At 40.7% G+C, this 115343-nt stretch carries 98 protein-coding genes, 1 pseudogene and 1 riboswitch (2 of these 100 cut by a window edge); of the genes and pseudogenes, 55 read left to right on the top strand and 44 right to left on the bottom strand.

Features of this window, described 5'->3' with window-relative positions:
- Positions 1-823, top strand: the 3' portion of a protein-coding gene (locus tag C9J41_RS03750) for a hypothetical protein (protein ID WP_233217624.1). 71 nt of this gene lie to the left of the window's left edge; the window shows 823 of its 894 coding nt (coding positions 72-894); its start codon lies beyond the left edge, outside the window; the stop codon is at positions 821-823.
- A 45-nt stretch (positions 824-868) separates the two neighbouring features.
- Here C9J41_RS03750 and serS read toward each other — a convergent pair whose 3' ends face one another.
- From serS to lrp, 5 genes are all read right to left on the bottom strand, one after another.
- Positions 869-2176 carry a serine--tRNA ligase gene (gene serS / locus C9J41_RS03745; protein WP_107206177.1) on the bottom strand — a complete coding sequence of 436 codons (1308 nt, stop codon included), beginning with the start codon at positions 2174-2176 and terminating at the stop codon, positions 869-871.
- Between the two features lie 128 nt (positions 2177-2304).
- Positions 2305-3660 carry a replication-associated recombination protein A gene (locus tag C9J41_RS03740; protein ID WP_279615362.1) on the bottom strand — a complete coding sequence of 452 codons (1356 nt, stop codon included), beginning with the start codon at positions 3658-3660 and terminating at the stop codon, positions 2305-2307.
- 88 nt (positions 3661-3748) lie between these two features.
- Positions 3749-4366, bottom strand: coding sequence for an outer membrane lipoprotein chaperone LolA (gene lolA / locus C9J41_RS03735; protein WP_107206176.1), 618 nt, complete (start codon positions 4364-4366; stop codon positions 3749-3751).
- Positions 4367-4464: 98 nt separating this feature from the next.
- On the bottom strand, positions 4465-7584 hold the full coding sequence (locus C9J41_RS03730) for a DNA translocase FtsK 4TM domain-containing protein (protein ID WP_107294236.1): 3120 nt from the start codon (positions 7582-7584) through the stop codon (positions 4465-4467).
- 427 nt (positions 7585-8011) lie between these two features.
- Positions 8012-8506, bottom strand: a complete 495-nt coding sequence (gene lrp / locus C9J41_RS03725) for a leucine-responsive transcriptional regulator Lrp (protein WP_005368765.1) — start codon at positions 8504-8506, stop codon at positions 8012-8014.
- A gap of 884 nt (positions 8507-9390) precedes the next feature.
- Here lrp and trxB point away from each other — a divergent pair.
- The 6 genes from trxB (at position 9391) to infA (ending at position 15893) form a co-directional block, all read left to right on the top strand.
- Positions 9391-10341: a thioredoxin-disulfide reductase gene (gene trxB, locus C9J41_RS03720; protein WP_107206174.1), complete on the top strand. Its 951-nt coding sequence runs from the start codon at positions 9391-9393 to the stop codon at positions 10339-10341.
- 117 nt (positions 10342-10458) lie between these two features.
- A complete protein-coding gene (gene cydD / locus C9J41_RS03715; protein WP_107294235.1) occupies positions 10459-12231 on the top strand; it encodes a cysteine/glutathione ABC transporter permease/ATP-binding protein CydD in 1773 nt (590 codons plus the stop codon).
- Complete coding sequence (gene cydC / locus C9J41_RS03710) at positions 12224-13945, top strand: cysteine/glutathione ABC transporter ATP-binding protein/permease CydC (protein WP_107206172.1); 1722 nt, start codon at positions 12224-12226, stop codon at positions 13943-13945. The genes cydD and cydC overlap by 8 nt, the downstream gene beginning before the upstream one ends.
- Before the next feature lie 122 nt (positions 13946-14067).
- Positions 14068-14781: a leucyl/phenylalanyl-tRNA--protein transferase gene (gene aat, locus C9J41_RS03705; protein WP_107294234.1), complete on the top strand. Its 714-nt coding sequence runs from the start codon at positions 14068-14070 to the stop codon at positions 14779-14781.
- A 3-nt stretch (positions 14782-14784) separates the two neighbouring features.
- Positions 14785-15474: an arginyltransferase gene (locus C9J41_RS03700; RefSeq protein ID WP_107206170.1), complete on the top strand. Its 690-nt coding sequence runs from the start codon at positions 14785-14787 to the stop codon at positions 15472-15474.
- 200 nt (positions 15475-15674) lie between these two features.
- Positions 15675-15893, top strand: coding sequence for a translation initiation factor IF-1 (gene infA / locus C9J41_RS03695; RefSeq protein WP_005368778.1), 219 nt, complete (start codon positions 15675-15677; stop codon positions 15891-15893).
- Between the two features lie 141 nt (positions 15894-16034).
- Here the strand turns inward: infA and clpA are convergent, their stop codons facing one another.
- Both clpA and clpS read right to left on the bottom strand, forming a co-directional pair.
- A complete protein-coding gene (clpA, locus tag C9J41_RS03690; RefSeq protein ID WP_105059833.1) occupies positions 16035-18302 on the bottom strand; it encodes an ATP-dependent Clp protease ATP-binding subunit ClpA in 2268 nt (755 codons plus the stop codon).
- Positions 18303-18349: 47 nt separating this feature from the next.
- On the bottom strand, positions 18350-18670 hold the full coding sequence (gene clpS / locus C9J41_RS03685) for an ATP-dependent Clp protease adapter ClpS (protein WP_006646582.1): 321 nt from the start codon (positions 18668-18670) through the stop codon (positions 18350-18352).
- 224 nt (positions 18671-18894) lie between these two features.
- Between clpS and cspD the strand changes: the two genes are divergently transcribed.
- Positions 18895-19116: a cold shock domain-containing protein CspD gene (cspD, locus tag C9J41_RS03680; protein WP_005368784.1), complete on the top strand. Its 222-nt coding sequence runs from the start codon at positions 18895-18897 to the stop codon at positions 19114-19116.
- 470 nt (positions 19117-19586) lie between these two features.
- Here cspD and icd read toward each other — a convergent pair whose 3' ends face one another.
- On the bottom strand, positions 19587-20840 hold the full coding sequence (gene icd, locus C9J41_RS03675) for an NADP-dependent isocitrate dehydrogenase (RefSeq protein WP_107206169.1): 1254 nt from the start codon (positions 20838-20840) through the stop codon (positions 19587-19589).
- Positions 20841-20980: 140 nt separating this feature from the next.
- On the opposite strand from icd, the gene C9J41_RS03670 reads away from it, so the two are divergent.
- The 4 genes from C9J41_RS03670 (at position 20981) to purB (ending at position 25204) form a co-directional block, all read left to right on the top strand.
- Complete coding sequence (locus C9J41_RS03670; RefSeq protein ID WP_107206168.1) at positions 20981-21631, top strand: pseudouridine synthase; 651 nt, start codon at positions 20981-20983, stop codon at positions 21629-21631.
- A 362-nt stretch (positions 21632-21993) separates the two neighbouring features.
- Positions 21994-23109, top strand: coding sequence for a tRNA 2-thiouridine(34) synthase MnmA (mnmA, locus tag C9J41_RS03665; protein WP_107206167.1), 1116 nt, complete (start codon positions 21994-21996; stop codon positions 23107-23109).
- Positions 23110-23121: 12 nt separating this feature from the next.
- On the top strand, positions 23122-23739 hold the full coding sequence (hflD, locus tag C9J41_RS03660; protein ID WP_005368793.1) for a high frequency lysogenization protein HflD: 618 nt from the start codon (positions 23122-23124) through the stop codon (positions 23737-23739).
- A 97-nt stretch (positions 23740-23836) separates the two neighbouring features.
- Complete coding sequence (gene purB / locus C9J41_RS03655) at positions 23837-25204, top strand: adenylosuccinate lyase (protein ID WP_107206166.1); 1368 nt, start codon at positions 23837-23839, stop codon at positions 25202-25204.
- Positions 25205-25278: 74 nt separating this feature from the next.
- Here the strand turns inward: purB and C9J41_RS21985 are convergent, their stop codons facing one another.
- The 11 genes from C9J41_RS21985 to moaA all read right to left on the bottom strand — a co-directional run bounded on the left by C9J41_RS21985 (position 25279) and on the right by moaA (position 34895).
- A complete protein-coding gene (locus tag C9J41_RS21985) occupies positions 25279-25500 on the bottom strand; it encodes an OmpA family protein (protein ID WP_255418311.1) in 222 nt (73 codons plus the stop codon).
- Positions 25501-25882: 382 nt separating this feature from the next.
- Positions 25883-26872 carry a murein tripeptide/oligopeptide ABC transporter ATP binding protein OppF gene (oppF, locus tag C9J41_RS03645; protein WP_107206165.1) on the bottom strand — a complete coding sequence of 330 codons (990 nt, stop codon included), beginning with the start codon at positions 26870-26872 and terminating at the stop codon, positions 25883-25885.
- A complete protein-coding gene (locus C9J41_RS03640; protein WP_107206164.1) occupies positions 26872-27837 on the bottom strand; it encodes an ABC transporter ATP-binding protein in 966 nt (321 codons plus the stop codon). The genes oppF and C9J41_RS03640 overlap by 1 nt, the downstream gene beginning before the upstream one ends.
- Before the next feature lie 76 nt (positions 27838-27913).
- The gene (gene oppC / locus C9J41_RS03635) at positions 27914-28825 is read right to left on the bottom strand and encodes an oligopeptide ABC transporter permease OppC (RefSeq protein WP_107246055.1); all 912 of its coding nucleotides are present in this window, start codon (positions 28823-28825) and stop codon (positions 27914-27916) included.
- Positions 28826-28841: 16 nt separating this feature from the next.
- Positions 28842-29762 (bottom strand): oligopeptide ABC transporter permease OppB, encoded by a 921-nt coding sequence (gene oppB, locus C9J41_RS03630; protein WP_107206163.1) that lies wholly within the window; start codon positions 29760-29762, stop codon positions 28842-28844.
- A gap of 84 nt (positions 29763-29846) precedes the next feature.
- Positions 29847-31478: an ABC transporter substrate-binding protein gene (locus tag C9J41_RS03625; RefSeq protein WP_107206162.1), complete on the bottom strand. Its 1632-nt coding sequence runs from the start codon at positions 31476-31478 to the stop codon at positions 29847-29849.
- Between the two features lie 458 nt (positions 31479-31936).
- Positions 31937-32101, bottom strand: coding sequence for a hypothetical protein (locus tag C9J41_RS03620; protein WP_199187014.1), 165 nt, complete (start codon positions 32099-32101; stop codon positions 31937-31939).
- A 530-nt stretch (positions 32102-32631) separates the two neighbouring features.
- On the bottom strand, positions 32632-33075 hold the full coding sequence (gene moaE, locus C9J41_RS03615; RefSeq protein ID WP_105059821.1) for a molybdopterin synthase catalytic subunit MoaE: 444 nt from the start codon (positions 33073-33075) through the stop codon (positions 32632-32634).
- Between the two features lie 3 nt (positions 33076-33078).
- Positions 33079-33324, bottom strand: a complete 246-nt coding sequence (gene moaD / locus C9J41_RS03610) for a molybdopterin synthase sulfur carrier subunit (protein WP_107206160.1) — start codon at positions 33322-33324, stop codon at positions 33079-33081.
- Positions 33321-33800 carry a cyclic pyranopterin monophosphate synthase MoaC gene (gene moaC / locus C9J41_RS03605; protein ID WP_005368821.1) on the bottom strand — a complete coding sequence of 160 codons (480 nt, stop codon included), beginning with the start codon at positions 33798-33800 and terminating at the stop codon, positions 33321-33323. Before moaC ends, moaD begins: the two co-directional genes overlap by 4 nt.
- A gap of 90 nt (positions 33801-33890) precedes the next feature.
- Positions 33891-34895, bottom strand: a complete 1005-nt coding sequence (gene moaA / locus C9J41_RS03600; RefSeq protein WP_158259265.1) for a GTP 3',8-cyclase MoaA — start codon at positions 34893-34895, stop codon at positions 33891-33893.
- Positions 34869-35037, bottom strand: a riboswitch (molybdenum cofactor riboswitch). (Overlaps the previous gene by 27 nt.)
- A 184-nt stretch (positions 35038-35221) precedes the next feature.
- Between moaA and C9J41_RS03595 the strand changes: the two genes are divergently transcribed.
- The 3 genes from C9J41_RS03595 to yvcK all read left to right on the top strand — a co-directional run bounded on the left by C9J41_RS03595 (position 35222) and on the right by yvcK (position 37240).
- Positions 35222-35449 carry a hypothetical protein gene (locus C9J41_RS03595; RefSeq protein ID WP_107206158.1) on the top strand — a complete coding sequence of 76 codons (228 nt, stop codon included), beginning with the start codon at positions 35222-35224 and terminating at the stop codon, positions 35447-35449.
- A 212-nt stretch (positions 35450-35661) separates the two neighbouring features.
- Entirely contained in the window at positions 35662-36237 is a 576-nt protein-coding gene (locus C9J41_RS03590) for an LON peptidase substrate-binding domain-containing protein (protein ID WP_107206157.1), read from the top strand.
- 106 nt (positions 36238-36343) lie between these two features.
- Positions 36344-37240, top strand: a complete 897-nt coding sequence (gene yvcK / locus C9J41_RS03585; protein WP_107245893.1) for a uridine diphosphate-N-acetylglucosamine-binding protein YvcK — start codon at positions 36344-36346, stop codon at positions 37238-37240.
- Here yvcK and C9J41_RS03580 read toward each other — a convergent pair.
- The 4 genes from C9J41_RS03580 to pepE form a co-directional block, all read right to left on the bottom strand.
- Positions 37202-37561, bottom strand: a complete 360-nt coding sequence (locus tag C9J41_RS03580) for an Hpt domain-containing protein (RefSeq protein WP_107206155.1) — start codon at positions 37559-37561, stop codon at positions 37202-37204. The genes yvcK and C9J41_RS03580 overlap by 39 nt on opposite strands.
- On the bottom strand, positions 37562-39004 hold the full coding sequence (luxO, locus tag C9J41_RS03575; RefSeq protein WP_107206154.1) for a quorum-sensing sigma-54 dependent transcriptional regulator LuxO: 1443 nt from the start codon (positions 39002-39004) through the stop codon (positions 37562-37564). It lies immediately after the preceding gene.
- A 402-nt stretch (positions 39005-39406) separates the two neighbouring features.
- Entirely contained in the window at positions 39407-41434 is a 2028-nt protein-coding gene (uvrB, locus tag C9J41_RS03570; protein ID WP_107287149.1) for an excinuclease ABC subunit UvrB, read from the bottom strand.
- Between the two features lie 1161 nt (positions 41435-42595).
- Entirely contained in the window at positions 42596-43333 is a 738-nt protein-coding gene (gene pepE / locus C9J41_RS03565; RefSeq protein ID WP_107245890.1) for a dipeptidase PepE, read from the bottom strand.
- 395 nt (positions 43334-43728) lie between these two features.
- Between pepE and rsxA the strand changes: the two genes are divergently transcribed.
- The 7 genes from rsxA (at position 43729) to nth (ending at position 50651) form a co-directional block, all read left to right on the top strand.
- Positions 43729-44310 (top strand): electron transport complex subunit RsxA, encoded by a 582-nt coding sequence (gene rsxA, locus C9J41_RS03560; protein WP_045083337.1) that lies wholly within the window; start codon positions 43729-43731, stop codon positions 44308-44310.
- The gene (gene rsxB / locus C9J41_RS03555) at positions 44310-44894 is read left to right on the top strand and encodes an electron transport complex subunit RsxB (RefSeq protein WP_105059814.1); all 585 of its coding nucleotides are present in this window, start codon (positions 44310-44312) and stop codon (positions 44892-44894) included. Before rsxA ends, rsxB begins: the two co-directional genes overlap by 1 nt.
- A gap of 2 nt (positions 44895-44896) precedes the next feature.
- Positions 44897-47467, top strand: a complete 2571-nt coding sequence (gene rsxC, locus C9J41_RS03550; protein WP_107294233.1) for an electron transport complex subunit RsxC — start codon at positions 44897-44899, stop codon at positions 47465-47467.
- 2 nt (positions 47468-47469) lie between these two features.
- Positions 47470-48516 carry an electron transport complex subunit RsxD gene (rsxD, locus tag C9J41_RS03545; RefSeq protein ID WP_107259673.1) on the top strand — a complete coding sequence of 349 codons (1047 nt, stop codon included), beginning with the start codon at positions 47470-47472 and terminating at the stop codon, positions 48514-48516.
- Positions 48517-48530: 14 nt separating this feature from the next.
- Entirely contained in the window at positions 48531-49163 is a 633-nt protein-coding gene (gene rsxG / locus C9J41_RS03540) for an electron transport complex subunit RsxG (RefSeq protein WP_107206149.1), read from the top strand.
- A gap of 1 nt (position 49164) precedes the next feature.
- Complete coding sequence (locus C9J41_RS03535; RefSeq protein WP_107294232.1) at positions 49165-49863, top strand: electron transport complex subunit E; 699 nt, start codon at positions 49165-49167, stop codon at positions 49861-49863.
- A gap of 152 nt (positions 49864-50015) precedes the next feature.
- Positions 50016-50651, top strand: coding sequence for an endonuclease III (gene nth, locus C9J41_RS03530; protein WP_045083333.1), 636 nt, complete (start codon positions 50016-50018; stop codon positions 50649-50651).
- Between the two features lie 66 nt (positions 50652-50717).
- Here the strand turns inward: nth and C9J41_RS03525 are convergent, their stop codons facing one another.
- The gene (locus C9J41_RS03525; protein WP_107245886.1) at positions 50718-51167 is read right to left on the bottom strand and encodes a hypothetical protein; all 450 of its coding nucleotides are present in this window, start codon (positions 51165-51167) and stop codon (positions 50718-50720) included.
- A 180-nt stretch (positions 51168-51347) separates the two neighbouring features.
- On the opposite strand from C9J41_RS03525, the gene C9J41_RS03520 reads away from it, so the two are divergent.
- Both C9J41_RS03520 and C9J41_RS03515 read left to right on the top strand, forming a co-directional pair.
- Positions 51348-51962, top strand: coding sequence for a superoxide dismutase (locus tag C9J41_RS03520; protein ID WP_107245884.1), 615 nt, complete (start codon positions 51348-51350; stop codon positions 51960-51962).
- 34 nt (positions 51963-51996) lie between these two features.
- Entirely contained in the window at positions 51997-52440 is a 444-nt protein-coding gene (locus C9J41_RS03515; protein ID WP_107206144.1) for a DUF2753 family protein, read from the top strand.
- 68 nt (positions 52441-52508) lie between these two features.
- Here C9J41_RS03515 and C9J41_RS03510 read toward each other — a convergent pair whose 3' ends face one another.
- Positions 52509-53402 (bottom strand): OmpA family protein, encoded by an 894-nt coding sequence (locus C9J41_RS03510; protein WP_107206143.1) that lies wholly within the window; start codon positions 53400-53402, stop codon positions 52509-52511.
- A gap of 228 nt (positions 53403-53630) precedes the next feature.
- On the opposite strand from C9J41_RS03510, the gene rnt reads away from it, so the two are divergent.
- The 4 genes from rnt to C9J41_RS03490 all read left to right on the top strand — a co-directional run bounded on the left by rnt (position 53631) and on the right by C9J41_RS03490 (position 59890).
- Entirely contained in the window at positions 53631-54296 is a 666-nt protein-coding gene (rnt, locus tag C9J41_RS03505; RefSeq protein WP_107245882.1) for a ribonuclease T, read from the top strand.
- A 274-nt stretch (positions 54297-54570) separates the two neighbouring features.
- Positions 54571-55833, top strand: a complete 1263-nt coding sequence (locus C9J41_RS03500) for an outer membrane protein transport protein (protein ID WP_107290488.1) — start codon at positions 54571-54573, stop codon at positions 55831-55833.
- Between the two features lie 37 nt (positions 55834-55870).
- Entirely contained in the window at positions 55871-58288 is a 2418-nt protein-coding gene (locus tag C9J41_RS03495) for a VolA/Pla-1 family phospholipase (RefSeq protein WP_107294231.1), read from the top strand.
- Between the two features lie 279 nt (positions 58289-58567).
- A complete protein-coding gene (locus C9J41_RS03490; protein WP_107206139.1) occupies positions 58568-59890 on the top strand; it encodes a Na+/H+ antiporter family protein in 1323 nt (440 codons plus the stop codon).
- A 109-nt stretch (positions 59891-59999) separates the two neighbouring features.
- On the opposite strand, the gene C9J41_RS03485 is transcribed toward C9J41_RS03490, so the two are convergent.
- On the bottom strand, positions 60000-60338 hold the full coding sequence (locus C9J41_RS03485) for a Grx4 family monothiol glutaredoxin (protein WP_107206138.1): 339 nt from the start codon (positions 60336-60338) through the stop codon (positions 60000-60002).
- Between the two features lie 329 nt (positions 60339-60667).
- Between C9J41_RS03485 and sodB the strand changes: the two genes are divergently transcribed.
- The 3 genes from sodB to C9J41_RS03465 all read left to right on the top strand — a co-directional run bounded on the left by sodB (position 60668) and on the right by C9J41_RS03465 (position 65721).
- Positions 60668-61252 (top strand): superoxide dismutase [Fe], encoded by a 585-nt coding sequence (gene sodB / locus C9J41_RS03475; protein WP_107206136.1) that lies wholly within the window; start codon positions 60668-60670, stop codon positions 61250-61252.
- A 232-nt stretch (positions 61253-61484) separates the two neighbouring features.
- Positions 61485-62642 carry an efflux RND transporter periplasmic adaptor subunit gene (locus C9J41_RS03470; protein ID WP_107294230.1) on the top strand — a complete coding sequence of 386 codons (1158 nt, stop codon included), beginning with the start codon at positions 61485-61487 and terminating at the stop codon, positions 62640-62642.
- Complete coding sequence (locus C9J41_RS03465; protein WP_107206134.1) at positions 62629-65721, top strand: efflux RND transporter permease subunit; 3093 nt, start codon at positions 62629-62631, stop codon at positions 65719-65721. Before C9J41_RS03470 ends, C9J41_RS03465 begins: the two co-directional genes overlap by 14 nt.
- Before the next feature lie 74 nt (positions 65722-65795).
- Here C9J41_RS03465 and asd read toward each other — a convergent pair whose 3' ends face one another.
- Positions 65796-66914, bottom strand: coding sequence for an aspartate-semialdehyde dehydrogenase (gene asd / locus C9J41_RS03460; RefSeq protein WP_158259666.1), 1119 nt, complete (start codon positions 66912-66914; stop codon positions 65796-65798).
- 711 nt (positions 66915-67625) lie between these two features.
- Between asd and nhaC the strand changes: the two genes are divergently transcribed.
- From nhaC to C9J41_RS03445, 3 genes are all read left to right on the top strand, one after another.
- On the top strand, positions 67626-69077 hold the full coding sequence (gene nhaC, locus C9J41_RS03455; RefSeq protein WP_107206133.1) for a Na+/H+ antiporter NhaC: 1452 nt from the start codon (positions 67626-67628) through the stop codon (positions 69075-69077).
- Between the two features lie 154 nt (positions 69078-69231).
- On the top strand, positions 69232-69483 hold the full coding sequence (locus C9J41_RS03450) for a hypothetical protein (RefSeq protein WP_107245871.1): 252 nt from the start codon (positions 69232-69234) through the stop codon (positions 69481-69483).
- A gap of 128 nt (positions 69484-69611) precedes the next feature.
- On the top strand, positions 69612-70733 hold the full coding sequence (locus C9J41_RS03445; RefSeq protein WP_107259690.1) for a M20 family metallopeptidase: 1122 nt from the start codon (positions 69612-69614) through the stop codon (positions 70731-70733).
- 113 nt (positions 70734-70846) lie between these two features.
- On the opposite strand, the gene C9J41_RS03440 is transcribed toward C9J41_RS03445, so the two are convergent.
- On the bottom strand, positions 70847-71242 hold the full coding sequence (locus C9J41_RS03440) for a nitrous oxide-stimulated promoter family protein (protein WP_233217614.1): 396 nt from the start codon (positions 71240-71242) through the stop codon (positions 70847-70849).
- A gap of 275 nt (positions 71243-71517) precedes the next feature.
- Here C9J41_RS03440 and C9J41_RS03435 point away from each other — a divergent pair, with 275 nt between their 5' ends.
- A complete protein-coding gene (locus C9J41_RS03435) occupies positions 71518-72129 on the top strand; it encodes an HAD family hydrolase (RefSeq protein ID WP_107206131.1) in 612 nt (203 codons plus the stop codon).
- Between the two features lie 51 nt (positions 72130-72180).
- Here C9J41_RS03435 and C9J41_RS03430 read toward each other — a convergent pair whose 3' ends face one another.
- A complete protein-coding gene (locus C9J41_RS03430; protein ID WP_107290484.1) occupies positions 72181-74181 on the bottom strand; it encodes a methyl-accepting chemotaxis protein in 2001 nt (666 codons plus the stop codon).
- A 326-nt stretch (positions 74182-74507) separates the two neighbouring features.
- The gene (gene yejK / locus C9J41_RS03425; RefSeq protein ID WP_107206129.1) at positions 74508-75521 is read right to left on the bottom strand and encodes a nucleoid-associated protein YejK; all 1014 of its coding nucleotides are present in this window, start codon (positions 75519-75521) and stop codon (positions 74508-74510) included.
- 75 nt (positions 75522-75596) lie between these two features.
- Here yejK and C9J41_RS03420 point away from each other — a divergent pair, with 75 nt between their 5' ends.
- Both C9J41_RS03420 and C9J41_RS03415 read left to right on the top strand, forming a co-directional pair.
- Complete coding sequence (locus C9J41_RS03420; RefSeq protein ID WP_045083319.1) at positions 75597-75815, top strand: YejL family protein; 219 nt, start codon at positions 75597-75599, stop codon at positions 75813-75815.
- Positions 75816-75866: 51 nt separating this feature from the next.
- Positions 75867-77750, top strand: a complete 1884-nt coding sequence (locus C9J41_RS03415; protein ID WP_107294229.1) for a DUF3413 domain-containing protein — start codon at positions 75867-75869, stop codon at positions 77748-77750.
- A 58-nt stretch (positions 77751-77808) separates the two neighbouring features.
- On the opposite strand, the gene C9J41_RS03410 is transcribed toward C9J41_RS03415, so the two are convergent.
- Entirely contained in the window at positions 77809-78084 is a 276-nt protein-coding gene (locus C9J41_RS03410) for a hypothetical protein (protein ID WP_107206127.1), read from the bottom strand.
- Between the two features lie 268 nt (positions 78085-78352).
- Here C9J41_RS03410 and C9J41_RS03405 point away from each other — a divergent pair, with 268 nt between their 5' ends.
- The gene (locus C9J41_RS03405; RefSeq protein WP_107294228.1) at positions 78353-79972 is read left to right on the top strand and encodes a GGDEF domain-containing protein; all 1620 of its coding nucleotides are present in this window, start codon (positions 78353-78355) and stop codon (positions 79970-79972) included.
- 55 nt (positions 79973-80027) lie between these two features.
- Here the strand turns inward: C9J41_RS03405 and C9J41_RS03400 are convergent, their stop codons facing one another.
- Positions 80028-82013: a DNA topoisomerase III gene (locus C9J41_RS03400; RefSeq protein ID WP_107294227.1), complete on the bottom strand. Its 1986-nt coding sequence runs from the start codon at positions 82011-82013 to the stop codon at positions 80028-80030.
- 166 nt (positions 82014-82179) lie between these two features.
- On the opposite strand from C9J41_RS03400, the gene C9J41_RS03395 reads away from it, so the two are divergent.
- Entirely contained in the window at positions 82180-82959 is a 780-nt protein-coding gene (locus C9J41_RS03395; protein WP_107206124.1) for a glucosaminidase domain-containing protein, read from the top strand.
- A gap of 68 nt (positions 82960-83027) precedes the next feature.
- Here the strand turns inward: C9J41_RS03395 and mnmH are convergent, their stop codons facing one another.
- The 4 genes from mnmH to C9J41_RS03375 form a co-directional block, all read right to left on the bottom strand.
- Positions 83028-84119 (bottom strand): tRNA 2-selenouridine(34) synthase MnmH, encoded by a 1092-nt coding sequence (mnmH, locus tag C9J41_RS03390; protein ID WP_107294226.1) that lies wholly within the window; start codon positions 84117-84119, stop codon positions 83028-83030.
- The gene (gene selD / locus C9J41_RS03385) at positions 84119-85153 is read right to left on the bottom strand and encodes a selenide, water dikinase SelD (RefSeq protein ID WP_107206122.1); all 1035 of its coding nucleotides are present in this window, start codon (positions 85151-85153) and stop codon (positions 84119-84121) included. The genes mnmH and selD overlap by 1 nt, the downstream gene beginning before the upstream one ends.
- Before the next feature lie 214 nt (positions 85154-85367).
- Positions 85368-85916 (bottom strand): NAD(P)H nitroreductase, encoded by a 549-nt coding sequence (locus C9J41_RS03380; RefSeq protein WP_107287157.1) that lies wholly within the window; start codon positions 85914-85916, stop codon positions 85368-85370.
- A gap of 126 nt (positions 85917-86042) precedes the next feature.
- Entirely contained in the window at positions 86043-87692 is a 1650-nt protein-coding gene (locus C9J41_RS03375) for an APC family permease (protein ID WP_107294225.1), read from the bottom strand.
- A gap of 1116 nt (positions 87693-88808) precedes the next feature.
- Here C9J41_RS03375 and C9J41_RS03370 point away from each other — a divergent pair.
- The 15 genes from C9J41_RS03370 to C9J41_RS03300 all read left to right on the top strand — a co-directional run bounded on the left by C9J41_RS03370 (position 88809) and on the right by C9J41_RS03300 (position 106174).
- The gene (locus C9J41_RS03370) at positions 88809-89183 is read left to right on the top strand and encodes an NADH-quinone oxidoreductase subunit A (RefSeq protein ID WP_006646494.1); all 375 of its coding nucleotides are present in this window, start codon (positions 88809-88811) and stop codon (positions 89181-89183) included.
- The gene (locus C9J41_RS03365) at positions 89180-89731 is read left to right on the top strand and encodes an NADH-quinone oxidoreductase subunit B (protein ID WP_105059766.1); all 552 of its coding nucleotides are present in this window, start codon (positions 89180-89182) and stop codon (positions 89729-89731) included. The genes C9J41_RS03370 and C9J41_RS03365 overlap by 4 nt, the downstream gene beginning before the upstream one ends.
- Positions 89731-91428, top strand: coding sequence for an NADH dehydrogenase (quinone) subunit D (gene nuoD / locus C9J41_RS03360; RefSeq protein ID WP_107294224.1), 1698 nt, complete (start codon positions 89731-89733; stop codon positions 91426-91428). Before C9J41_RS03365 ends, nuoD begins: the two co-directional genes overlap by 1 nt.
- An 87-nt stretch (positions 91429-91515) precedes the next feature.
- On the top strand, positions 91516-92082 hold the full coding sequence (gene nuoE / locus C9J41_RS03355) for an NADH-quinone oxidoreductase subunit NuoE (protein WP_107206118.1): 567 nt from the start codon (positions 91516-91518) through the stop codon (positions 92080-92082).
- A complete protein-coding gene (gene nuoF, locus C9J41_RS03350) occupies positions 92082-93365 on the top strand; it encodes an NADH-quinone oxidoreductase subunit NuoF (protein WP_107206117.1) in 1284 nt (427 codons plus the stop codon). The genes nuoE and nuoF overlap by 1 nt, the downstream gene beginning before the upstream one ends.
- A gap of 2 nt (positions 93366-93367) precedes the next feature.
- Positions 93368-95734: an NADH-quinone oxidoreductase subunit NuoG gene (nuoG, locus tag C9J41_RS03345; RefSeq protein ID WP_107294223.1), complete on the top strand. Its 2367-nt coding sequence runs from the start codon at positions 93368-93370 to the stop codon at positions 95732-95734.
- Positions 95734-96711 (top strand): NADH-quinone oxidoreductase subunit NuoH, encoded by a 978-nt coding sequence (gene nuoH / locus C9J41_RS03340; protein ID WP_045062688.1) that lies wholly within the window; start codon positions 95734-95736, stop codon positions 96709-96711. The genes nuoG and nuoH overlap by 1 nt, the downstream gene beginning before the upstream one ends.
- A gap of 22 nt (positions 96712-96733) precedes the next feature.
- Complete coding sequence (nuoI, locus tag C9J41_RS03335; protein ID WP_369917482.1) at positions 96734-97270, top strand: NADH-quinone oxidoreductase subunit NuoI; 537 nt, start codon at positions 96734-96736, stop codon at positions 97268-97270.
- A 14-nt stretch (positions 97271-97284) separates the two neighbouring features.
- Positions 97285-97818: an NADH-quinone oxidoreductase subunit J gene (locus C9J41_RS03330; protein ID WP_107294221.1), complete on the top strand. Its 534-nt coding sequence runs from the start codon at positions 97285-97287 to the stop codon at positions 97816-97818.
- A complete protein-coding gene (nuoK, locus tag C9J41_RS03325) occupies positions 97815-98138 on the top strand; it encodes an NADH-quinone oxidoreductase subunit NuoK (protein WP_005368949.1) in 324 nt (107 codons plus the stop codon). The genes C9J41_RS03330 and nuoK overlap by 4 nt, the downstream gene beginning before the upstream one ends.
- Positions 98138-100018 carry an NADH-quinone oxidoreductase subunit L gene (nuoL, locus tag C9J41_RS03320; RefSeq protein WP_107245847.1) on the top strand — a complete coding sequence of 627 codons (1881 nt, stop codon included), beginning with the start codon at positions 98138-98140 and terminating at the stop codon, positions 100016-100018. The genes nuoK and nuoL overlap by 1 nt, the downstream gene beginning before the upstream one ends.
- Before the next feature lie 18 nt (positions 100019-100036).
- Positions 100037-101539 carry a NuoM family protein gene (locus C9J41_RS03315; RefSeq protein WP_107294220.1) on the top strand — a complete coding sequence of 501 codons (1503 nt, stop codon included), beginning with the start codon at positions 100037-100039 and terminating at the stop codon, positions 101537-101539.
- Entirely contained in the window at positions 101526-102968 is a 1443-nt protein-coding gene (locus C9J41_RS03310) for an NADH-quinone oxidoreductase subunit N (RefSeq protein WP_107294219.1), read from the top strand. Before C9J41_RS03315 ends, C9J41_RS03310 begins: the two co-directional genes overlap by 14 nt.
- A 557-nt stretch (positions 102969-103525) precedes the next feature.
- Complete coding sequence (gene ald, locus C9J41_RS03305) at positions 103526-104641, top strand: alanine dehydrogenase (RefSeq protein ID WP_107206112.1); 1116 nt, start codon at positions 103526-103528, stop codon at positions 104639-104641.
- A 276-nt stretch (positions 104642-104917) separates the two neighbouring features.
- Positions 104918-106174: an aromatic amino acid transport family protein gene (locus tag C9J41_RS03300; protein WP_107294218.1), complete on the top strand. Its 1257-nt coding sequence runs from the start codon at positions 104918-104920 to the stop codon at positions 106172-106174.
- A 65-nt stretch (positions 106175-106239) separates the two neighbouring features.
- Here the strand turns inward: C9J41_RS03300 and tsgA are convergent, their stop codons facing one another.
- Both tsgA and C9J41_RS03290 read right to left on the bottom strand, forming a co-directional pair.
- Positions 106240-107430: an MFS transporter TsgA gene (gene tsgA / locus C9J41_RS03295; RefSeq protein ID WP_107245837.1), complete on the bottom strand. Its 1191-nt coding sequence runs from the start codon at positions 107428-107430 to the stop codon at positions 106240-106242.
- A gap of 234 nt (positions 107431-107664) precedes the next feature.
- A pseudogene (locus tag C9J41_RS03290) lies at positions 107665-108342 on the bottom strand (dTDP-glucose 4,6-dehydratase); the annotation flags it as partial.
- Between the two features lie 271 nt (positions 108343-108613).
- Between C9J41_RS03290 and C9J41_RS03285 the strand changes: the two are divergent.
- Positions 108614-109003, top strand: coding sequence for a tyrosine-type recombinase/integrase (locus tag C9J41_RS03285; RefSeq protein WP_255418310.1), 390 nt, complete (start codon positions 108614-108616; stop codon positions 109001-109003).
- A 133-nt stretch (positions 109004-109136) separates the two neighbouring features.
- On the opposite strand, the gene C9J41_RS03280 is transcribed toward C9J41_RS03285, so the two are convergent.
- The 6 genes from C9J41_RS03280 to C9J41_RS03255 form a co-directional block, all read right to left on the bottom strand.
- A complete protein-coding gene (locus C9J41_RS03280) occupies positions 109137-110372 on the bottom strand; it encodes an exopolysaccharide biosynthesis polyprenyl glycosylphosphotransferase (protein ID WP_107294215.1) in 1236 nt (411 codons plus the stop codon).
- 50 nt (positions 110373-110422) lie between these two features.
- On the bottom strand, positions 110423-111184 hold the full coding sequence (locus C9J41_RS03275; RefSeq protein WP_146151672.1) for a glycosyltransferase family 2 protein: 762 nt from the start codon (positions 111182-111184) through the stop codon (positions 110423-110425).
- Positions 111185-111247: 63 nt separating this feature from the next.
- A complete protein-coding gene (locus tag C9J41_RS03270) occupies positions 111248-112663 on the bottom strand; it encodes a phosphomannomutase (protein WP_107294213.1) in 1416 nt (471 codons plus the stop codon).
- Between the two features lie 2 nt (positions 112664-112665).
- Positions 112666-114072 carry a mannose-1-phosphate guanylyltransferase/mannose-6-phosphate isomerase gene (locus C9J41_RS03265; RefSeq protein WP_107294212.1) on the bottom strand — a complete coding sequence of 469 codons (1407 nt, stop codon included), beginning with the start codon at positions 114070-114072 and terminating at the stop codon, positions 112666-112668.
- An 18-nt stretch (positions 114073-114090) separates the two neighbouring features.
- Positions 114091-114546, bottom strand: coding sequence for a GDP-mannose mannosyl hydrolase (locus tag C9J41_RS03260; RefSeq protein ID WP_107294211.1), 456 nt, complete (start codon positions 114544-114546; stop codon positions 114091-114093).
- Between the two features lie 2 nt (positions 114547-114548).
- Positions 114549-115343, bottom strand: the 3' portion of a protein-coding gene (locus tag C9J41_RS03255; RefSeq protein ID WP_107294210.1) for a GDP-L-fucose synthase. It continues 183 nt past the right edge of the window; the window shows 795 of its 978 coding nt (coding positions 184-978); the start codon falls outside the window, past its right edge — the gene reads right to left on this strand; it ends in the stop codon at positions 114549-114551.

The raw sequence follows: 115343 nt of genomic DNA, 5'->3' as shown, positions 1-115343 counted from the left end.
ATTAACGATTGGATATATCACTTGGAAAACAAATAAAAATAACACCCAATTACAACTACAATTTGATCAAATAATGCAGCTCAGAGAACTGATACAATTTATTCGTTATCACCGCCGCTATTGCCATCAAAAAATTATAAGTAACAATATGGATAATAAGATCCATGAATCTGTTAAGCGTAAAAGGCATGCTTTAAAACAAACACTCTCAATATTAATTTATCAAGCTGACACCAATCACAAACCGATGTTTCGGATATTGAGACAAGAAATACAGCGTTTATTTACAGATTGTCCTCACTACTCTTTACAGCGCAGCCAAGCCGTACATGGCAGAATTATTCGACACATTATGTATCTGATTGATGATGTTATTAGTTCTAGCTTGCTTACAGCCGAAAAAGACACCACTTTCGAACATTATCAAACCGCTTGGCCTATTACATTAAATTCACTGGATAGTTTAAATAGATTCCGCTGGACGATTGAACACTGTCCTTTAGAAAGCAAAAGCTATGCGCGCGAGTTAGAAATGCATGTAAAAATGATCCAACGAAGGCTTGGGCAGATATCGATGATAAGCCAACAGACGCCACCTGTTTGGCCTATTGAAAAGCTCCTACAAAAATTTCATGAAATACAATTTCATAACCAAGATAAAAATAAACTTAAAGAAGAGCTTTATCTTTATTCAATTCAGATCTCAGACACTATTTTCCAGTTCTTCGATCTTATTATCAATGATATTGCTGATGATCTTGCTATAACAGTTCCAAACATAACGACATGTGCCATTAATTTTGATCACAACAAGCAGACATAAAAAAACCCAGCACGATGGCTGGGTTTTCAAACGACAAATCAGTGATTAACCGATGTGAGTCATACCGTTCATGTACTTACGAAGTACTTCAGGGATCTCGATACGACCGTCAGCCTGCTGATTATTTTCTAAAATAGCAACCATTGTACGACCAACAGCAAGACCAGAACCGTTTAATGTGTGTAGAAGCTCAGGCTTCTTCTCACCTTTACGACGGAAACGTGCTTGCATACGACGAGCTTGGAAATCCCACATGTTAGAACAAGAAGAAATTTCACGGTACGTTTCTTGAGCAGGAACCCATACTTCAAGATCATAGGTTTTACATGAGCCAAAGCCCATATCGCCAGTACAAAGAACCACTTTACGGTATGGAAGCTCTAGAAGCTGTAGTACTTTCTCAGCGTGACCTGTTAACTCTTCTAGTGCAGCCATTGAATCTTCAGGTTTCGTAATTTGTACAAGCTCAACTTTATCGAACTGGTGCATACGAATAAGGCCACGAGTATCACGACCGTAAGAACCTGCTTCAGAACGGAAGCATGGTGTATGTGCCGTCATCTTAACAGGAAGATCCGCTTCATCAGTGATGGTATCACGCATCATGTTTGTTACAGGTACTTCAGCTGTTGGGATCAATGATAGAACGCGAGGTTCTTCATCATTTACTTTTTCAGTTAAAGGCTGTGTATGGAACAAGTCTTCACCGAACTTCGGAAGCTGACCTGTGCCAAATAAGCTATCTGCATTTACTAGGTACGGTACATACATTTCTGTGTAGCCGTGCTCTTCGGTATGAAGATCAAGCATAAACTGTGCAATTGCACGGTGTAAGCGCGCAAATTGACCTTTCATAACGATAAAGCGTGCGCCGGTAATTTTTACAGCACTCGCAAAATCAAGACCACCCGCCATTTCACCCAGATCTACGTGATCTTTCACATCGAAGTCATAAGCTTTTGGTTCACCCCAACGAGAAATTTCTACGTTTTCAGACTCGTCTTTACCAACAGGTACAGAATCATCTGGGATGTTTGGTACAGATTGTGTAATAACATCAAGCTCCGCTTGTAACTCAGCTAACGCTTTTTTCGCGTCATCAAGCTCAGAACCTAGGTTACCCACTTCAGCCATAATACGCTCGGCTTCTTCGTGATCACCTTTCGCTTTTGCCTGACCAATCGACTTCGATCGCGAGTTACGTTGAGCTTGAAGCTCTTCTGTCTTCACTTGAAGGGATTTACGCTTCTCTTCAAGGTTACGTAAAGTTTCTACATCAAGGTTAAAACCACGACGCGCGAGTTTTTCAGCTGTTTCATCCAGCTCTGTTCGAAGTAATTTAGAATCTAGCATGCTAATCCTGTGCTCTTAATATTCTGAAATGCACGTTATTTAGACGATTTTTATCAAAATAGTCTGTAATTAGGAAGGCAGTTCTCACATGGAACTGCCAGTCGTTTAACGATACCCAAAAAGCCTTATTATTGGTAGCGCTTTAACGGGCTTTTTGCATCTAATGAAGCAAGATAATCCAACTTTTCGGATATTTTCATTTCTAAACCACGGTTTGATGGTTGGTAATAAACCCGATCACGGATTTCACGCGGTAGATACACTTCACCTGCCGCATAAGCCCCTGCTTCATCATGGGCATAACGATATCCTTCACCATAACCTAATTCTTTCATTAACTTGGTCGGCGCATTACGTAAATGATGAGGGACTTCAAAATCGGGAAATTCGCGCGCATCAGCTTTGGCAAGATTAAACGCCACATAAACCGCATTACTTTTCGCCGCACATGCTAAGTACACAATCGCTTGTGCTATGGCTCGCTCACCTTCATAAGCGCCAACACGGGTGTAACAGTCCCACGCAGAAACCGCGACTTGCATCGCACGAGGATCAGCATTACCAATATCTTCTGAAGCAATAGCTAATAGGCGACGAGCCACATATAGCGGATCACAGCCTGCTTGGAGCATACGTGCAAACCAATACAAAGCACCATCAGGATTAGAACCTCGAATTGATTTATGCACCGCTGAGATCATGTCGTACCAAAGATCACCTTTGTTATCAAAGCGCGCAACCTTTTCGCCTGTGACTTCCGCCAATAATTCGACCGTTATTTGCTTAATGCCTTCATCATCTTCTTCAGCCATATCAATAAGCTGCTCAAGATAATTTAAAGACATACGCGCGTCACCACGAACAAACTCAGCTAATTTTTCTTTAATATCATCCGCAAAGTGTAAATTCGTTTCAGTTACCCCTCGCTCTTTATCCGTTAATGCTTGTTCAATCACTTGCAAGATCTCATCATCCTCAAGTGACTTTAACTTATAAACTCGAGCGCGAGAGAGTAATGCATTATTAAGCTCAAACGATGGGTTTTCCGTCGTTGCACCAATAAATGTTACAGTACCGTCTTCAATATGCGGTAAAAACGCATCTTGCTGACTTTTATTAAAACGATGCACCTCATCAACAAATAAAATAGTGCGACGTCCCGCCATTTTATTGTCACGAGCCTTATCAATTGCAGCTCGAATATCTTTAATACCAGATGTTACAGCAGACACACGCTCTACTTCAGCGTTGGCATAATGTGCAGCGACTTCTGCTAATGTCGTTTTTCCTGTACCCGGTGGCCCCCACAAAATCATTGAATGTAGTTGCCCGCCTTCTAAGGCTCGACGTAAGGGTTTTCCTTGCCCCAAAATATGTTGCTGACCGATATATTCTTCTACTGTTCGAGGTCGCATTCTTGCGGCTAGCGGCCTGAAATCAGAAGAAAAATCAAGGCTGAAGTTATTCAAAATAACCACTCCCATAAACAGAAAAAGGTGGCTAACAGCCACCTATACAATTTAGATAAACAATACATACACGCTAACTCATAGCATCATATCGATTGTTTTTTCATTGACGTTGGTCATCCAGTTCTACCCCTTTCGGTGGCGTAAACTTAAATAAGTCTGCTGCTGGTGTAGTACGTGTAAATTTAGATAATGTGTAGTTACTGCGTTGCCCGTCACTCTCAACTACAGAGAAATTACGCACTTGACCATCTTTAGATACTGTCACGATAAACTCTTTCATCGAAGAGGTTTTATCTTTCGGCGTTAAGGTAAAAGTATCTACTAATTGCTTCACATTATAACGCGACCAGTCTTTTTCATTATTACGTGTTAACAAAACAAACGGTGTTTGTTCTGTTGCATCTTTTAGCCACATTGCCGTGACCTGTTCAACGAATGGGCTGTAATACCATACTGTTTTACCATCGGAGACTAACAAGCTTGCATCCGGTGTTTTAGTATCCCAACGGAATAAATTAGGGCGCTTAATGGATAAATCGCCAGTCCCATCAACCAATATTTCACCGTCAGGACTTATCACTTTCTGAGTAAAGTTAGCACTAAAGGCATTAACTTTATCAAGTCGGCTACTTAATGCTTGTTGTGGCGTAGCCCAAGCACTTGTTGTTGCAAGCATTGGAACGGCAACTAATATACTTAGCCATAACTTTTTCATCATATTCGCTTACCTCTATTAAAGTAAACCGCCGAACATACTATGCGCAGCGGTTTAAATTACGCTATAAATTTACTGACAGCAAGGTGTCGGTTTATTCATTAATCGTGGATCTGTACTGGCGCAGGTGCTAGTACTTCTCGGTTTGAATTGTGCCCCGGTGGACTAACAATGCCATGCGCTTCTAATTGCTCAACAATTCGCGCTGCGCGGTTATAACCAATTTTAAACCGGCGCTGAACACCCGATACTGATGCGCGACGCGTTTCAGTGACAAATGCAGCTACTTCATCAAACAGTTGATCGATATCATCATCACCACCAGTGGATGTTTCACCCGGCAATAGACTTTCTGAACCTTGGTCTGAGCTTAGAATACTATCTATATATTGTGGTTTACCACGCGCTTTCCAATCATTCACCACGTTATGTACATCATCATCCGATGCAAATGCACCGTGAACACGTGTTGTATGGCTTTGACCTGGTGGTAAGTACAGCATATCACCCATACCAAGCAAGGATTCTGCACCACCTTGATCAAGAATGGTACGTGAATCTGTTTTGGTCGATACCGTAAATGCCATACGCGTAGGAATATTTGCTTTAATTAAGCCGGTAATAACATCTACAGATGGGCGCTGAGTAGCAAGTACTAAGTGGATACCTGCCGCACGTGCCTTTTGAGCGAGACGCGCGATAAGCTCTTCAACTTTCTTACCAACAACCATCATTAAGTCAGCAAATTCATCGATGATAACCACAATACTCGGCATTTTTTCAAGTAATGGTGGGTATTCATCCATGGTATCGCCTGGCTGCCATAATGGATCATGAATAGGGAAACCCGCCGCTGCCGCTTCCTCTAACTTATCGTTGAAGCCCGCTAGGTTACGTACTCCACATTTCGCCATGAGCTTATAACGACGTTCCATTTCCCCAACACACCAACGCAAGGCATTGCCGGCATCTTTCATGTCAGTTACGACTTCCGTTAATAGATGCGGTATACCTTCATAAATAGATAATTCCAACATCTTTGGATCGATCATAATAAAGCGACAATCTTCCGGCTTACACTTGTATAGTAAGCTCAAGATCATGACGTTTACACCAACTGATTTACCCGATCCCGTCGTACCCGCAACCAGTAAGTGAGGCATTTTACTTAGATCAGCCACAACAGCTTCACCAGCGATATCGCTACCTAAAACAATCGGTAATGGACCATCCATATTCTGAAAACGCTCACTGGCGACCACTTCAGACATGTATACCGTTTCTCGACCTTTGTTCGGCAGTTCTAAACCAATATATGGTTTACCCGGAATAGCCTCAACGACACGTACAGCCATCACAGACAACGCACGCGCTAAGTCTTTTGCTAAACCAGAGATGCGACTGACTTTCACACCTGGCGCTAAATCTAATTCAAAGCGGGTAATAACTGGCCCCGGATAAATCCCTTTCACCTGCGCTTTAATTTTATAATCAACTAACTTAGATTCAATTAACGCAGCTGTCGCTTGCAGCTCTTCTTCAGAAGCAGGCTCCACAGTGCGACGCGCTGGTTGCAATAAATCTAATGTCGGCATTGGTGACGTTGGCGCCGGAAGATCAACTTCTGTTTGCATTAAAAACGGATTATCTAATCCAGCCAAATGCGCTTGTTCTTTTTGTAAATCACGAATATTTTGTAAAAACGCTTCCTGATCGGCTTTTTCTTTTTGTTCTGGTGTTAACGCTACCGCTTCACCACGCTCTAGTTCAGACATACCATCTTGCACACCAATTTCAATATCACTTCCAGGAACTGGCTGTGATGTTGTTGGTTGTGGAGCGACAACTTGCGACGCTACTGGTGTTGTCTGTTGAACAGACATAGATTCTTCAGCTTGACTTAGTTCAACAACATTCTGCTGTGAAGAATGATAAGCAGGAGCAGCAGTTACTGCTGATTCAGCCGCTTCAATTGCACTTTGCGTATACTCATCCACTGGAACAGTAAAATCTTCATTTTTATCCAGTTCACGTTCTAAATCCTCAATCGAAAGACCACGAGGCTGAGTAGCTGGCTGCTGAACTGTCTCTTGTTGCTGTTGAACAGGCTGACTTACAACAGGTTGTTGAACAGCTGCTTGTGGTTGTACCACTGGCTGACTTACAACAGGTTGTTGAACAGCAGTTTGCGGTTGTGCCACTGGCTGACTTACAACAGGTTGTTGAACAGCTGGTTGCGGTTGTACCGCGGGCTGACTTATCACAGATTGTTGAACAGCTGGTTGCGGTTGTGCCGCGGGCTGACTTACAACAGGTTGTTGAACAGCAGTTTGCGGTTGTACCACTGGCTGACTTACAACAGGTTGTTGAACAGCTGGTTGCGGTTGTGCCGCGGGCGGGCTGACAACAGGTTCACTCGTTTCTAACAACGGGTCACGTGTCACATCAGAATTCGGTCGAACAATCTTATAAGGTGAAGATTCGACTTCTTTTGCATTATTATCTAATGGTTTGTTATTAACATAAGATGATAATAACGGGTCATCTTCATCATCAACGTCACTTATGTGTGCCATGTAAGGCATTTCTGATTCATCAGGGATTTCGGTTGCAAAAGGTCGCATAACCTCATGTTTATCTGAGCGGAATTTATTTAAAAACCATGTTAACGAAGCAAGCGTCTTCTCACCTAATGTATCAACAATTGATATCCATGAAATACCCGAGAACAATGTAAAGCCAATAGCCCAAATAAACATTAATACTAATGTTGTACCAAGCACATTAAGCAATGGCATAGAGATGTTTGAAACAACATCTCCCACGACTCCACCCGATGAAAAGTACCAAATATCGTCAAAGTTTAAATCAGCAAGACCACAGCTAGTTAATAGCAATAAAATTAGACCTAAAAGACGAGTGCCGTAAACCATATAATCGTGAGATAAACTTTTTGAACGGCGACGAAATAAATAATAGCCAAGTAAGACTATTAAGGCAGGAAAAACATAGGCTAATGAACCAAAACTGAAGAAGAATGTATCAGCCACTAAAGCGCCAAACGCGCCAGCTTTATTCTGAACAACCCCTTCCCAAGCAGTTTGTGACCATGATGGATCTGCAGGGTTAAATGTTACCAATGCCACCATAATATAAATAGCAGCTAAAATACTGATGATTAAAAAACCTTCAACAATGCGTTGTGTACCTGACAAACGCATCTGGGACAGTTTTTTACCTTTAATTTTCCTCAAGGATAACTCCGATGTCTCTATAAAACTCAAAATTTTGCCAGAAATCTAAGACATTCATCGAATAATACTAATATCTATAGCCAAATGCGCTATAAAGTTTAGCTAAATATAAGAAATACAATGTCATTGTCTCAATGCCACTATTCTATACTAAATGCGTGCATTGTCTGTGTACCGAAAAAGCTTTTAGTGAAAAATTTTCTCTCGCCCCAGATAATAAGGTACAGATAGCTATTTTAGACGCCCAATAGATAAAAAAATTCATCACTATGTCAATTTGATTCACTTTTTGTCCAATTAACCACCACTATGAATAAATTAACATATCGTACAAACAAAACGAGCGGCTAAATAGCCGCTCGTTTATTTATTCTGCTTATACTCAGAAATACACTTATCGTGTTTTAATCACTAGATTATTTGACTGTTTAACTTCTTCCATTACAACGTACGTACGCGTGTCATTTACACCCGGTAGACGCAACAAGGTTTCACCAAGAAGCTTACGGTATGCTGACATATCAGATACACGTGTTTTTAATAAGTAGTCAAAATCACCAGAAACAAGATGACATTCTTGAATATCTTCAAGCTCTTGAACTGATTTATTGAACTGTTCAAATACATCTGGTGCACCGCGATTTAGTGTGATTTCTACAAACACTAATAATGAAGCATCAAGAAACTGTGGGTTAAGCAATGCAGTATAACCACTGATATAACCTTGACGCTCTAAACGACGTACACGCTCAAGACAAGGTGTTGGGGATAAACCAACGCGCTTTGATAGCTCAACATTTGAAATTCTGCCGTCTTTTTGAAGTTCATTCAAAATATTACGGTCAATGCGATCCAATTCCTTGGATGGTTTCTTTTTGGTATCTACCATTTTTTATTCCACCTTCTTACTTCCTTGCAAAAAATATACTACATTTTATCTATTTTTAGAATCAAATAAGCCAAAAGTCAAAATTAATGATCAATAATCACCTATAAATTGACATGTAACCTAGACAAATTGACTGCTTAACATTATTTTCATGGCAGTTTGAGCTTTATAATTCACTACCCGCTCATGTTCCTTGCACAATATTGCCAGCTACAGTCTTGCCGCATGCTAAAAATTGAATATTTATCACCCGCCTATCCTATAATTTCAGGTGCGCATCATTATGTAGTTATAGAAATTTTTACCAGATAAGAAATGATTGTCAAAGTAAAACAGCAGTAAAATTCGTATTAATCACTACGAAAACGCATAAAAAACACCTAAAACATGTATCTTTGACTCCATTCTATTTGCGACAAAGAGCATTATCATATGAATAATTAACCATATAAAAACACCTAATATCTAGTCGACCATTTTTTAATCAAGGTTTCTTTGCTAACGTTCTTTCTTTTATTCTCAATAAAAAACAATAAAATTATCATTAAAAATCAAACGATTAAAAACAAATTATGCATCAACCTGTACATTCGACATAGCTAACGCGGTTAAATATAAAACAATTGATAATAAAAAAATGACGCGATAAAAATATAATCTGATTTTTCAATTTTATGTTTTTTACTTATTCATTTTCTTTCGTATTTTTTTGTGACCTATGTAACGTTTTATTTATTAACCTCTTTGTCTTTACTTAACGTTTTTTTTTCATATATAACGACAAATTAGCAATAACCTATTCTTAATTCGACTCTTCCTTTACGTCTGCAATTTACCTACAATCAATTCTCAATAACAATAATCTCATTCAGCCTGGAGAAGAAATGAGTAACGTAAAACATTGTGAACTGCTCATCCTTGGTTCTGGTCCTGCGGGCTACACCGCTGCAGTATATGCAGCACGTGCAAATTTAAACCCTGTGATGATCACTGGTATGCAGCAAGGCGGTCAATTAACTACGACGACAGAAGTGGAAAACTGGCCTGGAGATGCTGATGATCTCACCGGTCCTGCGCTAATGGATCGCATGAAAGCACACGCAGAAAAATTCAATACGGAAATTATTACCGACTACATTGTTGAAACGGATTTCAGCCAACGTCCTTTTTTATTAAAAGGTGAAAGCAATACTTACACGTGTAATGCGCTAATTATCTCAACAGGCGCTTCAGCAAAATACATTGGCTTAGAATCAGAGGAAGCATTTAAAGGCCGTGGCGTTTCTGCATGTGCGACTTGTGACGGTTTCTTTTATCGCAGTCAAAAAGTAGCAGTTGTCGGTGGCGGTAATACAGCTGTTGAAGAGGCGCTTTATCTATCAAATATCGCCTCTGAAGTTCACCTTATCCACCGTCGTGATTCTTTCCGTTCAGAAAAAATTCTGATTGATCGTCTCATGGATAAAGTCGCTAATGGCAATATCATACTGCATACAGATCGTACTTTAGACGAAGTACTTGGTGATGATATGGGGGTTACTGGTCTTCGTCTTAAAGATACTCATTCTAACGCCACTGAAGAGTTAGAGGTTATGGGTGTGTTCATTGCAATTGGCCACCAGCCAAATACCGCTATTTTTGAAGGTCAATTAGACATGGAAAATGGCTATATTAAAGTGCAGTCAGGCTTAAATGGTAATGCAACACAGACAAGCATTGAAGGCATTTTTGCAGCTGGTGACGTTATGGATCATAACTACCGCCAAGCAATTACCTCTGCAGGAACTGGTTGTATGGCTGCGCTTGATGCAGAACGTTACCTTGACGCCCAATAATCAGTAAACGTCCAAACCGCCACTCATGAAGTCGCGGTTTGTTTATCTCATAGTTAAATGTATGCTCACCATTTAACTATGAGCTACCCACCGTTAATACCGTAATGAAACCCTTATATGGATAAACAATTACATCGCGATTTAACCAAATGGCTTAAATCCCAAAGCAAGTTAGCAAAACGCTGGCTTATGCTAAGTATTGGATTAGGCTTTTTGTCTGGTTTACTGCTTGTTGGACAAGCAGCATTACTTGCAAATATTCTGCATCAACTGATTATTGAACATACTGATAAATACTCTCTTATTAATCAATTTATTGGTTTATTTGTTATTATCGGTTTGCGTTCCCTATGTAGTTGGGGAAGAGAAATTTTTGGTTACCGTTGCGGCGAACAAATACGGTTACATATACGCCAATTAATTCTTAACCGCTTACAAAACTTAGGCCCCGCTTATATTAAAGGGAAACCTGCTGGCACATGGGCAAGTCTTGTTCTTGAGCAAGTAGAAGAAATGCAAGATTTCTTTGCTCGCTATCTACCCCAGATGTCACTATCCGTTCTTATTCCTGTCGTTATTTTATTTGTCGTTTTCCCCTTAAACTGGGCAGCGGGGTTAATATTCTTACTCACCGCACCACTTGTTCCTTTATTTATGGCACTGGTTGGCTTAGGTGCTGCAGATGCTAACCGCCGAAATTTTAAGGCATTACAACGCTTATCTGGTCACTTTTACGACCGTCTTCAAGGGCTATCTACCCTGCGTTTATTTGATCGTGCAGAGGCTGAAGCAGAGAACCTGAATGCCGCTTCACACGTACTTCGTAAACGAACAATGGAAGTCCTTCGTCTTGCTTTCTTATCTTCAGCAGTATTAGAGTTCTTCTCTGCTATTTCTGTTGCTATTGTTGCGGTTTACTTCGGTTTTGCTTTTATCGGTGAATTAAATTTCGGTAACTACGGTATCCCTATTACTTTATTTACTGGTTTGTTCATTCTGGTTCTTGCGCCCGAGTTTTACCAACCGCTACGTGATCTTGGTACTTTCTATCATGCCAAGGCACAAGCTATTGGTGCGGCAGAATCTATCGTTGAGTTTCTAAATATTGAGGCAGACGAAATGACGGATGGCACTAAAACATTAACAACGCCAGAGAAAATACAAATATCAGTGACCGAATTAGAAGTATTAAGTCCTGAAGGTCAAAAGCTTGCAGGTCCACTGACATTTGATATTAATGCCAATGAGCATGTGGCATTGGTTGGCCCTAGTGGTGCAGGTAAAACCAGTTTATTAAACGCCTTATTGGGGTTCCTACCCTATCGCGGCAGTATAAAAGTTAATGGGATTGAATTGAAAGAGCTTAACCACAGTGAATGGCGTCAAGCGATTAGCTGGGTTGGTCAAAACCCGTTACTTGTTCACGGTACGATTTATGAAAACATCACATTAGGTGATCAATTCGCGGAACAAGCCAAAGTAACTCAAGTAGCAAAAGAAGCTTACGCTGACGAATTCATTAATCGCTTAGAAAAAGGTTATCAACATCATGTTGGTGATCGTTCCGGTGGTTTATCTGTAGGTCAAGCGCAGCGTATTGCTGTTGCTCGCGCCATGTTACAACAAGGTGCGTTTTGGATTTTAGATGAGCCCACAGCCAGCCTTGATGCTAACAGTGAACGCTTAGTCCTTGAAAGTTTAGGTCGTGCTGTTGAGCAACACACCACATTGATGGTTAGCCACCGTTTAGATCAACTACATGCTATGGATCGTGTTCTTGTAATGGAGAATGGCAAACTTGTTCAAAACGGTTCGTTCGTAGAAATCAGTCAACATGGCTTACTGGCAGATATGCTAAGCCATACAGATAAGAGGGATCTCGATGCGTGATTTAATCCCTTACCTAAAACTTTACCGTAAGCACTGGTTTGGCTTAACACTCGGTATGCTCTTAGGTTTAGCTACAATTCTTGCCGCTATTAGTCTATTAACCCTATCCGGCTGGTTTATTGCCGCTTCTGCTGTTGCGGGTTTAACCATAGCGAGAGAAACATTCAACTACATGTTACCAGGGGCTGGGGTTCGTGGTTTCTCTATGGCTCGTACCGCAGGGCGCTGGGGGGAACGCGTTGTTAGCCACAATGCAACGTTTAAGCTCCTTGCTGATCTACGTTTATTTTTCTTTAGGAAACTCACACCACTGATCCCTGGCCGTCAAGCGAACCTACGTGATGCTGATTTGCTGAACCGTTTAGTTGCTGATGTTGATGCGATGGATCACATCTATCTAAGATTGGTTAGTCCTTTAGTGATTGGCGTATTAGGTATCGCTGCAATTACCGCATTTTTATCATGGTTTGATCCAACGATTGGCTTAACGCTTGGTGGGATCTTGCTCTCATTAATGTTTATATTGCCTATTTTGTTTTACCACTTAGGTAAACGTAACGGTGAGCAACTGACAGTTGCAAAAGCGAACTACCGTGTAAAACTACTAGATTGGTTGCAAGGCCATGCAGAACTCTTGCTTTTTAATGCAGAACCTCGTTACCGCCAACAAGCAGAAGCAGAGCAAGACCAACTGCTTGCAGCTCAACGCAAAATGGCGAGTTTAACAGGCTTAGCGAATGGTATGTTGATGGCAGCCACAGGCTGGACCTTAGTGGTCATTCTGTGGATTGCTGCTGATGGTATTGGTGGCCATGCGCCCGATCCATTTGTAGCTATGGTCGCATTTGCAACCATGGCAAGCTTTGAGATGATGATGCCAGTTGCTGGTGCTTTCCAATACCTAGGGCAAACCATAACGTCAGCAAAACGCTTAAATGAAATCATTGAAGCGACACCTGATACGATCTTTGATCCAAACGGTTACCACGGTGATGCACAAGGTGAGCTAAAGATTGAAAATGTCAGCTACACCTATTACGGTAGCACTCAGACTGTTGTGAAGAATGTATCAATAGACTTAAAACAAGGTGAAAAACTGGCATTACTAGGGCGAACAGGTTGTGGTAAATCAACCTTACTTCAACTGCTCACGCGTAGTTGGGATCCTCAACAAGGTCAAATTTCCATTGATGGCAAACCACTTCCAACATGGAGTGAAAGTGCTCTACGTAAAGCAATTACCGTGGTTAGCCAACGTGTTGATATCTTCAATGGTTCATTACGTGAAAACCTTGTGTTAGCAAAACCCAACGGCACTGATGCTGAATTTACCGAGGCATTAATTCAAGTCGGCCTATCAACCCTACTTGAAGAGAAAGGATTAGATACTTGGTTAGGTGAAGGTGGACGTCAAATCTCTGGTGGTGAAAGACGCCGCTTAGGTATCGCTCGCGCACTACTTCATGATGCGCCTATCCTACTAATGGATGAGCCAACAGAAGGTCTTGATCGCCGAACTGAGCAGCAAATATTAGCCTTGTTACTCGAACATGCAAAAGATAAAACCGTACTCTTTATCACCCACCGATTAGTGGGACTCGATCAAATGGATCAAATCTGTTTAATGGATGAAGGTGAGATCATCGAACGCGGTAAACACCAAGCATTACTGGCACAAAACGGTCGTTATGCAGAATTGTGTAATCGTATCTAAGTACTGTAATAGCTAAAATAAATAAAGGCGATATCTGACTGTATCGCCTTTTTATTATCTGTCTCATCTCACCATCAACTGCGATATAATCATTTAAGATTTACCACTACTATCAGTAAAGTATGACTATTTATTTACCAGAGATCGATAGCAGCACTTACCAGTTTCCTCACCCGTCAAACGCCTTATCAGAACCTAATGGGTTATTGGCAATGGGAGGAGATCTCAGCCCCAAACGCTTACAAACCGCCTATCGTGAAGGTATTTTTCCTTGGTTTTCGGAAGATGAACCTCTTCTCTGGTGGAGTCCTACCCCTCGTGGCGTTTTTCATCCACATGCCTTTATGCCAAGTAAGAGCCTGAAAAAGTTTTTCCGTAAATCAGGCTATACCGTCACGATTAACAAGGCATGCCATGATGTGATTCGCCACTGTGCAAGTTGCCGAGGGCCTGAACAAACATGGATCACCGAAGAAATGATTTCAGCCTATCAAAAACTACATACATTAGGTATTTGTCATTCCGTGGAAGTCTGGTCTAATGAAAAACTTATAGGTGGTTTTTATGGTGTTGCAATAGGAACTGTTTTTTGTGGTGAGTCGATGTTTTCATTGGCGGATAATGCATCTAAAATTGCATTATGGCAGTTTTGTCGTTATTTCTCTGAGCTTGGCGGTACATTAATTGATTGCCAGATGATGAATCCACACCTTGAATCCTTAGGCGCAGAAACCTTTGAGCGTTCGCTATTTTTAGACCATCTTTACCAGCAGCGAGATATTATACTGCCAGTAGAAACCTATCTTTCTCACGTTTTACCGATTGCACAGGCCTAACCAATGGATCAGTTATCACTACAAATAGGTCTAACACCAGAATCTAATTGCAGTTACTTACCTAATCAAACAGAACGTTTAGGGGTAGTAATAGAGCCACAGTGGCTATCACCCGAAGGCTACGACGTATTAATAGCCTCAGGTTACCGTCGCAGTAGTCGTGCCATTTACAAACCTATGTGTGCTGCTTGCTCAGCTTGTACACCTTTACGTATTGATTGCCAAAGGTTCACACCATCAAGAAGTCAAAAGCGTCAGCAAGCTCAAATGCGAAAGCTGCGCTTTGAATTTAAAACAGAGCTAGATGAAAACTGGTTTGTATTATATGAAAAATACATCCGTCTTCGTCATTCCACAGGATCCATGTTTCCAGCCAATAAAGAACAATTTTTTGAATTTGTAACAGCACCTTGGATGGCAACCGCGTTTTTACATGTTTATGAAGATGAAAAACTTATCGCCATTGCTGTAACGGATGTATTTCCTGACGCATTGAGCGCAGTGTATAGCTTTTTTGAACCAGAGCACTCTCTCTCACTCGGAACCTTATGTGTACTTTTTCAAATAGCGTTCTGTCGTCAATCAAAACGTCAATGGCTATATCCTGGATTTCAAATCGATGCTTGTAAGGCAATGAATTACAAAACACGTTTTGTCCCTCATCAAAAACTTATCGATGGTATATGGCAGTAAGTTTGCTTAAATCTAAAGCAATACAAACTGAACACATCAAACAAAAGTCAATTTACGTAGAAAATACGTATTAATCGCGAACAAAAGCTGACAAAGACAACTGGCAAGGGTAAAATTAGCACCTAAACTTTACACTTAAACAGTTTCGAGGCATTATCCAGCCCGATCAAGATGAATGGCTGGTAGCCTAAGAGGATTCAATGGCAAAAGAAGACGTAATTGAAATGGCAGGTACTGTACTAGATACACTACCTAATACAATGTTCCGTGTTGAGCTGGAAAACGGTCACGTTGTTACTGCTCACATCTCTGGTAAAATGCGTAAAAACTACATCCGTATTCTTACTGGTGACAAAGTAACTGTGGAACTGACTCCTTACGATCTAACTAAAGGTCGCATCGTCTTCCGCGCACGTTAATTTTCTTTCAAAATTAACGATGCAGTGAAACCCAGCTAAATGCTGGGTTTTATTTTATCTATCAAATAATCTTTTTGCGTAGATAAAAAAACGCCGCAGACTTAGTAGCCTGCGGCTTTCTAGTTTTATCGCATTTCATCACTAATGCGCAGGTTCCATCTCACTACTGAATTGGAAATCAAGCTCATCATTGATAAAGTCAACACGTACAGAACCACCATTCACTAAACAACCAAACAGTAATTCATTCGCCAGCGGCTTTTTCAAGTTATCTTGAATTACACGCGCCATCGGACGAGCACCCATTGATTTATCGTAACCTTTATCTGACATCCAGTTACGTGCACGCTCAGAGACTTCCATCGATACACCACGCGCATCAAGTTGGGCTTGCAGTTCAACAATAAACTTATCTACCACTTGACCAATAACATCTTTCTCTAGGTGGTTAAACCAAATGATATTGTCTAAACGATTTCTGAATTCCGGTGTAAATACACGTTTGATTTCAGTCATCGCATCATGGCTATGATCTTGTTGAATAAGGCCAATCGATTTACGTACTGTCTCGGTCACACCCGCATTGGTCGTCATAACAAAAATCACGTTACGGAAATCCGCTTTACGACCATTGTTATCTGTTAACGTACCGTTATCCATTACTTGTAGTAGTAGATTAAATACATCAGGGTGCGCTTTTTCAATCTCATCCAGTAGCACTACTGAATGTGGATTTTTGATCACGGCGTCCGTTAATAAACCACCTTGGTCATAACCCACATAACCAGGAGGAGCACCGATTAAACGGCTAACAGTATGACGCTCCATGTACTCTGACATATCAAAACGTAATAGTTCAATGCCTAGAGTACGTGCAAGTTGTACGGTCACTTCTGTTTTACCAACACCAGTAGGGCCTGCAAACAAGAAAGAACCAACAGGTTTATTCTCAGCACCTAAGCCTGCACGACTGAGCTTAATGGCCTCTGTGAGTACATCAATGGCGTTATCTTGACCAAAGACTAGCATCTTCAGTTTGTCATCAAGATGCTGAAGTACGTCACGATCGCTTGATGAAATCGACTTCTCAGGGATACGTGCCATCTTTGCAATCATGGCTTCAATATCACCCACGTTCACCGTTTTCTTACGGCGATTAGCTGGAGCGAGACGACAACGAGCTCCCGCTTCATCAATCACATCAATCGCCTTATCTGGTAAATGGCGCTCATTGATGTATTTAGCTGAAAGCTCTACCGCTGCACGAATTGCTTTATTGGTAAAACGTACTTCATGGTGCGCTTCATATTTCGGCTTCAAGCCCATTAATATCTTGGTTGTATCATCAAGAGATGGTTCAATCACATCAATCTTTTGGAAGCGGCGTGAAAGTGCGCGCTCTTTCTCAAAAATATTGCTGTACTCTTGGTACGTGGTTGATCCCATACAACGTAACTTGCCACTACTTAGCAACGGCTTAATTAAATTTGCAGCATCAACTTGACCACCTGATGCCGCACCCGCACCGATAATAGTGTGGATCTCATCGATAAATAGCACTGCATGATCTTCTTTTTCTAACTGCTTTAAAATTCCTTTAAAACGTTTTTCAAAGTCACCACGATACTTAGTTCCCGCGAGTAGCGAGCCAATATCCAGGGAATAGATCACGCAATCTTTGATAATTTCTGGCACCTGTCCTTCAACAATACGCCATGCTAACCCTTCTGCTATCGCTGTTTTACCGACCCCAGCTTCACCAACCAATAATGGGTTATTTTTACGACGACGGCATAACACTTGAACGGTGCGTTCCAGCTCTTTATCTCGCCCGATCAATGGATCAATACCGCCCGCTTTTGCAAGCTGATTAAGGTTAGTTGCAAAGTTCTCTAGCTTATCTTCAGAATTTGCTTCTGCGCGCTGCTCTTCGTTATTTCCCATATCTGATGAATTAACATCATCGTTGTCACTGTCTTTTACAGTGCCATGAGAGATAAAGTTAACGACATCTAGACGACTAATATCACTTTTCTTAAGTAGGTAAGCGGCGTGAGATTCTTGCTCACTAAAAATAGCAACAAGAACATTAGCACCCGTAACTTCACTACGTCCGGATGATTGAACATGGAAAACTGCACGTTGTAAGACACGCTGGAAACTTAGCGTAGGTTGTGTTTCACGGCTTTCGTCATCAACCGGAATTAATGGCGTAGTTTGTTCAATAAAGGAATCAAGTTCACGACGCAATTGGTCTAAATCAGCGCGGCACGCTAATAAAGCCTCTTGAGCTGCTACATTTTCTAATAGAGCCATCAATAGATGTTCTACAGTCATAAACTCATGGCGCTTTTCTCGCGCACGGGCGAATGCACCGTTTAGGCTCGCTTCAAGTTCTTTGTTTAGCATAAGGCACCTCCCCTAAAAACCACTAAAAATGGCGTGCCGGAAAAAGATTATGCTTTTTCCATAGTACACAACAGCGGATGTTCATGTTCGCGTGCGTACATCATTACTTGCGCTACTTTTGTTTCTGCTACCTCTGCCGTGAAAGTTCCGCAAATAGCTTTGCCTTCATAATGTACAGCTAGCATTAACTGAGCAGCTTTCTCCAGATCCATGGAGAAGAAAGTTTGTAACACTTCTATCACAAAATCCATCGGTGTGTAATCATCATTATTCAAAATTACTTTGTACATCGATGGTGGCTTAACCTGAATCTCTTCCTCTTCTAAAATATCGGAGTCAGGGCTAATCCATTCGTATAACTTACTCATAGTTTCATCTTAGTTCATTAGTTCACAAGCTGGCTATAGAGAAGCCAACAAAAAAGATTTTATCAAAATGTTACAAAGAACACTTGACTGACTTGCTCTTTTTACTAAAGTGTTACCTGTAGTAGATATAATCTGCATCAAAACGCATTAGTATGCAAATATTCAAATGTATTGGTATATAGCTAATGCCAAATGGAAGTTGAATGCAAGAGGGATGTAATAGCATGGCAACAGGTACAGTGAAATGGTTCAATAACGCCAAAGGCTTTGGTTTCATCTGCCCTGAGGATGGAGAAGATGATATCTTCGCCCACTACTCTACAATCCAGATGGAAGGATATAGAACACTTAAGGCGGGACAACAAGTTAACTATGAAGTGCAAACAGGCCCCAAAGGCTATCATGCTAGCGAAATCATCCTCGCTGAAGGTGATGAAGCTAAGTAATCTTGTATCTACCACATTGTGTATAATAAAGGTGAGTTTCTCTCGCCTTTAATTTTTAGTCCCTTCTATCTCAACATCTACCGCATTATTAACAGACAATAATAATAATGTGTTTACTTGTCTATGATCCAATGCCTCAATGGACATTAAAAGTACACCCACCACATGGTTATTCGCTAATCTTGTTCTGTACCAGAGAAATATACCAACATATTATGAATAAAAAGTGCATGACTAAAAAAGCACTCCCCACCGCTCAAATACAAACATATTTTTAACAATTTTCCTGCTCTTTTTTCATCATATGCGAAATAATCAGCGATGAAAACCATTGACTCATAGCCAAATATCACCTTTGAGAAGTTAAGCACGAACCATTACTCTGAATGCCTAACAAGCAGACAAACTGTGTTTTTTGCATACAAAAAAGCCCAGCAGTGCTGGGCTCATATCTATATGTAATGATTAAATTACATTTGTTCAATCATATCATCAGCAAATTCAGAACACTTACGTAATGTTGCGCCATCCATTAGACGCTCGAAATCATAAGTCACTGTTTTGTTGCTAATCGCAGCTTCCATTGAACTAATAATTAGATCTGCAGCTTCAACCCAACCTAGGTGACGCAGCATCATTTCTGCAGAAAGGATAAGTGAACCTGGGTTTACTTTATCCTGACCTGCGTACTTAGGTGCAGTACCGTGCGTTGCTTCAAATAATGCAATGCCATCACCAATGTTTGCGCCAGGTGCGATACCAATACCACCAACCTGTGCTGCAAGTGCATCAGAAACGTAATCACCGTTTAGGTTCATCGTTGCAATAACATCGTATTCAGCAGGGCGAAGTAGGATTTGTTGCAAGAATGCATCAGCAATACAATCTTTAACGATGATTTCTTTACCCGTATTTGGATTCTTTAGAGTCATCCATGGGCCACCATCAAGTAGTTCAGCACCGAACTCTTGTAGCGCAACTTCGTAACCCCAATCTTTGAAGGCACCTTCGGTGAACTTCATGATGTTACCTTTGTGTACCAACGTTAGTGAGTCACGATCGTTATCGATTGTGTATTGAATTGCAGCACGAACTAAACGCTTAGTGCCTTCTTCAGATACAGGCTTGATACCTACACCACATTGTTGTGGGAAACGGATTTTAGTTGCACCCATTTCTTCTTGTAGGAATTTAATTACTTTATCCGCTTCAGCAGTGCCCGCTTGGAATTCAACACCCGCATAGATATCTTCAGAGTTTTCACGGTAAATAACCATGTCAGTTAGCTCTGGTTGCTTAAGTGGGCTTGGAACACCATCAAAGTAACGAACAGGACGAGCACAGATGTATAAATCTAGCTCTTGACGTAATGCTACATTCAGTGAGCGAATACCACCGCCGACAGGTGTTGTCAGTGGGCCTTTGATCGCTACTTTATATTCGCGGATAAAGTCTAATGTTTCTTGAGGTAACCAAGCATCTTCACCGTAAATCTGTGTAGACTTTTCACCTGTGTAGATTTCCATCCACTCAATTTTACGATCGCCAGCATAGGCTTTCTTTACAGCTGCATCGACAACTTTAATCATTGCAGGGCTTACATCAACACCAATACCATCACCTTCAATGTAAGGAATGACTGGGTTGTTAGGAACGACCAATTTACCATCAGAATCTAGGGTAATTTTCTGACCTTCAACTGGTACAACTACTTTACTATCCATTTTAATCTCCTAGCGTCCATTTGTTATCTTTTTGTAAGATGCGAGCAAATCATACTTGAAATTTTAACGGTACGCCAATTGTGTTATTTTCACGTATAATAGACCTGTCTATACTACAAATCTCCATTACGGCAGTATTTATGAAGCCAAATACCATGATTCGTCAACCTAAACGTGCCAATAATGAGCGCAGGGCATCAAGAAAATTAAATAAACCGAAGCGAGCTCGCGGTCCACAAAAGATCATTTTATTTAACAAACCCTTTAACACTTTGACCCAGTTTTCTGGTGAACCGGGTGACAGTACACTTGCAGACTTTATTCCAGTAAAAGATGTTTACCCTGCTGGACGCTTAGATAAAGACAGTGAAGGTTTGTTAGTTTTAACCAATGATGGTGTGTTACAAGCTAGGTTAACGCAGCCCAAATCAAAGCAAGCAAAAGTGTATTGGGTACAAGTTGAAGGCGCACCAACAGAAGCTAATCTGCAAGCTTTACGTGATGGCGTAGAATTAAAAGACGGCATGACACTGCCTGCAGGTGTTGAAGTCATTGAATCACCAATGGTATGGGATCGTAATCCCCCCATTCGCGAACGTAAAAACATTCCAACGACATGGCTTGCTATTACACTAAAAGAAGGGCGTAATCGCCAAGTTCGCCGTATGACCGCGCATATCGGCCATCCAACATTACGCCTAATTCGCCATCAAATGGCACAATGGACGGTCAATGATCTTGCACCTGGTGAGTGGCGAGAGGTCACATTAGCCACCAGTGAACAATTGTAAACGCTGCTATTTATCTGTGTGATTGTTTCTTCTCTCAAATCACACAGATTACCAACTAAAATGTAAAACACTCTTTCTCTTCAAAAAAACTACACATTCATCACTATATCTATTATTATCGACCTAAATAGCAAACGTTTGCGCAACTAAAAAAACAGTCTACTTATACTTTATATTCACGGCTTATTTGGCTATTACCCATTGTATTAGTAGTAATTTTTTAATTTCAGCAATGATACAAGACAGCGCATTGCGCTATGTCACTTATTTATTGAAGTGTGATTCTGCTCTCGATCTGTTTCAGCTCAATGCTTTCTGTTAGAATTACGCTCTTAACACTAAATTAGCGACTGAAGAGAAATATGTCAGATAACAGCCAAAAGAAAGTCATTGTCGGCATGTCCGGCGGCGTAGATTCATCGGTATCCGCTTACCTACTCCTTCAACAGGGTTATCAAGTTGAAGGCTTATTTATGAAAAACTGGGAAGAAGACGATAACGACGAATACTGCTCTGCTGCAGAAGATCTCGCTGATGCACAAGCTGTATGTGACAAGCTGGGTATTCCTCTGCACACCATTAACTTTGCAGCAGAATACTGGGATAACGTTTTCGAGTACTTCCTAGCTGAATACAAAGCCGGTCGTACACCAAACCCAGATATTCTATGTAATAAGGAAATCAAATTTAAGGCATTCCTTGAATTTGCAGACGAAGTACTTGAAGCTGATTACATTGCTATGGGTCATTACACCCGTCGTAGCTTCCCAACAGCGGAAGGCGATAAACCACAAATGTTACGTGGTGTAGATAATAACAAAGACCAAAGCTACTTCTTGTACACCTTAAGTCACGAGCAGATCGCACGTAGCTTATTCCCTGTTGGTGAACTCGAGAAACCAGAAGTTCGTCGCATTGCAGAAGAGCAAGGCTTAATTACAGCAAAGAAAAAAGATTCAACAGGTATCTGTTTTATCGGTGAGCGTAAATTCACTGAGTTCTTAGGCAAATATCTACCCGCTCAGCCAGGTAAAATTGTTACCGCTGACGAAGGGAAAGAAATTGGTGAACACCAAGGCTTGATGTACCACACCCTAGGCCAACGTAAAGGCTTACATATTGGTGGTCAAAAAGGTGGTAATGGTCACGAAGATGCATGGTATGTGGTTGATAAAGATGTTAAAAACAACCTATTGATTGTTGGCCAAGGCAAAGATCACCCGCGCCTAAAATCAAACGGTTTAATTGCGAAGCAATTGCACTGGGTTGATCGTCAACCAATTCGTGAAACAATGGCTTGTACAGTGAAAACACGTTACCGCCAGCAAGACATTCCTTGCACCATCATTCCTGTGGATGATGAAACCATTAAAGTGATTTTTGATGAGCCTCAAATTGCAGTTACTCCAGGTCAATCCGCGGTATTTTACAACGGTGAAATCTGCCTAGGTGGCGGCATTATTGAAGAGCGAATTTAAAGGAGTTTCACCGTGGCTTACACTGTTTATGATCGAACAATCGCCTTTGCTGGTATTTGCCAAGCGGTAAAACTGGTTCAGGAAGTTGCCAAGAATGGTAGCTGTGACAACGATATTCTAGCCGCAACATTAAATAGTATTGTTGAAACAACACCAAACAATACTATTGCTGTCTATGGAAATGAAGAAAACCTACGCATGGGCTTAGAGTCCATGGTGCGTGATATCGACAATAGCACGTCAGGTAGTGAAATTACTCGCTACTTAGTCAGTGTGATGGCATTAGAACGTAAGTTGGAAAGTCGTCGAGATAGTATGTCTCAGCTTGGTGATCGCATTGATATGCTTAAACGCCAGCGTGATCACTTCGAGCTACTTGACGAGCAAATGCTCAGTAATATCGCGAGTGTTTACCTCGATATTATTAGCCCACTTGGCCCTCGTATCCAAGTATCAGGCACACCTGCGCAATTACAACAATCTCACGTACAGCATAAAGTCCGTGCGTTATTACTAGCGGCTGTTCGTGGTGCGGTACTGTGGCGTCAGGTTGGCGGTAAGCGTCGACATTTATTGTTTGGTCGTAAGCAAATGATCGAGCAAGCAAAAATCTTGCTTGCGCGTAACTAAAAGCGACGATGTAAATATTCATAACATCTAGCTTTGGCTAATCCCTTAGCTAGATGAACAAATTGTTTTAACCCTTATAAATCAGGAGAGACCCAATATGGAACTGTCAGCATTGACTGCTGTTTCCCCAGTAGATGGCCGATACGGAAGTAAAACAAGCGCACTACGCAGCATTTTCAGTGAATTTGGTCTGCTAAAGTACCGCACAATCGTTGAAATCCGTTGGTTACAAAAATTAGCCGCTACTGACGCTATTGTGGAAGTTCCTGCATTCAGCCCTGAAGCTAACGCATTCTTAGATCGTGTTGCCGCTGAGTTTAGTGAAGAAGATGCATTACGCATTAAAACGATTGAGCGTACAACAAACCACGATGTTAAAGCGGTTGAATACTTCTTAAAAGAAAAAGTAGCTGAAGTGCCAGAGCTTCACGCTGTTAACGAATTCATCCACTTTGCATGTACTTCAGAAGATATTAACAACCTTTCTCACGCGCTTATGCTGACAGAAGCACGTGAAAAAGTGATGCTACCAGAAGTACGTAACGTGATTGATGCGATCAAAGATCTAGCAAATCAATTCCGTGATATTCCAATGCTTACTCGTACTCACGGTCAGCCAGCTTCTCCATCTACAATGGGTAAAGAAATGGCTAACGTGGCGTATCGTATGGAACGTCAATACAAGCAAATCGAAAACGTTGAAATTCTTGGTAAGATCAACGGCGCTGTAGGTAACTACAACGCTCACCTTTCAGCTTACCCTGAAATCGATTGGCACCAATACAGTGAAGAGTTCGTGACCTCTCTAGGTATCACTTGGAACCCTTACACAACACAGATTGAACCACACGATTACATCGCAGAGCTATTCGATGCATTCGCACGATTCAACACAATTCTTCTAGACTTTGACCGTGACGTTTGGGGCTACATTGCACTAGGTCACTTCAAGCAGAAGACGATTGCAGGTGAAATCGGTTCATCAACCATGCCGCACAAAGTTAACCCAATCGACTTTGAAAACTCTGAAGGTAACCTTGGCCTAGCGAATGCTATCTTCGGTCACCTAGCACAAAAACTGCCTGTTTCTCGCTGGCAGCGCGACCTAACTGACTCAACAGTACTTCGTAACCTAGGGGTAGGTTGTGGTTATGCAATTATTGCTTACACATCAACACTGAAAGGCATTAGCAAGCTAGAAGTTAACGCTGATGCGTTAGCAGCAGAGCTTGATAAGAACTGGGAAGTATTGGCAGAGCCTGTACAAACAGTAATGCGTCGTTACGGTATCGAAAAGCCATACGAGAAGCTAAAAGAGCTAACTCGTGGTAAGCGTGTTGATGGCGAAGGTATGCGTGTATTCATCGATGGTCTTGACCTACCTGAGCATGAAAAAGCACGTCTAAAAGAGCTAACACCAGCAAACTACATTGGTGATGCTGTTAAGCTAACTGACAAGCTATAATGTCGTTCTAAACGGGATTAAAAAAGGCGAGAAGGGTGACCTTTCTCGCCTTTTCTTTATCTCGAATTTATCAATTAGACTTCCGTGAACATCACCAAACCACGTCGGTTCAATGCATTAGCTTTTAAGCAGTGTCCTTTCACGATGGGATTCTTCTCACCAAAATATTTCACTTCAAACTGATAATGACTTTCATCAATTCGCACTTTTATATAGCTTTCAATCGCATGTGAACGACGCAGCGATAAAGCTTCATTATAGCTATCACTCCCTTGATAATCGGTATGACCTGTAATTAAAATATCTTCTTAAAGTGACTGAATTTTAGTAAAAAAAAACATCTAACTATTTAATGTCTTCTGATTTTAAAACCGCTTTAGCGAGATCAAAGACAAATATATTTTCTTATCTTCCGCTATTGCTTGCGGTTTAAGTACTGAAATTTAATGGCCAATCGGTTTTCATTACTATCAATCAACGTCGTGTTTGCGAGCATAATGTACAGAAGAATATCACGGCAGATTGCATTGAAGTCACAAAGAATGAAAGCGTAAACAATGCGTTAAAACGCGCTGTGTATATTCTGTATCAAAATAAGAACATCACAGAGCAACTGAAAAATTACCAATAAAAAAACGGCTTCTATATAGAAAGCCGCTTTTTGTAATTAAACACAATTTACGCTACATGTAAGCATGACACCGCATGAACATCATTACCTTTTAGTTGCGGCTGTTGCTCTGCACACAATGATGTGGCATTTGGGCAACGGGTTCTAAATACGCAGCCTGAAGGGGGGTTCATTGGTGACGGTAAATCCCCTTCAAGCAATTCGATATGCTTGTTACGTTCCAATTCTGGATCTGGGATTGGCACAGCAGACATTAATGCCTTGGTATAAGGGTGCTGAGGCTCGGCAAACAGGGCTTCACTTTCCCCCATTTCAACCGCATTACCTAAGTACATCACCAACACACGATCAGAGATATGCTTCACAACCGAAAGATCATGAGCAATAAAAATCAAACTAAGACCCATCTCTTTTTGTAGTGATTTAAGTAGATTAACTACCTGAGCCTGAATCGATACATCAAGTGCTGATACCGGCTCGTCACAAATGATCATTTTAGGTTTTAAGATCAATGCCCGCGCAATACCAATACGTTGACACTGCCCGCCAGAAAATTCATGAGGATAACGGTTAATCACGTTAGGTAATAAACCCACTTTAGTCATCATCGCTTGTACTTGCTGCTTTACATCATCAGCTGAAAGCTTTGGATAAAACGCTTTTAATGGCTCTGCAATAATTTCACCCACCGTCATACGTGGGTTTAATGATGCTAATGGATCTTGAAAAATCATTTGAATTTCTTTACGCTTCTCTCGCAAAGCTTCACGCTTCAACTTTGTCAAATCTTGACCAAGCCAGACCACTTGCCCATCCGTTGCTTCAACTAAACCAATAACAGCACGAGCAAAAGTGGATTTACCACAGCCAGACTCACCCACTACACCGAGTGTTTCACCTTCATAAATACGGATATTAATGCCATCAACGGCTTTTAATTTAAGTGGCGGTGTCCATGGCCAAGCAGATTTTGCTGCAATGTTGAAGTGAACTTTAAGATCATTTACATCTAATAATAATTTCTTTTCTGTGCTCATTACCATGCCCTCATATCAGAAAAACACGCACGTAAACGACCATCATCGAACGGAGTTAAGATCGGCGACTCTTGTTTACAACGTGCTGATACACGATGACATCGATCTTGATATGGACACCCCGTAGGTAAACGTAATAAATTCGGCGGATTTCCAGGAATAGTTGGTAACTCCTCCCCTTCAGTATCTAAACGAGGGATAGCACGCAATAAACCTTCGGTATAAGGATGGCTTGGTTGATAGTAGATATCATTGATCTTACCGTATTCCATCGTTCGACCGGCATACATCACAAGTACTTTGTCACAGCTCCCCGCGACGACACCAAGATCGTGAGTGATCATTATGATTGAAGTATTAAAATCTTTCTTCAAATCATTCAGTAATTCCATGATCTGTGCTTGAACGGTTACATCAAGTGCTGTTGTCGGCTCATCAGCAATCAACAACTTAGGACGACATAATAACGCCATTGCGATCATCACACGCTGGCGCATACCGCCTGAAAATTCATGCGGGTACATGCCAATCCGTTTACGTGCTTCTGGGATCTTAACCGCATCCAACATGCGAACAGACTCTTCAAACGCTTCAGACTTACTCATGTTTTTGTGCAGCATTAATACTTCCATGAGCTGATCGCTCACTTTCATATAGGGATTTAGCGATGTCATCGGGTCTTGAAAAATCATCGCGATTTGTTCTGCACGAATTTTATTCAGCGCCTTTTCAGGCATATTTAAAATTTCATTACCTTCAAATTTAGCACTACCACTGATCTTACCGTTCTTCGCCAGTAACCCCATGATGGCAAAAACGGTTTGGCTTTTACCTGAACCTGATTCACCTACAATACCCAAGGTTTCTCCAAGGTTCAGCGAGAAATTAAGATCGTTAACCGCAGTAACAATACCGTCAGGCGTGGTAAATTCGACACGCAGATCTTTTACATCTAATAAGCTCATATTACGTCCTTATAATGAAGCAAGCTGATCAACTTTATTGTTCTAGCAGCATGTGTTGCCAACCAGCTTCATCCAGTTATCTATCTTTTGGATCCAATGCGTCACGTAGGCCGTCACCCACGTAGTTAAAACAGAACAGTGTCACAACCATGAAACTTGCAGGGAATATCAACTGCCAAATAGCCACTTCCATTGTTTGTGAACCTTCTTGTAGTAAAGCACCCCAACTTGTCATTGGTTCCTGTACCCCTAAGCCTAGGAAGCTAAGGAAAGATTCAGTCAGAATCATTGACGGAACAAGTAACGTTGAGTAAACCGCCACAATACCTAAGACGTTAGGCACAATATGGCGAGTGATAATACGCCAGCGACTCACGCCACAAACATGGGCTGCTTCAATAAACTCTTTACCACGTAAAGACAGGGTTTGACCGCGAACAATACGGGCCATGTCGAGCCATGAAATGGCACCAATCGCAATAAATATCAACATGATGTTACGACCAAAAAACGTCACTAAAACAATCACGAAGAACATAAATGGGATTGAATATAAAATCTCTAGAATACGCATCATCACACGGTCAGTTCGACCGCCTATGAATCCCGATGCGGCACCATATAGCGTACCAATCACCACCGCGACTAATGCACCTAAAATACCGACCATCAGTGAGATCCGCCCACCAATCAGGGTTCGAGTATATAAGTCACGGCCTAAACTATCAGTACCAAAAAAGTGCCCTTCAGCACCGAGTGATGGCGCGGCATGTAGCGCATACCAGTCAGTATCATCAAACGCATACTGGCTAAACATTGGACCGAAAATAACAGCAAAGGTAATTAACAATAAAATCGCTAAAGAAATCATTGCCGCTTTATTTCGCATGAAACGCACACGCGCATCTTGCCAAAGACTACGGCCTTCAATTTCCAAGTTTTCTGAAAAGTTCTCTAAGGCTTCTACACTATCTTTTTTCATTAACATCATAATTATTAGCCTCTTAGTAACGGATCTTAGGGTCAATTGTTGCGAGAACAATATCCACAATGGCGTTAAAGATAATGGTTAATGAACCAATCAAAATAGTAATACCAAGTACTAACGAATAATCACGGTTAAACGCTGCATTTACGAATAGCTTACCAATACCCGGTAAACCAAAAATGGTTTCGATAACGACAGAACCCGTAATGATGCCAACGAAAGCAGGCCCCATATAAGAAACAACAGGAAGAAGTGCAGGCCTTAAAGCGTGTTTAATGACGATGTAAGGGTAACTTAACCCTTTCGCACGCGCAGTACGAATGAAGTTACTGTTTAACGTTTCAATCATGCTACCACGAGTAATACGGGCAAACGTGGCGACGTAGAGAAGCGCCATACCAAACATCGGTAGCAATACAAATTTTGTAGAGCCGTCTTGCCAACCACCCGCAGGTAGCCACTGCAGCTTAATCGAGAATATGTAGATAAGAACCGGTGCGAGAATGAAGGACGGCATAACCACCCCCGCCATCGCTGTCGACATAATTGTATAATCGAGCCAAGTATTTTGTTTCAACGCCGCAATAGTGCCAACAGCTACCCCCATCACTAACGCAAAAATAAAGGCGAAGAAGCCAATTTTTGCCGATACAGGTAAGGCTTTTGCCACCAACTCGTTAACAGTGAAATCTTTGTATTTAAAAGACGGACCAAAATCACCTTGGACAATATTGCCAAGATAGGTGGTGTATTGCTCTAAAACTGGTTTATCTAAGCCGTATTTCGCTTCGATATTTGCCATAACCTCAGGTGGAAGAGGACGATCACTTGAAAAAGGATTACCTGGTGCAAAGCGCATCAAGAAGAAAGAAATTGTGATCAATACCAATAAAGTCGGTATGGCTTCTAAAATCCGTTTAGCTATGAATTTAAACATAAACGCTACCGTGTAATTGCTGTGAGTGCAAAAGCAGCCTTCATTCCCCGAAGGCTGCATATTATTATTTTTATTTAGCGCGAATTATTTCGCTGTGAAGTACATATCTTTTGAGTAGATATTATCTTCTGGGTTTTCCATTGGGTAACCGCCTAATTGAGGGTTAACCAAGCGCGCATTGACATAATGGTAGATAGGCATGATAGGCATATCTGCAGCAAGTTTTGCTTCAGCTTGTTTATAATCAGCAGAACGCTGTGCATCTGTTGTTGCTAGTACCGCATCATCAATCGCTTTATCGTAATCAGCACTTGAATATTTCGGGTAGTTTTGTGAATGATCACTTCGCATAATAGCTAGGAATGTTGATGCTTCATTGTAGTCACCACACCAGCCTGCACGTGAAACATCAAAGTTCCCCTGACGTTTAGCATCGAGGTAGCTCTTCCACTCTTGGTTTTCTAGCGTTGCACTAACGCCTAAGCCTTTTTTCCACATTGAAGCTATCGCAACAGCCACTTTCTTGTGGTTTTCAGATGTATTGTAAAGCAGGCTAAATTTCAGAGGATTATTTTGGTCGTAACCCGCCGCTTTCAATAACTCTTTTGCTTTCGCTAAGCGTTGCTTTGGATCAAGCTTCGAGTACTCAGGCATATCAACGTCTAAGCCATTGGTTGCCAATGGTGTAAAGTTGTAAGCCGGCGTTTCTCCTTTACCTACGATAAATTTCGCCAATACATCACGATCAATGGCATATGACAGTGCTTTACGTACGTTTGCATCATCAAAAGGTTTACGTGTCATATTAAATTCGTAGTAGTACGAACATAGATATGGCGTAACTTTCACATTTTGTGGGTATTCTTTTTGCAGACGTTTAAAGTGCTCGTTTGGCATTTCGTACGTCATATCTAGCTCACCCGCTAAGAAGCGGTTCATTGCAGCAACTTGGTTTTCAATCGGTAAGAACGTTACTTTGTTAATAACGGTATCTTTGTTATCCCAGTAATTCTCATTACGAGTCAGTACAATACGCTCGTTAACCACCCACTTATCTAACTTGTATGCACCGTTAGATACATAGTTACCTACTTTCGTCCAATCATCGCCAAACTTTTCCACTGCTTTTTGATTTACAGGTTTCATTGAAGTATGAACAAGCATGGATGCGAAGTAAGACACTGGCTTATCCAATGTTACTTTTAAAGTATGTGTATCAACCGCTTCAACGCCTAATGTATCTGCTGGTTTTTTCCCTGCAATGATATCTTCAGCGTTTGCCATTGTTGTCATTTGAATATATGACGCGTAAGGAGATGCTGTTTTTGGATCCGCTAAACGGCGCCATGTATAAACAAAATCATCCGCCGTAACAGGATCACCATTAGACCATTTTGCATCTTCACGAAGGTGGAAGATCCAAGTTTTATTATCTGTTGTATCCCACGACTTAGCGGCACCTGGTACTAAGTTACCTTTACTATCTTGGTTTACTAACCCTTCAAGTAAATCACGAATAACATTTGATTCAGGTACACCTGATACTTTTTGCGGATCTAGCGATTCTGGCTCGGTTCCATTACCGCGAACAAGCTCTTGCTTATCAGCAAGTTTTACATCAGAGGGTACTTGTGCCGCAAAAGAAGAAAAAGAAGTGGCGGCTACGGCAAAACTTGCACTCATCATGAGTGCTTGAGTGATTTTATTCTTGTACATGCATTACTCCAATACATCAGTTTATTACGTCCGTGACGTTCTTCATTTGGCTACTCTAAATAGCTTTATTGGCTAGTTTTTATCCTAAAACAGGCCGATCAAACCGAAGAATTATTCAAAACGTTACCAGAATATAAATATATTTACCATATTTTAACAATTAAAAGCTTCTTTATGCTAATAAGATCACTATTCATCAGTTTTTAATACTATTAATAACAATGTAATTAACGTTTCATTTCTATAAACACTCAAAAAATAGAAAATAACACTATATAAAACCAACATATAACCAAATAAGCAGTAAATAAACTCAATAAAAACCCAAAATGCAGCTTATGAAACCTAAAAAACTAAACACTAAAGCAACATTATATTTACATTTTTGTTTCACGCACAAAAAAGCATCGATACTATCGATGCTTTTTTATTCAACTATTATAGGAAATATGGGGAAATTACTTATTTTCGCTATCTAACTGAATCAATTGTTTATCGTCACTTACTGATTGCTCTCTTTGCTCTAATAACAATTGCGACTCATTATCCTCTGGCTGATCTGTCATACCAATATCATGCATAATTTGTTTCATTTTTTTATTAGATACGCGTCTGTGCTTCATTGAACCCTCCGCTGTCAAGCTATGCCAGTAGACCTCAATTACCACTTATCTTGCTTGGTCTAACACCAGCAACTAATTTCTATTTAATAACTAACCGCATTTAAAATATGGCACACATCTACACAGTTCGCCTCTAATCTGCCATAAAACTTTATTTCTTATTTTTAAATAACTAAAAATGATTAACAATTTCACTGATAGATAGTTTTATTATATCGACATGTTTATCCATGATTTTACATACAAAACATAAAAAAGAGGGGTAATATTATTAATGTAAAGTATTTATGCTTTATTTAAAAAATATTAAAGAATAACCCACTTAATTCCATTTTAAAGAGTATTCTATGAGACCAGTAGGTTGTGCGTCACGCCCAAGCCCATCACGTTTTCGCCCTAATTATGTACCATCTAGCGTGATAACACGTGATAAAAACAAGAAGAATGATCAATCGCAATAACCTAGAACCATCTACTGCTTTATAAGTAAAAAAAAGGAGCCTTGCGGCTCCTTTCTTTATATTCATTTGCTATTTCCAGCGATCAGCGGCTGATGTATCCGTTTCTCGAGCATCCACCCAACGGCTTTGCTCTGGTGTTTGTTCTTTTTTCCAAAAAGGTGCACGGGTTTTTAAAAAATCCATGATGAACTCACACGCTTCAAAAGCTGCGCCACGGTGGGCACTTGTTACACCCACAAACACAATCTGATCACCTAATGCCAAATCACCTACACGGTGAATGACACGTGTTTTAAGCAATGGCCAACGTTGGTGTGCTTGATCAACGATCTCTTGAAGCGATTTTTCCGTCATTCCAGGATAATGCTCTAAAGATAGTCCCGTCACAGCATCACCTTGATTAAAATCACGTACTTTACCGATAAAAGTTACAACGGCACCAGCTTCTGTGCCTTCTGCTAACTTTTCATATTCATCAGCAACCGAGAAATCATCAAACTGAACAGAAATCATCACTTATCCCCCTGTTACTGGTGGAAAAAATGCGACTTCATCACCATCAGTTAATGGCGTATCTAGTGAACAAATAGTTTGATTGACAGCAACAAGTAACTTGCCTGATTCTAATGCCAATTGCCATTTATCGCCACGTGTTGCCAATGCTTCACGTAGCGCATCAGCTGTAGAATAAACCATATCAATTTCAAGGCTATCAGTACCTACAAGCTCTTTTACTTGAGCAAAAAAGAGAACCTTAATCATGCTTCTACCTTAAAGTGACCTGATTTACCGCCTGTTTTTTCTAGCAGACGCACTTGGCTAATCACCATATCTTTTTGTACCGCTTTACACATATCATAAATCGTTAATGCAGCAACAGAAGCAGCAGTTAATGCTTCCATCTCTACACCCGTTTTACCCGCTAGCTTACAGCAAGACTCAATACGGACTTTGTTTTCAGCTGGAATCGCTTCTAACTGTACTTCAACTTTCGAAAGTAGCAACGGATGACAAAGTGGGATCAGATCCCATGTTTTTTTGGCCGCTTGAATGCCAGCAATGCGCGCTGTTGCGAACACATCACCTTTATGATGCTGACCTGACACAATCAGCTCTAACGTTTCTGCTGCCATATGAACAAAAGCTTCTGCACGTGCTTCACGAACGGTTTCCGCTTTAGCAGAAACATCAACCATGTTGGCTTCACCTGATGCATTAATGTGTGTAAATTGATTCATTATTTAATCGTTCCTCAACGAAGCGATACGAAGCCTAGTAGAGATATTTATCTCAACTAGGTTCTCTAAAATTAGGAAAAGTAGACAGAATTAACCGCCAATGGATGCTAGGTTTGGCGTCATACCTGTTTTGCCTTCATCCAAGAAATGGCTTACCGCTTTTTCACCTAGCCCTGCTTGAATACGTGCAATTAATAATTCTTTTTGATCATCACTTGCCAGTAAATCACGCAACTCAACACCTTGTTCACCAAACAAACAAAGATGTAATTTACCTTTCGCAGAAATTCGTAAACGGTTGCAGCTTTGACAGAAATTCTTTTCGTAAGGCATGATCAAGCCAATTTCGCCCATATAATCGGGGTGACAAAAAACTTGTGCTGGGCCATCATTACTACCTTTTATTTTCAGTAGCCAACCATTAGCGATCAAATGATTACGAATACTCACCCCTGAAAGGTGATGATTTTGAAAAAGACTGTCCATTTCGCCAGTTTGCATCAATTCAATAAAACGTAATTGAATTGGGCGAGTTTTAATCCACTCTAAAAACTTAGGTAACTCTTGTGAATTAAGGTCTTTAAGAAGTACCGTATTGATTTTAACTTGCTCAAAGCCAGCATCAAAAGCCGCATCAATGCCATCCATTACCTGATGGAACATATTCTCACCGGTAATTTGATAAAACATTTTAGGATCAAGACTATCAACACTCACATTGATATGCGTTAAGCCAGCATCGCGCCATTCGTGGACGTGCTTAGCCATACGATAACCATTAGTGGTTGTCGCTACTTTATTGATCCCAGGAATTTCAGCTACCGTTTTGATGATATCAGTAAAATCACGACGTAAACTCGGCTCACCACCTGTGATACGTATTTTACTGGTGCCACACTCAGCAAACGCTGATGCAACTCGCTGAATCTCATCCAATGTTAGAAAAGAAGGTTTTTTCTTTTCTGTTGGATGATAGCCATCTGGCAAGCAATAGGTACATTTGAAGTTACAGACATCTGTAACAGAGAGTCGCAAGTAGTAAAACTTACGATGGAAACTATCTTCTAATTGTTTCGCCACGGAACACCTTTCCAAATACGGGAGGTCAATTCATTTCTAAATAAACCCTGGTGACAAATCGTCACTGGCATTAATCACCTATCAACTTTTGGACGTATATATAATGTCCAACATCACTTAGTAACTTAGTGAAAAATGCTCGGAGTTATGGCAGTTATGCAAAGCAAATCATTCCTTGAAATAATATTACACAACAGCATTTCTTAATATAAAAGTATCAGAGTTTTTCCGTATTTGACAAATATTGGAAAAAAACACTCTGTATTCTACCTTTCGAGTAAGATCACGACAATACTAGTTAATAATTTAAGCCACAATTTACCAATAAAAGTGAGGGTATTATGGCAAATATAATGGAATCGGCTTCAATCGAAGATATCGCTCTCTATTTACAGCGAGAAGACGGTATTGATGCAGAGTCAGCACAAAATGCTGCTCAGCAAGTCATTGATGGTTTTATAGATATGCGTGATAAAGGGCTCATAAAAGGTTGGTATTTTGATGAGTTAGGGCATTTAGAACTGCTTCCTACCGACACGGCATTATCAATAATTGAGCGTCAAAAATGACACTGAACTAATGTTATTTTGCAAATGTTGATTTTCAAACTGCAATCAACATTAAGCTTGATTAACTTAAAATTAAGTCAAAAGCAGACACACTTTGATTAAAAGCTCATGAACTCAATGACAAAGCCACGTGAACGCCTTAACTTTTAGTCGGCATTAGTTTTGCATTGTCTACATAGCTAGGCATTGCTAATCTTACTATGGAGTTCCTTATGGCTAAAGTATTACCGCTACTTTTTCAAAAGCGCCATGTTCTTCCTACTGGTCGGATGCAAATCTATATCTCGCCAGTCGATCAAACACCTACCTTGAAAGCGGCACTCGCTTCAAAAGATGGGTTAGGTATTTGTATGTATAGCAATCGAAAGGAAGCTCAACATTTATTTCATATCGGTACTCGTGTCACGATTGATGATTTCAACCAAGAGCAAGGCTCCCCGTTTATAAAACTCACCGTTTCAGGTCATAATAACTTTAAGATCCAGTCGATAAAACAAACAACCGATGGTGTTTTTTGGGGAGAAACGACGCCTTTACCCTGCTGGGAAGAAATCGCAATCAATAAAGAGCAACAATTACTTGCGATTCGGCTGAAGAAAATGTTTGAAAAATTCCCTGATCTTGATGAGCTATACAAATCCAAAGACTTCAATAACCTCAGCTGGTTATGTCAACGTTGGTTAGAAATATTACCGTTACCTACTATCGATAAGCAGCATTTACTCAATAAGCCAACCTGTTTGAATACTTACGATTATTTAATGAGTATGATTAAAACAAGCCACTAATCTATTTTAAGTGAGATACCACAGGTAATTTACACAGCAAAAAATGCAATACAATACATTTTTTGATAACCTGAACGCTTATAAGCAATATTAAAAAGCCAACACTATACTTAAGGCAGATAAATTGAAAAAGAATATTGTTGCCATCGGTGGCGGTCATGGCCTAGGACGGATCTTATCCTCGCTTTCTTGTTACGGTTCAAAAGTAACGGGTATTGTCGCAACAACCGATAATGGTGGTTCAACGGGTCGTATTAGAGCTTGCCAAGGCGGTATTGCTTGGGGCGATATGCGTAACTGTATTAATCAATTAATTACAGAGCCATCGATTGGTTCGATGATTTTTGAATACCGTTTTAAAGGTAATGGTGAGTTGAATGGTCATAACCTCGGTAACTTAATGCTTACAGCATTAGATAACCTCTCGATTCGCCCACTTGATGCCATTAATCTGATCCGAGATATGCTAAATGTTGAAACTCAGATCATTCCAATGTCAGAACACCCATCAGATCTCGCTGCCATTACCTACAGTGGCGAGATTATAAATGGTGAAACCAGTGTTGATGAATTACAAGAAGTACCTAAACGTCTTTATCTTGAGCCCGCAGTGCCGGCAACAAAAGAAGCTTTAAACGCAATCAATCAAGCTGATTTGATATTACTCGGCCCTGGTAGTTTCTTAACAAGCGTTATGCCTATCTTACTGTTACGTGATTTAGGTATCGCGTTAAAAAACAGTAACGCACAAATCGTGTTTATTACTAACCTAGATAAGGAACATGGCCCTGCTGGGAAAATGTCACTAGAGACCATGTTACATTGGTGTGAAAGAGCAATGAATGGACGCAAGATAGATACAATCTTGACCGATAAACTTCATACAGATTTAAACAATAAATTTAATCTGCAAATTGAAGATCTTGCATCCAGTAATCATGAGTGGAGACATGACCGAGACAAGTTAAAGCATGCGGTTGATAAGCTCATTGTTTCCTGCTAGTTGCTTATATTCAACCACCATACCTTCGACCATTTGTCTAAATTCAGGCAAATGGTCAATCATCCAATCATCTTGTCCTTGTTTTACTCGATATTCACATTCTTGTGCCATTAATGCTAAATCGTCCGCGCCAAAACTTGCGGCGCTACTTTTTATTGCATGGCTAATTTCGCCAATTTGATCAACGGAAGGATGTGCCGATAATTGCTTTGAATACTGTTCTAATTCATCACTGAAAACATTTAATAGCAATGACACGGTGTCCTCACCAACTTCATCAGCAAGGCGTTTAATTGTCTCAGAATTTATCGTTGTTGGCATTTAATCCATCTCCCTAGCACTGGTATTAGTGTCTTGCCAAGATTGCAATTTACGATATATCGTTGATGGACTGACTTCTAGTAAGCCTGCGGCTCTTGGAATATTGCCATCGCAAGCATCAATCGCCCATTGTATCGCTCTTTTTTCTACAACCCAGAGCGGCTCAATTTTATTTTTATGATGATCATGTGAATAAATAGATTCATCAGCAAGGCTTTCTCTCTGTACTTTCTCAGGTAGAGCCTTAGGATAAGATGCAATTTCTACACCGTTAATTGAATTAATAGGCGGCGGAACCATTTCAAGTTTGACTTCATCATCAGTATTTAAAACCACAATATTACGGATCACATTTTGTAATTCACGTACATTACCAGGCCAAGAGTAGGACTCAAATAACCGTAAAACTGGCTCAGAAAAACGACTAAAGCTTTTACCTTCTTCCAACGACATCAAACCTAATAATGCATGAGCAATCTCTATAATATCTCCGCCACGCTCCCGTAACGGCGGTAAAGAGATAGGAATAACATGTAAACGGTAGTAAAGATCTTCTCGAAATCTGCCTTCTTGCACTTCCTCCCAAGGGTTTCGGTTAGTTGCACAAACAAAACGGACATCAACACTACTCATTTTTGATGAGCCGACTTTTTGATAGGTTCCAGTTTGAATAAATCGTAGCAATTTACTTTGCAAATCAAGATCCATTTCGCATAGCTCATCAAGCATTAGCGTACCATGATGTGCCATTTCAACGGCACCTTGTCGCTCCGTTGAAGCTCCTGTAAAGGCACCTTTTACATGGCCAAACAATTCACTTTCAATGAGATCTTTAGGTATAGCAGCACAGTTTAGAGCAATAAACGGTTTATCATGACGTGGGCTGGCTGCATGAATCGCTTCTGCACACACTTCTTTACCCGTACCACTTTCACCCGTGATAAATACCGTCGCTTTACTTGAAGCTGCAGATTCAATAACGCGATATACCGCCTGCATTGGTAAACTATTACCAATAAATCCTTGGTATTGTGCTCCATCTGATTGCTTGGATTGAGTACTGGTATTCGATTTACTTTCGGCTTTAAGCGCTTTGTTTACCGTAATTCGTAATCGATCAGCCTCACAAGGTTTAATTAAAAAGTCTTGTGCGCCATAACGAATAGCTTCAACCGCTATATCAATCGAACCATGTGCAGTCATTATTACAACAGGAACATTACCGTGCTCTTTTCTCACACGTTCAAGCACTTCCATTCCCGTCATATCAGGTAAACGGAGATCTAATAAAATTAGATCAGGAATTATATCTTGAATAAAGCTCAGTGCTTCCTTCCCTGTACCAACAATGCTTACATTAAGTCCAAGAGGGTTTAAGTAAGATTTGTACAAGGCCGCAACTGACGCTGTATCTTCAACCATTAATACTTGGCGTTGCTGCATTCTGCTCTCCATTGCTCCTCCTAAAACAAGCCCCTTAAACTAATTGTAATCAATAGAAAAAAATATGGGGGATAGATTTCTTTTTTTTCAATTATCTCATATTGACTCGCAAATTGATTCGCAAATTGCGAATATTTGTTTTTATTTGTGCTGTGGCGCAAGCAAATAAGTGCTACCCAAAGACAGAAAACACGCTGGATTGTATAAAAAAATACGACTTTTAAAAGTTGGCACACTACATGCTTTATATAACGTGACTCTTAATTTAAGAGTCAACCTAGCCAACTGACGTTGTTTGTGGATTTTTTTCACTAAAACAATGACGCCAACCGAACCTTTTTTATCGGTTGGCTTTTTTTTACCTAAAATTCAAGATCCACAAGAAAAATAGCCAATAACCAATTAACTATTGGCGATAAATTGCTGCCTTAGTTTATGGATCTTATCGCGTGTTTCTGCCGCTTGTTCAAATTCAAGATTTTGTGCAAAGTCGTACATTTGTTTTTCCAGTACTTGAATTTGTGATTCGAGCTCTTGTGGCGAAAGCGCTGAATACGTTCCTTTGCTTTCTGCCACTTTGTGAAGATCTGCCGCTTTATTTCGCGACTTTCCTCGTGAACTTGGAGCGCCTAATTCAAGAATGTCACCAATTTTCTTATTCAACTTTTGAGGTGTAATACCGTGCTCAAGGTTATATTCAATTTGCTTTTCACGACGTCGCTGGGTTTCGTTAATTGCACGCGCCATTGAACCCGTAATACGGTCACCATACAGAATCGCTCTACCCTCTATATTACGAGCAGCTCGACCAATCGTCTGTATTAATGAACGTTCAGATCGTAAAAAACCTTCTTTATCAGCGTCTAGAATCGCAACTAATGACACTTCGGGCATGTCTAACCCTTCGCGCAATAAGTTAATGCCCACTAGCACATCAAACTCACCTAATCGTAAATCGCGAATAATTTCCACCCGCTCTACGGTATCAATATCAGAGTGTAAGTAACGCACCTTCACACCATGCTCTGTAAGGTACTCAGTGAGATCTTCTGCCATACGCTTAGTAAGGGTTGTAACTAATACTCGCTCACCTTTTTTCTCTCTAATATGTATTTCAGAAAGCAAATCATCCACTTGTGTACCAACAGGGCGTACTTCAATTTCAGGATCAAGTAATCCCGTTGGGCGTACCACCTGCTCTGCTATATCATTACCCGACTTTTCAATCTCATAATTACCCGGTGTGGCTGACACATAAATCGTTTGAGGCGCTAACGATTCAAACTCTTCAAACTTCATCGGTCGGTTATCAAGCGCAGAAGGAAGACGGAATCCATATTCAACTAAGTTTTCCTTACGAGAGCGATCACCACGGTACATCGCGCCAATTTGCGACACAGTTACGTGTGATTCATCAATGATCAGTAAGCCATCAGCAGGTAAGTAATCAAACAATGTTGGTGGTGGCTCACCCTCAGCACGCCCACTAAGATAACGTGAGTAGTTTTCAATACCAGAGCAAAAACCTAGCTCATTCATCATTTCAATATCGAATTGTGTGCGCTGACTAATTCTCTGCTCTTCGACGAGTTTATTGTTTCCTAAAAACTGCTCTTTGCGCAAAACCAGTTCTTTTTTTATCCCTTCAATCGCGTCTAAGATTTTCTCTCGTGGCGTCACATAGTGTGTTTTAGGGTAAATAGTAGTACGCGGCATATCACGATGCGTGATACTGCCAGTCAGGGGATCAAAGGATGAAATACATTCCACTTCATCATCAAATAACTCAAGACGAATCGCTTCTTTTTCTGACTCTGCAGGGAAAATATCAATCACTTCCCCACGAACTCGAAAAGTACCGCGCTCAAAGGCCATATCATTACGGGTATATTGCAACTCAGCCAGACGACGAAGAATGTCACGCTGATCAAGAAAATCACCACGCCGAACATGTAGCATCATTTTTAGGTAAGAATCAGGATCACCCAAACCATAGATCGCAGACACAGAAGCGATAATAATAACATCGCGTCGTTCCATTAATGCTTTGGTTGCTGATAGTCGCATCTGCTCAATATGCGCATTAACCGACGCATCCTTTTCAATGAATGTGTCCGTTGTAGGCACATACGCTTCGGGCTGGTAATAGTCATAGTAGGATACAAAGTATTCTACAGCACTATTTGGAAAGAACTCTTTCATCTCACCATATAACTGTGCTGCCAACGTTTTATTTGGTGCAAGGATCAAAGTCGGTCGATTAGCTTGGGCAATAACATTAGCCACGGTAAAAGTTTTACCTGAACCTGTTACGCCAAGTAACGTTTGGTGCGCTAGTCCTGAATCTAAACCATCAACCAATTGAGCAATAGCGGTAGGTTGATCGCCTGATGGTGAATATTCAGAAGCAAGAGAAAATAAGTCGCTCATAAATTACATATCCAGCAATAAATTACTGTTTACATTGTGGATAGACCATTAGTAATGTCAACTACTGGAAATACTTGCGATGAAGAAACTAAATTGCAGATAAAAAAATAGCTTCAATATTAGTTAAGTGAATACTAAGAGTTTGAACACCAAACATGACTCACAGAATAAAAGACCACAACTATTTACAACAGTCTGTAAATAGCCCCCTTTGGATCTTAACTAACTAATATTGAAGCAAACAACATTATATTGTAAAAAGCTAACTCAACTTATAAGCAAAACGTTAAGCTAAATTTGACGTGTAGGCATTAAGTACCCTTATCTTAAATCATAAGTTTAAATGCCTGACTCGAATCCAGGAACTTAATGTGGAATGAATCATAAAGCGAAGGGCGGGCAAGGTAAAAGTTACCACGTGAATATAAATGAAGGATAAATAAGCCAGGATTATATGTCGTTCTGAATTTCAGAATATTGATGTTTACCACCGCAGAAATAAAACCATAACTCATTAATTAATAACAATATTGTATTTAATATTATTAAATGGTGAATTTCACAATGAGCAAAAAAATTAAAAAATATATGATTTTTTTTATCTCTTTTTATGAAATTATTACCTAAATATTAATATAAAGCAGAAAAATGAATCCAGATCAATTGACCGACCATGTTGTAACACGTATTATGCTCTCCCCTTCAAAGAAACATCTAAGCTTTATACCGTTAACCTTTAAAAAACAATTAATCATTAACGTTTACATCCACAGCTTATACCTATTCTGTTCAATTTTTTAGCTCAATGAAAAGCAACCATCAGTAATATCTGTCTGCTTAACAATGGCTCTTATAGATATGCATCTAGTCAATAATAGTATTTGAAATTAGTACCTTTTTATCATCATCCCTCTCAAACATAACAAAGTGATGAATGCAAACTACCACTCTCCAATACGTTTACAAGATGAAATCAACACACTTATCCACAGTTTTTGTGGATAACTAAGTTAAACACTGGTCAAATCTACTATTCTAAAAATCAAGCATTATTTTATAAGCATCTGGGAGCAATTTTGTAAAATGAAAGCCTTCCACATAACCACTATAAAAAAACCAGCATAACGCTGGCTTTTCTTTAGTAGAATATTGTCTGATGTATTAACAGCTATATTCCATCATAAATTGAATATCTTGCCCTTCCTCAAAATAAACAGGCTCAACGCCATACTGGAATAGCTTTAATGGCTTACCATTTGCTGTGTGGTAGCTTAACTTTCCATCTAATAACTGCAGCCATGTTCCTTCTGGAATCCCCACAACCGGCTCATGCTTATTCACTTCTAAAAACTCTTGAATACGCTCATCACGGGTTTCTCCCATATGACCTTCAACCGACGCTTCTAGATAATGCGGGTTTATTTGGAAAGGAACAAAGTTAAGTGAGCTTAGCACTGCACTGGTGACAATCGGCATATCGTTAGTGGTACGAATAGTTGGGCAACCAATATTGGTACCTGCACTCCAACCAATATAGGGAATACCTTTCGCTAATACCGCCTTACGTAACGGTCCAACTAAACCTAAGTCATGAAGTTTTTTATTTAAAACCCATGTATTACCACCACTTACAATAATTCCTTCAGCTTCCTCAATGGCTTTAACTGGATCGGCTGCTTGATGAATACCTGTTGCAACACAATCAATACCTAAACGATCAAATGTCGCTTGTACCATCGCCACACGATCATCATGACTCGATCGAATCACAGCATAAGGAATAACAAGAAAATGTTTAGCGCCAGTTCGCTTAACTTGCTCAACAATTGCATCACCCGCAAATTCCATTACATGGGTATTACCTGCAATTTTACCGTTACTCAATAATAAAATATCCATCACATCTATCCTATGCTCATTCAATGATGCCATCATCTCACACGATGATCACAAGTGCCCTTACATAAAACGAGGTTTAAAACGGCTTTACAAGCTATCCAAACATATTTTGCGAAAACTTAACTCATCATCACAAGCTTTCTGGCTAAGGCATACAGTCAAATAACAATTAATAAACACAAAACCAAAAACTGATAACTTCTACGTCATATGCAGTGGGTGTTTTTTGATCGCACAGCTAAACAAAGCCGTAGTAACTAAATTAAAAACTTATATTTCATGATCTATCTTTATGAAAAACACAATAATCACTAAAACCCTACACCACAGGAGTTGTTATAACGGCAACAAAATCAGATAATGTTTAGATCTCTTTTAATAATAATGAAGCCGGTATGACTGAATACCTCCTATTACTTATTGGTACTGTGTTGGTTAACAACTTTGTACTCGTTAAATTTTTAGGCTTATGTCCATTTATGGGCGTATCTAAAAAATTAGAAACAGCTATTGGAATGGGCTTAGCAACCACTTTTGTGCTGACGCTTGCTTCTGTTTGTGCTTATCTTGTTGAAACTTACATTTTGGATCCATTAGGGATTCAGTACCTACGCACACTAAGCTTTATTCTAGTCATTGCCGTTGTTGTGCAATTCACAGAAATGGTCGTACATAAAACAAGCCCAACGCTTTATCGTTTATTAGGTATTTTCTTACCACTTATCACCACTAACTGTGCGGTGTTAGGTGTCGCCTTATTAAACGTAAATGAGCGTCATAACTTTATTGAATCCGTTATTTATGGTTTTGGTGCTGCAGTGGGTTTCTCACTTGTGCTTGTTTTATTTGCTTCTATGCGTGAGCGTATTGCTGCCGCTGATGTACCTGAGCCATTCAAAGGCGCATCCATTGCGATGATCACCGCAGGGCTGATGTCTCTTGCATTTATGGGCTTTACTGGATTGGTGAAATTGTAATGAGTGGGATCCTTATCGCAGTCATTGCCATCGTTATTCTGGCTGCCATTTTCGGACTAATTCTTGGTTTTGCTTCGGTTAAATTTAAAGTTGAAGCCGATCCTATTGTTGAACAAATCGACAGTATTCTTCCGCAAACCCAATGTGGTCAATGTGGCTATCCTGGCTGTCGCCCTTACGCAGAAGCGATTGCCAATGGCGATGTGATCAATAAGTGTCCTCCAGGCGGTCAAGTTACTATTGAAAAATTAGCTGACTTGATGGGTGTTGATGTTCCTGATTCAACCCAAGGTACAGAAGAAAACATTAAAAAAGTCGCATTTATTCATGAAGATATGTGCATTGGCTGTACTAAATGTATTCAAGCGTGCCCTGTCGATGCCATTGTTGGCGGCACTAAATCTATGCATACGGTTATCAAAGACGAATGTACAGGTTGCGATCTCTGTGTTGCTCCCTGCCCTACTGACTGTATCGAAATGATCCCAGTTAAAGAAACGCCTGATAATTGGAAATGGCAACTAAACCAAATTCCAATCGTAAATATCAGTGATGCACCGAGTACAGAAAAGGTAGAGTCGTAGTTATGCTATCTATCATTGAGCAAATTAAACAAGGTAAGTTGTGGGATTTCCACGGCGGTATTCATCCCGCTGAAAATAAAAAAATCTCAAATCAAGCACCTATCGTTAGTGCTGGCATTCCACAAGAACTCGTTTTACCACTTAAGCAGCATATTGGTTCTAAAGGTGACATTATTGTTGCTGTTGGTGACAAAGTACAAAAAGGTCAAGCTCTAACACAAGGTGACATTGCAATGTGTGTCCCTGTTCATGCGCCTACATCTGGTACAGTAATAGCCATTGAACAACGTACGACTGCTCACCCTTCAGGTTTAAGCGATTTATGTATCGTTCTTCACCCAGATCACACCGATACTTGGGGAGAGAAAAAAACCTATGCCGATTATCAAGATCGTGATCCCGCAGAACTGATCGAAACAATCCGTTTGAGTGGTATCGCTGGATTAGGTGGTGCTGGTTTCCCTACCGCAAGAAAACTTCAAGGCGGTTTAGGTAATGTTGATATTTTAATTATCAACGCGGCTGAGTGTGAGCCATATATTACTGCCGATGACCGACTCATGCGCGATTATGCTGAAGAAGTGATCGAAGGGGTTCGTATTCTTCGCCATATTATTAGCCCAAAGCTAACAATCATCGGTATTGAAGATAACAAACCTGAAGCGATTAAAGCCCTTGAGCAGCATGTCACCGAAGCAGACAACATTCTGATCCGTGTTGTACCAACAAAATATCCATCAGGTAGCTCAAAGCAGTTAGTTAAAATTTTAACAGGCAGAGAAGTACCAAGTCAGTCACGTTCAACTTCTGTTGGCGTTATCATGCAAAACATAGGTACTGCTTTTGCAATTAAACGCGCCATTATCGACGGTGAACCACTGATTGAGCGTGTTGTTACGCTAACCGGTGAAGCCTTTAAGAAACGTGGTAATGTTTTTGCTATGTTAGGTACGCCGATTGCCTACTTGTTAGATAAGTTTGGCTATAAAGCCGATAAAAAACATCCTCGTGTGATCATTGGTGGATCGTTAATGGGATTTACACTCCCACATTCCAATGTGCCGATCACCAAAATAACAAACTGTATTTTGGCACCAAAACGCAAAGAACTCCCATTACATACCTATGAAATGGCATGTATCCGTTGTTCTGCTTGTGCGGATGTATGCCCATCATCATTGCTCCCACAGCAATTACAGTGGTACGCCAAGGATCAAAATTACGACAAGTGTGAAGAATATAATCTGCAAGATTGTATTGAGTGCGGTGCTTGTGCATATGTCTGTCCAAGTGAGATCCCTCTTGTTCAGTACTATCGCCAAGCAAAAGCTGAGATCTGGGCACGTAGCCAAGATGAAATGAATGCAGAACGAGCTCGCCAACGCTTTGAAGCCAAACAAGCACGCATGGAACGTGATAAGGCTGAACGTGAAAACCGCTTTAAAAAAGCGGCTGATTCTCGTCGTGATGAAATGGCGAAAACTGGGGGTGATGATGCAGTCGCTGCCGCTATTGCCCGCGTAAAAGCCAAACAAGCAGCAGCCGCTAAAGCAGATACAGCAGAAGTGAAACCGGCTGTTGCAGCTGCGATTGCAAAAGCAAAAGCAAAACAAGCAGCTTCAGCACAAGGTGCAACTTCAGAAAGCCTGCCAGATAACAGTGAAATGGCGAAATTACGTGAAGAGCGTAAGCGTCAAGCTCGTGAACGTAAGGCTGAAAAAGAAGCTACAGCAAATAACCAAACCGCTGCTGAAAATGACAGTAAAAAAGATGCTGTCGCAGCTGCCGTCGCCCGCGCTAAAGCAAGAAAAGCCGCACAACAAGCAGAGGCACAAGCGGAATCAACACCAGAATCTGAAGTTGAAGCTGAAAACGTTGATCCGAAAAAAGCCGCTGTTGCTGCTGCCGTCGCTCGTGCTAAAGCAAGAAAAGCCGCACAACAAACAGAAGCACAAGCAGAATCAGCACCTGAATCTATAGTTGAAGCTGAAAACGTTGATCCGAAAAAAGCCGCTGTTGCTGCTGCCGTGGCTCGTGCTAAAGCAAGAAAAGCCGCACAACAAGCAGAGGCACAAGCAGAATCAGCACCTGAACCTGTAGTTGAAGCTGAAAACGTTGATCCGAAAAAAGCCGCTGTTGCTGCTGCCGTGGCTCGCGCTAAAGCAAGAAAAGCCGCACAACAAACAGAAGCACAAGCAGAATCAGCACCTGAACCTGTAGTTGAAGCTGAAAACGTTGATCCGAAAAAAGCCGCTGTTGCTGCTGCCGTCGCTCGCACTAAAGCAAGAAAAGCCGCACAACAAGCAGAGGCACAAGCTGAATCAGCACCTGAACCTGAAGTTGAAGCTGAAAACGTTGATCCGAAAAAAGCCGCTGTTGCTGCTGCCGTCGCTCGCGCTAAAGCAAGAAAAGCCGCACAACAAGCAGAGGCACAAGCTGAATCAACACCTGAAGTTGAAGCTGAAAACGTTGATCCTAAAAAAGCTGCTGTTGCTGCTGCTGTCGCTCGCGCTAAAGCAAGAAAAGCGGCACAACAAGCCGCCAAAGAACAACAAAACATTGAGGAAGATTAACCGTGGCGTTTAATATTGCCAGTTCACCCCATGACCATAACCGCCGAAGCACCAGCGCTATTATGCGTACAGTTATATTATGCTCGGTATTTGGCGTTATTGCTCAATGCTACTTCTTTGGTTTCGGTACTCTGATCCAAATTGTATTAGCATCTATTTCTGCAATCATATTTGAAGCGATTATTGTAAAACTGCGTAAACGTCCTGTTGTACCTTATTTAAGAGATAATACAGCTCTGCTTACTGGCGTATTAATTGGTTTATCAATCCCACCATTAGCACCTTGGTGGTTAACTGTTATTGGTGTTTTCTTTGCGATAGTCATTGCAAAACACCTTTATGGCGGTATGGGACAAAACCTCTTTAACCCCGCGATGATTGCTTATGTCGTACTGCTCATTTCATTCCCAGTACAGATGACAACCTGGTTACCACCAGCATCATTGAGTGCACAACCAGCTAACTTTATGGATAGTATTTATGCAATCTTTACTGGCTTTACTCAAGATGGATTTAGTGTTCCACAACTGAAAATGTCAGTTGATGGTTACACGATGGCAACACCGCTAGATACACTAAAAACAGCGTTACACACAGGGTTTACAACGGCTGAAACAATGACAAAGCCTGTTTACGGCGCGATTGCAGGTATTGGCTGGGAGTGGATTAACATGGGCTTCCTTGTTGGTGGTTTAATCTTATTAAAGCTTCGTGTTATTCAATGGCATATCCCTGTTGCTATGCTAACGTCACTATTTGTGATCAGTAGCCTTGTTTACATTGTTCATCCTGATACGACTGGCTCTCCGTTGTTGCACCTATTCTCAGGTGCAACCATGTTAGGTGCTTTCTTTATTGCCACCGATCCAGTAACAGCATCAACGACGGTAAAAGGCCGTTTAATTTTTGGTGGCTTTATCGGTGTCATGATTTATCTGATCCGCACATGGGGTGGCTTCCCAGATGGCGTTGCCTTTGCCGTTTTACTGGGTAACTTATGTGTACCACTTATTGATTACTACACTCGTCCTCGTACTTACGGGCACTAATTAAGAGAGCAGCCATGTTTAATGCAATGAAAAAAAACGGTGCTATTCTTGCCACTTTTGCGTGTTTAGCGACAGCGCTAGTAGCCCTGACGAACTACCTAACAGAAGATCGTATAGCAGAGCAGCAGCGGGTACAGTTACTGGATACTCTAAACCAAGTGATTCCCGTAGCAAGCCACGATAACTTACTCTACAAAAGTTGTACTTTAGTAAGAGATCATAAGCGTTTAGGTACATTGGCTCAGATGCCTGCTTATATCGCTAAAAAAGATAATAAGCCTGTTGGTGTGGCAATTGAAGGGATTGCCCCTGACGGTTATAGCGGCGCAATTAAAATTATTGTTGGTTTAGACATGAATGGCGTGATCACTGGCGTTCGTGTATTACAACAAAACGAAACTCCAGGATTGGGTGATAAAATTGAAACCACTGTTAGTAACTGGATTTACAGCTTTAATGGTAAGCGGGTAAATGGTGATAACGACCCATCATTTAAAGTACGTAAAGATGGTGGTGAATTTGATCAATTCACAGGTGCGACCATAACACCGCGAGCCGTCGTCAAAGCAGTAAAAAATATTTCGTTATACTGGGATCAAAACCAGGATAAAATCATCAACCAACCACTTGATTGTGCAGGTGAGTGATATGACAACTAATAAAGAGTTAATGGCAAATGGCTTATGGCTAAATAACCCGACCATTGTTCAGCTTCTCGGCCTATGCCCTTTACTTGCCGTTTCATCAACGGTGACAAATGCTTTAGGTTTGGGGCTTGCGACGACTTTAGTACTGATAGGCTCAAACTTAATTGTGTCTTTAATTCGTCACTGGGTACCCTCTGAGATCCGTATTCCAGTGTTTGTAATGATCATTGCCTCACTCGTAACCTGCGTACAGTTATTGATGAATGCCTTTACTTTTGGTTTATACAAATCATTAGGGATCTTCATCGCCTTGATTGTAACCAACTGTATTATCATTGGTCGCGCTGAAGCCTTTGCCTCTAAAAATGCACCATTACCAGCAGTACTCGATGGTTTATGGATGGGGTTAGGCATGACATCTGCGCTATTCATTCTGGGCGCAATGCGAGAACTATTGAGCAAAGGAACCTTATTTGATGGTGCTGATCGCCTACTAGGTAGCTGGGCATCAGTTTTACGAATCCAAGTATTCCATTTTGATTCAGGGTTCTTGCTTGCAATGTTACCACCGGGTGCCTTTCTTGGTGTCGGTTTGATGATTGCGGCCAAAAATGTAATTGATAAACGCCGTCAACAAAAACAGCCTAAAGAAGCATCAAAGCCAACGGTTGAACGTGCTCGCGTCACTAGCATAGACTAAAGATCAAACCCAATAAGTATCATACTTATTGGGTTTCTTTTTATTACATATCGCGACAAAATAATGGAATAGTAAAATGCTTAATTGCAATGACAGATGCTCACTCTGTCACTCCCTACTTATATTGCAATAAGCCTTATTTGGAATAGAAAATGAATAATCAAAAACGCGTCCAAATTCTTGAACGTTTACGCGCTGAAAACCCACACCCGGAAACAGAGCTTCATTGGAGCACGCCTTTCGAGTTATTGATTGCGGTATTACTCTCAGCTCAAGCTACCGATGTCAGCGTAAATAAAGCAACCGACAAGCTTTATCCTGTTGCTAATACCCCTCAAGCTATTTACGACTTAGGCGTTGACGGCGTTAAAGAATATATAAAAACCATTGGGTTATTTAATTCTAAAGCAGAAAATGTCATTAAAACCTGCCGTATTCTCTTAGATAAACATAATGGCGAGATCCCAGAAAACCGAGAAGCATTAGAAGCACTACCTGGAGTTGGTCGAAAGACCGCAAATGTTGTTTTAAATACGGCATTTGGATGGCCGACAATTGCAGTAGATACTCACATCTTCCGAGTTTGTAATCGAACTAAATTTGCCATGGGGAAAAACGTCGACCAAGTTGAAGAGAAACTCTTAAAGGTTGTGCCAAAAGAATTTAAAGTTGATGTTCACCATTGGTTAATTTTACACGGACGCTATACCTGCATTGCAAGAAAACCGCGCTGTGGCAGCTGCCTAATCGAGGACCTCTGTGAGTATAAAGATAAGGTAGACATCTGATTAATAACAAATTTAATTCAATAAAAAAGGAGCTTAATCGCTCCTTTTCACTGCTATCATCAGCAATTAAAGTGGTTCACAGTTTACTTTAAAACCGAATGCTTTACGCTTTTCTGCCATTTGTTTTGCGCCTTCACCCAACTTGGTAAACATCTCATTACGCTCTTCGGCTGAGGGTTTATCAGTACTCGCATCAATCGCTTGTTGCAGTTCCACGCGCGCTTTATCTTTATCATCCATCAAATAACTATTTTGTGCTAAAGCAATATAAGCCAAACTCCGACCTAATGGTGTTGCGGTATGGCCTAAGGCTTCTAACTCTGCAGTTGCACCAGATTCACAGGCTTCTAGCTTACCAATCGCTTTTGCGACAGGTGCTAAATCAGCACTCACTACTTCTTTTAATACTTTTTTTGTCGTCTCATTCGCTGCTTTTTCAGTCAATTTACCCACACTGAAAATCCCCACACCTACTGCAACTAATACAACAACAGCTATTAAAACAACTTTATTCATAACGAAAATCCTTATCTAAACAATGTAAATCATAACCAAAAACCATAAATTCTTTGTTAACTAATCATCAAATTCATAATTTCACAGCTAAAAATTCATTAATATCCATACAAAACAGCGGTTGATAATGATAATAGTTATCATTAGTATCTAGTTGACGTTTTTTACTAGGTATAAATTATGAAACATCTATTCCCAAAACTACCCTATGGCTTTAATGCACTAGAACCTTATCTTGATGCAAAAACTGTTGAGATCCACTATAGCAAACACCATAGAGGTTATTTTGATAAGTTTATCGCTGCAATTGAAAATACAGATCTTACTGACCAGCCCATTGAGACCATTTTAAGCAATATATCTCAATACCCTGCAGCAGTGCGTAATAATGGCGGTGGTTTCTATAATCACAACCTCTATTGGCAATGTATGTCACCCGAAGGCGTTCGCCATCCATCAGGTTTGCTTGCAGAAGCAATTAATGCCCATTTTGAAAGTTTTGCTAAGTTTAAAGAGACATTTTCAACATTAGCTGCCAATCATTTTGGTGCCGGATTTATTTGGCTCTCTGTCGTGGATGGACGACTCGAGATCTCAGCAACGCCGAACCAAGACAACCCGTTAATGGATACAGTAACAGTACAAGGGACTCCAATTCTTGCGCTTGATGTATGGGAACATGCTTACTACTTGAGTTACCAAAACGTCCGTCCTGATTACATTGACGCATGGTGGCACTTAGTCGATTGGGAACAAGTTGAGATGAACTACCTTAGCGCGTTACAGGCTTTCTAACCGCAAAACACTACCACTTACAAAGGATAATGACATGGATATTTCAGAGTGGGAAAGACACACCTTAATGGCTGATGATGCTAAGACTAACAATAACCCTTTGATGTCTATTGTTCATTATCAACTCGCGCTATCTATTGCTCAGGAAATCACGGCAGATTCAACTGACACCGAGCAACTAACGGATCTCTTAACGATGAAAGTCGTTTCTTGCCATAACATGGCTAATTTTTGGCGACAACATGGCGATCCAGACTACGAGTTAAAGTATTTACAACTTGCCTCTGAACAAGTTATTGCATTGATCCCACAGTGTAAACAAACGCAATGCCACAGCTATATAAATTCTTTGGGGTGTTGCCAATCTGCATTGATTAGCTTTTTAAAACGACATCCTAACCCTGCTATTGCGAATCAAGTTAAAGCCATTAACAACTATTCAAGTTGTGAGCTCATCGCTTCCTTTAAACTGCATTAATAAAAAATAAGGCTCGTTACATCATTCGATAATAACGAGCCCCATCCCATCCAGTTTTCCATTACTGATTAATAAATCGGACTTTGTCCTAATGAAATCACAACTCGACGATTTAAGTTTCGTCCGATAGGGGTTGAGTTATCAGCAATAGGACGCCGCTTTCCGTACGCTTCTACTTGAACACGCTCGGCAGGTAACCCTAACGATTGAAAATACTGACGCAGTTTGTCAGCTCGTCGCTCTGACATCTCTTGGCTTTCCGTAGTACCGGCAATCGAATCATTAAACGCGGCAACTAAAACCAAATCAATATCGTCAGAATAGCGAACAAAGTCGGCAATTTGAGCCAGACGTTGTTGTGATATTTTATTTAATGTGTCGCTATTTTCACTATAGTGGAGGACAGAAAATGCGATATCTTCAAATCCATAAGGTAATAGCTTACTCAGACATTGGCTAAATGATTGATAACCTTTTTGAAACGAAACGGCAGATAATCCAACCTCTAATGGGCGATTTTGTCGCTGCCAATCTTGATACATAAATGTAGGATTTCGCCCATCTTCTAATTCAGCAAGCATATTCCACACCGTTTTCCCTTGAATATAGCCATCAAACTGCTTAAAAAATTTAAGTCGTGTCATGGTATTGGCTGAATCACCAGGCATCCAACGAGCAGGCATAGAAGTTAGACGGACGTTTCGTGTTTCTCCCATCGGACGATACATTTTTAATTCAAAGGCAACAGATTGTTTTTTGCTGGAACGTGCTACGAACTCACCGTCACCGTAACCCGGTATATGATGTGACAAGCGACACTCTAGCGGCGTATCAACAATAACATTCCACTGTGACTGATTAGGCGATGCGATATATTGCTTCCCCGCCAAACTTGGCAATGAAAACAATAAAATCAATATATACAATGACCTAGGCCATATTTTAAAAATAAGAAATGTCATTATCCAAATGTCTTAATCTAACGTCTCGAAATATAAAGGCTGACTTTTAATTGATACTAATTAAACCTTTCTTTATATCGACCATAACATCCATTGCTTTAACAATTCAGAACCCGTTTCACATTAAGAAAAAAGAGACAGACCATTTTTGTTTATACATCAGATCAAATTGGTATCAAGGGATGGATCTGACATAATAGCCCATTCCTTTATTTTGACAGCAGTGTTATGAGCCAAGATAACGAATTCAATACATTAAAAAGTCGCTTTCGCGGCTACTTTCCCGTCGTCATTGATGTAGAAACCGCGGGATTTAACGCTAAAACAGATGCATTACTTGAAATCTGCGCCGTTACATTACAAATGGATGAAGATGGGTGGCTAAAGCCAGCAACAACCATCCACTTCCATGTATCTCCTTTTGAAGGCGCGATTTTACATAAAGAAGCGTTGGATTTTAATGGGATCCGTGATCCTTTTAGTCCATTACGTGGTGCAGTATCTGAAGAGCACGCTTTAAAAGAAATCTATAAGCAGATCCGTAAAGAACAAAAAGCCTCTGATTGTTCTCGCGCCATTATGGTTGCGCACAATGCAACGTTTGATCACAGCTTTGTTATGGCGGCATCTGAGCGTGCAAAATTAAAGCGTAATCCTTTCCACCCGTTTGCAACGTTTGATACCGCCGCATTAAGTGGGCTTGCATTTGGTCAAACGGTATTAGCGAAAGCATGTCAAACAGCAAATATCCCATTTGACAATCGTGAAGCACATTCTGCGCTGTATGATACAGAACGTACCGCTGAGCTATTTTGTGAAATAGTTAACAAATGGAAAAAGTTAGGTGGCTGGCCTTTAATGGCACCTCAAACAGAAGACATGGATAGCAACTAAATCTATCGCCCATCTAAACCGCAACATTCTCCTCTAAGCTCATATTTTTATGAGCTTTTTTTTTATGCTTTTTTTATTTATAGATTTTTAAATTAAACGTTTTAAACGCTCAATTTAAAAATATGTTAAATGCATGAAATTAGCATTAATTTTCACGTAACATTTAGTTAACATAAATGAAATCCGGTCTTATACTCACTCTTGTACTTAATCTTTGTTTTTCCTTTCAGGGACGAATAAGAAGCTAAATAACAACATATAGAGAGGCAGTATAATGTCCGTAAAAAAACGTTATCTCACCATTGCCGTAACCACTGCATTATTTTCAACGCAGGCTTACTCGGCTGGTTTCCAAGTTTCAGAACAATCTGCAACGGGTTTAGGGCGTGCATTTGCAGGTGAAGCTGCTATTGCTGATAACCCTGGTGTTCTTGCACGTAACCCTGCAAGCATGACAAAGTTCGATAAAATGGCTATTTCTGCACAAGGAAGTCTTGTTTTACCTAATATTGATGTCACTGCACATGATGCCCCAGCAGGTGAACAAACAGCCGAAGATGTCGCACCTCTGGCATTTGTACCTTCAACTTACTTTGTTCAACCACTGAATGATCGTTTGTCTTGGGGGATGTCTTTATTCTCTAATTACGGGGTTACAACCGATTACCCTGATGATTTTTATGACGGCACATCCGCAGGTAAAACCTCACTGCTCACCATAAACTTAAACCCAAGTGTTGCCTATAAACTCAATGACCAATGGAGTATCGGTGTTGGTGTTAGTGCTGTTTATGCACATGCTGAGCTTTACCGCCATTACGGTAAGAATGCACTACCGTTTTATCCTGCAATAAAACCCAGCGACAAAACCATTAATATGGAAGGAGAGACATGGGCATTTGGCTGGAATATAGGCACGCTATTTGAAATTGATGAGAATAACCGTTTTGGCTTAGCTTACCGTTCACAAGTTGACCTTGATTTTGACGGTGACTTTACTGATTACTCAGGACAAGTTCTCGGTGCCAATCGCCGTGGTTCAACCATCGACGCAAAACTTGCAGCCCCCCTCCCTGCTACCGCTGAGTTTTCAGGCTTTCACCAACTCAATAACCAATTCGCTTTGCACTACAGTATATTTTGGACCCAATGGAGTAAATTCACTGAGCTAAAAGCAACCAGCAGTGAATGTAACTTTGGGGGACAACTACCCGGTGTCTGCTTATTGAAAGAAGAAAAATATGACGATGCATTCCGCTGGGCTATTGGTAGTACATACAATCTTAATCCACAAATCACGTTACGTGCCGGCTTTGCTTACGATGAGCAAGGCGGTAAAGCAACATTGAGTATTCCAGATACTGACCGCTTCTGGTACTCAGCAGGAGCAAGCTATAAATACAGCGACCAATTGAGTTTTGATCTAGGCGTTAGTTATGTCTACGGCAAAGACGGCACATTTACTGAAGCAGGTGATAGCTTCACCGCAACCAGCGATGCTTTCATCGGTGCCGCGCAAGCTAATTACACTTTTTAACCCAAGACTGAACTAAGAATTGAAAGTAAGGAATACTATGAACAAGCATTTTTTATCGATCATTATAGCTGCTAGCTTGGGACTAACAGGATGTGGTGGCGACAGCAAAACAACGGGCGCCCCTACGATTGATCCCGATACTGCTGACAGCCTAAATGCAGAAACAAAAGTCAACTTTGATATTATCTCAAATCCAAGCTCGCCAGTTATTGTCACGCCGACCTATTTAGCGATGGATAGCTATGATGGCACTATTGCGACAGATGGTAGTAACCTGACAAGTGATAATGAACAAAATAGTGAATACCTCACGGACATTAGTAACCCATCCGTAGCATTAGGTAAAATTGACGGTTGGGGGACATTAGAACCGATTACTATTAACTTCACTGGTAATAACCTTACAACAGAGCCATCTCCAGATAGTTTTGTGATGATTGAATCTTTTGATCCAACATCAACAACAGACTCAACTGCACCTTCGACCTTAGAATATGGTATTGACTATGTGGTTTCAACTCAGGGTTCATCCTTAGTTATTTCACTCTTAAAGCCTCTAAAATCATCATCTAATTATATGTTTGCTGTAACAAACTCTCTTAAAGATGAAAAAGGAATGGCTGTTGGAACATCTGGAAGTTATGCGGTATTGAAAGCTAGTGGGACACCTCCCTCTCCAGCGCTAATACCAGCACAAACAATCACTCACGCTACAGAAAATACAATTACATCCACAACAGGAGTAAATAAAGATAAGATAATTTTCTCTACATGGTTTACAACAGAATCAGTTGGCGACGGGTTATATGCAGCTAAAGCCGCTATCGCTTTATCAGCAGAAGCTGTTGCTTCAACTACAAGTGCTACTGGTCCAGGAAATGCATCTTCACTTTGGGGAAGTGATATCAATACAACTTCACTATTTAGCTTTACGATGCCTACCCTCGATACATCATTTGATACACTATTTAATTCAGGTGTAAAAAAATATACAGGTACTGTAAAACTGCCTTATTTTCTTGGTGCTAATACCACCCCTGATGAGTTCCTCACACAAACATGGAAAAGTGCAACGCCTAGTCTCGCTAAAATATTAAATGTGGTTAGTCGACAAGACACAACCAGTGCTATTTTGTTAGCCCAACTTGCTGAACTTAATATTACTGCTGAGGAGTTAGCATATTTAGCAGAAAACCCACAAGATAACGCTGCGCAATTATCCATAATTCAAAAACTACTCAATACAAAGCTCTATTTGGATCAAGATAAAACTCAGCAACTTGACGCTGAGCGTCTAATTACTAAGTTCAGTCCAGCCCCACAACTAAGGTCAGTGGCAGATGTTCCCTACAACTTATACATGCCAGCAACAACTGCTAACTGTAGTGATCCATCAAATATTCCAGTGAGCATTTTTGGTCATGGCTTTACCAGCAACAATGATAGTGTTGATTATTACTCAGCAGTTACATTAGCTTCAAATTGCCAAGCCATAATTAGCATAGACCTGCCACTTCATGGTGATAGATGGAATCCTGCGTTTGGCGATGACAGTGTTCAAAGTCTTGCTTATATGAACCTTCAACGTCTTCCTGTAGCAAGAGATAATATTCGTCAATCAGTTTCTGATTTAATGAGTTTACGTGCCGCGCTTGGCCTGCTATTCGGTACTAAAGCAAAGCTTTCTCAACCTGATATTGATGGTCTTTATGGTGAGTTAGGAAAATTATCTTTAGTTAATGACTCAAAGTCTGGTGTTGGGTATCTTGGTGTTTCACTTGGCGGTATCGTTGGTATTGCTTATACCGCAACAATGGAAAAACCAGTATTACCTGATAATCCTGAAAAAGAAGCGATGTTATTTGGTGTAACTCGAAGTCATGTTGATGTTCCAGGTGGTGGAATAGCTTACTTTTTATTCAACTCAGATGAGTTTGGCGGTACGATTCAATCAAGTCTAAAATCTAGCGAGGGCTATACAGCCTTTAAAGAAAGTAGCTGTGAAAATTTAGATGAGAACACATGCGATAAGATATTTTTCAATACTTTTGCGTATGCTGCTCAAAGCGTCCTTGATACAACAGATCCCGCTAACTTAATCAACGATATTTCAACTACTCCAGTTTATTTATCCATGGCACAAGGAGATACTGTTATTCCTAATGGGCCATTTGGCAGTGATAAAGTATTAGCATCCCAAGTCGCAGGTACCATACCTATGATTCAATATGGTGGTTTTAATATTCTATCTGGAGAATCAACAGAAACTACTGGTAAGCGGGCTGTGCTTTATAAACAAGCCAATAGTTTTCATGGAGCACTACTAACCCCCCCACAAGGAAATTTAGAATCTTTTGCAGCATCAATTGCAGACATGCAGGCTAATTCAATATCGTTTTTATCTAATGGGTCATTACCTATTGCTGAGCCAAGCTTTATTTACCAGCTTGACTAGCTAATTGCAGTAACTCTATAACCAAAGGCTAGCATTCTGCTAGCCTTTTTATTGCCTGATAATCCATTCTGTAACCTCCTTTTAAGTGATTTAAAATCATACAACCTCAATAAAATGTGCGGCAAAACACATTTTGTCCTCGACATGTGCAAAAAATTAAGCAAACTGATAAAAACGGTGTTATTTCACCCCTCTATTTCTGTGATTATGTACTCACTTTGAAACAGTCAAATTCGTGTAGTTCACAATTACCCAATAAAACGGATGGATCGAAGCTTTATGAACCCTGTAGTTATAGCGGTATGTATCATGCTGATACTCGCATTAATGCGAGTGAATGTGGTGGTCGCGCTAACCTTTAGTGCCATTGTTGGCGGCCTTATTGGTGGAATGTCTCTCACTGATGCGGTATCAGCCTTTGAAGGTGGTCTTGGTGGCGGTGCAACCACAGCGCTAAGTTATGCCATGCTCGGTACGTTTGCCGTTGCAATCTCACGCTCTGGTATTACTGATATCTTAGCACAAAAAGTGATCAAGAAAATCAGTGGGCATGATAACGCCGCGGCTGCAACGGGCGTCAAATACAGCGTTCTTATCATTCTAGTCTTACTTGCCATTTCTTCTCAGAACGTTATTCCGGTACATATTGCTTTCATCCCAATTGTTATTCCGCCACTACTACATGTCTTTGCTAAACTGAAGTTAGATCGTCGTCTAATTGCTTGTGTACTGACATTTGGTCTAGTTACGCCATACATGGTGCTACCTATTGGCTTCGGTGGTATTTTCTTAAATAACATCTTATTAAAAAACCTACACGATAACGGTTTAGATGTCGTAGCAAGTCAAGTACCTGTCGCAATGATCCTACCTGCATGTGGCATGCTATTTGGTTTACTTCTTGCAACCTTTGTCAGCTACCGTAAACCTCGCGAATATTCTGTTGAGAAAATTCTTGCCAGTGAGCCCGAGAAAAAAGAAATCGACATGCGTCATGTCTATGTCGCAGTTGCCGCTATTTTTGCTGCACTAGGCGCACAATTATACAGTGGCTCGATGATCATCGGTGGCCTTGTTGGCTTTATGGTGTTTACTTTCACGGGCGTCATTAAGTGGAAAGAAACCCATGATGTGTTTACCAAAGGTGTTCATATGATGGCGATGATCGGCTTTATTATGATTGCAGCAGCAGGGTTTGCAGCCGTCATGAAAGCAACTGGCGGGGTTGAAACCTTAGTGAATTCTCTTGAAGCTGTGATTGGTAATAACAAACCTCTTGCTTCACTGCTAATGCTGGTTGTGGGCTTATTAGTCACCATGGGGATCGGTTCTTCGTTCTCCACCATTCCAATTCTAGCCACAATTTACGTACCGCTTTGTCTATCTTTTGGTTTCTCACCAATGGCAACCATTGCGATAGTAGGTACTGCAGCGGCATTAGGTGATGCGGGCTCTCCAGCATCAGATTCAACCTTAGGTCCAACATCAGGTTTGAATGCGGATGGTCAGCACGATCATATTTGGGATTCGGTTGTACCAACATTCATCCACTATAACTTGCCATTAATTGGATTTGGTTGGTTAGCATCTATGGTGCTATAAGCCTTTCCTTAGCGACAAAAAAACCGCCGAATTTGGCGGTTTTTTTATTGCCTAAAAGTGATAGACTTCAAAATCATATCACCTTAAAACAATTGGCGTTACAGAAGAATTACTCTGCTGAAGCTGCGTCGCGACGTGCTGCTGCTTCTTTAATTAGTGGCTGAAGCTCACCTTTTTGGAACATCTCAAGAATGATGTCACAACCACCGATCAACTCACCTTCAATCCATAATTGTGGGAATGTTGGCCACTGTGCGTAAATTGGAAGTTCAGCACGGATATCTGGATTTTGCAGAATATCAACGTATGCAAACTTTTCGCCACAGCCCATTAGCGCTTGAGACGCTTGAGATGAGAAACCACAGCTTGGTAGCTTAGGTGAACCTTTCATGTAAAGTAGAATTGGGTTTTCAGCGATCTGCTGCTTGATCTTGTCGATAGTTTCCATAGCTTCCTCGTACAACTTTAATAGTAATTACTTAAACCCTACCATTCTACTTGGTTATCGTCACCAATAAAAATACTTTCCCGCACCTAACCGACTGCTTTTAATTCAATCTTTAATCAGAGCATCATTTAACCTTTATAATTAAAAGGTTATTGACGATTCCTCTAACGAGGTATAGGGTATTTTTTTATAGCCAAGTCTTTTAATAAAGAAAAAACTTGCTAAAATAAAACGGTCAGATTCAAAAAATAAATTAAGTAAGCCTCGATGCTTACTGGAAGCAATAATGTCGTGGCAAACGCCACCAAACCAATATGGAGAATTGAGCAATGGCATTTGAATTACCAGCTCTACCTTTCGCAATGAACGCTCTTGAGCCACACATTTCTCAAGAAACTCTAGAGTACCACTACGGTAAGCACCACAACACTTACGTTGTTAAGCTTAACGGCCTTGTTGAAGGTACAGAGCTTGCTGAAAAGTCACTTGAAGACATCATTAAAACTTCAACTGGCGGTGTATTTAACAATGCGGCTCAAGTTTGGAACCACACGTTCTACTGGAACTGTTTAGCGCCTAACGCTGGCGGCGAACCGACAGGTGAAGTAGCAGCAGCAATCGAAAAAGCATTCGGTTCTTTCGCTGAGTTCAAAGCTAAATTCACAGATTCAGCAATCAACAACTTCGGTTCTTCTTGGACTTGGTTAGTGAAGAACGCTGACGGCTCTCTAGCTATCGTTAACACTTCTAACGCTGGTTGCCCAATCACAGAAGAAGGCGTAACACCGCTACTAACTGTTGATCTATGGGAACACGCTTACTACATCGACTACCGCAACCTACGTCCAAGCTACATGGATGGTTTCTGGTCACTAGTAAACTGGGATTTCGTTGCTAAAAACCTAGCAGCATAATTGCTCATAAAATAAGCGCAAACCCAAAATTAAAGCCGTAAATAGAAGCATCTATTTACGGTTTTTTTGTATCTGAATTCCTATCAGCTAAATTAGAAATATAACCGACATCCAAACAGATATGCACCAAGATGCAATAATAAGCTAACCATTAACTGACAATTCATATGGCTATTTAATATAAATTAACTAAGATTGACACCCTTATCCTGAAATAAGAGAGTTATACGACGTGCACTACAAAAAGTTATCCCCACTCCTATTTACCCTTATGGCTTTAACAATATCGAACTTTGCTCACGCAAAAGATGACGAGAAACAACAAGCAGTTCCTGTTACTGTCGAGCCAATCTCTACCAAAGAGTTTGTCGCTACATTAAATGAAGTAGGTAAAATCAATGCGATTGATTTTGCTGAACTCACATTCAGTACTCCCGGTAAACTTGTTGCCATAAACTTTAAAGATGGTGATGTGGTTAAAAAAGGTCAACTAATCGCAAAACTAGATAGTAGTAAAGCAAAAGCTGATTTAGATAAAGCGGCAAGTTCTTTAACTACAGCAAGAAACAAAGTAAAACGTGTTGCTGAGTTAAATAGAAAACAACCTGGCGCATTATCTAAGCAAGATTTTGAAGAGCTTCAAGATGCCGCGAACCTTGCAGCGGCCGATTACCGCCAGCAACAAGCCATTTTGAAAGATTATGCCATTACCGCTCCTTTTGATGGTGAACTGACCAACTTCACTAAATCAGCAGGAAGTATGATTGATGCAACAACACCTCTGGTAAGTATTTATAACCTCAACCCTGTTGAAGTCTCCTACACCATTAGCCAAAACGATCTTGGTAAAGCAGTAAAAGGCCAGCCCATCACTGTGACTGTTGAAGCATACAAGGATATGATATTTAACGGTATTGTTGATTACGTCGCACCAGCCGTTAATAAAAACACGGGGCGTGTGGCTATTCATGCTCGTATCGAAAACCCAGATCATATTCTAGCACCCGGTATGTTTGCTCAAGTGAGCCAAATGGTTAATGGTCGAACTAATCGAATTGTCGCGCCACAAAACGCGATTCTTGCTCATAATGAAGATCGTTACGTATGGGTCGTTGATAAAAATAATGTTGCTACTAAGCGTTACCTAACTTTAGGTAACAACCTTAATAATGGCTATGTAATTGTTGAAAAAGGCTTAAAGGTAGGTGACATTGTTGTTGTCACTGGTCATCAAAAAATTGATGATGAAACTTTAGTAAATATCATCAAGACTCAAGCATCAACAGCTGATGCACCTGCACAAGAGCAAAAAAAGAAAACAACCGATCCAGCAAAAGCAGGACAGGAAAAAACTAAATCAGTGAAGGAGCAGAGCAATGAGACTACCTGAAGTCTGTATTAAACATCCTGTTTTTGCTTCAGTGTTAAGTATTGCAATTATTCTTATTGGTTTGTTTTCTTTCCAAAAACTTGCAATTCAATATTTCCCTGATCACAACACGCCTAAAGCAACGGTTACCGCCAGTATTGATGGCGCTAGCGCAGACTTCATGTCACGAAATGTCGCAACACATTTAATTAATGCCGCAACAGGGTTAGAAAGCGTCGATATTATGACGACAGACTGTACCCAAGGTAAATGTACATTAAATGTAAAATTTAGCGATGGTATTACTGATGTTGAATATGCGAACTTAATGAATAAGTTACGTAGTAGCATTGAAGCTATCGTTGATTTTCCACCAAGTATGGTTGATAAACCGACGGTTACCGATGATTCCGGTGATAAGGGCTCAGCTAGTAACATTATTACCTTTATCAATAAAGGGAAGATGAGTTCGCAAGAGATGTACGACTTCATTGGCCAGCAAATCAAACCACAGTTTAGACATATTCAAGGTGTTGGTGGGGTATATGGACCGTATGGTGGTGCAGCAAAAGCTGTCCGTGTTTGGCTGAACCCAAACCGTATGATGGCACTCAATGTTAAGCCCGCTGATATTGTAACAACACTCAGTGCATACAGTTCATCATTCACAGTTGGTCAGATCGTTGGTGAAGCGCGTAATTTCCAAATTAACCCAGTGACTCAAGTAACCAGTGTTAAAGATGTACAAGATCTCGTTATCCGCGTCGATGATGGCAACATCATTCGCATCAAAGATGTGGCTGATGTCAAAATGGGTGAAAATAGCCTGACACCAAGCAAACTTAAAGTGAATGGTGAAACTGCAATGTCACTGCAGGTGCTACCACTGAAAAGTGAGAACCCGGTTGATGTAGCTGCTCGTGTAAAAGCTGAAATCACCAAGATGCAGCAACACTTGCCAGATGGCTTAGAAATGAAGATGGTCTATAACCAAGCCGATTTCATTCAAGAATCTATCGACCAAGGCTTCCATACCCTCTTTGAAGCTATCGTTTTAGTATCCGTAATTGTGGTACTTTTCCTTGGTTCACTGCGTATTGCATCAATCCCAATTATCACTATCCCTGTATGTATTATTGGTGTTTTTGCAGTAATGTCATTTCTTGGTTTCAGCATTAACGTGCTGACTATTTTAGCCATTATTCTTGCGATCGGCCTTGTGGTTGATGATGCTATCGTGGTGGTTGAAAATTGTTATCGCTATATAGAAGAAGGTGAAACACCGCTTAATGCCGCCATTAAGGGCAGTAATGAAATTATCTTCCCAGTAATAGCAATGACAATGACCCTTGCAGCGGTTTACCTGCCTATTGGTTTAATGTCAGGTATGACAGCTGATCTGTTCCGCCAATTTGCTTTTACTCTTGCAGCATCAGTGATCATCTCAGGTATGGTTGCATTAACACTGTCACCGATGATGTGTGCGTATTTAATTAAACCGGTAGCACAACAACCTAAATGGTTTGCTGCAATTGATAAGCAGATTCACAAACTATCACTAGGTTACACGAAACAATTATCTAAATGGTTTGATCGTAAAGCATTGATGGGGGGTATTGCACTGGCACTTATCGCACTTTCGGGTGTTGCGGTATGGTCGATGCCACAAGTATTGTTGCCAATAGAAGATACTGGCTTTATTGATGGTAGTTCAGAAGCACCGACCGGTGTCGGTCGTCGTTATCATATTAAGCATAACTCTGAGCTAAATACGGTTATGGAAGATAACAAAGATATTGCTGCGAATTTATCTTATATCGAAGCAACACCATCCAATCATATTTTACTCGAACCTTGGGGCAAACGTACTAAACCGGCAGATGAGATCGTAGCTGAGTTAACTGAAAAAGCAGCAAGTACTCTGTCTGCATACAGTATGTCATTTAGTGTGCGCTCTGCTGATGGTCTAAATGCAGCAACCAATTTGAAACTGCAGCTTAAAACCGTTAATCGAGATAATACAAAGCTTAATGACACCGCTAACCGTATCGTTAAAAAGTTAAGTGAGTATAAAGGTTTAACGCGTGTTAAAAGCTCATTACTTCGAGATCAACTGCGATATGACTTACGCATTGACCGTAACGCAATCATCTTGTCAGGCGTGGCTTATACTGACGTAACCAATGCACTATCGACCTTCCTTGGCTCATTGAAAGCGGCAAACTTACAGGCTGATGACGGCTATACCTACCCTATTCGCGTTCAAGTAAACCGTAAAGATCTGGGTAATTTTGATATTATCGATAAGCTTTATGTAGCGTCAGAATCGGGACAAAATATTCCTTTGTCTGAATTCGTTTCAATTAAAGCAGTAACATCTGAGTCCAGTTTTAAAACTTATATGGGACAAAATAGTGCTGAGATCACAGCGACATTAATGCCAGGTTATACTGCGAGTGATGTCCGTAATTACATTGATGAAAATGTACCTGAGCTACTTGATGACTCACAGAGCTATGCCTACGACGGTGTGGTTAAAGAATTAATGGACTCACAAGATGGTACACAAACGTTATTCTTAATGGCGCTCATTTTCATCTATCTGATCTTAGCTGCGCAATTTGAAAGTTTCGTTGATCCACTGATCATCCTTCTTACCGTTCCTTTGTGTATTGTAGGCGCTGTTTTGACCCTCTGGGTCTTTGGTCAAAGCCTCAATATTTACTCACAAATAGGCTTATTAACCTTAGTCGGATTGGTCACTAAACATGGGATCTTGCTGGTTGAATTTGCCAATGAGCAACGTAAGCATGGTAAAACTGCCATTGAGGCGGCAATCCATAGTGCTCGCTCACGTTTACGTCCAATTTTAATGACATCATTAACCATGATTTTAGGTGCTCTACCCCTGGCATTTGCATCAGGTCCTGGCTCATTAGGTCGCGTAAATATTGGTTTGGTCTTAGTGGGAGGATTAACCGCCGGCACATTTTTCTCACTATTTCTTGTTCCAGTTGCTTATGTCGGGATGAGTAGATTAAGAGAAAAAGACGTACTAAAAACCATCTTAAGTGGCCGTGGTTTCCGTCAACGAAAATAACACTAAATCAACGTTGCTATAAGTAAAAACGCCTGCATCACTGCAGGCGTTTTTTTATTTTCAACTAACGAATATTATGCTTTTTCAGAAAGGATAATACGCAGTGTACGACGAAGTGGCTCAGCAGCACCCCATAGTAGCTGATCACCAACAGTAAAGGCGTTCAGGTAATCATCACCCATCGCAAGTTTACGAAGACGACCAACCGGTACCGATAGTGTACCCGTTACTTTAGCAGGGCTTAACTCTTGCACTGTTACATCACGATCATTCGGGATAACTTTTACCCAATCATTATGTGATGCAATCATTTCTTCGATTTCATCTAGCGGTACATTTTTCTTCAGCTTTAATGTTAGTGCTTGGCTGTGACAGCGCATCGCACCAATACGTACACAAGTACCATCAATTGGGATTGGAGAATCCTCTAAACCAAGAATTTTGTTCGTTTCAACAGACGCTTTCCATTCTTCTTTGCTTTGACCATTTTCACGCTTCACATCGATCCAAGGGATCAAAGAACCGGCTAATGGCGCACCAAACTCTTGTGATGGGAAATCGCTTGAACGTAAGGTATCTGCCACTTTACGGTCAATATCAAGAATCGATGTTGATGGATTCGCGAGCTCGCTTGTCACTGAATCGTTAATCACACCCATTTGGCTGATCAACTCACGCATGTTCTTAGCACCCGCACCAGAAGCTGCTTGATATGTTTGTGACGTCATCCACTCAACAAGTCCTGCCTTATATAGGCCACCGACAGCCATCAGCATTAAGCTAACTGTACAGTTACCACCAACATACGTATTGGTACCATTGTGAATACCTTGCTGAATTTGATCAAAGTTAACAGGATCAAGTGTAATAATTGATTCTGGCTTCATACGTAATGTTGATGCCGCATCAATCCAGTAACCTTTCCAGCCTGCTTGACGTAACGCTGGGTACACTTTTTCAGTGTAGCCACCACCTTGACAGGTAATAATGGCATCAAGTTTTTTTAAGCTTTCTAAATCAAAGGCATCTTGCAGCATGCCTGCATCTTTACCTAAATTAGGCGCTGGAATACCAATCTGAGAGGTTGAATAGAATACAGGGTCAATTAGTTTAAAATCACCCTCTTCGACCATACGTTGCATCAGTACAGAACCGACCATACCACGCCAACCAACTAAACCTACTTTCATCATTTGCTACTACACTCCCTGTCGTAATTTAACGGCTGCTGTTTCCATCTATAGAGATTTAAAGGCTTAAAAACAAGCATAATTTTAATATCCACTTCAAAATACTATCGCAAAAAAGAGTAACAATCTTTGTTAATTTATCGATATTTGAATTTCTTATTACTGGTATTAGTTATTTTTATAAGTTCAAAAATGCAACAGCAAAGAAGAATAAAACAGCAAAAAGGCTTAAAAACTAGTACTTAATGTATGTTTTTAACTCTAAATATGAAATTAAACATTCAAGACCATATAATTCAATTAAATACATATCTTTGAAAACCCCCGACTATCCTGATAATCTCTCTAACCTAACTTTATTGGATATATTATTTATAAACTGAGTGTATTTTGGTTTTTTAAACTAATTTAAACATTATCTTTATGTTTTGAAATAAATAACCAGAATAATAAAACCAATATACAAACACAAAATAAAAACCATTATTTAACAAAACAAACACAAAAAAAGCAGCACTTTTGCTCATCTTTTAAAGCAAAAGACTCAGGTCACATATAGAAACATTATTTATCGCGGTTTTAAGGCTAGCTGCTACAGTAGCCGAAGTTTGTTACAAGCTGTGATGCATGTGATTTATTAACCAGTATAGAAATATTCATTACTGACTTTGGGCTAGCAGCTCATTTACAGGTACGATAAACAAGGTTAGAAGTATGGAAAAACAGACTGTCGTGAAACTACCCTCGTTGATGCAAGTTCTTGTTGCTCTCGGTATTTTCCTTGCACTAGCATTCTCATTTACCGCTAAGTTAAATTTACCTATTCAACTAGCACTCTACATCGGCTGGTTCATTATCATTGGGTTAGGTATAAAACTAGGCCATGATTACAAATCATTAGAAAAAGCCGCCACAAAAGGTATTGCTAATGGTCTCGGTGCCGTATTAATTCTGCTTGCGGTTGGTGCGCTTGTGGGTACTTGGATTGCAGGTGGTATTGTTCCAACCATTATTTACTACGGTCTAAAAGCCATCCACCCATCCATTTTCTTGTTAGCAACAATGATCATTTGTTCATTAACAGCGTTAGCAACCGGTACTTCTTGGGGTGCAGCAGGTACGGCAGGTATCGCTATGATGGGGATTGGCCAAGGTTTAGGTATTCCCGCTCCTATGACTGCTGGTGCTGTTCTTTCTGGCTGTTACTTCGGCGATAAAATGTCACCACTATCAGATTCTGTGATCTTGGCATCTTCTATGTCTAACGTTGAAATCATGGAACATATCAAAGGTATGCTGCCTATCTCACTGATCAGTTACGTGATCACGGCCATTCTATTTACTGTTGTGGGTTACCACTACTCAGGCAATGTAGATATGACGCAAGTTGATTCAGTGATTCAAGCAATGGATAAGCAATTTGTTATCTCACCATTGTCTTTTATTCCTGTGGCTATTGTCTTGGTGTTACTGGCTTTACGCTTACCATCATTCCCTGTTATTACACTAGGTTCTCTATTGGGTATTATTTGGGCAGTGATGATCCAAGGTATGGATCCTTTAGTTGCCTTTAATACTGCATGGGCACCATTTTCTATTAGCTCTGGTGTTGAGTTTATTGATGCGATCCTAAACCGTGGTGGTATGTCGTCAATGCTTGGCTCAGTCGCCGTGATCATCTTCGGTCTTGGTTTTGGTGGTCTATTAGATAAGGTCGGTGTACTGCAAACTATTGCCCGTCTTTTTGAAAAACGCGTAAATTCCGCAGGTAGCCTATCCGTTTCCACTATTGCTACTGCTTTTCTAGGTAACGTATTTGGTTCTGCGATGTATGTTTCGCTGATCCTTACACCTAAAATTTGTGCAAAAAATTACGACCGTCTAGGCTACCAACGTAAGAACCTTTCTCGTAACGCTGAGTTTGGTGGTACGTTGACCTCAGGTATGGTGCCGTGGAGTGATAACGGTATTTATATGGCAAGCATTTTAGGTGTTGCTACGTTCTCATACGCACCATTTATGTGGTTAAGCTTCGTTTGTATTATCGTAACCATTGTCTGTTCATTCATGGGGTGGTTTGTGGATCGCTGTCCACCAGCATCAGAAGCCCAATTAGCACAAGATGATGAAGAAGAAGCACTTGCTGTTAAACAGTTAACTTCATAATATTTATTAAGCATAAAGAATAAGCCCCATTATATTAGCCAATATAATGGGGCTTATTTGTTTCTATACCTATTACTCATTTCGTCGTTCAACCCTTCCTTCCGTTACAAAAAAATCAATAATAACCTCGAGTTCCCCTCGCTGCGTGTAGTCATTGTCTTTATTCACTAAAACCGTGCATAAACAGGTACATACTCATACCTTTTCCTTAATAGCGCATCGTGACGTAACGGATTTAGATCTTGTCATTATGGCGCCTGCTATCTACCTCATGGGTTCACAAGTTCAATACATGGGACGTATCATGGGGCCTATTGGTACTGAAGGTCGTTATATCCCAGTTATGATTGCAATTTCGGTGCTAAATGCCTTCGCTGCTATGTTTGTGATGAATATCTTAGTGTGAATATTTAACTTGCCGTGGGCCCTTTCACGGCAAGCCTTTTCATAGCATGAACTTTTCATAATAGCGCTGCATATTTGCTTTTATTCTTCACCTTTTGATCATTACACAGCCCTTATTTGGAGCTTTATATGTCTTTTTCTCTTGATGCTTACTTAGAAGAACTTCGTCCTTTAATCAATATTGACTGCGGTACGCTAACCGTTGACGGTATTAATGCTATTGCTGAGACCATGGCAAAAAAATACCAAGATCTGGGATGGCACATTAAACGTGTCGATTGTGGTATTGCAGGAACTGGCCTAGAAATTCGTAACAAACCTGAAGCCGACCATATTGATGCCATGCTGATCGGCCACATGGATACCGTATTTCCTGTTGGTACAGCAGCTGCTCGCCCAATGACAACCGATGAAACAAAAGCTTATGGCCCCGGGGTTTCTGATATGAAATCAGGGTTATTAAATATTGTTTACGCACTACGTGGTTTAGATCAGCAGATCTTAGATAAACTTTCTATCTGTGTATGCATGAACCCAGATGAAGAAATTGGCTCATTACATTCTGAAGCATGGCTTAAAAGTGTCGCCGTTAATGCAAAGCATGTTTTCGTCGCTGAAGCGGCTCGCGCTGACGGCTCTTTAGTTAAAGCCCGTAAAGGTATGGCACGCTATCGCTTAAGCTTCCATGGTAAAGCAGCACATGCAGGAAATGAACCTGAAAATGGCCGTAGTGCAATCAGTGAGATGGCACACTGGATCATTGCGATCAATGAGCTAACCAATTTCGTTTCTGGTACTACTTTTAATGTGGGTGTAGTTAAAGGGGGAGCTGGTGCCAATATTGTGGCTGATTTTGCTGAAGCGATTGTTGATGTACGTTTCTGGGACAACGATGAGTATGCAGCCGCAGATCAGAAAATTCGTGCACTGTGTGATACTCCTTTTACTCCGAACATCACAGTTATTGCTGAGCGTGAAGCGCATAAACCATCGATGGTGCCAAGCCCACAAACAGAGCGATTAATGGCACAAGTTGAAGCGATCGGTAAAGACTTGGGTATTGATATTACGTGGCAAGCCGTCGGTGGTGGATCTGATGCAAACCTAACTGCAGTGTTAGGTGTTCCAACATTAGATGGTCTAGGTCCTATTGGTGCAGGTTTCCACAGTGCTGATGAATGGCTAGATCTCACTTCGATTGAGCCGCGTATCCGTTTATTACAACGTATTTTAGAAAAGTTAGCAGCGTAAAAACAACAAAAGGCTGCATCAATGCAGCCTTTTGTTCTCTTTGGATGTAGCTAACTCCACCCGTAGAGAACAACACAACCCGTTCAAGTTTTCTTTGCTAAACCACTCCTGATTTAGCCCGTTTTTGTGAATATCTCGGCCTTTCCTGCTGATATCTGGGCACTATGTAAATTGTCTAATTTAAATTGTATAGCCCTAATTGGATGACGCCATAAGTAACGTGGAAATGTCCAACGTAACACATGGATCATTTGTAATCGTTTGGCAGATTGGTAGCAATGCCCAATACAATGCGAACAACTTGGCTTATCATCACCTAGTCGACAACCTGTTACGCGCTCCTCAACATACTCGATAAGACTTTCACATTCAGGACAAATAATTGCCCCACGGTGCAACGTTTTACAATATAGGCGAATCATCGCTTTCACTGCGTTCAGTTCACGTTGCGATCGAACTGAATGATTGTTTTGAACTATCATAGTGGCGTTATTATCCACTGGGGCCATAAAGATCCAATGATAAAGATCAATTTTTTCAAGAAATCGTAAATTTATAAGCAAATATCGAAATACGAGACAAAAAATTGATTAAAAGACATACTTTAATACATTGTTCAAAAAAAGAACTGAATGTGAAAATGACCTTCTACGCATTTTCATAAATACTTAAACTGGAGTTATACTCCAATCTTTATGTCTGTTGACGGAAAAGTACATCGCTTAAAGTAATACCTCTTAATCATTTATCACCTTTGTTGCTAATCAATATTGTTGAGGATTCTATGATTCCATTTTCTCTCGATTTAAAAACAATCAAAGCTGTTATTTTTGATTTAGATAACACCTTGGTTACTTCAAACATAAACTTTTCTCAGTTACGCAAACAACTAGGCTGTCCTCAAGATATCGATTTATTAAGTTATATTGAAACGCTTAACGCTGATCAAAAGATGCATGCCAATAATATTGTTTTTGAACATGAGCTTTCTGATGCAGAAAGCTCTTTTCCCATGATTGGCTGCCATGAACTACTGATATATTTACAAACAAATAAGATTAAAACAGCAATCATTACCAGAAACTGCTTGGCTGCAACCCACAGAAAACTCATTCAGAATCAAATCAGTGTTGAACGTGTAATTACCCGCGAATGTTTTCCACCGAAACCCAATCCAGCCTCTTTAGAATCATTAGCAAAGGATTGGGGACTGATGAGTAATGAAATACTTTACGTTGGTGATTATTTTTATGACTTGCAAGCAGCTTATAACGCTAGGATGCCGTCTTGCTTGGTCCATCATGGTAAGGCGTTAGCGTTTAGTGATGCAGCGTCATTAGCTTTAAATGAGCTAAGCGATTTACTTGTTCAATTTCAATCAGTAAAGAAGAACTAACAAGACCATCATAAAGATAGTCTTGTTAAATCAGTTATCATCATCAGCGACTTAGTGGGTGACAAATGTTGCCATTTGATGATTAAGTTCAGTAACTTGTTCTTTTACCTTAGAAGACGTTTCTGCTGCACTTTGACTATGATTGGATACCTGATTTACAGAATCAGTAATATCTGCCATGAGTACGGTAATTGAATTTGTTGCATGTGATTGCTGCTCTGCGGCTGCGGCAAGCTCTTCCATTTGACCATTTAATTGGCTAATTTTTGTTGTCGTAGAGAGTAAACGTGACACTGCTTTTTCAATATGTTCCGCGCCTTGATCGGCAAGAGATTGGCTACTATCAATTTCTTCAACCACAGCGTGTGTAGAGTGTCGAATCGCATTAATGATATCGTTAATCTCTGTCGTCGATTGGGTTGTTCTGGTTGCTAACATTCGAACTTCGTCTGCTACCACAGCAAAACCTCTGCCTTGATCTCCAGCTCTTGCAGCTTCAATAGCGGCATTAAGTGCGAGTAAATTCGTCTGCTCAGCTAAGCCTTCAATCACTTCCGTCACCCGGCCAATCGCTTCACTTTCTTTACTTAATCGCGTTACCTGAGTGCTCGCCGTAGCAATATTGTTGTGCAAGGTTTCCATTGTAATTTTATTTTGCTCAAGTGCATCACGCCCTAACTCAATTTCTCCTTTGGAATCTGACAACTTTTGTACCGATAACGTAACCTGTTCTAACGTATTGTCTGTGGCAGAAGCGATTTCTTCTAGTTGGTTTCCCATCTGCTCAATGCTCGCTTGTTGGTGCACCACATTCGATGATGTGACATGTGCAGAAGTCAGCAACTCTTCCATGCTTACATCAACTTGTTGAGCTTTATCAGTAACACCAGAAACAATTTCTGACAGTGAAGCATTCATTCTATTTATTGACTCAGTTAAAACGGCCAACTCATCATTCCCAACGACTTTAAGAGGAGGTTGAGATACATCACCAAAAGCAATCGTCTTTGCTCTCTCAGACAGTAATGAAATACGGCGACCAATGGTATTTCCCATATACTTTGAGATAGCAATTGCCGAACTAACAATTAATACAATGGCAATACACATAGTCGTTAGTACATTTTGAATTGATTGATTAATTCCTTGCCCGCTTTGATCTGCACGTTGTTGCTGTGCTTGCACTACCGTTTCTAAACTCTGCTCAAGGGCTACGGCTGAAGGTAACAGCTCATTTGCCATGAGTTGATTTGATTTATTCCATTCTGGTGAAAGGCGAAGGGCTATTACATTCTCCGCTAAAGGAAAGTAAAGTTGCTGCATCTCTTTAAAAAGCGCCCATAAGGATGCATGCTCTTCCGTTAATCGATCTAACTTTTTATCAATTTCAGCCACTGATTTTTTATGTGACTCAATGAGATCTCGATACTTATCTAAGTACTCTTGTTGTCCGTATAACAAAAAATCGCGAAGTGAAGCCAATGCATTTGCTAGTGATACATAACTGTCAGCATAAACCTTAAAGAGTCTTTTTCTCTCACCGCCAAACGGGTTACTGGACTCTTCATTAATCAAACTTTGGATCTGATCTAATGCGACCTCAGCAATAGGTGCCGCTTCATTAATGAAAAGGTTATGGGCGGGTAAATTTTCACGGCTATGGCTTAAAACAAGCAATTGATTCAATGATTTTTTAACAGATTGCCATTGTTCTTGAATGGTGTTGAACTTTTGTGCTGAAATCAACGTTTGAAGCGTTGGCAAAGACTCATCAATAGAAGCAATCGTCTTGTGAACATCCTTATTCAATTGTTGGCTATGCTGATCATCACCTCCCAATAACATATAAGCACGGATAGAAGATAGCGATGCTTGTACCGATTGCTGTATACCTCGGCTCGTATCGACGGTCGGTATATCAGAAGTCAGCAAAGAAGATGCATATTGTTCAACCGTCGATATATTGCGATAGGTAAATACCGAAGAAACAATAAAAAGCAATGCCAATAAGGCAAAGCTCAGTTGTAACTTCCTTGATATCGTAAGTTTCATCCATAAACTCCTGATAAAAATATTAATAAAATATAGCTAAATTTTACAAATTGTTAAATGAAACAATAAAAATAATTAACATTTATCCGAATTTAGAGATCTACTGCAAATTGCTTTTTTATAGAACGAGTTATATAAAAACAAAACGCCATAATTTTGACGCTTCAATACCATGCTGAGGCTAAAGAAAATAATCAAACGTGAGAAGAGATTAAGACGTGTTTTTGAGTATTACGATAAGTAAATAGAGAACAGAGTAACATGTTCAACATCGGCCATACTTTCAACGAAAAAGAGAATGGTATGGCCGATATCGCTTATAAAGATTAATTATCCGAGTTTAAACGACGTAATAGCTGATCTTTTAAATTCGGCGGTGTGCCTTTAATGGTTAACGTATCTGTTTCTGGATCATAGAAAATACGCTCACCCAACAACATACTGTCGAAATTAAGCGTCATACCACCGCCAGAGCCAACAAATTTCGTAAGTTTACGCATTGCTGTGCGATCGGCAGGAAAGCTTTCTTCTAACTCATAACCTTGCTTTGACGTGAATTCATAAAAGTTTGTACCGTCGTCTGAGGTCGGTAATTCACCTGCAAGTTCTTTTACCGCGACTTCATCACCCGCTTGCAGTTGGCTATTACAGTAATCATAAACCTGCTTACGGTATTGCTGTTTTTCTTCTTTATCTAAACGTGAATCAGCACAGAAATCTTCCACAGCTTGCATCAGCACTTGGTTTTGCTCTTTCACATCTAAACCAACATCTGCTTGCATAAAGTCTAAGAAAAAGTCTGCAATTTTTCGCCCCACACGCCCTTTCGCGAACGTTAAGTAACGCTTAGATTCAGGGTCGGTTTCCCATGAAGACAGATCAATACGCGCAACAATATCCATTTTGGCAATATCAAGGTAGTCAGTCGCACTAATACTTAATTGCTCAGTTACTTTCATACTGTGACAGGTCGGTAACATACCAATAAACAGGTAATCTGTTGCTAATGACTGGTATTCCGCCATCACAACCGTACCTGCTTCAGCAAAAGGATATTTAGCCAATTCTGTTTGTAAACGCTTAACCGCCATATCTGAAAACGTTAAGAAATCTAATTCGCCTTGACGGAATTGCTTCAGCCAATGAGAAAACTCACTGTCTTGAGCAAAAAGTGCAAAACCTTTCGCCCCCTTACTGCTGTAAATTCGATGGAGTTCAGCCACGAGATCTTCAGTCGATGCGTCGTTCTCAAGAGTCTGATTTCTTAGATGTATTTCTAGTTCATCTTGGTCGTTTTTTGTCAATTGATGAAGAATGACATTAGAAAGTGTTAGGCTCATAATGAAAAGGTTTTCAAGAAAAGTGAACTCTAGGTTATCATAAGTCGCTTATGTAAACATTAAACAAGATTTCTTATGCCAATTACTTCAAAATACAGCACTAAACAAGTTGAACAAATCATTGATGACATGTTCGATGTACTTGAAAAACATAAAACATCACCAGAATTAGCACTGATGGTTGTTGGTGATATTGCAACCAATATTATTAACGCGAATGTGCCGGCTGCTCAACGCGCAGTGATTGCAGAAAAATTTGCTAAAGCTCTGCAGACCTCAATTAAAAAAGACTAAGTTTAATAGTCATATTAAACTTGCATTGAAGACTGAGAAGAATTGACATTTATGGTCGCCAGCGGAAATACCTACAAAGAGAAAGTCTCACAGCTGATTAGCTGGGGACATTGGTTCAGTTTCTTTAATATCATCGCAGCCATGCTATTGGGCACGCGATATATTACACATTCAGACTGGCCAGCAACGCTGATCGGGCAACTTTACCTTTTATTAAGTTGGGTTGGTCATTTCGGTTTTCTTGTTTTTGGCATTTATATTCTCATTATATTTCCAGCTAGCTTTTTGATCCCCTCGCAACGTTTAATGCGTTTATTTGGGGTATTAATCAGCACCGTTGGTTTAACCGCCCTATTGCTTGATACCTATGCTTATCAAACCGTAGATTTACATTTAAGCCCTTTAGTATGGGATTTATTGTTAAGTGGCGATAAGACAGAATTAAATGCCAGCTGGCAATATCTATTTGTCGTTGTTCCAGTCATATTCCTCTTTGAGCTAATGTGCTCAGAGTGGGTATGGCGCAAACTTAGAAAGCTAACCCGTAAACATGTTGGCGGCCCTATCGCACTTGTTTTTGGGGTTTGCTTTCTAGGTAGCCATCTCATTTACATCTGGGCGGATGCAAACTTATACCGTCCCGTTACGATGCAACGTTCTAATTTCCCATTTTCTTATCCGATGACGGCAAAAACCTTCATGGAAAAGCATGGTTTATTAGATCGACAAGAATATGCTAAACGTCGTGCAGAGCAAGGCGTGCAAAACAGTGAATTTGTTCGCTATCCGATCAGTAAGTTAAGTTTTAATGATCAAGGCACAGACCAAAATCTGCTGATCATTATGGTTGATAGTCTACGCAGTGATATGTTGACATCAACGGTTATGCCTAACTTAACGGCATTTGCTCAAAACAATCTGAATTTCACCAATAACTACAGTTCAAGTAATAGCAATTCGACTGGCGTATTTGGCCTGCTATATGGCTTACCAAGTGGCTATATCAATAGTATTCGCGCTGAGAAAAAATCACCGGTATTACTCAATACTCTTCAAGAACGCGGTTATCATTTTGGTTTATTCAGTGGCGAGAATTTTGATTTACCGATTTATCGTGAAGCTATTTTTGCCAATACTAAACTGGCAGTAACAGATTCACGACACTCTCATGACATTGAAAGTGATTCTCATGCAATAAAAGATTGGGATCATTGGTTAAATAAACAAAAACAAAATCAACCATGGTTTAGCTTCCTTGAATTGACCTCTGTTCAACAGTTTAAAGAAGGTGAACATTATAAACCTCGCTTCACTCCGTCATTAGGCAGCAATGCCATTAATGAAAAAGGGGTCGATTCCACATTGCTGCTCAAAAATAGTTACCGTAATGCGGCGTATCATATTGATGAAATGCTTGGACGTGTGTTTGCTCAGTTAGAAGCAAAAGGTGATATGGCAAATACCATCGTGGTGATTGCCTCTAACCACGGCACTGAATTTAATGAGACAGGTAACAACACTTGGGGCTCTGGCAGTAACTACAGCCAATACCAAATAAAAGTACCGCTGATCATTCACTGGCCAGATCATTCTGCGCAAGAAGTGACACGCTTAACCAGTAATTTAGATCTGGTACCGACACTGATGGAATCATTACTTAATGTCGCTTCAGCGAGCTCAAATTACAGTTCAGGTGTGAGTTTATTTGATAACAATAATACTCGTCGTTGGTTATTAGCTGGAGATGATTCTGATATTGTCGTTGTTCAAAATAAACAAACAACCGTGGTTGATAAATATGGTAATTACAATGTCTACGATAAAAATTACCAATTAGAAGACGAAGGCAAACCAAAGCTTTCAACACTAATGCAGGTCATGAATGAATTAAAACGTTTCTATGAACCGAACCGTAATCAAGATAATGACAAGTAATTATTTATCGTAAACTAAAAATAAGAAGCAGCGTTAATTAATCGCTGCTTTTTATTTATCAGTGGTAATCATCCCTTGCATCACTATAACAATGGTTAAATCCATCTTGCCAACCATTAAAATACTTACCTTGCTTTGCCATTCGTTCAGGATCACGTCTAAACCCCTCTCTATGCATCATTTCATCAAGCTTTCTGCTGTGACACCCATCTTGATAACCATCAAGATAAGGGCGTGTAAAACCTAACTCAGAAAGCTGTTGATGACGACTTGTCGTGCATCCCGTTAATATAAAATATAAACAAACATAAAAGAAAAGTGGGTAAGACTTCATTATTAACACTCACCTAATATTGTTTACACTTCACAATTATTCACTATAAATATAATTGCATTTCACATAAGTATAGTGGTGAAAATCACTTTTTCATGTCTAAATAAAAAGACAGTTTAAGCCTCGATCTGATCGCATTTTTAACGCTTAATTTCAATAACAGTACAATTTTGTGGGTTATATCGCGCCTATTTATCAATGAATCGTTAAAATATAAACTGTTATAAATATTAAAAATGAATTAGGCTCAATTGGAATATATCCTTTAATGAAGAAGCACGTTGATCTTTTTTATCAAAACATTACAAAGCAATGGGGGAATGCGCATAGCTTACGTACCATATGTGAACTAACTTGCCGTAATCTTATGGAGTTTTTTAACGTCCATCATTGCCAGCTTGTTGTGGCTTATAAAGGACATTGGCAGTCTCTCGTGCAGCAGAATGAAGCCGGTATCCAGTATAGTTTTCCACCTGTTGTCATTTCAGAAGAAACACATGCCGATATTTACCAATCACTTTTAGGGCAAAACAGCACACAACCTTTCACTACTTCTAATTCTGGTTTTCATCGAGTGTGGCTGCCACTACAACGTCGTGAACAACGTATCGGCTGGCTAATTATAGATTTTCCTCATACCGTGAAAGTAGATATTGGGGCATTTAGTCAATTGTGTACACTCCTTGCCACTGAAATTGATGCCAACCTTTTATCGCCAACAATTAAAACAGAAAATAGCTCTCGCCGACATGTAGATCAAGAATTAAGAAACAGCCAATACGAACAAGATCTACTACTTGAGCAACTCCAAGCTATGCATAGTATTTCTTTCATGCTATGGCGAACAAAATCAATCAAAGAAATGCTCTTTATTGCCGTTGATGAAGGAAAAAAACAACTCGAAATCGATCGTATGGCAGTCTTTCTATTTGATAAAGAATACCGCATGCATGGTACCTATGGTACTGATATTGCTGGCAATACTATTGATGAATATTATTTTGAGTCAGTGATCCCAGAACAATGGTACGCCGCACGAACACTTGAAGAAAAAGAATACCTCGCGGTTCAAGAAAACACCCCGCTTTATCACGATTTAAAGCAGGTTGGCTTTGGCTGGAGTGCCTATATTGCCTTATGGGATGAAGATACCCCAATAGGTTGGATTGCTTGCGATAATCTGTTAACAGGTCGCCCTTTCCGTACTTATCACCACCAGTTATTAAAACAATACGGATTTATCATTTCGCAGCATCTCGTTCGTCATCAGGCTGAAGATCGTCTCAAACGGCTCAATAGAGATCTCGAAAAGCGCGTACTTACCCGTACTGAAGAGCTTAATAACGTTAATAAGATGCTGGAAAAAATTTCTCGTCTTGATCCATTAACCAATATCGCTAATCGTCGCGTATTTGATAAGTCGATTGCAGATGAATGGCGTCGAGCTGAAAGACATCAGTTGCCTATTTCTTTATTAATCATGGATATTGACCACTTCAAGCAATATAACGATCATTTAGGCCATGACGCGGGTGACCTCTGCTTAAAGAAAATAGCTCACGGGCTAGCTGATATTGAAAGACGTGCAGGGGCGTTATTTGCTCGTTTCGGTGGTGAAGAGTTTGTTTTATTACTTCCAGGTCAAGACAGTAAAGCCGCTGTTTTTTCTGCGAAAAAGATCTTAACCACAATGAATGAAATGGCATTGCCTTTCCCGCAGAACGAAGAGTCAGAAACGAAAAAAAATCCGATAGTCACCCTCAGTATTGGTGTGAGCTCTATGGTACCGACTCAAGGCAGTAGTTATAAAATGCTATTTAATACTGCTGATAAGGCCTTGTACCGCGCAAAAGATGAAGGGCGAAACTGTTACAGACTCTTACTCTAGTTTCAATACAAAGTGGCGACTTAATAACGTAACCACTTTGTGTACTCTGTATCTTCTATTTTTCTTTTGGTTTTCGTTTTCGCGTTGTTTTACCTGCAGTATTAGATGAAGATTTTGCACTTGTCGTTTTCTTTGAGTATCGACGCTTCGCTCCCCCCTTACTCCATTCGGGTGACTTTAGATCGCGTAAGCTTTGTGGAATATCGGAGACTTTTACTTTTTCCATCAGGGCTGTTATCTGTACCTCTAGTGCGCCCATAAATGGTTGATAAGCATATTTTTTATCTGCCATATCCTGTAGTTGATGTTCCCAATGCGCTGTCATATCAGGATAGGTTGCTTCATTCGGCAAGGCATAAATCAAGCCTCTCCCAGCCTCGGTTGCATGAATGGTTTTACCTTGTCGATGTAATAGCTGACGCTTAAATAAAATTTCTAAAATCCCAGCACGTGTCGCTTCAGTACCTAAACCATCGGTATCACGTAAAATTTTCTTTAACGATGGATCAGAAACAAAGCGAGCAATCCCCGTCATTGCTTGCAATAAGGTCGCTTCCGTAAACGCTTTGGGTGGCTCAGTCATTTTGTCTTTTATTACACCATCTCGACAAGTTAATACCGTACCTTTTGTCAACGGCGGCACTTTATCAGCCAGATCGTTATCATCACCTTTATCATCTCGCCCTAATAATACCCGCCAGCCCGCATCCATTAGTTGACGTCCTTTTGCTACAAAATGCCCGTTAGCGATAGTAAAGACTAACTTCGCTTCCGCATAAATCGCTGCTGGGTAAAATTGCATCAAATATTGTCTTGCTACTAGCTGATAGATCTTCGCTTCACTTGAGCTTAAGCTTTGTGGGTTCACCGCTTTTGGCGTAGGGATAATCGCATGGTGAGCATCCACTTTTTTATCATTCCATGCTTTGGACTTTAATGCTGTATTTGCGCCAGAAACCGCATTCGATAGGCTATTGTCTGTATTGGCAATAGCACCGCAAACCTCACCAGCTTGCTTGAAATGATCGTTAGGTAAATAGCGACTATCAGAACGTGGGTAAGTGATCACTTTATGCTTTTCATATAACGACTGACAGATACTTAAAACATCTGCCGCACTCATACCATAGCGTTTAGCAGCATCAATTTGTAATGCTGATAAAGAGTAAGGTAAAGGCGCCGCTTGCTTGGTTTCTTTACGCTCAGATTCTGTGACTTCCGCGGCTTGTCCTTTTATACGACTCACCACATTTTCACAAAGCTGCCGACTGAGTATTCTTCCCTCTTCATCTTGATAAGGCTCGCAAGCTTTACTTGGTAGCCATCGCGCCTGAATCTCTTGCTCTGCATAAGGAATAAGTGCAAACACATCATAAAAAGGCTTAGGAATAAAATTAGCGATCTCATCATCACGACGCACCACTAAACCTAAAATCGGTGTTTGTACTCGCCCAACAGACAATACCCCCCGATACCCCCCTTTTTGCCCAAGTAAAGTATAAGCTCGAGTCATGTTCATACCATAAAGCCAATCAGCCCTAGAGCGAGCTAAGGCTGATACCGACAATGGTACAAAATCATGATTACTGCGCATAGAAGATAACGCTTTTTTAACTGCGGCTGGGTTAAGATCAGAAATAAGTAACCGTAATGCGGTCTTTTTCTTTGTTGCTGGTAATTTAGCGTAATCTATCACCTCATCCACCAGCAATTGCCCTTCACGATCAGGATCGCCAGCATGGACAATTTCTGAAGCCGATTTAGCTAACTTTTTAATTACCGCTAATTGCTGTTTCGCCGCTTTACGTGGAATAAGCTGCCATTTTTCAGGAATGATGGGTAAATCATTTAAATTCCACTTTTTATAGCGCTCGTTATAAGCATCAGGCTCGACTTGTTCAAGTAGATGTCCAATACACCACGTAACAATATCGCCATTACCGACTTCGATATAACCATTATTATTTTTATGAGGTCGAGGAAGCACTGCGGCAATCGCCCGACCTAAACTTGGTTTTTCTGCAATATATAAACGGCTCATCAAAATCTTTATATGACAGTGAATAATGCTGAAACTGTACCTAAAACAGCGCAGTGCAGCAAGAAATACTGGATATAAAACCAGTTGGCAACGCCTAATTTTGTTTCTTAGATGTGATAAAATGCGTCTTAATCAATACTGAACAGTCGATTCATAAGAGAGATAAATGCTTAATTTAAAAACATTGACCCCCGTATTCGCTGTTGTATTGCTACTTGGCTTGCTCTGGGTTGGAAGAGACTCATTGCATGATTTTATTGAACATAATGATTTCAGCCATCCCGATAAACCAAACTTTGGTGCCTTCCTCAACATTGACGAAAAAAAGAAAGCCTTCTTTGACTATCTATATCCGTTTGTTGAAGAAACTAATCACCAGATCTTAGAAGATCGTCAACAACTAGAACTCCTGAGTAAAGATCCAGCCAAGATAGATTTAGATAACGACTTAATTACAACACTTAGTCAGCAATATGATCTGCCATTACCAAAAAAAACAATTACCCAGCAATGGCTAACAGAATTATTAAAGCGCGTTAATGTTATACCTACACAATTAGTCCTCGCACAGGCCGCATTAGAATCATCATGGGGAACATCACGCTTTGCTGAAAAAGGAAATAGTTATTTTGGCGAATGGTGCTTTACCGAAGGGTGCGGTATTCCGCCATTAGATATTGATCTTGAACATTATCATGAAGTGAAAAGTTTTCCTTCTATCCATGCAGCAGTAGAATCTTATTTTAATAACATCAATACTAATGATGCTTATAGTGAACTGCGTAATATTCGTGCAAAACTGCAACAGGATAATAAACCGATCACCGCACAAGCATTAGTTCATGGCTTACTCGAATATTCGCAAATTGGGCATCAATACATCCAACGCTTATTAGACCTAATAAACTCAAATAAAGATCTTATTCCAACCACGTCTTCTTCATAGATATTAAAAAAGCTGATCGTTAATGATGGCATTAACTGATCAGCTTCTATTTCATGTTCTCAATCACATTATGATTGCGCTTCAAACCACGCTTTTACTGTTTGATAATCACCACGAAAAACAATACGTTCTGCCTTTTTACTTAACTGATAGGTGTACATTGGATCATAATATTGTTCAAGTAAAGGCACTAACCAGCCATCATGATCTGACACAGATCCCGTTGATTGCATCACGTTAATCGCATGTTTCTGCGCATCGAGTATTTCTTGATAACGCTCTAGACCTAAACGCTTACGAATATTAAACATGCCTTTTTCAAGGTATTCTTCAAACAAGCTCCAGCCTTGCTCTTCACCGTAATGGGCTACATAATCACGTTGCATCGTGATCACATAGTCATCCAATAAACGGCCTAAACGCACATCTATTGGATCTTCAATAACGGCGATGGATGCTTGTTTCATCGCAGCTTGAAGCGATAATGGCACCATCACGCAGCCAATACTCTTACTTTCATCTTCATAGATAAACTGTGTCACACCACGATCGTGTTTTTTTAGCATTTGTACCGCTAAATCGTTTTCAAAAGCGATTTGCGTACGCTGTGGGGTAACAAACCGACCAAATGATGAACCACGGTGATGGGCTGCACCTTCAAGATCAATACCATTCGTAAGCTCATTGACCATAATGGTTTTACCATTCCCCGTATTACCCGCCACAATCACAGTAGGCTTTTGTGCGATATCATCAATGGTATCGATTAAAAAACGGCGAAGCGCTTTATAACCACCAGTAATAAAAGGAAAATCAATCCCCGCTTCTTTAAGCCACTGTTGGGTGATTTGTGAACGTAATCCACCACGAAAACAATATAAATACCCGCTAGGATTCGCTTCACAAAACGCTTTCCACTGGGCAACACGTGCTGCTTTTACTTCGCCATGGACTAATTCATGACCCAGTTTAATCGCTGCTTGTTGGCCTTGATTTTTATAACATGTACCTACTGCTGCACGTTCATCATCCGTCATCAAAGGACGACTAACAGAAGTAGGAAATGCGCCTTGAGTAAACTCAACCGGCGCACGCATATCCATTAACGGTGTATCATTAACAAACAGACTGCGAAAATCTTCGCAATTGGGACGTTGCATTAGCAAACCTCGATTAAGGTATCGCCATCCATCGGCTCTAACTCACCAATCGCTTCCAGCAAAATGTCGTACTTTTTCGCAATTTCAATTAATTCAGCTTCACAATCAGGTGTTGCTGCTAATAATAAGCCACCTGATGTTTGTGGATCGCATAATACTGCTTTTTGCTGATCGGTCATTTCACCAAGTTTATCGCCATAACTCATAAAGTTACGCTCAGTACCACCAGGTACACAACCTTGCTCAATGTACTCATACACACCAGGCAATGTGGGCACTTTATCAAACCACAGCTTTGCTTTTAAATTGCTCCCTTCACAGATCTCTGTTAAGTGACCCATTAAGCCAAAACCTGTGACATCCGTTAGGGCTTTAACACCCGCAACGTCAGCAAAATCTGCGCCCGGTTTATTTAATTTGCACATCCAATCGCGTGCTAATCCTTGGTGCTCATCAGCCAACTTAGATTTCTTTTCTGCTGTTGTTAATACACCAATACCCAATGGCTTAGTGATATACAGCTTACAGCCTGCTTCAGCACTGTCATTACGCTTCACACGAGCAGTATCAACAATACCTGTAACAGCAAGACCAAAAATTGGCTCAGGGGCATCAATAGAGTGGCCGCCAGCAAGTGAGATCCCTGCTTCACGACATACAGAGCGACCGCCTTCAATGACTTGTTGCGCAATTTCAGGGGCTAAGATATTGACAGGCCAACCTAAAATAGCAATCGCCATAATAGGTTTACCACCCATCGCGTACACATCACTGATCGCATTCGTTGCGGCAATACGACCGAAATCAAATGGGTCGTCAACGATTGGCATGAAGAAGTCGGTAGTACTTATCACTGCTGTACCATTACCTAAATCATAAACGGCAGCATCATCTTTACTTTCATTACCCACCAAAAGGTTAGGATCTGAGAATGGGGCTAACTGGGTGCGTAAAATGGTGTCGAGAACTTGGGGAGAAATTTTACAACCACATCCGGCACCGTGACTGTATTGAGTTAGGCGAACATTTTCCATGACACGCTCCAAAAAAGGGAAAGAGTCAGGGATTCTACTCCTGCCCCTAACACCTGTCATCTTTAGAGCGAATATCATGCTATTTTTCCATTGATATAAATCAAAAATAGCGTTAAAAATAATCAATCTGAGCTAAAAAAGGTGACCCCCCTCACGGTATTGTTCACCGAATAGGTATCACCTCTTTAAAATATAGTTTTGAAATGCTTTAGCGTTAAAGATATTCAACGAACTGGTTTAAGTCACGCTCATGCAGTTTAGCTTCACGACAATTCGCCGAACCTAAATATAAAAAGCCCACGATCATATCTTCACCTTGTACGCCTAATGCTTCACGTACAACGGGATGATAAGCCCAAGAACCCGTGCGCCAAAATCCAGAAAAACCTTGTGCTACCGCCGCCATCTGCATCGCTTGTACCGCACAACCTGCTGATAAATGTTGCTCAATCACAGGGACTTTATGCCCTTCTGTTACCTTACTGACAACCGTAATGACCATTGGCGCACGAAATGGAGCCTTAGATGCTTTTTCAATTACAAATTCTTCGAGATCATCAGCTTTAGCCGCTGCAACTAAAATATCAGCAAGACGTTGTAATCCATCACCTTGAGAAACAATAAAACGCCATGGCATTAAACCACCGTGATCGGGGGCACGCAGACCCGCACGAAAGATATTATCCAATGCTTCCCCTTCAGGTGCAGGTTCAACAAGTTTAGGAATAGAGCGACGATTGAGTAACAGTGATAACGCGTCCATGACAACCTCAAATGAAAATAGTTATTTTTTAAATGTATCATGGACACTACAAGAGATTAAGGTTCTAACCCTTTATTTTTAGTATATTCATAACCTGTCTAAATATAGAGGGCTATCGCAGCAATATCAGATAAAGTGCTTAACCAATAGCTCTTTTGCTGGCTCAGATTTCACTTCCAATTGCGCTAACTCATGCTCTAATTTTGGTGTTAACCAAGCTGAATTAACTCCCCAGTAAAAGAAAAATAAACTGACTACAGCAACAACTGCCATATCATAACCAAATGGAATAATATTGATCCCACCAAATTGATCACTGCCAATAAACGAAAGAATAACCATAGTGACAAAGTAACCGAGTAACCAAGCACTCGACTTCACGTGTTGTTTAATATCTTTCCAACCGCGTTTATTTTGAAAGTAAGCATAAATCACAAACCCTAGCAGTAGGATAAAGATCACTTTGCCCGTCAACGGCCAACGAGACCAATAAAGCACTTCAGATGAGATAGCAAAACCTAATGGTGCAATGATTTGTAAAGCTTTTAAACGAACAGGACGTTCAGCATCTGGAGCAAGCTTTCTCAGTGACATCGCCGCCATCGGACCTACAATGTAGGTGACAACCGTTGCCGCAGAAATAATCCCAGCTAATTGTCCCCAGCCTCGGAATAGGTATAAGAAAATAAAGCCAACAAATAAATTCACCCACAATGCTGCACGGGGAATATGATATTTCGGGTGTAATTTTGACCACGATTTTGGTAGGTGGCCATACTCACTCATCGCAAATAGCATCCGCGTTGTTGTCCCCATATAGGTAATACCAGTTCCAGACGGAGAAACAAAAGCATCAACATAAAGCAACATCACAACAAGGTTAAGGTTTAGTGCTATCGCTAATTGAGCAAATGGTGATGAGAAATCCAAACTCCAACCTTTTACAGCAAGCTCCGATGGTTCAACACCACCAATGAAAGCGGCTTGTAATCCTAAATACAAAAATACAGCGATGATAAGCGTCAGAATGATTGCTCTTGGTAAATCTTTACCAGGATTTTTAGATTCTCCAGCAAAGTGCATCGGGCTTTGGAAGCCATTATAAGCAAAGACGATACCTGCTGTTGCTACGGCCGTTAATGATCCAGCCCATCCATAGGGCGCAAAGGAATGATTAACAGCAGTAAAGTTTTGCGGATGAAAGCCTGCCGCGACAATCGAAGCGACACTGAAAATTGGGATCGCTATTTTAAAGATCGTAATACTGGTCTGAGATTTACTAAACAAACTGACACTCCAGTAATTAAGCAGAAAGTAAATCAGCATGAGTCCCGCCGCAATAAGTAACCCAACGAACGACAAACTTTGTGTTTGAGCATTAAATATTGTTGATGTAATAGGTTTAGCCCATTCCCACTGCCAAGAGTGCATGTACTGTACCGAAGCTTCAGCTTCAATAGGAATAACGGTCACAATTGAAAGCCAAGTAGCCCAAGCCGCCATGTAGCCGACAATGGAGCCATGAGTCAGCTCTAAAAATCGAACAGGACCGCCAGATTTAGGGAATAAGGTTGCGACCTCGGTATAAGTCAACGCAACAACCAACACAGCTATACCGCCTATCACCCATGAAACGAGTGAAGCAGGTCCTGCAATTTTTGCCGCGTGATAGGCACCAAAAAGCCAACCCGAACCAATTATCGAGCCAATACCTGTCATGGTTAATGATACTAAGCCCATCTTCCTTTTAGGCTTTAGCTCTAAATTATTATTCATTTATAGTTATCCTTCCTGTTATTAATACCGACTTTACAAACTGCTCTTATTAGAACTTAAAGCAGCCAGTGCTATACAACGTGAAAATTCTCAAATTTAACATTAATAAAAAAGTGGTTTTATAGTGGTCATATTAATAATGCTGTAGCAGAGGTAACTAAGCAGAAGTTTTTACTTATATATTTTATCGATTCCTATATTTTTTAGCATTGCATAAAGTCGTAGGTCAATAACGACAATCTTTTACTAACACGACATTACTAACTAAAAATTTCTATTTTATTCTCTGAGCATTGAATCTACTGGCGAGGAAAATAAATTTCACATTTATTTTTTCACTTTATTTTACACCCTATTTCAATGTTTATTAGGCTACATATTATTAATATTATAAAAATGAGAAAAAGTTCCCCCCCCAAATTCTCATCAAGAAACATTAAAAAATATCCATATTAAAAACATAAAGATAGAAGCAAAATCTCATCATTCACGTTAAAAAAATTAATTGCACAACGCTTTATTAAGATCTACACCACATATTTACGTAAATATACTGATGTGTTTCATTTTTAAAAGTGGAATATTCCTAAATATTTTTTATATCAATTAACGATAGGTATATTTATCACCCTTACTTTTATTCAATATAAAAACAAATCATTCATTCAATATATATCTTTAATTTTAAAACAAACAATGTTTTATATTAAGTAAAATAGACGCCCCCTAAAATCTTTATATCTTACTTAATCAAACATAAATCAATGAATATATTAATTTTAATGTTTTTATAAAAAATTCATTAATTAAAACCGATTTTTTTTATTTCAAATATGAAAAGGTTTTGCATTTTTTTGTTAAGTGGTTGTTCAGAAAGTAACTGCTAGGTTCAATTGGTTGCATTTATTTGTCTATTTTTAACAATGCTCAAATAAGAAATAGTGACTAAGTATGCAACGTATAAAAATAACGATAGGGCTAGTTTAACGACCAATTAAATTAAGCTCTTTTGAAAGTAATGTTGAAATACGAATGAGATGTAAGCTCACGCTGTTAGCACCTTGGTTTATCAAGTGTGTTTGATGGCTAATGCATCAAATTCGACAAGGAGTGCAAATGAGTGATTTCAACCCAGGAATCATGATCGGTGTCTTCAGCCTTCTCGTCTTTGCGGTGATCGCTTCCATTTTATTTATTAGTAAGTCTATAGGTGGATTTGGTCGTCGTTTTGATAAAGAACAGCCTTTCGAATGTGGTCTTTTACCCTCTGGAACAACAAAGCATAACTTCTCTATTAGTTATTACCTCATCGCTGTTGCGTTTCTCATTTTTGAATTAGAAGCCGCAATCCTTTTTGCATGGGGAGTCGACTATTGGCAACTCGGTATACCGGGTGTCATTGCTGGCGTCACCTTTTTGGTGATTTTACTTTTAGGGTTCATTTACATGATACGTAAAGGTGTCTTTCAAATCGGAGTGTATGAGTCATGAGCGATATAATTCAAACCGTTAACGTCGGTAATTCCTCGAATGAAAAAGGCAACAACATCATTACCAATATTGTTGGTAAGGTTGATGATCTTATTTCCTATAGTCGGAAGCATTCGCTCTGGCCTTACAACTTTGGGACATCATGCTGTTTCGTTGAAATGATGACGGCAGCGACGCCTCGCTATGACATGGCAAGGTTTGGTTCTGAAGTACTTCGTGGCTCGCCACGCCAAAGTGACGTGCTTATCACCGCTGGTACCTGCTTTGTGAAAATGGCGCCGTTAATGAAGCATATTTATGATCAAATGCTTGAGCCTAAATGGGTGATTTCAATGGGGTCTTGTTCAAACTCTGGCGGTATGTATGACATTTACAGTGTTGTACAAGGCGTCGATAAAATTCTTCCTGTTGACGTCTATGTCCCTGGTTGCCCGCCTCGTCCAGACGCCCTACTCGAGGGTTTGATCATGCTTCAAGAGCACGTTCAAGCTAACCCAGTATCTGTGCTAAGTAAAAACCGTAAACCACTCGGTTTGAGGGTCGAATAATGAATAATAACGATCGTCAAATACTCATTGAGCGTTTCGGTGCTAAAGCGCCAAACCACGAAATCATTGGTTGTGAAAGTTTCGAAGTAAAAAAAGAACACCTTATCGATACCTTACATTTCCTAAAAAATGAGGCTTCTTCACAATTTGAAATGCTGTTCGACCTTTCAGCAATTGATGAATGTGAACGTGGTGGCGGACTCAGTGTGTTTTATTATCTGCTGAGTGTGAAAAATAAGGCATTTATTTCCATTCGCACACACATTGCTAATGACACCATTGAAGTACCTAGCGTAGTTGGGCTTTGGCCTAACGCGAATTGGTATGAGCGTGAAGTCTATGACATGTTCGGGATTAAATTCACTGATCACCCCGATCTACGCCGTATCTTAACTTTTGATTTTTGGAAAGGTCATCCACTACGTAAATCTTATCCTTGTCGTGCGACCTTAATGGATGAACCTTTCGATCTTGAAGGATCAGACTTTGATGATGTTATGAAGTCCTATGATATTCAAGGTAAGCAAGACGATGGCAGCATGGTACTAAACATCGGCCCTAACCACCCTGGTACCGATGGCGTGATCCGCCTAAAAGTTAAAATGAAAGGCGAGTTCATTGAAGACTTGGATCAAGAAATTGGCTTCCACCATCGCGGAGCAGAGAAAATTGCCGAGCGTCATACTTTTCATAATTACATCCCTTATACCGATCGTATCGATTACTTAGGTGGTGTAGCAGGTGAACTGCCCTACTTATTAGGGCTTGAAGCAATGACAGGGATTGAAGTCCCCGAACGTGCCAAGACCATGCGGATTATGTTATGCGAATTATTCCGAATTTCGAGCCATCTCGTATGGTTTGGCAGTATCACGCATAACCTAGGGGGTATGGCTCCCGCTTTTTATGCTTTCACCGAGCGTGAGAAAATCTTCGATGTTATCGAGTTGATCTGTGGCGGTCGTATGCACCCTGCGTTCTTCAGAATTGGTGGTGTGTCTCAAGATTTACCTGATGGCTGGGAAGAAAAAGTTGAACATGCCTGCCAAGGTATCGAACAGCTTGTCCCCGATCTTGAAAAGTTAATGACCAACTCAATGATCTTCAAAGTACGGACCCAAAACATTGCGGTTTACAGTCAGTCAATGGCGCTTGATTGGGGCTTAACAGGACCAAACTTGCGTGCGACAGGTATTAACTTCGATATGCGTAAAGATTTCCCTTACATGGGTTACGAAGATTACGACTTTGACGTTCCTGTTGGTCAAGATGGTGATGCCTACACCCGTACCGTTCTCCGTGTGCAAGAAGTGGTTGAGAGTTTGAAGATCATTCGACAAGCGGCGGCACGTATGCCTGAAGGCCCTATCCTTGCTGACAATGCGCCTAACTTTGGTTTTCCTCGAAAACAAAATGCATTACGCGATATCGAAACCCTGATCCACAGCTTTGTTGATACAGGCAGAGGCTTTAACTTCCCAGTTGCTGAAACCTTTTTTGCAACAGAAACCGCTAAAGGGGTCACAAGCTACCACACCATCAGTAATGGAACAGGATGTCCTTACCGTGTCCGAATTCGAACACCTTCATTTACACATTTCCAATCCGTTAAAGCCGTTTCTAAAGGCGACTTATTGAGCAATATCATCTGTTTAATCGGCTCTATCGATTACGTACTCGCTGATATTGATCGCTAAACAATAAAAACAACATCCCATGTAGATGTTGAGACGAATAAGACGAATGTCGCTCGTCATAAATAAAGTCCGCAATGTGAGGAAATCATGTTAACAGATCAAGAAAGAGCTCATCTGGAAGAGCATATTGCTCATTACCCAGAAAAAAGAGCCGGTGCCATCTATTGTCTTTATTTTATGCAAGATAAATATGGCTATATCACGAAACCAAGTCTCAACCTTGTTAGTGAACTTACAGACCTATCAACAACGCAGCTAGATGAACTTATCACGTTTTATACGCTTTTGCGCCGACGTCCTGTTGGTCGCAATGTCATGCGTGTCTGTGACAGCATTTCTTGCCATACCCGAGGTGCGAAAAAAGTGCTAGAAGCGGCAGAAAATGCAACAGGTAAAGCATTAGGAGAGATCGCTAATGATGGCAGCATTACCGTTCTACCCAGTATTTGTCTTGGACTATGCGATCGCGCTCCAGCCGCTCTAATCAATGATGATCGTGTTGAAGGTGAACTAACACCTGAACGCATAAGAATGATCTTAACTGAATTAGCAGAAGAAGAGATCAAGCTATCAGAGAAGCCTGATTACCAAAATATTATTTCGATGCTGACTCCTCAAGATGCGCCAGCAAAACCAAATGAGGAGGTGATGTAATGGACTTAGTACTTTCACGCAACTTTCATCACCCAAAACCATTAAATTTTGCTGAGTACTGTGAAAATGGTGGTTACCAAAGCCTTAATTCTATTATTGGTCAACCAAAAGAGCCTTTACTGGCAGAACTAAAAGCATCTGGTCTACGTGGCTGTGGTGGTGGTGGTTTCCCAACTGGCGTGAAATGGGGCTTCCTTGCAAAAGATGCCAGTCACCCCGTTTACTTGGTGGTGAATTTAGATGAATCAGAACCGGGCTCGTTTAAAGATAGACAAGTGCTTTATCGCGATCCGCACACTATTTTAGAAGGCGTTATCGCAAGTAGTTACATACTTGGTGCAGACAAAGCATTTGTTTTCATTCGTGGAGAATATCGCGAAGGGGCAAAAGGTCTTGAGAAAGCGGTACAAGAAGCACGAGCGGCTGGGCTTGTGGGTGAAAATGTCATGGGCTCTGGCTGGGATCTTGATGTTGACGTTCACTTAAGTGCTGGGCGCTATATCTGTGGTGAAGAAACCGCCCTACTCAATGCCCTTGAAGGCTACCGTGGTAACCCGCGTTCTAAACCGCCCTTCCCTATCGTAAAAGGTCTGTGGGGACAGCCAACCATAGTCAACAATGTGGAATCCATCTGTCATATTCCTTGGATCGTTCATAAAGGCGCCGAGTGGTTCAAATCTCAAGGTAAAGGTGATGCCGCAGGAAGCCATATTTACCAAGTGTCTGGTCCGGTCAAAAAGCCTGGCTTCTTTGAATTGCCATTAGGGACTACAGCTAGAGAGCTTATTTTCGAACACGCAGGTGGATTACTTGACGATCGTGAGCTTGTCGGTTTTCTACCTGGTGGTGCCTCAACGCAATTCATGCTCCCTGAACATCTCGACGTTCCCCTCGATTGGGACGGCCCAGCGACTGTTGGTTCACGTTTAGGTACTGGCGGGATCATTGTGATGGACGATACGATTTGTCCAATAGACTTCATGATCAACCTGACAGAATTTTTCGCAAGAGAATCATGTGGCTACTGCACACCTTGCCGTGATGGCTTGCCGTATGTCGTGCATGTATTGAAAAAATTTGAAACAGGAGAAGCGACCTCCAAAGATCTGGATCTGCTTCATGAGCTCTGTGAAACCATCTATCCCAACACCTTCTGTGCGCTTGCACCGGGGGCGCTGATGCCAATCATGACTGGATTAAAACACTTCAAACATGTTTTTGAATCCCATATTGAAGAGCAACGCTGTACTCACAACCACCAGCTAACTGCGGAGGCATGTTGATCATGGGAACTATCTATATAGATGACAAAGCTGTCAAGTTTGAGCCTGGGCAAAATGTGTTAGACGCTGCGCGTAAAGCGGGGATCGATACACCTTATTTTTGCTACCACCCAGCATTAGGTGCCGCAGGCTCTTGTCGTATTTGTGCCATGGAAACCGTGCCACAAAAAGAAGGTGAAAAACCGCGTACCGTGATGACTTGTAGCATTCCAGCACAAGATGGCCAGCAATTTCGTTTTAAATCGCCAAAAGCAAAACAAATCCAAAAAGCCGTGGTTGAATTTTATATGACCAACCACCCCAATGATTGCCCTGTTTGTGATGAAGGCGGTGACTGTCACCTTCAAGACACAACCATCAGTGTCGGCCATGCTTACCGCCGTTATGATGGACAAAAACGTACCATGCCGGATCAATTCCTCGGTCCGTTGGTATACCAAACCATGAACCGCTGTGTGACCTGTTATCGCTGCGTACGCTTTTATCAAGACTATGCGCTTGGTGATGATTTTGGTGCAATGGGGTCAAGCAATCACGTACTTTTCCGCCGAACAGAAGATGGCGCATTCGATAGTCCATTCTCAGGCAATTTAGTCAGCGTATGTCCAACCGGCGTTTTTACCGATAAGGTTTACCGCCGTAAATACAGCCGTATATGGATGTTAGAAAAAGCGCCTTCAATCTGCTCAGGTTGTAGTGTGGGGTGTAATATCGAAGTCGGTGGACGTGAAGGAACCCTACGACGCGTTCAACCTAACAACGAAGCATCAAAAGTAAATCCTTATTTTATCTGTGATCGTGGTCGTTATGGGTCTCATGGCACCGAGTCGTACTCAAGACCTAAATACGTATCAGAGCAAGGCAAAGTCGTAAAAACGTCACCTCTAGATGCACTGAAAATAGCCCTTGTTAGAGCTGAAGGTCATGTGGGTATTTTAGGTTCCGTAGAAGAAGATCTCACGACTAACTTGGCACTGAAAGCTATTGCAAAAGAGATGAATGCGCCGTTCTCACCATTTATTTCACCGCAACAAGAAGCCTTGACGAAAACCGCTGTAGCAGCGAATCACAATGCGCCTTCTATATCAGATATAGAGCAATCAGATGCGGTTTTCGTGGTAGGAGAGCTCACTGAACATGCGCCTATGCTTGATCTTGCGGTACGCCAAGTTATCAAGGCTAAAAAAGATGTGTATGTATTACATGCAACACCTTCTCACCTCGTTACAGCCTTGAATAAACTTCAGCGAGGCCATGTTAAAGCGTTAGCACCAAGCCAATGGCAAGACTGTTTAACACAAATTAACACAGCTGTTCATGATGGTGCTGTGGAAGATCTCTGGATTAAAGATGTTGCCAATACACTAAAACAGGCGGAAAAACCCGTCATTATTGGTGTGGCTGAACTGCTTAATACTACAGATATCTCTCTACTTAATACTATTACAGAGTCACTTGCACCTACAGCCAAAATGGCGATTGCTTTACCGAGTGCCGGCTCTGTTAATGCAGCATTAACAGCACAAGAAAACTCATGTGCTGAGCTGATGACGCAAATAGAGAGTGACAAAATAAAGACATTGGTTGTTGTCGGCAGCGATCCGCTGAATACCAATCATCCACACTGGCATGCATTGCATGACAAGCTAGACCAATTGATTGTGATCGATAAAGTCTTAACCAAAACAGCACACTTAAGCGACACCTTATTGCCACTCGCAGCATGGCCAGAAAGGGACGGTATGACGATTAACTATGAAGGTAGACTACAGCGTTTTAGCAAGGCTTTCGCGAGAAAAACAGCCACGATTGACGCTCATGACATGATTGAAACCTTAATGAAATCACCTGAGACAATCGAGCAATGGTTAACTGAGCTCGCACCGACGCTACCTCAAGCTGGTGATGACGGGATCATCATCGAAAAAGACAAGCTTAAGTGCACACAATTACCACTTGAACAGAAAACAAATCCACCAGCAATTCAAAGTACTCAGCCGCAAGTTGCACTGAGTAAATGGTTTGGTGAAGGATATGTTGCCGATCATGCGCCTGAAATCCGCTCTCTCAAGCCAGGATCTTCCGCTTCAATAAATCCCACACTGGCTGCCTCGCTAAACCTTAGCAATGGTGATCAATTAATGATTATTTGCGGTGATCAGAAGTTGGTACGCCCTGCGGTGATTTCCTCTCAAGTTGCTGACCTCACGGTTGCTTTAAATCAAGCAGATATGCGCCTACTTCAGGCTGATATTGCTTCACCATTGTGTCTTGAGCGCACCTCTGAGCTTTTTATTGATGCAGATAAAAAGGAGGAAATCAAAAACATTATTGGTAGTGCATCGGTCATCATGATGGGAGAAGCCTAATGGATTCATTGCAGTACTGGATTTTTATTCTGGTCGGTATGGTTATCACTATCTTTGGTTTGATTTTAGTTGCAGGCTATACCGTTCTATTTGAACGTCGCTGTCTTGCCTTATTGCAAGACCGTTACGGCCCTAACCGAGCAGGTCCATTAGGGTTATTCCAAGCACTATGTGATGCAGCAAAACTGCTAACAAAAGAATATTTCATGCCCGGGTTTGTCGACAAAAAGCTCTACGCTTTAGCACCAATCCTTGTCGTGGTATCGATTCTTGTTAGCTTTGCCTTACTGCCTATAGGTAAAAATATCTCATGGGCAGCAGACTTAAACATCGGTCTGCTCTTTTTGATGGGATTAAGCTCCATTCACGCTTATGGAGTCTTTTTAGGCGGATGGGCATCAAGCTCGAAATACACCATGCTTGGCGCAATTCGTACTATTGCTCAGTTAATCAGTTATGAATTAGCAATGGGTATGGCGGTATTGGGAGTGGTTATGCTTGCTGGCAGCTTTAGCTTAACGCAAATTGTTGATGCACAAACGACACCGTATATCCTCCTTCAACCGGTTGGCTTCCTTGTATTCCTAATCGCAGGTATTGCAGAAACTCACCGCTTGCCATTCGATATGCCTGAAGCCGAAAACGAGCTTAATGCAGGTTTTAATACCGAATATGGCGGTATGCCTTTTGCGATGTTTTTCCTTGGTGAATACCTAGGTGTGATCCTCGTCGGTGCAATGGCAACAACCTTGTACCTCGGCGGATGGCACGGACCATGGGCTGAAGCCTATCCGCTTGTTGGCGTCTTATGGTTTGTATTGAAAACCTTCCTGTTAGTTTTCTTCTTTGTATGGATGCGTGCCAGCTTACCGCGAACGCGTTACGACCAGCTCATGGCATTCGGTTGGAAATTCTTACTTCCAATCGGCATCGTCAACATCATTGTGACCGCCCTTGTCGGTACATTCTGGATGTAGCCCCCAACATTAGAGAGAGACAATCATGAAAGTTATACAGGTTTTACAAGAGGTCACAGGGGCTTTTGCGGCAACCATTAAGCACGTTTGGGCACCACGCGATACGGTTTGTTATCCAGAGGTAAAACCAGACTTACCTGAACGCTGGCGCGGTCGCATTGTATTAACGCGCGATCCTGACGGTGATGAACGTTGTGTTGCTTGTTATTTATGCTCTTCAGTATGCCCTGCTAATGCAATCACCATTCAAGGGGCTGAGCGAGAAGATGAGCGTCGATATGCCAAAACATTTGAACTGGACTTTAGTCGCTGCATTTTCTGTGGCATGTGTGAAGAAGCATGTCCAACCCTATCGATTCAATGCACCACTGATTTTGAAATGGGTAAATATTCTCGTGACAAGCTGCTTTATGAAAAAGAAGACTTACTCATTGATGGCACAGGTAAACACCCAGACTTTAATTACTACAAGCAAGCAGGTGTAGCAATTACAGGTAAAGCTATCGGCGATGGTGAAAATGAAAAACCACCGATCGATGTGTACTCTCTGCTGCCATAAGGACATCATCATTCATGTTAACTTGGAATATTATTTTCTATGCCAGTAGTGCCATCATGCTATTGGCAGCAATCAGTTTACTGTTTGTCAAAGAGCCGATGCATGGTGCGGTGTATTTAACCACATCGCTACTCGCACTGGCTGTTATTTTCTATTTATTGGGTGCGCCGTTTATTGCCGCGTTACAAATTATTTTGTACGTCGGGGCAATCATGGTGTTGTTTGTCTTCTTCATTATGTTGAGTCCGACAAGCCGCACCTTCCCACTCACGGCCAATCGCACTGTCATTTTACCGGTGATCTTACTCACCGTTATGTTAGTTGAGGCTTTCATCGTTCTACATCACGGTAATCAGTTCTATACAATCGAAACGATCAAAACCATCAGTCCTAAAGCTGTTGGTGCGGATTTATTTACTCATTACAAACTCGCGATAGAAGCGCTATCAACGCTCTTACTTGGTGCGTTAGTTGCTGTGATTTATCTCGCGGCACAAATGAAAGTTCGCCACTCAGAGACTGATGATAAAGTGGAGGAGCACGCATGAGTCCACTGACTATCTTAATTTTATCCTTTGCCATGTTCATTATTGGCCTCCTCATTGTTGTTGTTCGCCGACAGCTGTTGTTCGTACTTATGGGTATCGAAGTCATGCTTAATGGCGTTGCGTTAGCCGCGGTTGAAGCAGGTCAACATTGGGGAAATCCAACAGGACAAATCATTACTATCTTTTTGATGATTGCAGCAGGCTGTGAGCTTTCTGTTGTTTTGATGCTCGCCATGTTGTCGTACAAACACCTAAAAACAACCCGTATCGACAAACTTAACCAGCTTAGCAATACATTAATTAGTAAGGGAGAACTGTAATGAATACATGGTTATGGTTAATTCCTGCCGCTCCGCTTTTCAGCGCCGCCTTAATTGTCTTATTTGGCAAGCACTTTCCGACTCGTGCCAGCGGTATACTCGCTTCACTCTCGGTCTTAGTGTCGGCTGTACTCACTGGCATGCTATGGCTATCCAGTGATTTTAACCCCGCTTTCCACCAGCAATTATGGACGTGGATGGCTGTTGGTGATTGGAACGTCAACATTGGGTTATCGGTTGATCGCCTCTCGCTAGTAATGATGACAGTGACAAGCTGGGTGGGATTTCTTATCCACTTGTTCTCCGTTCCCTTCATGCGCCGTGATTTTGGTGAAAGACGCTACTTTTGCTATTTAAATCTATTCGTTGCTGGCATGTTGTTCTTTGTGATGGCGGATAATTTAATCCTGCTATACACAGGTTGGGAAATCATGGGGCTATGTTCATACGGACTGATTTCTCATTACTACAACAAAGAAAAGAATGTGTACTCAGGACGTAAAGCATTCATCGTAACACGCATTGGCGATACCTTACTTGCGATTGGTATCTTACTGACATTCACCGTGTTCAAAACCGTTAACCTTAACGAGATCTATTCTATTGCTAGCCAGCAATCGATGAACTTATGGTTAATTGGCGCGATTTGTCTTCTATTCTTGTTCGGCGGTATGGCCAAATCAGCCCAGTTCCCGTTCCATGTTTGGCTGCCTGAATCAATGGCAGGTCCTTCTACGGTATCGGCATTGATCCACGCAGCAACCATGGTAACGGCTGGGGTGTACTTGATTGCACGTAATCATGTGCTCTTTAATTTAGTCCCTGATGTCACATGGTGGGTATCACTTGTGGGTGCATTTACGGCGTTTTATGCCGCGACATGTGCGCTGGCGCAGAACGACATCAAACGTATTCTCGCCTACTCAACCATCAGCCAAATTGGCTATATGTTTGCTGCGCTAGGTGTGGGTGCTTATGATTTAGCTATTTTCCACGTCATTGTTCATGCGTGTTTTAAAGCACTGCTATTTATCAGCTCTGGTGTCATTATCGATATGTTTAATCACGATCATGACATTCGCAAAATGGGCGGTCTCGGCAAACGACTGCCTTGGCTTAAATGGACTTACCTAGCAGGCTCTGCAAGTTTAGCCGCACTGCCTGTCATCACTGCAAGCTTCTTCTCAAAAGATGCCATCATAGCAGCAACGGAAACAGGCTATTTAGGTTGGTTACTGGGTGCACTTGGTTTAGCGGGCGCATTATTTACCAGTATTTACAGCTTCCGTATGTACTTTATGGTCTTCAATGGTGAAAACCGTACAGCATTTAGTGAACCTCGCTACCTGAAAAATAATGGTCTTCCTTGGCAGATGAAAGTTTCAACGGGTATTTTAGCCGTTGGTTCGATCGCTATTGGTTGGATGCAGTTTCCTAACGAATGGTCTTTTGGCCCTCACCTATTCCTCCCGTGGATTGACAGTCAACTAGGTACAGCGCCAGAGATTGCAACCTCTGCAGGTCTTATGCTGCAAGTTGTTGGCTCATTAGTCGCTATTGCTGGGGTATGGATTGCATACATCTTAGTAAAACAAGAGCTTAAACAGGGGCATGGCATCGGTAATTGTCAATTCCTGAACTCAGCATGGTATATCGACGACCTGTCAAAACTAACGGTTATTCGTGGCTTCAAAGGTCTTTCCAAGCTGCTAGAAACGGTTATTGAACGATGGGTGCTGAATCAGGCCATTGTGAAAGGGATCGCGGCAATGTTATCTCTCTCAGGCGAAGCCGTTAGTGATGTACAAGGCAGCCAGCTTTCTCGTTATGTCATTATGATGATTGCAGGTTCTGTTCTTCTGCTTTTTTACTTGGTTTGAGCTATTTAGGTTTGATATATGCTTAGTTTATTGATTTTCTTACCCATGGTAGCTGCACTACTTATCGGCTCAAGTTGCCGTAAGCTGCCATTTATTGCACGCTCCATGACATTAACCACACTCATTATTGAGTCAATGTTAGTAGCTTGGATATTTATCACCCATCAAGTTCATGGTTTTTCCATGACAGAAAGCCTCAACTGGATCCCTGACTTCGGCATTAAATATTTAGTCAGCATGGATGGGATCAGCTTAAGCCTGATTGGTTTAACCTGTACCTTGTTCATCGTTGCAATGCTTGTTGCTTGGCACCAAGTGAATCGTTGGCAGGCTTTTGGCCCACTAATGCTATTAACACTCAGTGGCATTATGGGGGCATTTCTTGCTCTTGATCTCATGCTCTTCTACGTATTTTGGGAACTTATGTTAATTCCCATTTACTTCATGTTGAGTTTCTGGGGCGGTAAAGATACCAAGCAAGCAGCATTAAAATTTGTTCTTGTGACCATCACAGGCTCTTTATTAATGCTTGTATCGCTTGTTGCTCTTTACATCATTAATGGTAACAACACAGGTGTATGGACATTTGATTACTTCTACTTAGCTTCCCATCCAATTACGGGTGAATTGGCTATTCCAGTTGTATGCGGATTCTTAATTGCCTTCTTAATTAAAATCCCAGGTTTCCCATTTCACTTTTGGGCGCCTGACACCTACCGCGAAGGGGCACCTGCGGTATCACTACTGCTATCTGGTGTTATGGCTAACGTCGGCGCATACGGTATCTTGCGTTTCTGTTTAGCTATCTTCCCTGAAGCAATGCATCAAATGATGTATATCGGTATGGCACTGGGTGCAATCGGTAGCTTATACGCCGCCCTACTCGCTTTCCGTCAAAAAGATCTCCGTAATGTGATTGCTTACTCAAGTATCAGTCACATGAACTTAGTGGTCTTAGCGATTTTTGCATGGCAACTTCAAGCATTGAATGGTGCAGTGATCCAATTAATTGCTCACGGTCTTTCAGTGGCAGGTCTGTTTGCCGTTGTACGTATGCTTCAAGCGCGCGGGTTTAGCGGTAAGTTTGATGAAATGAGCGGCTTATATAAAGTCCTCCCGGGTATTGGCGTCTTCCTACTATTTATTGTTGCTGCAAGTGTTGGTATTCCAGGATTAGGTAACTTTGCAGGTGAAATCTTACTCCTCGCAGGTAGTTTCTCTGTCTCACCTCTTTGGACAAGCTTGGCTGCATTCTCGATAGTGTTAGGTGTGGTTTACTTCTTAAGAGCCTATGGACTGGCATTCTTAGGGCCAATCTCTGACGACAATGAACAACGTAAATTAATCGATCTGACAGCACGAGAAAAGCTAACAGCATCCATCATTGTCATTGGGTTATTCTGGGTTGGCTTAGATCCGAACTATTTACTGCAACTTATGATGTCATCAACCAAAACACTGGCATCCATTCATTCGGGTTCATATTCATTGATTGAAGGGGTTATCAATGTCATCTCATGAGTTAATTAGTGCAATACCCTTTGCCATCCTTGGACTAGGTGCTTTAGGTGTCCTCCTGTTAGGTGTTCTGCCGGGTAAGAACAACCAACAACTCCCTTATATGGGATCGATTGTGGTGCTATTAGCGACCATGTTGTCAGTGGCTTCTTTATTCGGACACAGTGCGAATATTGAAAACTTTGTGGTTATTGATCATTTCACACTCGTTGCTTTTGAATTATTCGCAGCAGGAGGACTGGCAACCATATTACTGGCTAAAAACTACCCAGCCCTCAACAAGCATGTTGCAGAAGAGTTTTACGCCCTGATACTGATAGCTGTACTCGGTACATTTATCTTGGCCTCAGCAAGTAACTTGTTAGCAGCATTCCTAGGAATGGAAACCATTGCCATTCCAATGTTTGCACTCATCGCATGGAACCCTCAACGTAAAGGAGCCATCGAAGGAGGGCTTAAGTATGCTGTCACAGCCACTGTTGCTGCAGCATTCTTTATGTTTGGTATTGCACTGATCTATTTTGGTGCGGGCACTATCGTTATTAGTGAAATACCAAAAGCGCTCACCAGTGCTAACGCGATGCCGATGGTCGCATTGATCGGCTTTATGTTGCTATTTGTAGGCATATGCTTTGAACTGGCTTTAGCACCATTTCATAGCTGGCTGGCTGATACACTGCAAGCTTCACCTGCGCCTGTGATGGCATTTATTGGTAGTATCGCCAAAATTGCAATGCTGACATTTGTTATTCACTTCGTGATTCAAATTGAACCTATTTGGGATCAAATCTCGTTTGTACTTTGGGGCTTTGTGTTATTTAGCATTGTGTTTGGTAACCTATTGGCTTTCCGCCAAACCAATATCAAACGTATTCTGGCTTATTCATCCGTTGCCCACTTCGGCTACGCACTCATGGCACTAACCAGTGTGATCCCGAACAGTAGCGCCTCTTTATCAGAAGCGGTTCATGCTACCGCTTATTACGGACTGAGCTATGCCGTGATGAATCTGGTCGCGTTTGCTGTGATTGCAATGTTAAACAAACATAACCCAACGGGTGAATTAAAAGGTTATCGCGGTTTAGGTCGACGTTACCCACTCGCTGGTGTTGCAATGGCGATTGCTGTGCTTTCATTGGCGGGCGTCCCCCCTACTGCTGGCTTTTTTGCCAAGTTCTTCCTGTTCGCAAGTGTACTTGGCAACGGATATTTAGGCATGGTTGTACTCGCTGCATTAGCTTCTGCAGTCTCCGTATTTTACTACCTTCGTATCCTACTGGCCTTCTTCGCTAAAGAGGAATATCACCACCACAACCAATCTGCAAATGTTGAAAGTGTAGAGTTTGGTTCAACAGTGGTGATCAGTGTCGGTGCGTTTGCCACTATCGCATTGGGCATCTTTGCTCAAGAAGCACTTACTTATATGTTTTAACAAATGAGCAACCTCGCTGTACAAGCAGCGAGGTTCTTCATGTCTTCTCTTTATTTCTTTCAAGCTACACTTTCCTTATTTAATTAGCCCTATCCCTCACAAAATCCCTGCGAAAAAGCTCATCACTAAAAGTACAATCCTCTGCTATATCAACAAAAAATTAAATCTCATCTAGCCAAGCAGAATATAAAACTAATTAACGTTGATTTTTGATATTAAAAATCAAAACCTCCTTTAGAAGTAAAAAATGACATCAAAAACACAAGAAACATAAAAATAAAAAGTCATAAAAACCAAAATTTAAATAATAAAAAGACTCAAATACTACAATAACAAATAAAAACCAGTTATTAGAACCAAAAAACAACCATCAGAACAAACTATCAACTGTGACGAATATCTAATTTGGTTTTTAACACCAAAAACAAACGAAAAACTGGTTTCTTTTGTTGGTTATTAGTTAAAAAACAGTGACACATTTCAGGTTATTTTGTTTAACCTATTAATCATTCCAATAACAAGTAATAAACAAAACAACAGATATTAAGGCTTAAATTATGATCATTGGTATCCCTAAAGAAATCAAAACACATGAATATCGCGTAGGTATGATCCCAGCGTCAGTTAAAGAAGTGGTCTCTCATGGTCATCATGTTTTTGTCGAAACCAACGCAGGCACAGGTATTGGCTTTAGCGATCAAGACTACATTGATGCGGGTGCACAAATCCTAGCAACAGCATCTGATGTTTTTGCAAAAGCAGAAATGATTGTAAAAGTAAAAGAGCCTCAAGCTGTTGAGCGTGCGATGCTTCGCGAAGGGCAAATTCTATTTACTTACCTACACCTAGCCCCGGATCCAGAGCAAACGCATGATCTCATTAATAGCAAAGCCGTGTGTATTGCTTACGAAACCGTGACAGATAAAAACGGTCGTCTACCACTACTTGCACCAATGTCAGAAGTGGCTGGTCGCATGTCTATTCAAGCTGGCGCATTCGCATTAGAGAAGTCACGTGGTGGAAGTGGCATACTACTTGGTGGCGTACCAGGTGTTGAACCAGCAAAAGTTGTGATTATTGGTGGTGGTGTTGTAGGTGCAAATGCAGCACAAATGGCATTAGGTCTACAAGCTGATGTCACAGTTATTGACCGTAATATCGATGTACTTCGCCAACTAGATGTACAGTTCAACGGTAAACTAAAAACAGTTTACTCAACCAATGACTCAATTGAAAAACATGTGCTTGAAGCAGATCTTGTTATCGGTGGTGTGCTAGTCGTTGGTGCTGCGGCTCCGAAACTGGTTACTGCTGAAATGATCAAGAAGATGAAGCCAGGCGCTGCAATTGTCGATGTTGCTATCGACCAAGGTGGCTGTGTAGAAACATCCCATGCAACGACTCACAGCGAGCCTACCTACATTGTTGATGAGGTGGTTCACTACTGTGTTGCAAACATGCCAGGTGCGGTTGCTCGTACATCAGCTGTGGCACTAAACAATGTAACACTGCCTTACATTGTTAACCTTGCAAATAAAGGCTACAAAAAAGCGCTACAAGACGATAAGCACCTATTAAATGGCCTAAATGTTTACCGTGGACAAATCACTTGTGAGAGCGTAGCAACATCATTGGATTTACCTTACGTTGATGCAGACTCTGCTATCGCGTGATTCATAGCATTCCCCCCCTCCTCCTGCTGGTTATTTCATTCACTCCTCCAGCAGGAGTTTTTACGTCCTCAAAACCCCATTAACACAAAATATTAAACCATTAAAATCACACGCAGCAAAATAAAATCAAATAAAAATCTAAACAAACCAAAATATTAATGCGATCAAAGTAACAAGCATTCCTATTTAGAATACTGCAAAGATTACCAATTTGTTAACATTGTATTCGATATGAAAAAACCTATAACAAATACATTAACCAATAAGGTCAATCACATGTCGACTTCCAATAACATTGAAATATCCACCCACGCAGAACAAAAACTCACCCTCAATAAACACGATAAAACTTGGATCATAAGCTTATTTGGCACAGCCGTTGGCGCAGGGATATTATTCTTACCAATCAATATTGGTGTAAATGGTTTCTGGCCTTTGATCACTATAGCCTTGCTGGCAGGACCAATGACATTTTTGGCCCACCGTGGCTTGGCACGATTTATTTTATCGTCAAATAACTCGAAAGCTGAGTTTACTGATGTTGCCGAAGAACATTTTGGTCACCGCTTCGGTTTTCTGATCTCACTACTCTACTTCTTATCTATTTTTCCGATTTTAATGATTTATGGGGTGGGATTAACCAATACCGTTGAAAGCTTTATGGTGAATCAGATGGGTATGGCTACGCCATCGCGGGTGTTGCTATCTGGTGTTCTTGTCGCCCTCCTAATTGGAGTGATGACAGCCGGTGAAAAAACTGTATTACGTGCCTTTGAAGTGATTGTTTATCCATTAGTCTTCATCTTATTTGGGATCTCAGTTTATATGATCCCTAATTGGCAAATGCCAAACTTTGCCGATATGCCAGATGCAAAAACATTTACTCAAACCCTATGGCTCGCTATTCCTACCACTATTTTTGCATTCAGCCACACCGCTGCTATTTCTAGTTTTTCTGTTGCCCAAAAAAGACATTACGGAGAGCAGGCAGGTAAACGTGTCGACTTTATCTTAAAACACACATCGATGATGTTAATCACCTTTGTATTATTCTTCGTTTTCTCTTGTGCGCTCAGCTTAACCCCCGCTCAATTAGCCGAAGCTAAGGCACAAAACATTTCTATTTTGTCTTACCTTGCAAATGTGACTGGAAGTGGCTTGATTGGGTCATTTGGTCCCTTCATTGCTTGTATTGCTATCATCTCATCGTTCTTTGGTCACTTCCTTGGTGGACGAGAAAGTTTAAGCGGGATCATTGCCAAACATACCAACCTAAAACCTAACGTTGTTAATAAACTTACCATTGGTATTTTATTTTTCTCGGTATGGTATGCCGCAGTAAAGAATCCAAGTGTACTGGGTATTATGGAAACATTTTCAGGCCCTGTGATCGCCCTGATTTTATTTATTCTGCCGATGTATGCGATTAGAAATGTTGAATCAATGAAGAAATATCGCGGAAAGATAAGTAATATTTTCGTGACTGTTATCGGCTTAATTGCTATCTCAGCGATTCTATATAATTTGGTTTAGCTTAAAATAAAAAAGCCATCGCACTTACATACGATGGCTTTCAATATTCTTTTTACTGTACGTTTTTATTCAGCGTCAGCGTGACCATGGATACGGTGTTTAGTGACAAAGCCGACTAAGAAACACATCAAGAAGACAACCGCATACAAACCGTTCGCGGTAACTAATGCCGCATGTGTGCCAAAGTTCTCCACGATTGGGCTGGTTACCACAAAGGTCAACATAGTACCGATGGTGCCACAAAGTAAAATGAAGTTCACCAACTTCGGTGATGATGCTTTAGTCTGCTGTGAGCCTAGCGTAATAATAGATGTGTAAATCGCACTACTAAAGAAGCCAAGAATAGAGATCACATACAGTAATGTTTTGGCATCAGTATCTTTATTAAACCAATACATTAATACTGTCGCTAATGCCGATAACACCATGACAAGACGCTGTAAGTCGAACTTTTTCAAAATAGCACTGAAGATCCACATACCAACCATGTATGCGCCCCAGAAGTAACTGACTAAATGACCCGCATCGGTGATCGACATGCCCAAATCTTTAGTGGCATATTCAGGGATCCAAGAAACAAAACCTAGCTGACCAAGAATGTAGCATAAGGCCGCAATCGCTAAGAACACAACGCCTAAGCCCCATTTCTCTTTTTCAGGGATGACTTCAAATTCTTCTTCGTCTTTTTTACCCAGTACAGGGAATTCAGCAAATAACGTCAGCACAAAAATCGCTAGATAAATAATACCGATAGCCACATACACCCAGTACCACTGAAGATGATGAGCCAGAACCGCTGCAGAAATTATTGGGAAAATCATCCCTGCCATACTAAAAAATGAGTCTGTAAACAGTAGACGCGAGCCGCGTTGCTTACCTTCATAGATATGGGTGATCAAATAGGTACCAATTGACATGGTGATACCACTCACGACACCTAATACAAACATGCAGCCAGAGAAAATCGCGATACTATGCCCAAACATCAGCCCGAATATCGCCAAGACCATAAGACAAAAACCAAAGATGAGCTGGCGTTTTAACGGCACAATTTCCATCAACCATACATTAAGGAAGATGGAGATTAAGATACCTGTATTTAAAAAGGTAAAGGTGTTACTCATGCTTGATATTGGTAAGTTGAAGTACTTAGCAATATCCCCCATCACGATACCTGTGACGATAATCAATGAGCCTGTTAGCGCATATGATAAAAAACTAATCCATGTCAGGAGGTTGCGATTTGTGTTTGTCATTGCAAATCCTGAAAACGTTCTAATAGATAATAATATGATGAATGCTATCAATTCATATTACTCTTAATTGTGATTATACTCACAAAGAATATTCATTATGGGTTTTACTCCGATTAAACACCAATTTTTTCAGTTTTTATTCAGCCATCAATACACAACAGAGTGAGTATTAATCTAACTACTCAAACTATTTGCTGGTTAAAACTTACTCTTTGACTGCTATTACATTGCTAGCTACCATGATGGATTAGCTAAATACCATTCGACTGTTTTTCTTAAACCCGTTTCAAAACTCTCTTGCGGCGTCCAGCCAAGCTCTTGAGAAATTTTGGATGCATTAATCGCATAGCGTTTATCATGACCAGGACGATCATCCACATAAGTGATCAAATCACGGTATGCCTTAACCCCTTGCGGTTTATTAGGCACTAAGATCTCCAATACATCGCAGATAGCATGAACAACAGCAATATTGGTTTGTTCATTGTTACCACCAATATTATACGTCTCGCCGACTTTTCCCTTTTCCAGAACCGCCACTAACGCTTTAGCATGGTCATCAACATACAGCCAGTCACGCACTTGCTGACCGTTACCATAGATAGGGAGCGATTTTCCTGCTAAAGCATTTAAGATCACCACAGGGAGCAACTTTTCAGGGTATTGATACGCGCCATAATTGTTTGAACAATTTGTCACAATGACAGGCAAACCATAAGTGCGGTGCCACGCTCTGACTAAATGATCGCTCGATGCTTTCGAGGCTGAATAAGGGCTTGATGGCTGATAAGATGAGGTTTCAGTAAGCGGCTTCGCTTGTAGTGAAAGATCGCCATAAGCCTCATCGATTGATACATGAAGAAACCGAAACAGCTTACAACTCGTAAGATATGAAGCTCTGGAACTTCCCAATCGATGAGGTCTAATAAGGCATCACTGCTAAATTAGACGCTTACGAAGAAAAAAGAAGGTAGACACCATTATAGAATGCGTACATTAATAATTTTTTGGGCCGTTAATTGTGCTCATGGTTATTGTTACAGAAGAATTTAAATTTGATTATCCCTTTTCACTTTATCTCTTTTTATTGCGAGAGCTAAAAGACGTTAGTTCGCCGATGACATTACAGGATGAAAAACCCTTTTTAGACTATGTCGAACCTACATAGTATAGCTATTTTCTACTGAATTTTATAGCCGGAATGAGAAGTTGTGAAGTGCACGGTCTTAAACTTAAGCATACTGATTTTGATCATCGCTTAATTAAAGTCCGTCAAAATGTAATGTTTGCTAAAATTACCGATGTGAAAAAATCTAAATTTCGCTGCGATTTACCCATCAATGATATTTTATTATCGTCCCTTAAGCGTATTACCGCCACGTTAACCGAATCTGACGATTTTCTGTTTAACAAGGATAGTGGCGAGCCATTGGATAATCGCTATATTAGCAAACAAATGTGGTACCCGACACTAAAACGTGCAGGATTAAAAACACGTCCCCCTCATGAAACCTACTACTGTAGCAGCAGTACCGTATTTAGCGGCCCATTAAAATATACTCTATGTGTTTAATGCAATGCGCAATGCCGACAGTGCTTTTTCTGATTTAATGCGCTCTGTTGGAGTAGTTAAACTAGCGCAAAAAACAGCCCGATATTACTAATATCAGACTGTTTTTATTCGACTAAAAATAGTTACAATAAAACTATTTAGCGCCAAAACCAGTAAGCATTGTTCGAATAGTTTTAAAAACTATATTAACATCTAACCAAAAAGATAAATTCTTAATATAGTATAAATCGTAAGCTAATTTCACAGTCGTTGACTCTGTATCATCTGCATAACCTTGAACTACCTGAGCCCAGCCAGTGATACCAGGTTTAACCATATGACGATAACCATAAAACGGGATTTCTTGCTCAAATTGTTTTACAAAACTATCTTGCTCTGGTCTAGGTCCAATAAGAGACATATCGCCTTTCAAAACATTAAAAAATTGAGGTAGCTCATCAATACGAACTTTACGAATAACTTTACCTACTTTAGTGACACGGGCTTGTTCTTGTGTAGCAAACTTATCTTCACTACCAGCCTCTTTAATAGTCATACTGCGAAACTTGTAAATACGAAAAACATTACCACCTTGACCAACTCGTTCCTGTATAAACATAGCTGGTCCTGGGTTTTCTAATTTAATTAAGAATGCAGTGATCGCCATAATAGGCAAAGTGATAGGAAAAGATACAATTATAATTAACGATTCCCAAAAACGTTTAAACGTCATATAAAGTGGATTTGGTAGCAAAGTACCTATTGCATTCTCAGATAAATGTTCTGTCTGAACTTTACCTTCAAGCATCTCTTTAATACTTTCAGCATGGAACACAGAAATATTTGCCAAACTACAATCAGCAATAAACTTCTCTGACTCTGGAGTCAAATTTCTGTGTAAATCAACAACTAAACCACCTTTGACATCCTTAATGTTGTAAGGTTGTTTAAGTTCTATAACACGAACACGTCCTTTTTGATTAAGAGACTTAATATCGAAGTTTGGAATCGCAAATAATACTAAACGATGAGATTCTTGTCGAATAAGCGAAGTTATATAAAACCAGCAAAAAGAAATGATACCGCCATAAATTAAAACGCTACGAGAATAATCGACTCGAGTCAAAAATATTAAACTCATCGCCACCACAAAAACTGTAGTAACGACAGGTAAAATATAATATTTACGTTCAACTAATAGGTATGCTGATATTTTGGGTAAGACGATGGCACTGATTAGGTAACAACCAGATGTGATCCAAAAAGAATTTACAACTGTTTCTGGTTTGAATGGAAAAAGAACATTCAATATTGAAACAACAAAGAATATGCCAATCAAGTGGCAAATGTATGAGTTTGATAACAGTTTTTGAATTGGTTTTATGTTCATTTACATTTCTCTAGATAATTTATAGAAAAAATAACAAATAAAAGAGAAACTTACTTTCTACTAAATTTATTGAATAGCTTTTTCGTTATTTTTTTAGCCGTAAATAGTTTACTTATATGAACACCATGACTTTTCAATATCTCCCGCACTTCTTTATTCCCCTTTATTATAGCACCAAAACTTCTGGTACTTTCTCCTCCTGTCCTCATCGCTACTAAGTATTCATCAATAACACTATGTTTAAATTTATTTAAATAAAGGGCTCGAAATAAAAAATCATAATCGGATGATATCTTATAACATTCACTATATTCTCCAACATTATCATAGACGACTTTTTTTACAAATGTACTAGGATGAGGAGGTTGCCAGCCATCTAACCATTGACTTGAACACAAATAGTCAGAGCACTTATATACTCTTCCTTTAATATTCTTGTCTTCATCAAAATAATAAATGTGCCCACTAACAATGTCAGATGAATTAAATAAAAATTCATTTTTAACTCTATCGAGCACAAGCTCATGAGTATATAAATCATCAGAATTTAATATTGCAACGACTTCGCCACTAGCTAATTTTAGCCCTTTATTCATGGCATTATATAAACCATCATCTGGTTCAGATATATATTTAACACGAGGATCATTATAGCTTTTTATTATCTCTAAAGTATTATCTTTAGAACCACCGTCAATTATAATATACTCAAAATCAACACCTTTCTGACTAAGAACAGAGTCTATTGTTTCCGATATAGTCAAAGCAGAGTTATAAGATACAGTTACTATTGAAAAGTCCAACATCATCATCCCAAACAAGTAAGAAAGAATATACAATATTATTTTGTATATTCTTTACACTACAACACAAATTTATACTTGGATTATTTTAAATACATCTAATACTAATTTTTTAGCATAAGCCATATTGTGCGATTCAGCATAGCAACGAAGCTCCGGAGCATTACCTGATGGTCTTAAATGAAGAATATCATTACTCGATAATGTCATTCGTAATCCATCAGTTGTATCAATATCTATTACACCTAGATTTTCAAAACCTATTTTTGATAAAAACACTACAGGGTTTTCTTTTGCTTCACTGATAATAGCCGCACTTTTTTCTGTTGCAAAATTCTGAATACGATCACTGTGTGTAAAACGTTGCGGTAACGCATTAACTAATTCGTATATTGCCTTTTCTTTCGCTGCTGCTAATAGCATGAGAGCAGGTAAGACGGCATCACGTGTTGGTAAGGCTTTAATCGTTTTATCATTAATAATGGTGTCCGAGCCTAATAAAAATCCACCGTTGGCTTCAAAACCCGCTACTGAATCATATTGTTTGGCTAACGCATCAAATTCAGCAATCACGTAAGGTGAGCCTATTTTGGTACGTGTTACATGATTAAAACGCTCACAGCTTTCAATGGCAGTATTGCAACTTACAGGTACGGCCAGTGCTTCGATATTCATTGCATCAGCACACAGCAGGCCTAAAATATCACCACGTAACCAATCACCGTTTTCATCAGCGACCAATGGACGGTCACCATCACCATCGGTTGAAAATATAAAATCAAGATTATATTCTTTTGACCAGTTTTTTGCTTTTTGCTTGTCTGCGTCTGATACCGCTTCCGTATCAATCGGGACAAACTCATCACTGCGCTCTAGAGCAATGACTTCAGCACCTAATGCTTCAAACATCGGCGCATACAAGTCTCGCCCAGCACTGGAGTGCTCATAAATACCGATACGCTTGCCTGTCAGCATTTGACTATCAAACAAGGAAGTGTAGCGCTTAATATATTGACTTGCCGCTTTATCACTTACAGTTAAGATAGGCAAATCTGTAATAGCTTCAAATTCAGCCATAGCATTTAAAATAGCCTGCTCATCCGCTTTACTGATTTCACCATCCGGACGGTAAAACTTTAAACCATTACGATCAAAAGGAATGTGACTGCCCGTGACCATAATACAAGGGATATTATCTTGCATTGATACGAACGCTAGTGCGGGGGTTGGTACCACACCATAATAAATCACCTCAAGCCCTAACTGCTCAACCGCTTTGGCACATGCTTGTGCCATTGCAGGGCTACTTGGTCGATTATCAATCGCTATCGCAACTTTCTGAAATTCAAACTGTGATTGAATAGAAGTAATGAATGCATGAGTAAAAGCAGCACAAGCATTAACGGTGAACTGTTCAACTAACCCTCGAGCACCACTGGTACCAAATTGAATACCCGACTCTTTAATAACCTCTTTTGCCACTAGCACCTTTAATACCCCACTCCATAATTCTCAACACGCACCACATCATCTTCGGATAGATACGCGCCAGAACGTACTTCAATTAACTCTAAAGGAATTTGCCCAGGATTCGCTATCGAATGCGGAGAGCCGATAGGAATATACGTTGATTCATTTTCGGTCAGTAAATAGCTTTTATCGCCATTGATTACTTTAGCAGTCCCTTTCACGACTACCCAATGCTCAGCGCGGTGGTAGTGCATCTGAGTTGCAGTTCGCTCACCAGGTTTGACCATCACATGTTTAACGTGGAACCGGTCGCCTTCTGCGATTTCATCATGTGTTCCCCATGGGCGATACACTTCTCGGTGTTGCAAGTATTCATAGCGGTTGGCTTGTTTAAGCTGACCAACAATGCCTTTCACGTCTTGCACCTTATCTTTGTGCGCAACAAGTACCGCATCTTTAGTTTCAACGACTACCAAGTCTTCAACCCCAACCGTGGCAACTAACTTATCTTGTGAGTAGATATAGCTGTTAATAGTGTTTTCAACTAACACATCACCGCGCGTCGCATTGCCAGACGCATCTTTCTCATTGACTTCCCACAACGCCGACCAAGAGCCCACATCACTCCAGTTTGCATCCATAGGCACCACAACCGCATCTTGCGTTTTTTCCATTACAGCATAATCAATAGAGTCATCAGGGCATGTCATGAACGTTTTCTTTTCTAAGCGCGTGAAATCTAAGTCCACACTTGAATTGTCCATGGCTGCTTGACAAGCTTTTAAAATCTCAGGGGCATATTTTTCAAGTTCAGCTATGTAACGAGAGGCTTTAAAGAGAAACATACCGCTGTTCCAGTAATACTCACCGCTGGCAACATACGCTTTTGCAGTCTCTAATTGTGGCTTTTCAACAAAAGCATCCACACAATAAGCATCATTATCTAATGCCTCACCACGATGGATATAACCATAGCCCGTTTCTGGGTGTGTCGGCACAATACCAAAAGTGACAAGTTTGCCTTTTTCAGCCTCTGCTTTAGCGTGTTGGACTGACGCTAAAAAAGCATTGGTATCTTGAATGACATGGTCAGCCGCTAATACTAACAATAATGGATCTTCATCATTGGCTATAGCTTTAAGTGCGGCGAGAGCAATGGCTGGAGCGGTATTACGCCCAACTGGCTCTAAGATAATCCCACTATTATCCATACCGCCTTTGCGTAATTGCTCTGCCACAATAAAGCGATGCTCTTCATTACAAATCAATAATGGAGCTTGATGTTCAATACCATCAAGACGCTTAACCGTTTCCTGCAACATGGTTGCATTCGAGGTTAACGCTAAAAACTGTTTAGGATAAAGGGTACGGGATAACGGCCACAGGCGGCTACCTGAGCCGCCTGCCATGATTACAGGTAGAAGCATAATCCGTTCTTCTTTTGTTTAGAGAAAATAAAGCTTGGTATGACGATGAACATCGTCAGTATTCAGTAAGGTTGCCACATCAAACCATTGGTAGTGACCATGCTGCTCTTTGGGTAATTGCGTCAACGCTACATCAAGCTTTAGACGATATCCCAGTACAACGTAATGCGTGGTGAAGTCATCACCCGAGAAGTTATCATCATAAAAATGCTCAAACGGACCAATTAAGGTTGCATCAGACAATTGCAGCTCAACCCCTAACTCTTCTTTCGTTAATCGAGCAAATGCCGTCGCCAAGGTTTCGTCTTTTAATACGCGCCCACCAGGGACGAACCAATAACCTTGTGCTGGTTTATTGAGGCGCTGCCCAAGCAACACCTGACCTTCTGCATTTTCAACGATTAAATCAAGCGAAATAAGCGGGGTATGTGCCACAACGGTTTGGAATGTGTGTGTATCTAACCGTTGTGTCATCATTACCTCCTAAAGTTATCTTGATTTGCCAAGAACCACTGATAGGTATGGGTTAAACCTTCTTCTAGGCTCACGCTATAACGCCAACCTAAATCAGCAAGACGGCTCACATCCATTAACTTACGCGGTGTACCATCAGGTTTAGTACTATCAAAGACCACATCACCTTCAAAGCCCACGACTTTTGCCATGGTCTCTGCCATTTCACGAATAGTACAGTCAACACCAGTACCCACATTAATGTGCGATAGCATCGGTTGAGTATTGGCTTGATAAGTCTCGTTGTCCAACTCCATCACATGGATAGAAGCAGCAGCCATATCATCAACAAACAAGAATTCGCGCATTGGAGTACCAGTACCCCACACGACTACTTCTTTGTCGTTATTTAACTTCGCTTCGTGGAAACGACGCATTAAGGCAGGAATTACATGCGAGTTATCAGGGTGGAAGTTATCGTTCTCACCGTATAAGTTTGTTGGCATCACGCTGCGGTAATCGCGACCGTATTGACGGTTGTACGATTCACATAACTTAATACCGGCAATTTTTGCCACAGCATACGGTTCGTTAGTCGCTTCTAGCGTGCCATTAAGCAATGCTGATTCGGTCATTGGCTGCTCAGCCAATTTAGGATAAATGCACGATGAGCCTAAAAATAGCAGATGCTGTACATCATGCTGGTGAGCTGCATGGATGATGTTACATTCCATCATCAAGTTTTCATAAATGAAATCAGCAGGGTAAGTATTATTAGCATGGATACCCCCTACTTTTGCTGCAGCGAGATATACCTC

Origin of the sequence: Photobacterium sp. GB-50, assembly GCF_003026755.1 — a bacterium.
GTDB lineage: Bacteria > Pseudomonadota > Gammaproteobacteria > Enterobacterales > Vibrionaceae > Photobacterium.
The sequence above is the reverse complement of the archived record's forward strand: the minus strand, read 5'-3'. Positions and strand labels throughout refer to the sequence as shown.

What these genes read in the sequence shown, in the direction of transcription:
- nuoG (WP_107294223.1), top strand. Translation starts at nt 93,368, where the DNA reads ATGGGAACTATCTATATAGATGACAAAGCTGTCAAGTTTGAGCCTGGG.
- nuoK (WP_005368949.1), top strand. Translation starts at nt 97,815, where the DNA reads ATGAGTCCACTGACTATCTTAATTTTATCCTTTGCCATGTTCATTATT.
- sodB (WP_107206136.1), top strand. Translation starts at nt 60,668, where the DNA reads ATGGCATTTGAATTACCAGCTCTACCTTTCGCAATGAACGCTCTTGAG.
- C9J41_RS03310 (WP_107294219.1), top strand. Translation starts at nt 101,526, where the DNA reads ATGTCATCTCATGAGTTAATTAGTGCAATACCCTTTGCCATCCTTGGA.
- C9J41_RS03485 (WP_107206138.1), bottom strand. Translation starts at nt 60,338, where the DNA reads ATGGAAACTATCGACAAGATCAAGCAGCAGATCGCTGAAAACCCAATT.
- C9J41_RS03670 (WP_107206168.1), top strand. Translation starts at nt 20,981, where the DNA reads ATGAAGCCAAATACCATGATTCGTCAACCTAAACGTGCCAATAATGAG.
- rsxC (WP_107294233.1), top strand. Translation starts at nt 44,897, where the DNA reads ATGCTATCTATCATTGAGCAAATTAAACAAGGTAAGTTGTGGGATTTC.
- rnt (WP_107245882.1), top strand. Translation starts at nt 53,631, where the DNA reads ATGAGCCAAGATAACGAATTCAATACATTAAAAAGTCGCTTTCGCGGC.
- asd (WP_158259666.1), bottom strand. Translation starts at nt 66,914, where the DNA reads ATGATGAAAGTAGGTTTAGTTGGTTGGCGTGGTATGGTCGGTTCTGTA.
- clpS (WP_006646582.1), bottom strand. Translation starts at nt 18,670, where the DNA reads ATGAGTAAGTTATACGAATGGATTAGCCCTGACTCCGATATTTTAGAA.
- C9J41_RS03415 (WP_107294229.1), top strand. Translation starts at nt 75,867, where the DNA reads ATGGTCGCCAGCGGAAATACCTACAAAGAGAAAGTCTCACAGCTGATT.
- C9J41_RS03330 (WP_107294221.1), top strand. Translation starts at nt 97,285, where the DNA reads ATGTTAACTTGGAATATTATTTTCTATGCCAGTAGTGCCATCATGCTA.
- moaC (WP_005368821.1), bottom strand. Translation starts at nt 33,800, where the DNA reads ATGAATCAATTTACACACATTAATGCATCAGGTGAAGCCAACATGGTT.
- C9J41_RS03405 (WP_107294228.1), top strand. Translation starts at nt 78,353, where the DNA reads ATGAAGAAGCACGTTGATCTTTTTTATCAAAACATTACAAAGCAATGG.
- luxO (WP_107206154.1), bottom strand. Translation starts at nt 39,004, where the DNA reads ATGCAGCAACGCCAAGTATTAATGGTTGAAGATACAGCGTCAGTTGCG.
- cydC (WP_107206172.1), top strand. Translation starts at nt 12,224, where the DNA reads ATGCGTGATTTAATCCCTTACCTAAAACTTTACCGTAAGCACTGGTTT.
- C9J41_RS03260 (WP_107294211.1), bottom strand. Translation starts at nt 114,546, where the DNA reads ATGACACAACGGTTAGATACACACACATTCCAAACCGTTGTGGCACAT.
- C9J41_RS03595 (WP_107206158.1), top strand. Translation starts at nt 35,222, where the DNA reads ATGGCAAATATAATGGAATCGGCTTCAATCGAAGATATCGCTCTCTAT.
- nhaC (WP_107206133.1), top strand. Translation starts at nt 67,626, where the DNA reads ATGGAAAAACAGACTGTCGTGAAACTACCCTCGTTGATGCAAGTTCTT.
- yejK (WP_107206129.1), bottom strand. Translation starts at nt 75,521, where the DNA reads ATGAGCCTAACACTTTCTAATGTCATTCTTCATCAATTGACAAAAAAC.
- C9J41_RS03500 (WP_107290488.1), top strand. Translation starts at nt 54,571, where the DNA reads ATGTCCGTAAAAAAACGTTATCTCACCATTGCCGTAACCACTGCATTA.
- ald (WP_107206112.1), top strand. Translation starts at nt 103,526, where the DNA reads ATGATCATTGGTATCCCTAAAGAAATCAAAACACATGAATATCGCGTA.
- C9J41_RS03730 (WP_107294236.1), bottom strand. Translation starts at nt 7,584, where the DNA reads ATGCGTTTGTCAGGTACACAACGCATTGTTGAAGGTTTTTTAATCATC.
- pepE (WP_107245890.1), bottom strand. Translation starts at nt 43,333, where the DNA reads ATGGATATTTTATTATTGAGTAACGGTAAAATTGCAGGTAATACCCAT.
- nuoF (WP_107206117.1), top strand. Translation starts at nt 92,082, where the DNA reads ATGGACTTAGTACTTTCACGCAACTTTCATCACCCAAAACCATTAAAT.
- C9J41_RS03410 (WP_107206127.1), bottom strand. Translation starts at nt 78,084, where the DNA reads ATGAAGTCTTACCCACTTTTCTTTTATGTTTGTTTATATTTTATATTA.
- C9J41_RS03590 (WP_107206157.1), top strand. Translation starts at nt 35,662, where the DNA reads ATGGCTAAAGTATTACCGCTACTTTTTCAAAAGCGCCATGTTCTTCCT.
- C9J41_RS03280 (WP_107294215.1), bottom strand. Translation starts at nt 110,372, where the DNA reads ATGAACATAAAACCAATTCAAAAACTGTTATCAAACTCATACATTTGC.
- purB (WP_107206166.1), top strand. Translation starts at nt 23,837, where the DNA reads ATGGAACTGTCAGCATTGACTGCTGTTTCCCCAGTAGATGGCCGATAC.
- trxB (WP_107206174.1), top strand. Translation starts at nt 9,391, where the DNA reads ATGAGTAACGTAAAACATTGTGAACTGCTCATCCTTGGTTCTGGTCCT.
- C9J41_RS03400 (WP_107294227.1), bottom strand. Translation starts at nt 82,013, where the DNA reads ATGAGCCGTTTATATATTGCAGAAAAACCAAGTTTAGGTCGGGCGATT.
- C9J41_RS03275 (WP_146151672.1), bottom strand. Translation starts at nt 111,184, where the DNA reads ATGATGATGTTGGACTTTTCAATAGTAACTGTATCTTATAACTCTGCT.
- C9J41_RS03435 (WP_107206131.1), top strand. Translation starts at nt 71,518, where the DNA reads ATGATTCCATTTTCTCTCGATTTAAAAACAATCAAAGCTGTTATTTTT.
- C9J41_RS03525 (WP_107245886.1), bottom strand. Translation starts at nt 51,167, where the DNA reads ATGAATAAAGTTGTTTTAATAGCTGTTGTTGTATTAGTTGCAGTAGGT.
- selD (WP_107206122.1), bottom strand. Translation starts at nt 85,153, where the DNA reads ATGGAAAATGTTCGCCTAACTCAATACAGTCACGGTGCCGGATGTGGT.
- moaE (WP_105059821.1), bottom strand. Translation starts at nt 33,075, where the DNA reads ATGATTTCTGTTCAGTTTGATGATTTCTCGGTTGCTGATGAATATGAA.
- C9J41_RS03465 (WP_107206134.1), top strand. Translation starts at nt 62,629, where the DNA reads ATGAGACTACCTGAAGTCTGTATTAAACATCCTGTTTTTGCTTCAGTG.
- C9J41_RS03510 (WP_107206143.1), bottom strand. Translation starts at nt 53,402, where the DNA reads ATGACATTTCTTATTTTTAAAATATGGCCTAGGTCATTGTATATATTG.
- nuoH (WP_045062688.1), top strand. Translation starts at nt 95,734, where the DNA reads ATGGATTCATTGCAGTACTGGATTTTTATTCTGGTCGGTATGGTTATC.
- C9J41_RS03495 (WP_107294231.1), top strand. Translation starts at nt 55,871, where the DNA reads ATGAACAAGCATTTTTTATCGATCATTATAGCTGCTAGCTTGGGACTA.
- nuoL (WP_107245847.1), top strand. Translation starts at nt 98,138, where the DNA reads ATGAATACATGGTTATGGTTAATTCCTGCCGCTCCGCTTTTCAGCGCC.
- C9J41_RS03380 (WP_107287157.1), bottom strand. Translation starts at nt 85,916, where the DNA reads ATGGACGCGTTATCACTGTTACTCAATCGTCGCTCTATTCCTAAACTT.
- C9J41_RS03300 (WP_107294218.1), top strand. Translation starts at nt 104,918, where the DNA reads ATGTCGACTTCCAATAACATTGAAATATCCACCCACGCAGAACAAAAA.
- lolA (WP_107206176.1), bottom strand. Translation starts at nt 4,366, where the DNA reads ATGATGAAAAAGTTATGGCTAAGTATATTAGTTGCCGTTCCAATGCTT.
- C9J41_RS03535 (WP_107294232.1), top strand. Translation starts at nt 49,165, where the DNA reads ATGACAACTAATAAAGAGTTAATGGCAAATGGCTTATGGCTAAATAAC.
- rsxG (WP_107206149.1), top strand. Translation starts at nt 48,531, where the DNA reads ATGTTTAATGCAATGAAAAAAAACGGTGCTATTCTTGCCACTTTTGCG.
- C9J41_RS03515 (WP_107206144.1), top strand. Translation starts at nt 51,997, where the DNA reads ATGGATATTTCAGAGTGGGAAAGACACACCTTAATGGCTGATGATGCT.
- lrp (WP_005368765.1), bottom strand. Translation starts at nt 8,506, where the DNA reads ATGGTAGATACCAAAAAGAAACCATCCAAGGAATTGGATCGCATTGAC.
- nuoD (WP_107294224.1), top strand. Translation starts at nt 89,731, where the DNA reads ATGAATAATAACGATCGTCAAATACTCATTGAGCGTTTCGGTGCTAAA.
- nth (WP_045083333.1), top strand. Translation starts at nt 50,016, where the DNA reads ATGAATAATCAAAAACGCGTCCAAATTCTTGAACGTTTACGCGCTGAA.
- aat (WP_107294234.1), top strand. Translation starts at nt 14,068, where the DNA reads ATGACTATTTATTTACCAGAGATCGATAGCAGCACTTACCAGTTTCCT.
- infA (WP_005368778.1), top strand. Translation starts at nt 15,675, where the DNA reads ATGGCAAAAGAAGACGTAATTGAAATGGCAGGTACTGTACTAGATACA.
- nuoE (WP_107206118.1), top strand. Translation starts at nt 91,516, where the DNA reads ATGTTAACAGATCAAGAAAGAGCTCATCTGGAAGAGCATATTGCTCAT.
- C9J41_RS03420 (WP_045083319.1), top strand. Translation starts at nt 75,597, where the DNA reads ATGCCAATTACTTCAAAATACAGCACTAAACAAGTTGAACAAATCATT.
- serS (WP_107206177.1), bottom strand. Translation starts at nt 2,176, where the DNA reads ATGCTAGATTCTAAATTACTTCGAACAGAGCTGGATGAAACAGCTGAA.
- oppC (WP_107246055.1), bottom strand. Translation starts at nt 28,825, where the DNA reads ATGTTAATGAAAAAAGATAGTGTAGAAGCCTTAGAGAACTTTTCAGAA.
- rsxA (WP_045083337.1), top strand. Translation starts at nt 43,729, where the DNA reads ATGACTGAATACCTCCTATTACTTATTGGTACTGTGTTGGTTAACAAC.
- rsxB (WP_105059814.1), top strand. Translation starts at nt 44,310, where the DNA reads ATGAGTGGGATCCTTATCGCAGTCATTGCCATCGTTATTCTGGCTGCC.
- C9J41_RS03580 (WP_107206155.1), bottom strand. Translation starts at nt 37,561, where the DNA reads ATGCCAACAACGATAAATTCTGAGACAATTAAACGCCTTGCTGATGAA.
- C9J41_RS03395 (WP_107206124.1), top strand. Translation starts at nt 82,180, where the DNA reads ATGCTTAATTTAAAAACATTGACCCCCGTATTCGCTGTTGTATTGCTA.
- C9J41_RS03265 (WP_107294212.1), bottom strand. Translation starts at nt 114,072, where the DNA reads ATGCTTCTACCTGTAATCATGGCAGGCGGCTCAGGTAGCCGCCTGTGG.
- oppF (WP_107206165.1), bottom strand. Translation starts at nt 26,872, where the DNA reads ATGAGCACAGAAAAGAAATTATTATTAGATGTAAATGATCTTAAAGTT.
- C9J41_RS03430 (WP_107290484.1), bottom strand. Translation starts at nt 74,181, where the DNA reads ATGAAACTTACGATATCAAGGAAGTTACAACTGAGCTTTGCCTTATTG.
- mnmH (WP_107294226.1), bottom strand. Translation starts at nt 84,119, where the DNA reads ATGCAACGTCCCAATTGCGAAGATTTTCGCAGTCTGTTTGTTAATGAT.
- cspD (WP_005368784.1), top strand. Translation starts at nt 18,895, where the DNA reads ATGGCAACAGGTACAGTGAAATGGTTCAATAACGCCAAAGGCTTTGGT.
- C9J41_RS03620 (WP_199187014.1), bottom strand. Translation starts at nt 32,101, where the DNA reads ATGAAGCACAGACGCGTATCTAATAAAAAAATGAAACAAATTATGCAT.
- C9J41_RS03440 (WP_233217614.1), bottom strand. Translation starts at nt 71,242, where the DNA reads ATGGCCCCAGTGGATAATAACGCCACTATGATAGTTCAAAACAATCAT.
- C9J41_RS03315 (WP_107294220.1), top strand. Translation starts at nt 100,037, where the DNA reads ATGCTTAGTTTATTGATTTTCTTACCCATGGTAGCTGCACTACTTATC.
- C9J41_RS03375 (WP_107294225.1), bottom strand. Translation starts at nt 87,692, where the DNA reads ATGAATAATAATTTAGAGCTAAAGCCTAAAAGGAAGATGGGCTTAGTA.
- mnmA (WP_107206167.1), top strand. Translation starts at nt 21,994, where the DNA reads ATGTCAGATAACAGCCAAAAGAAAGTCATTGTCGGCATGTCCGGCGGC.
- C9J41_RS03740 (WP_279615362.1), bottom strand. Translation starts at nt 3,660, where the DNA reads ATGGGAGTGGTTATTTTGAATAACTTCAGCCTTGATTTTTCTTCTGAT.
- moaD (WP_107206160.1), bottom strand. Translation starts at nt 33,324, where the DNA reads ATGATTAAGGTTCTCTTTTTTGCTCAAGTAAAAGAGCTTGTAGGTACT.
- C9J41_RS03640 (WP_107206164.1), bottom strand. Translation starts at nt 27,837, where the DNA reads ATGAGCTTATTAGATGTAAAAGATCTGCGTGTCGAATTTACCACGCCT.
- C9J41_RS03700 (WP_107206170.1), top strand. Translation starts at nt 14,785, where the DNA reads ATGGATCAGTTATCACTACAAATAGGTCTAACACCAGAATCTAATTGC.
- tsgA (WP_107245837.1), bottom strand. Translation starts at nt 107,430, where the DNA reads ATGACAAACACAAATCGCAACCTCCTGACATGGATTAGTTTTTTATCA.
- C9J41_RS03520 (WP_107245884.1), top strand. Translation starts at nt 51,348, where the DNA reads ATGAAACATCTATTCCCAAAACTACCCTATGGCTTTAATGCACTAGAA.
- C9J41_RS03625 (WP_107206162.1), bottom strand. Translation starts at nt 31,478, where the DNA reads ATGTACAAGAATAAAATCACTCAAGCACTCATGATGAGTGCAAGTTTT.
- C9J41_RS03445 (WP_107259690.1), top strand. Translation starts at nt 69,612, where the DNA reads ATGTCTTTTTCTCTTGATGCTTACTTAGAAGAACTTCGTCCTTTAATC.
- icd (WP_107206169.1), bottom strand. Translation starts at nt 20,840, where the DNA reads ATGGATAGTAAAGTAGTTGTACCAGTTGAAGGTCAGAAAATTACCCTA.
- cydD (WP_107294235.1), top strand. Translation starts at nt 10,459, where the DNA reads ATGGATAAACAATTACATCGCGATTTAACCAAATGGCTTAAATCCCAA.
- oppB (WP_107206163.1), bottom strand. Translation starts at nt 29,762, where the DNA reads ATGTTTAAATTCATAGCTAAACGGATTTTAGAAGCCATACCGACTTTA.
- C9J41_RS03370 (WP_006646494.1), top strand. Translation starts at nt 88,809, where the DNA reads ATGAGTGATTTCAACCCAGGAATCATGATCGGTGTCTTCAGCCTTCTC.
- C9J41_RS03365 (WP_105059766.1), top strand. Translation starts at nt 89,180, where the DNA reads ATGAGCGATATAATTCAAACCGTTAACGTCGGTAATTCCTCGAATGAA.
- C9J41_RS03490 (WP_107206139.1), top strand. Translation starts at nt 58,568, where the DNA reads ATGAACCCTGTAGTTATAGCGGTATGTATCATGCTGATACTCGCATTA.
- clpA (WP_105059833.1), bottom strand. Translation starts at nt 18,302, where the DNA reads ATGCTAAACAAAGAACTTGAAGCGAGCCTAAACGGTGCATTCGCCCGT.
- uvrB (WP_107287149.1), bottom strand. Translation starts at nt 41,434, where the DNA reads ATGAGCGACTTATTTTCTCTTGCTTCTGAATATTCACCATCAGGCGAT.